Source organism: Pseudomonas putida (assembly GCF_050990305.1).
GTDB classification, from domain to species: Bacteria; Pseudomonadota; Gammaproteobacteria; order Pseudomonadales; family Pseudomonadaceae; genus Aquipseudomonas; species Aquipseudomonas putida_AH.
This window is the reverse complement of sequence record NZ_CP158817.1, coordinates 5715811-5829445: the sequence shown is the minus strand read 5'-3', so window position 1 is coordinate 5829445 and position 113635 is coordinate 5715811. Positions and strand designations below refer to the sequence as shown.

Here is a 113635-nt window from a genome sequence, read left to right as displayed (position 1 = left end):
GGGGTCAGGCCGGGCGCGAGGGCGCGCAGAACCTGCTCGTCGGCGGCATCGCTGAGCAGCCAGTCGCGAAACCCTCCGACGGTGAGGTGGCTGACCACCGCGAAAGCCTGTTTGTCGTGTGTGTCGATGATCAGGCGGGTGACTTCGTCGGCTTCGTAGGGGATCAGTGCTTCCTCCAGGAAGTAGCTCAACGGAATGTCAGCCAGCGCCATCTGTGCGGCCACCCGCTCGCCATCGTTGAGGGCGGCGACACCGGCCAGAAAGTCCCCGGAACGCGCCGGGCTGGCCTTGGCCATCACATCCTTGAGGCTGTCGAAGCGGTAGGTCTGGGCGCCGATGGAATGGGCAAATGAGGCCATGGGGCGGTGTCCTTCTATTCTTTAAATGACTCAAATTCACCGTAGATCCATGTGGGAGCGGGCTTGCTCGCGAAAGCGGTCGATCAGGCGACCTTGTTCTGAATGACAAATCGCCTTCGCGAGCAAGCCCGCTCCCACAGGGGGCACTTCAATAGGACAGGCGCCGGGTTTTCCGCCCGGCGCCGGTGCATTTATATACCTTCGAGCATAGCGTCCACGGGTGCCTCGGAGCGTTGCCGGGCGGTCAATTGGAAATACAGATAACCGGCGACCATGAAGCCGAGGAAGATCACACCGATCAAGGTGTTGAACCAGGCCATTGCCACCAGGCACACCACCGCGAGGAACAGCGCGATCCCCGGCACGATCGGGTAGCCCGGGGCACGGAAGGTGCGTTCCAGGTTCGGCTCGGTTTTGCGCAGCTTGAACAGGCTCAACATGCTGATGATGTACATCACGATGGCGCCAAACACCGACATGGTGATCATCGCGGCGGTCAGGCTCATGCCTTGCAAGTTGACCAGCCCGTCGCTGTAGATGGCCGCGATGCCGATTACTCCGCCAGCCAGAATGGCACGGTGGGGTGTCTGGAAGCGCGAGAGTTTCGCCAGGCCGCGAGGCAGGTAGCCGGCGCGAGCCAAGGCGAAGAACTGCCGCGAATAACCAAGAATGATCCCGTGGAAACTGGCCACCAGGCCGAACAGGCCGATCCACACCAGCATGTGCATCCAGGTCGAATTGTTGCCCACCACCGCCTTCATCGCTTGCGGTAGCGGATCGTTGATGTTGGAGAGCTGACGCCAGTCGCCGACACCGCCGGCCATCACCATCACGCCGATGGCCAGGAATACCAGGGTCAGAATGCCGCTGACATAGGCCTTGGGAATCGTGCGTTTCGGGTCTTTGGCCTCTTCTGCTGCCATGGCCGCGCCTTCGATGGCGAGAAAGAACCAGATCGCGAAGGGAATGGCTGCGAAAATGCCGGGAATCGAGCTAATCGTGAACTCGTTGGCACCTGACCAGCCATTGAGCACGAAATTACTGAAACTGAAGCCCGGCGCCACCACGCCCATGAACACCAACAGTTCGGCGACCGCCAACACGGTGACCACCAGTTCAAAGGTGGCGGCGATGCTGACACCGAGAATGTTGAGGGTCATGAACACGAAATAGGCGCCCACTGCGGCGATTTTCGGGTCAAGTTCCGGGTATTGCACGTTGAGATAAGCGCCGATGGCCATGGCAATCGCCGGAGGCGCAAAGACGAATTCGATCAGGGTGGCGATGCCGGCGATCAATCCGCCTCTCTCACCAAAGGCCCGCCGACTGTAGGCAAACGGCCCGCCCGCGTGGGGGATCGCGGTGGTTAACTCGGTAAAACTGAAGATGAAGCAGGTGTACATGGTCGCGACCATCAACGCCGTGACCAGAAAACCTAGCGTCCCTGCAGTACCCCAGCCGTAACTCCAGCCGAAGTATTCGCCGGAAATCACCAGGCCGACGGCAATGCCCCATAAATGCAGGGTGCCGAGTGTGGGTTTGAGCTGTGTGGAAGAAGTCGTCATAAGTCCTCTCTATTTTTTTTTATTCGATCATTTGGACTTTCGGGTACGGCATTTGTGTTTGGAGCAGGCATGCGAAGCCCGTGCCAGAGCGGCAGGGCGGTGTTTTGATGTTGTCGTTAAGGACGCCATCGCTGGCAAGCCATGCTCCTACAGGTACGTATGGTCCGTAGGAGCGAGGCTTGCCCGCGAAGGTCGCAATGCGGCTTTACGCCAAGTTAGAAGAAGCCCAGCGGATTGATGTCGTAGCTCACCAGCAGGTTTTTGGTCTGCTGATAGTGGTCGAGCATCATTTTGTGGGTTTCACGGCCGACGCCGGACTTTTTGTATCCGCCGAACGCGGCGTGCGCCGGGTACAGGTGGTAGCAGTTGGTCCACACACGACCGGCCTTGATGGCACGGCCCATGCGATAGGCGCGATTGATGTCGCGGGTCCAGAGGCCGGCGCCCAGGCCGAACTCGGTGTCGTTGGCGATGGCCAGCGCTTCGGCTTCGTCCTTGAAGGTGGTGATGCTGACCACAGGGCCGAAGATTTCTTCCTGGAACACCCGCATCTTGTTGGTGCCCTTGAGCAGGGTCGGCTGGATGTAATACCCGCTTGCCAGGTTGCCCTCGAGTTTTTCCACCTTGCCGCCGGTCAGCAGCTCGGCGCCTTCGCCCTTGGCGATTTCCAGGTACGAAAGGATTTTGTCGAATTGTTGTTCGGACGCCTGGGCGCCGACCATGGTGTCGGTGTCCAGCGGGTCGCCACGTTTGATTTGCAGAACCTTCTTCATCACCACTTGCATGAATTCGTCGTAGATCGACTCTTGAACCAATGCACGGGAAGGGCAGGTGCAGACTTCGCCCTGGTTGAAGAACGCCAACACCAGGCCTTCTGCGGCTTTTTCGATGAAGGACGGTTCGGCCTTCATGATGTCTTCGAAGAAGATGTTCGGCGATTTGCCACCCAGCTCCACGGTGGACGGAATGATGTTTTCGGCGGCGCATTTCATAATGTGCGAGCCGACCGGGGTCGAGCCGGTGAAGGCAATCTTGGCGATGCGTTTGCTGGTGGCCAGGGCTTCGCCGGCTTCTTTACCGAAGCCTTGCACGATGTTCAGTACGCCAGGTGGCAGCAGGTCGCCAATCAGTTCGACCAGCACGGTAATGCCCAGCGGGGTTTGCTCGGCGGGTTTGAGCACCACGCAGTTACCGGCAGCCAGCGCCGGCGCGAGTTTCCAGGCGGCCATCAGGATCGGGAAGTTCCACGGAATGATCTGCCCGACCACGCCCAGGGGTTCATGGATGTGATAGGCCACGGTGTTGCCGTCGATTTCGGCGGCGCTACCTTCCTGGGCGCGCAGGCAACCGGCGAAGTAGCGGAAGTGGTCAGCCGCCAGTGGGATGTCGGCGTTGAGGGTTTCACGCACGGCTTTACCGTTGTCCCAGGATTCGGTGATTGCCAGGGTTTCCAGGTTCTGTTCGATGCGGTCGGCGATTTTCAGCAGGATCAGTGAGCGTGCCTGGGCGGATGTGGCGCCCCAGGCATCGGCTGCCGCGTGGGCAGCGTCCAGGGCCTTGTCGATGTCTTCGGCCGTGGAGCGGGGGAATTCGGCAATCGGTTGGCCATTCACTGGCGAGGTATTGGTGAAGTACTGACCTTTGACAGGCGCGACGAACTCGCCGCCGATGTAGTTACCGTATTTGGCTTTGAACGAAACGATAGCGCCTTCAGTACCGGGGTGAGCGTAACGCATGATGGTTCTCTCCTTGCTTTTGTGCTTATAGGGAGTCGCGCATGTGCGCTTGCAATAAGCGTAGAGCAAAGGCCGGGCCATCGCCCTGCAGCTCAGGAAAATCAAGGTCTTGCGCGATTGTTGTCGGACAGGCGGGCGGCGGATGTGACGCTTTCGGTACAGGCCGGATGACACTTTGTACCGTTTATGGCACAGGCTGTGACTGCCCGGTCTTGCCAGCATTGCAATGCGGACTAGGCTGGAGGATGCTCGGCATGACCTGTAGGAGCTGCCGCAGGCTGCGATCTTTTGATTTTGCTTTTTCACGATCAAAGGATCGCAGCCTGCGGCAGCTCCTACAGGGGTGCAAACCGCTCGGGGAGAACAATAAGAAATGCACGACAGCCATTTGAGTCGCCATGCCCAGCAAGTGCTGACCGTCACCCAGGGCAAAACCCATCTGCACGGCCCTGGCAGCGATCCTTCCATCGCCCGTTCCTGGCTGCGGTGTCTTGAGGACTACCATCTCGATCCCGCCCTGACCATGGCTCCGACGGTGCTGGAGCATGGCCGCTTGCTCGAAAGCCGCGAACGCCTGCAGCAAGTGCTGCACATTGCCGGCAACGAAATGACCAGCCTGCATCAACAGCTCTCCGGTGCCGGGCATGCGGTGCTGTTGACCGATGCCCGGGGCGTTATCCTCAACTGCGTCACCGCCCCCGCCGAGCGGAAGATTTTCGAACGCGCCGGGCTTTGGCTCGGTGCCGACTGGAGCGAGGCCTGCGAAGGCACCAATGGCATCGGCACTTGCTTGGTGGAGCGCCAGTCGCTGACGATCCACCAGGACGAACATTTTCGCGGTCGCCATACCGGCCTGACGTGCTCGGCCAGCCCAGTGTTCGACCCGCATGGCGAGCTGCTGGCGGTGCTTGATGTGTCCTCGGCGCGTCACGATGTTTCGCGCCAGAGTCAGTTCCACACCATGGCCCTGGTCAATCTGTCGGCGAAGATGATCGAGAGCTGCTATTTCCTGCGCTATTTCGACAATCAATGGTTGCTGCGCTTTCATTTGCAGGCCGAATCCGTCGGGCTGTTCAGCGAAGGGCTGCTGGCGTTCGATGGGGAAGGGCGCATTTGCGCGGTCAATCAGAGCGCACTGAATCTGCTGGGACATGTGCGTGGCGGTTTGCTGGGCAAACCAGTGGAGGCGTTTTTCGACTGCTCCCTGGATGATTTGCTCGGCCGCGCAAGCGTCAACGCTGCTGCGAGTTGGCCGCTACGCACCCGTGACGGGCGCAGCCTCTTTGCCGTGTTACGCGGCCAGCCAAAGCGCATGCCGATACCTTTGGTGCCCGGTCCGATCATTGAGAAGCCGGCGCCATTGCCCGGCATTTGCTTGGGTGATGCCGCGTTACAGGGCGATTTTCGCAAGGCCTTGCGGGTTTATGAGCGGGATGTGCCGTTGCTGATCAACGGTGAAACCGGGTCCGGTAAAGAGGCCTTTGCCAAGGCCGTCCATCAGGCCAGTCAACGGGCCGATAAAGCGTTCGTCGCCCTTAACTGCGCGGCTATCCCGGAAAGCCTGATCGAGAGCGAACTGTTCGGTTATCGCGGCGGCAGTTTCACCGGGGCACGCAAGGAAGGCATGCGCGGCAAGCTGCAGCAGGCTGATGGAGGAACCTTGTTCCTCGACGAAATCGGTGACATGCCTCTGGCCTTGCAGACACGCCTGTTGAGGGTACTGGAAGATCGTCAGGTGGTGCCGATCGGTGGCGAACCGCAGGCGATCAACGTGCGGATCATCAGCGCCACGCACCGCAATCTGTTGGAGCGGGTGCAGGACGGCAGCTTCCGCGAAGACCTGTATTACCGGCTCAATGGCTTGGAAGTCGCTTTGCCGGCGTTACGTGATCGAACTGACAAGTCGCAGCTGCTCGACTTTTTATTGGCCGAGGAGGCGGGCGAGGACACGGTGTTGGTAGAGGGACCGGCCCGGGAGGCACTGTTGGCATTTGCCTGGCCGGGGAACGTCCGGCAGTTGCGCAATGTGCTGCGCACGTTGACGGCGTTGTGCGACGGCGGGCGTATCGGGCTGGAGGATTTGCCGGCAATGATTCGTCAGGCGCGGCCGGTGATCACTCAGTGGGTTGAAGAACCCTCGGAGCATCCGCTGGAAGACGCCGAGCGGCTGGCGTTGTTGAATGCGCTGGAGCATACGCGGTGGCATATGACGCATACCGCCGAACAGCTTGGAGTCAGCCGCAATACCCTTTATCGCAAGCTTCGTAAACACGGGATAGCCCGCTAGAGTCGCGCGGACCTGTGGGAGCAAGGCTTGCCCGCGATGGCGTCAACAAAATCGCCATCGCGGGCAAGCCTTGCTCCTACAGGTCCGGTAGTGATCTTGAAACACTGAGTGCGATTTTCCCCTCCCTAAGCTAACCTGCGGCCATGTTTTACGAGGTCGACTATGCACATTCATATTCTTGGTATCTGCGGCACTTTCATGGGTTCGATGGCGGTTCTGGCCAAAGAGCTGGGCCATCACGTAACAGGCTCCGATGCCAACGTCTATCCGCCGATGAGCACTCAACTCGAGGCCCAAGGGATCGAGTTGACGCAGGGCTATGACCCGGCACAGCTCGACCCGGCGCCTGACCTGGTAGTGATCGGCAACGCCATGTCGCGCGGTAACCCGGCGGTGGAATATGTGCTGAACAAAGGCCTGCCTTACGTCTCTGGCCCGCAATGGCTGGCCGATCACGTGCTGCAAGGTCGCTGGGTGTTGGCGGTTGCCGGCACTCACGGCAAAACCACCACCAGCAGCATGCTGGCCTGGGTACTGGAGCACGCCGGCATTAGCCCGGGTTTCCTGATTGGTGGCGTGCCGCAGAATTTCTCGGTATCGGCGCGTCTGGGTGGTACACCGTTTTTCGTGATCGAAGCCGATGAATACGACAGTGCCTTCTTCGACAAGCGCTCCAAGTTTGTTCACTACCGCCCGCGCACGGCGATCCTGAACAACCTCGAATTCGACCATGCCGATATCTTTCCGGATCTGCCCGCCATCGAGCGGCAGTTCCACCACTTGGTGCGGACCATCCCGAGCGAAGGCCTGGTGATTCATCCAACCACGGAACCCGCGTTGCAACGTGTCATCGAAATGGGCTGCTGGACCCCGGTGCAAACCACCGGCGCCGGCGGTCAATGGCAGGTCAAGTTGCTCAGTGAAGACGGCTCGGCCTTCGAAGTGATGTTCGAAGGTGTTTCCCAAGGCGTGGTCGAGTGGGACATGACCGGCCAGCACAACGTCGCCAATGCCTTGGCCACCCTGGCGGCTGCCCGCCACGTCGGCGTGGTGCCCTCGATGGGTATCGCGGCATTGAGTGCTTTCAAAAGCGTGAAGCGGCGCATGGAGAAAGTCGCGGACGTGCGTGGCATCACTATCTATGACGACTTCGCTCACCACCCGACCGCCATCGCCACCACGCTCGACGGCCTGCGCAAACGCATTGGCGATGCCCCGTTGATCGCGATCATTGAACCGCGCTCCAACTCCATGAAGCTGGGCGCGCACCGTGACGGTTTACCGGAAAGCGTGGTCGATGCCGATCAGGTGATCTGGTACGCGCCTGCCAACCTTGGCTGGGACCTGGCCGCCACTGCGGCGCTGTGCACGGTACCGTCGATTGTCAGCGACTCGCTGGAAGGCATCATCGATCGGGTGAAAAGCCAAGCGCAGCCGGGCACCCACGTGGTAATCATGAGCAACGGCGGCTTCGGCGGCCTGCACGGTAAGCTTGCCGAGGCACTCAAATGAACAACGGTCCAGACCGCATCACGCTGGCGATGACCGGCGCGTCCGGCGCTCAGTACGGCTTGCGCCTGCTCGACTGCCTGGTGCGCGAAGACCGCGAAGTGCACTTCCTGATTTCCAAGGCGGCGCAACTGGTGATGGCCACCGAGACCGATGTCACGTTGCCGGCCAAGCCGCAATCGATGCAGGCCTTCCTCACCGAGTACACCGGCGCTGCCGCTGGGCAGATTCGCGTGTATGGCAAGGAAGACTGGATGTCGCCAGTGGCTTCGGGCTCCGGTTCGCCGGCGGCCATGGTGGTGGTGCCGTGTTCCACCGGTACTTTGTCAGCCATCGCCACCGGTGCCTGCAACAACCTGATCGAACGTGCCGCCGACGTGACCTTGAAGGAGCGCCGCCAACTGATTCTGGTGCCGCGCGAGGCGCCGTATTCGAGCATTCACCTGGAGCACATGCTCAAGCTGTCGAACATGGGTGTCACGATCCTGCCGGCCTCGCCGGGGTTCTATCACCAGCCGCAAACCATCGATGACCTGATCGATTTCGTGGTGGCGCGGATTCTCAACCTGCTGAACATTCCCCAGGACATGCTGCCGCGTTGGGGCGAACACCATTTGTCCAGTGATGAATAAGCTGCTGGTGGTTGTGCTGGCGTTGCAGCTGGCAGGGTGCGCCACGGCGCGTACGCTGGATGCGGCCAAGCCGGGTGCGCCGGTGGTGTATGCCGGGACGCGGCTGGATTTGTATGCCATGAACGGGGGGTGTTGCGCGAAGGACCGTTTCGGTGCCGAGGCGCCGAGCTACCCGGGAGTTGATCTGCCGGGCAGTGCGTTGCTCGACACACTGCTGCTGCCGTTGTCGTTACTGACGGTGTTGGGCGTGAGTTTTCAGGCGACGGGTGGGTTGTAAAGCAAAAGATCGCAGCCTTCGGCAGCTCCTACATGGGATTGATGTTCGCCCTGTAGGAGCTGCCGAAGGCTGCGATCTTTTAATCCTATTTACCTAGCTTGCGCAGCTCATCCGACTCGACAATCCGCACCCCTTCCTGCTCTTCCAGCGCCAGGCGCCACATGGCGCGGGCCAACTGGCAGGCCTCGATGCCGTGGTACTTGCCGGGGATCAATCGTGACAATGGGCCGGCGACTTTCTCCCCCAGCCGAGGTTCGAGGCGGTCGCCCAGCAGCAGCGAGGGCCGGCAAATGGTCAGCTGTGGCCAGTCCTGCGCCCGCAGCGCATATTCCATCTCACCTTTGACTCTGTTGTAGAAGTTCGAAGATCGGCGATCGGCCCCCAATGCGCTGATCACGATCAGGTGCCGTGCGCCCATCTCCCGGGCGCGTTTGGCGAATGCCACCACCATGTCCAAATCCACTGCGCGAAACGCCTGCTCCGAACCAGCCTGCTTGATGGTAGTGCCCAGGCAGCAATAGGCAATATCGACACGACCGCTCAGCTGCGGCAGGAACATCGCAGGATCGCCGACCGGGTTCTCAAGGTGAGGATGCCTGGCCAATGGCCGGCGTGAGGGCGCCAATACCCGCGTAATCGTCGGCTCGTTGAGCAAGCGATCGAGCAAATGTTCGCCGGTCAAACCAGTGGCTCCGGCAAGCAATACGTGCTGAGGCGTCAAGTACATAGTGTTTCCCCCTTGATACTGTCAGCTTAGTTGGTCTTTGCATCCTTGCTGTCAATGGAACTGCTTTGCAGTGCTTTTCGTGCTTGTTGTTTGCGCAGCAGCTGCCAGTGTGACAGCACGGTTTTCGGTGCCCAGATCTGCGGCTCGGAGGCTTCGAAACCGTCGGCCAGTTCGCGCTCGGCAACGGTGGCCTTGGCCAGCTTGAAGGCTTGCTCCAGGTCATCGGTCTGGTTCAAGGCCCGGGCGAACAGGGCATCGCCGAAGTAAGTGAAGTTGGCTTCTTCCGAACAGCCGAAAGACACGCGGTCGGCCCGTGAGGCAGTCATGATCAGGGTGCGTTCGTCCTTGAGGGCGGGAATGAAGCCTCCGGAATAGCAGGATGAAATCACGATGATCTTGTCGCGATTTTTCAGCGGGGCGAGCACCGCGGCTAGCTCATCGGCTGGCAGGTCGGCCAGCTCCATGCGTGGCTGGTCGAGTACCAGTTCGTGTTCGCTGGTGCCGTGGCTGGTCAGGTAGATGAAAATCAGGTCTTCCGGCCCGCTGCGGTCGGCCAGGGCCACGGCTGCGCGACGCAGGTTTTCCCGGGTCGCCATCGGCCGATCGCCGAGGTGATCGCGATGGTTTACCAGGCGGATCTGGCCAAAGGCACCGAAGCGGCTAGTGAGCATGTTGGCGACGTAGTCCGACTCGCGCAGGAACACACTCTGTTTGCCGTCGCCGCCCAGGGTCAGGGTGTACAGCTCCACTGACGGGGTCGAGGCCGGCAGGTTGCTCAATGCCTCTTCGAGCAGGCGACCTTGCGCCAGCAGGCCGAGCTCGAGGGTGTCGGGCAGCAACTTGCCATCGGCGTCACGCACGCGTTGACCGTTGATCCAGGTGCCGCTGAGCACCGTGCCATCGGTCAGCACCAGCGTGCCGCGACCGGAATAGGCGTCGTTATCGAACAGGCCGATGTAGAAACTGCCGTCGGCGAGATTCAAGCGCCCTTGACCGCTGAAGCGCCAGTCGTTGAAGTGGCCGATGTAATGACTGCCATCGGCACCGATCAACTCGCCCTTGCCATTGAGTGAGCCTTCCTTGAATTGCCCCAGCCAGACATCGCCGTCAGCGTTTTCGTAGCGACCCTTGCCGTGTAATTGACTGTTCTTGAAACCACCGACATAGATGTCGCCGTCGGCGCTGTTGAAAGTCCCGTTGCCTTCCAGCTGACCGTCGACGAAACGCCCAGTGTACTGATTACCGTTGCCGTCGCCGCGCTGGCCTTCGCCGTTGGGTTTGCCGCGGGCGAATTGCCCCTGGTAGGCGCTGCCGTCTTCGAGCTCCAGGCGGCCGAGGCCTGAATACTGATCGGCCTTGAACTCGCCTCGGTAGGTCATGCCGTCTTCTTTGAGGGTGCCTTCGCCTTCGCGCCGGCCAAGCTTGAAGCCGCCGTTGTAGCTGCCGCCGTGGGTGGTCAGGCTGCCCTGGCCGTCGAACAGGCCTTGATTGAACTGTCCGCGATAAACCTCGCCGTTGCTGCCATGCCATTCGCCCTGGCCATGCCATTGGCCCTTGTTGAACTCGCCGGCATACCAGCTGCCGTTCGGATAATCGATGCGGCCCTGGCCTTGCAGCAATCCATCGACCAAATCACCCCGATAGCGTCCACCGTCCGGCAGGCGGGCGTCGGGCGGCAATGGCGATTCGCCGTCGCCGCAAGCGGTGAGCGTCAGGGTCAAGGCGAGGAGTGCAAGTGAGCGCATAGCGGGTTCCGGGCAATTAGGCGAGCGAGTATGCCGTAGCTAAGTGCCCTTATACAGCCAGGCGAAAAACAGGGATGCGAAACAGCATCAGCCGTTTCGCATCCAGCAAGTCTTACACGAAGCAGAGTGACAGGGGTTCGGCGATATAAGCCGGTTTGTCCGAACCTTCGATTTCCAGGGTGGTAGTGGCCTTGAGCAGCCATTGACCGGGTTTTTTCTCGGTGACTTCCGTGAGGTCGACCTTGAGGCGGACCCTCGAATTGACCTTGACCGGTTGAATGAAGCGCACGCTGTCCAGGCCGTAATTGACCACCATCTTCAGTCCCTGAGGGACGACGAGGATGTCTTCCATCAGTTTCGGGATCAGCGACAACGACAGGAATCCGTGGGCAATGGTGCAGCCAAAGGGCGTTTGCGCGGCCTTTACCGGGTCGACGTGGATGAACTGATAGTCCCCTGTGGCTTCGGCGAACAGGTTGATGCGTTCCTGATCGATCGTGAGCCATTCGGAACGTCCAAGTTCCTTGCCGACATAATCATTGAGCTCTGCAACTGGAATGAAGGGCATTGAGACTCTCCTTGGGTTCATCGGTTTTATAGTTTTTGAGGTGGGGGGTGTGACCTCCCGGATTACCACTTTAGATCACCATGGCAAATTGCTCCGGTCAACCGACCATGCTTTTGGCGAATGCCGATCTATAGGGCAGGCGTGCTTATAATGCTCGACGCGTCACTGCGGGTGACGGGGACTGCGGGAGATGAGGGATGTTGCTGAGAGGTTTGACCTGGCTGGTGCTGTTTCAATTGCTCGGCACGGCCATCAACCATTTGTTTTTACCGGTGCTGCCGGGGCCGATTGTCGGCTTGCTGCTGTTGCTGGCTTTTTTGATCGCCCGTGGCCAGGTCGGCGAACCGCTGAACCAGGCGGCCAGCAGTTTGCTGCGCTACTTGCCTTTGTTGCTGGTACCGCCGGCCGTGGGTGTCATGGTTTATGCCAAAGACATCGCGGCGGATTTCTGGGCCATTGTGGGGGCATTGGTGCTGTCACTGGTGCTGTCCATGGCCTTCGCTGGCGTGCTGATGCAGCGTCTGATCAAGCGGCACGCCCACTCGCCTGAGGACAGCCAATGACCCTTGACTGGCAAGGTGCCTGGGTATCGGTGATCCATCATCCGTTGTTCGGTATCGGCATCACGTTAGGTGCCTATCAGCTGGTACTGGCGGCCTTCGAGAAAACCCGCTGGATCTTTTTGCAGCCGGTGCTGGTCTCCATGTTGCTGGTAATCGGTGTGCTGGTGGGCTGCGGGCTGACGTATACCGAGTACCGCAAAAGCACCGAGATTCTCAGCATCCTGCTCGGCCCGGCCACGGTTGCGCTGGCGGTGCCGCTCTACCTCAATCTGCGGCGGATTCGGCAGTTGTTCTGGCCGATATTTACTACGCTGGTGATAGGTGGAGTGGTTGCCACAGGCATGGGCGTGTTGCTGGGCTGGTGGTTCGGGGCCGAGCACATGATCCTGATGACGATGGCGCCCAAGTCGGTGACGTCACCGATTGCCATGTTGGTGGCAGAGCAGATCGGCGGTGTCGCGGCGTTGGCGGCTGTGTTCGTGTTGATCACGGGCGTGATCGGCGCGATCTTCGGCCCGAGCCTGTTAAACCGGCTCGGTGTCCACAGCCCTGAGGCCCGCGGCATGGCACTGGGGATGACAGCCCATGCGGTCGGTACGGCGGTGGCGATGCAGGAAAATGAAGAGTGCGGCGCTTTCGCTGCGTTGGCGATGAGTTTGATGGGCGTGGCCACGGCAGTGTTGTTGCCGCTGGCGGTGTCGATGGTGGTGTGAAGGAAATGTCTATGAGTCTGCCGCTTTTTCCGCTGAACACGGTGCTGTTTCCGGGTTGTATCCTCGACCTGCAGATTTTCGAGGCGCGGTACCTGGACATGATCGGGCGCTGCATGAAACAGGGCGGCGGCTTCGGCGTGGTGTGCATCCTGGATGGCAAGGAGGTCGGGATCGCTCCGTCTGGCTACGCATTGGTCGGGTGCGAGGCGTTGATCACCGATTTCAATCAACAGGACAACGGCCTGCTGGGGATTCGCGTGCAGGGTGGCAGACGCTTTCATGTGTTGAAGGCAGACGTCCAGCCAGACCAGTTGATCGTCGCGGATGTCGAGTGGCTGGAAGATGAGCCGGAGCAACCGCTACAGGATGAGGACGCCGATCTGGTGGCCTTGCTCAAGGCCTTGGCCGAGCATCCCATGGTCGAAGCGCTGAACATGGGCACCGAAGCGACCGGGCAACAGTCGCTGGCCAATCAGTTGGCGTACCTGTTGCCGTTCGCTGAAGAAGACAAGATCGACCTGCTGCAACTCGATGATCCGCAGCAGCGGCTGGATGCCATTCAGGCGTTGCTGGATGAGTTGCAGGGTGAGTTGTTTGCCTGAAAGATCGCAGCCTGCGGCAGCTCCTACATGGGGAAGTCGTACATCCCACAGGCTGCGATCTTTTGATCTTCAATAGGCATACCGCAACATCGTATCCGGCAAATGCCGCAACACGAAAAACCCAAACAGCGCCACCAACGATGGCAGCACCAGCCACCAGACCTTGGGTGGCATCGCGTTGAGCGAAGTCTGGCGCTGACTCAGCCACAGGCTCGCGGCACAGATACAGGCCGCCAGCATGGCGCCTGCCAACACATCCGTCGGCCAATGCGCACCCAGATACACCCGTGACAGTGCAATTGCCATTGCTGGCAGACAGCCTACCAGCACCCAGGTCAGACGCATGCGCGGCGGTTGTCCGCGGCCGGCAAGGACGGCCAGGGTCAGGAACAGCGCGAAAGCGCCGGAGGCATGGCCACTGGGCATGCTGTAGCTGGTCAGCGGCTCGCTCAGAACTTCCGGGCGCAGGCGGGCGAAAAAGTGTTTGGTCGCGGTGTTCCCCAGCGCAGTGAACAGCAGCGTGCTGCACGCGAAGATTGCCTGGCGCCATTGCCAGGTGACCAGCAGCAATACGACCAGCAAGGCGCTGAACACCAGCATGTTGTGGAATTCGCCGATCAGCGTGAAGACCACGGCCACTTCATCGAGCATTGGGCTGCGATGTTCTTGCACCAGGGTCATTACGCCTTGATCCAGGGCGGTCAGGTGCGAATAACCGATAAACAGCGCTGCCAGAGTCAGCAAGCTCATGCCGGTAATGAACATCGTGGCCTTGCGATGTTTGCGCAGGCTGCTGGTAGCGCTCAGCGCCACCATCAGCGCAATGCTGCCGGCAACGACCCCGGCTTGCGGCCAGAATCCCTCGGGTAATGGCAGTCGAATAGCCGCACCAGTAGCCCAGCCCGGCAACAGGTAGGCGATCGACCATCCGGCACCGGCCAACAGGCTGACGGCGAAGAATCGCGGGAACGGCATGTCGAACATCCCGGCCACCATCGGCAGCATCGGGCGCAACGGGCCGATGAAGCGCCCAACCAACAGGCTGGCGATGCCGTAGCGCTGGAAGTACGCCTCGGCCCCGGCGATCCATTCGGGGTGATGGCGCAACCCTGGCAGGCGCCGAATGTTCTGATGGAAGTGGCGCCCCAGGAAGTACGAAACCACATCGCCCAGCACGCCGGCGAGGAATCCCAGCAATAAGGTTTCGCTTAATGACAGGGCTCCGCTGCCGGCCAGGACCGCCACGGCGAACAACAAGACCGTGCCGGGTACGATCAACCCGGCAATGGCCAGGCATTCAACGAAGGCGACGATGAATACTGCTGCCGCCAGCCATTGCGGGTTGACCGTCAACCAACCGGTCACGCTATCGAGCCATGGGCCCATAAATACAACTCCATCTGTTTCACTTGACTGTAGGAGCTGCCGTAGGCTGCGATCTTTTGCTTTTGAGTTTTCAAAATCAAAAGATCGCAGCCTACGGCAGCTCCTACAGGGGACTTTATTCAGAGCACAAAATAATCGCGACCTTCGACCTGACCCCGTCGCAGTGGGTTCCTCGTGCACCAGGCAGCGTAGGACGCATCGACGAAGCGGTACATCAGGTGTTCGTCGCGCCCATGGGGAATGCCCAAGCGCGTCGTCTGGATGACATGGCTGGGGCGCGGGCCGGCGTCTTCGACCAGTAATACTTCATGATCGAAGCGTTTGGCGTCCCAGACCGGCACTTTCAAGCCCAGAGACTTGCACAGCAAGGTCTGCCCCGCGCAGAGCTTTTGTGAGGGGCGAGGGCGGCCCTGGGCATCGGGATTGTTCAGCAGCATTTGCGCAAGGCTCGCCGATCCGCTCAGTTCGTCGACCCATGGGTAAGCGGATTTGATCAACACCGCATTGCCCGGGCCTTGAGCACTGAAATTCAGGGAGTCACCGCCCCGGGCGTAATACATATAGATGTGGCCGCCATCCAGAAACAAAGCCTTACGCTTTTCCGTATAGCCAAGGGAGGCGTGACTGCCTTTTTCGGCGCAGTAATAGGCTTCGGTCTCGATGATTCGAGCGCTGAGCCACAGGTCGTCGACCCGATGACGGATGACTTTTCCCAGTAAATCCCGGGCCAGAATTTGCGCATCGCGGTCGAAAAACGCGTCCGGGAGGCCCTTGGGCAGGCTCGCGGCGGACGCTCGAACAGTCAGGTTGGACATGATGAACGGCGTTTATCAGGGCTGATGGAGTCGTGATGATAACAATTTGCGGCTTAATCCCGGCTGAACGTCGGCAAATGGCCCTTCATTTTGACCATCCGCCCGTCACTGCTGTTAGTCGGGAGGCACGACAGCTATAATCTGCCGCTTTACTCTTTACCAAGACCTAATCAAAGACCACGCCAGACCATGACTGAGTCCGTTCTTGACTACATGACCCGCTTGGGTCGCGCTGCCCGCGAGGCTTCCCGCGTCATCGGCCGTGCCAGCACTGCGCAGAAGAACCGCGCATTGCAAGCCGCCGCCAACGCCCTGGATGCAGCCCGCGCCGAGCTGACCGCCGCCAACGAGCGGGATCTGGCAGCTGGCCGTGCCAACGGTCTGGAGCCGGCGCTGCTTGAGCGTCTGGCGCTGACCCCTGCCCGAATCGACGGCATGATCGTCGGGTTACGCCAGGTGGCTGCACTGCCGGACCCGGTCGGCGCGATCCGTGACATGAGCTATCGGCCGTCCGGGATTCAGGTCGGCAAGATGCGCGTGCCGCTGGGCGTGATCGGGATCATTTACGAGTCGCGGCCCAATGTGACCATCGATGCCGCCAGCCTGTGCTTGAAATCCGGCAACGCGACCATCCTGCGCGGCGGTTCCGAAGCCATTCACTCCAATCGTGCCATCGCCGCCTGCATTCAGCGTGGTCTGGCCGAAGCCGGTTTGCCGGCCGCCGTGGTGCAAGTGGTCGAAACCACTGACCGTGCTGCCGTTGGCGCACTGATCACGATGCCTGAATACGTCGATGTCATCGTGCCCCGTGGCGGTCGCGGCTTGATCGAGCGGGTCAGTCGCGATGCTCGCGTGCCAGTGATCAAGCACCTGGATGGCATCTGCCACGTTTATGTCAGTGCTCACGCCGACCTGCCGAAAGCCCAGCGCATCGCTTTCAACGCCAAAACGTATCGCTATGGCATTTGCGGCGCGATGGAAACGCTGCTGGTCGACCAAATCGTTGCCAAAGATTTCCTCCCGGCCATGGCCGCCCAGTTCCGCGAAAAAGGCGTCGAGCTGCGGGGCTGCGAGCGCACGCGGGCGATCATCGAGGCGCTGCCGGCCACCGAGGAAGACTGGAGCACCGAGTATCTGGCACCGATTCTGTCGATCCGTGTTGTCGACGGGCTGGAGCAAGCCATCGAGCACATCAACCATTACGGCTCTCACCACACCGATTCGATCGTCAGCGAACACCAGGGCGACACCCGGCGTTTCGTGGCTGAGGTCGACTCGTCGTCGGTGATGATCAACACGCCAACCTGCTTTGCCGATGGCTTTGAATACGGATTGGGTGCCGAGATCGGCATTTCTACTGATAAGCTGCACGCCCGCGGACCGGTCGGTCTCGAAGGCCTGACCTGCGAGAAGTACGTTGTGGTCGGTGATGGCCAGTTGCGCGGACAGGAGTCGGTCTGACTTGGGCGATCTCGACCCGTCAGTCCCGGTAACTGCCCACGCGCCTCGACCCAGGCGCATCGGCGTACTGGGCGGGACCTTCGATCCGGTGCACGTCGGCCATCTGCGAGGTGCGCTGGAAGTCGCCGAATCGCTGGCGCTCGATGAGCTGCGCTTGGTGCCGAGTGCCAGGCCACCCCATCGGGACATGCCGCAAGTGTCGGCGAAGGACCGTCTGGCGATGGTCCAGTGCGCGGTGGCCGGAGTGGCCCCGTTGGTGGTGGACGCCCGCGAGCTACAGCGGGACAAACCGTCCTACACCATAGATACCCTGGAACTGATGCGCGCCGAACTGGCCGCGCAGGACCAGGTTTTTCTGCTTTTGGGCTGGGACGCATTTTGCGGCCTGCCCACTTGGCACCGCTGGGAAGAGTTGCTCCAGCATTGCCACATCCTGGTGTTGCAACGCCCGGATGCCGACAGCGAACCGCCGGATGCCTTGCGCAACCTGCTGGCAGCGCGCTCGGTAAGCGACCCGCTGGCCCTCAAGGGGCCGAGCGGACAGATTGCATTCGTCTGGCAGACGCCGCTCGCGGTATCCGCCACCCAGATCCGTCAACTGCTGGCCAGCGGTAAGTCGGTACGTTTCCTGGTGCCCGACGCGGTCCTGGCCTACATCGATGCGCACGGACTTTACCGTGCGTCGAACTGAATAGGAGTGCTCAAGGCACGTGGCAACATCGTGTATTGAAGCGCCCGAACATACGAGCAAAACGAGTTTTATATGACGAACAACGACGTAAACAAAGTGAAGCGCAAAGGCACGTTCAAGAGTGCTCCGCTGCCGGAAAAAGTCCTCGCCGTCGAGCCGCCTAAAGGCGAAGACCTGGTCAAGATCGCCGTCGCCGCCCTGGAAGACGTCAAGGCCCAGGACGTGCTGGTCATCGACGTTCGTGACAAGCAGAGCATCACCGACTACATGATCATCGCCACCGGTACCTCCAACCGTCAGATCGGCGCCATGCTCGACAAGGTTCGCGAGGCTGTGAAGGCCCTGGGCATCAAGCCGCTGGGTGAAGAAGGCAAGGGCGACAGCGACTGGGTGTTGCTGGACATGGATGACGTGATCGTTCACATGATGACGTCCAATGCCCGTCAGTTCTACGACCTGGAGCGCCTGTGGAAAGGTGCCGAGCAGAGCCGTGCCGCCGATGGCAAGCACCACAGTCCTGAAGTTGGTCACGAGCATTTCAACAAGCTCAACAAAGACCAGGAATAAGGAACGGCTGTGCGACTGCGACTGATCGCCGTCGGTTCACGCATGCCCAAGTGGGTGGAAGAAGGCTGGCATGAATATGCCAAGCGTCTTCCGTCCGAGCTGGCGCTGGAACTGGTGGAAATACCGCTCAATACCCGTGGCAAGAACGCCGACGTGGCGCGTTTCATCCGTCAGGAAGGCGAAGCCATGCTGGCCAAGGTCGGGCCGAATGAGCGCGTTGTCACCCTCGAAGTCCACGGCAAGCCCTGGAGTACCGAGCAACTGGCGGTCGAACTCGATCGCTGGCGGCTGGACTCGCGCACGGTGAATTTCATGGTCGGCGGCCCCGAAGGGCTGGCGCCGGAAGTCTGTGCCCGTGCCGACCAGCGCTGGTCGCTCTCGCCCTTGACGTTGCCGCACCCATTGGTGCGCATTCTCATCGGCGAACAGCTGTATCGTGCCTGGACTGTGCTGTCCGGCCACCCCTATCACAAGTAGTTCTACCCCTCATGACCCAACCGATCCGCATCAAGGACCACGAGAAAGACGCCCGTCTGGTGCGTGGCCGCGTCGTGTTCGGGGCAATTGCAGTGGTGACACTGATCGGTGTGCTGATTGCGCGCCTGTATTTCCTGCAGGTGATCCAGTACGAGTATCACTCGACCCTGTCCGAAAACAACCGCGTCCATGTGCAGCCGATTCCGCCGACGCGCGGGTTGATTTACGACCGCAACGGCGTGGTAATTGCCGACAACCGGCCGAGCTTCAGCCTGAGCATGACCCGCGAACGCTCCGGCGATTGGCAGCAGGTGCTCGACGTGATCGTCGAGGTGCTTGAACTGACGCCCGAGGACCGGGTGATCTTCGAGAAACGCATGCGACAGGGACGCCGGCCGTTCGAGCCGGTGCCGATCCTGTTCGAGCTGACCGAAGAGCAGATCGCCCGGATCGCCGTGAACCAGTTCCGGCTGCCGGGGGTGGAAGTGGTTGCGCAGTTGGTTCGGCATTACCCGCAGGGCGCGCACTTTGCGCACTCGGTGGGTTACATGGGCCGGATCAACGAGAAAGAGCTGAAGACACTCGATCCGGTCAACTACAGCGGCACCCACCACATCGGTAAAACCGGCATCGAGCGCTTCTACGAGCCGGAGTTGCACGGTCAGGTGGGTTACGAGGAAGTCGAGACCAACGCCCGAGGCCGCGTTCTGCGGGTGCTCAAGCGTACTGAACCGGTTTCCGGCAAGGACATCGTCCTGAGCCTGGACATCAAACTGCAGGAAGCCGCCGAAGCCGCGCTTGGTGGCCGCCGTGGCGCGGTGGTGGCACTGGATCCGAAAACCGGCGAAGTGCTGGCGATGGTCAGCCAGCCGAGTTTCGATCCGAACCTGTTCGTGACCGGCATCAGCTTCAAGGCTTACTCCGAGCTGCGCGACTCTATCGACCGGCCGCTGTTCAACCGCGTGCTGCGCGGTTTGTACCCGCCAGGCTCGACAATCAAGCCTGCGGTGGCGATTGCCGGTCTGGATGCGGGCGTGGTGACGGCTTCGTCCCGGGTGTTCGACCCTGGCTACTACATGCTGCCCAACTACGATCACAAATATCGCAACTGGAACCGAACCGGTGATGGTTTTGTCGACCTCGACACCGCGATCATGCGGTCCAACGACACCTATTTCTACGATCTGGCGCACAAACTGGGCATCGATCGGCTGTCGGCGTACCTGAGTAAGTTCGGTATCGGCCAGAAAGTCTCCCTGGACATGTTCGAAGAATCGCCGGGGTTGATGCCGACCCGGGAGTGGAAGCGTGCGACTCGTCGTCAGGCGTGGTTCCCGGGGGAGACGCTGATTCTCGGTATCGGTCAGGGCTACATGCAGTCGACGCCGTTGCAACTGGCCCAGGCGACTGCATTGGTGGCCAACAAGGGGGTCTGGAACCGTCCACACCTGGCCAAGACCATCGAAGGCGAGAAGCCGGTGGATCAGAACCCTATGCCCGACATCATCCTGCGCGATCCGGCGGACTGGACCCGGGTGAACCACGGTATGCAACAGGTGATGCACGGCGCCCGGGGTACGGCGCGCAAGGCCTCGATCGGCGCGCAATACCGGATCGCCGGCAAGAGTGGTACGGCCCAGGTGGTCGCGATCAAACAGGGCGAGAAGTACGACCGCTCCAAGGTGCAGGAACGCCATCGCGACCACGCCTTGTTTGTGGGCTTCGCACCGGCCGACGACCCGAAAATCGTGGTCTCGGTGATGGTCGAGAACGGTGAGTCCGGCTCCGGTGTGGCCGCGCCGGTGGTGCGCCAGGTCATGGACGCCTGGCTGCTGGATCAGAACGGTCACCTCAAGCCTGAATACGCCAACCCTATCAGCGCGGAGGCTACGGCCCGTGAAGAGTAATTTCGATCGCATGCTCTCCAGCGAGGATGTGATGCGTCGCCGTGCCACGCTGCTGCAGCGGATGCACATCGACGGTGTGTTGCTGGTGTTGTTGCTGACCCTCGCCGCCGGCAGTCTGTTCGTGCTGTATTCGGCCAGTGGCAAGAGCTGGGACCTGCTGGCCAAACAGGCGACTTCGTTCGGCATCGGCCTGGTGTCGATGATCGTCATTGCTCAGTTCGAGCCGCGTTTCATGGCCCGTTGGGTGCCGGTCGGTTATGTGATCGGCGTGCTGTTGCTGGTGGTGGTGGACGTCATGGGCCATAACGCCATGGGCGCCACGCGCTGGATCAACATCCCCGGGGTTGTTCGCTTCCAGCCATCGGAGTTCATGAAGATCCTGATGCCGGCAACGATTGCCTGGTACCTGTCCAAGCGCACCTTGCCGCCGCAGCTCAAGCATGTGGGTATCAGTCTGATGCTGATCGGTGTGCCTTTCATTCTGATCGTGCGCCAACCGGACCTCGGTACTTCGCTGCTGATTCTGGCTGGCGGCGCGTTCGTGCTGTTCATGGGAGGCCTGCGCTGGCGCTGGATCCTCAGTGTGCTCGCCGCTGCCATACCCGTGGCGATTGCCATGTGGTTCTTCATCATGCACGACTACCAGAAGCAGCGGATTCTGACGTTCCTCGACCCGGAAAGCGATCCGTTGGGCACGGGCTGGAACATCATCCAGTCCAAGGCGGCCATCGGTTCCGGCGGTGTATTCGGCAAGGGGTGGCTGCTGGGCACCCAGTCGCACCTGGATTTCCTTCCGGAAAGCCATACCGACTTCATTATTGCGGTCTTGGGTGAAGAATTCGGCCTGGTCGGTATCTGCGCCCTGTTGCTGATCTACCTGTTGTTGATCGGTCGTGGGCTGGTGATCACCGCCCAGGCCCAGACCTTGTTCGGCAAGCTGCTGGCGGGGGCTCTGACCATGACGTTTTTTGTTTATGTTTTCGTCAACATCGGTATGGTCAGTGGCCTGTTGCCGGTGGTGGGGGTGCCGTTGCCGTTCATTAGCTACGGAGGAACTTCGCTGGTGACGCTGCTGTCAGCGTTTGGGGTTTTGATGTCGATCCATACCCATCGCAAGTGGATCGCGCAGGTTTGAATAAGGTGAAGAGTTCAATGCAAGTAATGCGTGGCTGGGCGACTCGATACGCGCCATGGGTCGGCCTGGTAAGCATCCTTGGCACCGCGCAGGAAGCGTTGGCCGGCGATTACGAGGGTTCACCCCAGGTGGCCGAGTTCGTCGGTGAAATGACCCGCGACTACGGGTTCGCTGGCGAACAACTGATGGGTGTGTTCCGTGAGGCCGAGCGCAAGCAATCGATCCTGGACGCGATTTCCAAGCCTGCCGAACGGGTCAAGCCATGGAGTGAATACCGTCCGATGTTCCTCACCGATGCGCGTATCGCCCGTGGTGTGGACTTCTGGCGCCAGCATGAAGCGGTACTGGCCCGCGCCGAGCAAGAATACGGTGTGCCGGCGCAGGTCATTGTTTCAATCATAGGCGTGGAGACCTTTTTCGGTCGCAATACCGGAAACTTCCGTGTCATCGATGCCTTATCGACCCTGGGGTTCGACTATCCTCCCCGTGCCGAATTTTTCCGCAAGGAGTTGCGCGAGTTCCTGCTGCTGGCCCGGGAAGAGCAGGTTGACCCGCTGACCCTCAAAGGCTCCTACGCCGGTGCCATGGGCCTGCCGCAGTTCATGCCAAGCAGCTTTCGCGCGTATGCAGTGGATTTCGACGGTGACGGCCACATCAATATCTGGAACAACCCGGACGATGCCATCGGTAGCGTCGCCAGCTACTTCAAGCGCCACGGCTGGGTTGCCGGCGAACCGGTGGTCAGTCGCGCCGATGTGCGGGGCGATCAGGTGGACGAAGGTTTAACCACCGGTATCGAGCCGGTTAAAACCGTCGGAGAGTTGCGGGCCCTGGGCTGGTCAAGTCATGATGCGCTGCGCGATGATATGCCGGTTACCGCTTTTCGCCTGGATGGCGAGAATGGCCCCGAGTACTGGATGGGCCTGAAGAATTTTTACGCGATCACGCGATATAACCGCAGCGTGATGTACGCCATGGCCGTACATCAACTGTCAGAACAGCTGGTTCAAGCACGGGGCGTCAAGTAATGCGGGCATTGCCTATGAATAAACCCCTGAAGCTGATGGCATTTGCCGCGTTGGCAGTGCTGGTCGCCAGTTGCTCGACCAGCCGCTCGCCGACGCAGAAGTCCTCCACTGCCGTGCGCTCGGCGCCGGGTCTGGACATCAACCGCGCCCACAAGGATGGCGCGCCTTGGTGGGACGTCGACGTTTCACGCATCCCGGACGCCACGCCAACCTTGCACACCGGCCCGTACAAGGCCAACCCGTATACCGTGTTGGGTAAAACCTATTTCCCGTTGCAGGAATCCAAGACCTACGTGGCGTCGGGCACGGCGTCTTGGTACGGCACCAAATTCCATGGCCAGAACACTGCCAATGGTGAGGTCTATGACTTGTATGGCATGAGTGCCGCGCACAAGACCTTGCCGTTGCCGAGTTACGTCCGGGTGACCAACCTGGATAACAACCGGAGCGTGATCCTACGGGTCAACGACCGCGGACCGTTCTACTCCGACCGGATCATCGACCTGTCCTATGCGGCAGCCAAGAAACTCGGATACGCCGAAATAGGCACTGCCAGGGTCAAGGTCGAAGGCATCGACCCGCAGGCCTATTGGGCGGCGAAAGGCCGTCCGGCGCCTTTAATGCTCAATGAGCCGCAAGTCGCGCAGAATAGCGCCCCGGTGATCACGGCTTCGGCCGGCACCGTCGAGCAATGGACGCCGCCGCCGCAGCAACATGCCGCCGCCGTTGCGCCAGTACAGATTGCGGATGCAAAAAAAAACGCTTCTGCACCAGCCTCTGGCCAGTATCTGCAGGTGGGCGCGTTCGCCAACCCGGACGCTGCAGAGCTGCTGAGGTCCAAGCTCAGCGGGATGGTGAGCGCTCCGGTGTTCATCAGCTCGATCGTGCGCAACCAGCAGACGCTGCATCGGGTTCGCCTGGGGCCGATCGGTTCGCCGGGTGAAATCCAGCAAGTGCAGAACAGCGTGCGCCTGGCCAACCTTGGTTCGCCGAGCGTAGTGACTGAGTAAGTCACAGAGTAAAACGTAAGACTTGATTGACGGTTCATCTGCGGTTTTGGGGGGTGAACCAGGTTGTTGGCTCGTCGAAGAACAAAAGCCCGGCAAGGGTGACTGGAGTGAGCAACTGAACACGCGATGGCCCGTTAGAAGGCCATTTGAATAGTTTTGCCTTCGGGCAAGTTTCCATTAGCGATTTCGAGAGACGGATGAACATCACCACCTTTGCCAAACGCCTGTGCCTTCTAGTCCCGCTGCTCCTCTCACCTGCCGCATTCGCGGTCGAGATGATGCCGTCGCCACCGCAACTGGCCGCCAAGGCCTATGTGCTCATGGACGCCAGCAGCGGCAACGTGCTGGTCGAAAACAATGGTGACCAGCGTCTGCCGCCAGCCAGCCTGACCAAGCTGATGACTGCATACATCGCGACCCTGGAAATCCGTCGTGGTCAGATCGGTGAAAACGATCCGGTGACCGTCAGTGAAAACGCCTGGCGCACCGGCGGTTCGCGGATGTTCATCAAGGTCGGCTCGCAAGTGACGGTCAGCGACTTGCTGCACGGCATCATCATTCAATCGGGTAACGACGCCAGTGTGGCCGTGGCCGAGCACATCGCCGGCAGCGAAGACGCCTTCGCCGACCTGATGAACAAAACCGTTGCCGACCTAGGCATGACCAACACCCACTTCATGAACCCGACAGGCCTGCCGAACCCTGAGCACTACTCGTCGGCTCACGACATGGCTGTGCTGGCTCGCGCGATCATCCACGAAGACCCAGCTCACTACGCGATTTACTCGCAGAAAGAGTTCTTCTGGAACGGTATCAAGCAGCCGAACCGCAACCTGCTGCTGTGGCGCGACAAGACCGTCGATGGTCTGAAAACCGGCCACACCGACGAAGCTGGTTACTGCATGGTGTCGTCGGCCGTACGTGACGGCATGCGCCTGATTGCCGTGGTATTCGGCACCAGCAGCGAAGTGGCTCGCGCCGCCGAGACCCAGAAACTGCTGACTTACGGTTTCCGCTTCTTCGAAACCCAGACCTTCTATCAGAAGGGCACCGAGTTGGCTCAGGCGCCTGTCTGGAAAGGTTCCACCAACCAGGTCAAGGCCGGCCTGGCTGAAGACCTGACCATGACCTTGCCGAAAGGCCAGCTGAAAAAGCTGGCGGCCAGCATGACCATGAACCCGCAACTGGTTGCACCTATCGCCAAGGGCGACGTGATCGGTAAAGTCGAAGTCAAGCTGGAAGACAAGGTGGTGCACAGCGCCGACCTGATTGCTCTGGACGCTGTCGAGGAAGGTGGTATCTTCCGCCGCATGTGGGATAGCATCCGTCTATTCTTCTACGGTTTGTTCAACTGAATTTAGTGTGCACCTGCATGGCTCCGCGCTGATCTGGCGCGCAGCCATGCCCGTCGCCAAGGCTTACGCTTACGAGGCCGTTACGCCATGACCGATACCGAAGTAAAGGCGCCAAAGATCGAATTTCCCCAGACTGATTATCCAGTTAAGGTGATCTGCGATACGGGCGTCGGCAACAAAGACAAAATCATCGAAATCGTCAAGAAGTACGCGACGATCAACGATGAACGTGTCGATGAGCGTCAAAGCAGCAACGGCAAATACACCACCATTCAGTTGCACATCGTCGCGACCGACCAGGACCAGCTGTACAACATCAACAGCTATCTGCGGGCTACCGGTTTCGTGCACATGGTGTTGTGATGTCCGGCACGCTGGGCTTTCGCGAGCTTGGCCAGATGGCTTACGAGCCGGTCTGGCATGCGATGCAACGCTTCACCAACGAACGCGGCAGCGATGCCGCCGACGAGATTTGGCTGGTCGAGCACCCACCGGTTTTCACCCAAGGCCAGGCTGGCAAGGCCGAACATTTGCTACTGCCGGGCGATATCCCGGTGGTGCAGGTCGATCGCGGTGGTCAGGTGACGTATCACGGCCCCGGGCAATTGGTGGCTTATCTGTTGCTGGACGTGCGAAAACTGGGTTTCGGCGTGCGTGACCTGGTGACCCGCATGGAGTCGTGCCTGATCGAGCTGCTCGCCAGCTACGGCGTGACGGCGGCCGCCAAGCCGGACGCACCGGGTGTTTATGTCAACGGCGCGAAAATCGCGTCCCTGGGTCTGCGGATCCGCCACGGTTGTTCCTTTCATGGCCTGGCCTTGAATGTGGACATGAACCTGGAACCGTTTCGACGGATTAATCCCTGCGGCTACGCCGGGCTGGCGATGACCCAGCTGAGCGATCATGCAGGATCGATTGAATTTGCCGAGGTAAGTGCCCGGCTGCGTGCGCAGCTCGTCAAACACCTCGACTACGCTGAGCAGACGACCCTAACGGGCGGAATCGACTGATATGACTACTGATGCAGTGCAAACCATGATCCCGACGCAGGATGTCACCGAGCGTCCGGCCCCGCGTGCGAAGGTTGAAACCGGCGTAAAGCTGCGTGGCGCCGAAAAGGTTGCACGCATCCCGGTAAAGATCATTCCGACCACTGAGCTGCCGAAGAAGCCTGACTGGATTCGTGTACGCATCCCGGTGTCTCCGGAAGTCGACCGCATCAAGGCCCTGCTGCGCAAACACAAGCTGCACAGCGTATGTGAAGAGGCATCCTGCCCGAATCTGGGAGAGTGCTTCTCCGGCGGCACCGCCACCTTCATGATCATGGGTGACATCTGCACCCGTCGCTGCCCGTTCTGCGACGTTGGTCATGGCCGTCCAAAGCCACTGGACGTCAATGAGCCGGAAAGCCTGGCCATCGCCATCGCTGACTTGCGCTTGAAGTACGTGGTCATCACCTCGGTGGACCGCGACGACCTGCGCGACGGCGGTGCCCAACACTTTGCTGACTGCATCCGTGAAATTCGCAAGTTGTCGCCGAACGTGCAGCTCGAAACCCTAGTGCCGGACTACCGTGGTCGCATGGACATCGCGCTGGAAATCACCGCTGCCGAGCCGCCAGATGTGTTCAACCACAACTTGGAAACCGTGCCTCGCCTGTACAAGGCCGCGCGCCCAGGTTCGGACTACCAGTGGTCGCTGACCCTGCTGCAACGCTTCAAGCAGATGATGCCGCATATCCCTACCAAGTCTGGCTTGATGCTGGGCCTTGGCGAGACCGACGACGAAGTCATCGAAGTCATGAAGCGCATGCGCGAACACGACATCGACATGCTGACCCTGGGCCAGTATCTGCAGCCGTCCCGCAGCCACTTGCCAGTACAGCGCTTCGTACACCCGGACACCTTCGCCTGGTTCGCCGAAGAAGGTTACAAAATGGGCTTCAAGAACGTCGCCTCCGGTCCGTTGGTCCGTTCTTCGTACCATGCCGACGAACAGGCGAAGCTGGTCAAGGCCGAGCTGATGTCGTCCTGATCGATAGCCAGTGATGAAAAGGCCCGCAAGGCATACAGCCTTGCGGGCGTTTTTTTGCCTTGTCGACAGCAAAGACCGACTTTTCCTGCGACCAATACAGTGAGCAATCCTCTTCTGTTTATCCCCGTTCCTGACTACTGTGTGCTTAAGCTTTCACCCTGGGAGATTCATGGATGACCGTTCGACCAACCCATACCCTTTGTCCTCACGCCCCGGTTCCGGCCTTGCCGTCGCAAGGGCTGATCGGCGTCATTGCGCCGGCCGGTCCCGCCCCGATTGACACCGATAAGGCCGTGCAATGGATGCGCGCCCGCGGTTACTCGCTGAAGATTTTCCCCGGTGTTTACGAGAAAGATGGTTACTTGGCCGGCAGCGACGAGGTGCGGCTTAATGACCTGCACGCGGCGTTCGCCGATACCGAGGTCGATGCCATCATTTGTCTGCGCGGTGGTTACGGCACGCCGAGGTTGCTTGATCGCATTGATTTCGAACTGTTGCGCAACAACGCCAAGCCCTTTATCGGTTACAGCGACATCACCGCGCTGCACTTGGCGATCAGCCGTTACGCTGGCTTCGTCACCTTCCATGGCCCGCTGCTCAATGCTGATCTGCTGGGGGATAAGCGAAAGCCCACCGAGTCCTCGTTTTTCAACATGCTGCGTGGGCAGGTGGGGGCGGGCAGCGAGCTGACGCATCCCGTGGCTTATCCGTTGACGACGATAGAACCAGGCGTTGCCCACGGGCGTTTGCTGGGGGGCAATCTGTCGATGATCGCCGCCACTATGGGCACGCCTTTTGAGATCGATGCCGAGGGTGTCATCCTGTTCATCGAGGACATCAACGAGCCGTTGTATCGCATTGACCGGTTACTCACCCATTTGCGATTGGCCGGCACGCTAGGCAAGTTGCGCGGTGTGTTGGTGGGGGATGTGGCGGGCGTCGAAGTGCCTGCGCTGGAGCGGTTGCTCAAGCAGACATTCGAGCCGCTGCGGATCCCGGTGCTGTCCGGGTGGCGAAGCGGTCACTGTGATCCGAACCTGACGTTGCCCATGGGCGCACTGGTCCGGTTGGATGCGGGGAACAAGGTGTTGGTGTTGGAGCAGGATGTAGTCGTCAGGTAATAAAAAGATCGCAGCCTGCGGCAGCTCCTACAGGGGAATGCATACACCTGTAGGAGCTGCCGTAGGCTGCGATCTTTTGCTTTTAACGGTTACGCAGGCCTTCAAGCAATTTGTGCGTCGGATACCCATCCGCCGGCCAGCCGAACGACTGTTGCGCGTTGCGGATCGCCTTGCGCGTATTGGCGCCGATGATGCCGTCCGCGGTGCCCGCGTCGTAATTCTGCGCGCTCAAAAGATTTTGCAGTTCGATCCGCTCGGTGCGGCTCAGTGGCAAATCATCCTTGGGCCACGTGCCGCTGATCAGGCCCGCGCCATTGAAACGCTGAGACAACAGGCCGACCGCCAGTGCGTAGGATGACGAGTTATTGTATTTGAGGATCGCACGGAAGTTATCGAGCACCAGGAATGCCGGGCCACGATAACCAGCGGGTAGCAGCAAGGCTGCCGATAGCTGCTCGGAACCTGGTGGGACCTGACCGCCATTGGGCAGGCTAATGCCCAGTTGCCGCCACTCTGCGACGCTCTTGCGAATCGTGCCGTCGGCCAGCATGTAGTTGAAGCCGCCGGGCAGTTGCACTTCGAAGCCCCACGGTTGGCCTTTTTGCCAGCCGGAGCTTTGCAGGTAGTGCGCGGTCGAGGCCAGGGCGTCGGCGGAACTGCCCCAAATGTCTCGGCGACCGTCACCATCGAAGTCCACGGCATGGGTGTTGTAGGTGGTCGGGATGAATTGGGTCTGGCCCATGGCGCCGGCCCAGGAGCCAAGCATTTTTTCGGGCGTGATATCGCCCTGTTGCAAGATTTGCAGGGCCGCAATCAGTTGCGCGTGGGCGAATGCCGGGCGCCGGCCTTCGTAGGCCAGGGTCGCCAGGGAGTTGATCACCGACTTGCTGCCCTGGAACTGGCCGAAGTTACTCTCCATGCCCCATACCGCGACCAGTGCCTCGCGATCGACGCCATAGCGCTGTTCGATGCTTTGCAGGATACCGGCGTATTCGCTGACCAGTCCCTGACCTTTGCGTACCCGCAGAGGCGACAGGGCGCCGTCAAGGTACTCCCACACCGGTCGGGAGAACTCCGGTTGGCTACGATCGGCACTAATCACGCTGGGGTCGAAGCTGACGTTAGCGAAGGCGCGGTCGAACAGGTCAGCACGGATACCGGCGGCCAAGGCATCCTTGCGGAAGCCCGCCTGCCATTCGGCGAACGTCTGGGTTGGCTGGATATCGAGGTTTTCGCCACTAGGCACCACAGGTGCGACGACCGCCGGAGCGGTGGTGACGGGGAGGGTTTGAAGCGGCTGTGCGTCGGCAGCGGTAGGTTTTTCCGCGCAGGCGACGAGCAAAACAAGGCTGGAGGCAGCGATCAATTGGCGCAGGTGCCAACGACGGGAAATACAAAAGGGCATGCACGGGTCCAGGAAATACGGATCAGTTGCAGACCTTAACATGTTGAGCGGATGCATGCCTTTCAGGCTGCCAGAAAGTAAGAAGCCTCCCAGCTATTAGACTGGAAGGCTTCGCGGCGGTAGCTGCCTTTACCCTTGCCTGGGCGTTCCTGACGGCTGCGGAACAGTGGCTGGGCGATGATGGATTTGGCCTTGTTGGGGCCATGCTTGGATGGCTTTTTGCTCATGATCGGCTCTCGCGTTTGAGTGGTTTTTGCGGGGCAAATCATCGGCTCAAGTGAGGGATCTGTCTATAGCGCAAATGTATGTATGTTTTGTAGGAAAGAAGATCAAGAGATCGCAGCCTTCGGCAGCTCCTACATTGCATCGCGCTTTACCTGTAGGAGCTGCCGAAGGCTGCGATCTTTTGATCTTATTCGGCAGGTAACGACAATCGCTGGCCGGCCATCAACAACGTCAAACGACTCAAGCTCATCCACGGCGAACCGGCCGCCTGGCCTTTGATCTGTGCGTCAATGCGCTGTGCTTCGAGCAGCAACTGGGCCCAGCGTGGCGCTGAATAGCGTTGCAGGGCTTTGCTCATCAGCGGCTTGCGCTTGTCCCAGACCGGTGGTTTGGCTTGGCTGAAGGCTTTGTCCAACGGCGTACCTTGGCTGTACTGCAGGGAAATGTTGGCCAGCAAGCGCAGCTCTCGGGACAGGGCCCAGAGAATCACCGGTGGTTCGACACCTTCACCGCGAAGGCCTTCCAGCATGCGCAGGGCATGGGCAGCTTCACCGTTGAGAATGGCATCGGTCAGCCCGAAAACGTCGAAACGCGCACTGTCGGCGACCGCAGCCTGCACGGTTTCGACGGTGATCTGGCCACCTTCGGCCATCAGTTTGAGCTTTTCGATTTCCTGGGCGGCGGCCAGCAGGTTGCCCTCGACCCGTGCGGCAATCAACTCGACGGCGTCCTGACTGGCGGAAAGACCTGCCTGGGAAAGGCGCTGACGAATCCAGGCCGGCAATTGGCTGACATCCACCGGCCAGATCTGCACGAACTGAGTCTGCGGGCCTTCGACCAGTGCCTTGCCCCACTTGGTTTTCTGCGCACTGCCATCGAGTTTCGGCAGGCTGATCAACAGGACTGTGTCTTCGGCCGGTCGGGAGCAGTACTCAATGAGCGCGGCAGCGCCTTTATCACCGGGTTTTCCGGAGGGCAGGCGTAGTTCCAGCAGGCGTTTTTGCGCGAACAACGACATGCTGGCACCGGCCTGGAGCAACGTACCCCAATCGAAATTGGCGTCGGCGGCAAAGACCTGGCGTTCATCGAAACCCTGCTGGCGAGCGGCAGTGCGGATGGCGTCGGCAGCTTCCTGGCACAACAAGGGATCATCACCGCTAATGACGTAGACCGGCGCGAGTGCACCTTGCAGGTGTTTGGCGAGTTGGGCGGGAGCGAGCTTCATAAGAGGGGGCAAACGGGGCGCCTGAGCGCCCCGTAAGACTTACTGCTGCGGAGTTTCGACAGGCGACTGACGCGGGGTTTCCGCTTCAGCTTTCTGCGCCGCTTCCAGTGCCGCGGCTTCTGCCTTGGCGCGGGCTTCGGCGGTCTGCCGCATCTGCTCAAGCTGAGTCGGCGTGATTTGCTGCAGGCGCACCACCATGCGTTGCACCAGTTCGCGACGCATCTCCTTGCGGGCATCGTTGGCTTCCTGGTCGGAGCCCACCAGGTTGTTGCCGTCGTGGATGAAGACTTTTTCCACTTCGAGCTTGTCACTGATCAACGAGAGATTGCCCTGGCTGAGAATGCTGTAGTTGAGCGTGGTGTTCAGTTGATATTCGCCAGTACGACCAGCGCCTGCGTAGCTGAGGATGCGCTGGGTTTCCTGCTCATTGGTCAGTACAAGCTTATAGGGGGCGCCGGTATAGACTTTGACGCCGCTACGATCGAGCACCTGACGCAGCTGGGTCACGGTTTCGCCATAGGAGTTGCGTGCGCTGACATCAAGTTCCTTGATCGCCAGTTCGGTGGTGCCGGTGCCGCGCAGCTGGAAACCGCAGGCGCTCAACAGGACCGCCAGGCCCATCACCAGCAAATTGCGTTTGATCATTGTGTTGCTCCCCTTGAAACCATGTGGGCCGGTCAACCGGCCCGAAAGGTTTTATTCGGCGCCAGGCTTGGCCTGGCGCCTGATCCAATTAGCTGGCGACGATGTTGACCAGTTTCCCGGGCACCACGATCACTTTACGAATGGTCAGGCCGTCGACAAAACGCAGCACGTTTTCGTTGGCGCGTGCGGCAGCTTCGACTTCTTCGCGGCTGGCGCTGGCCGGCATTTCGATCTGGCCGCGCAGCTTGCCGTTGACCTGGATGACCAGGGTCAGGCTGTCCTGCACCAGCGCGCTGTCGTCCTGCACCGGCCAGCCGGCGTCGATCACCGGCTCGGCGTGGCCCAGTTGTTTCCACAGCTCGTGGCTGATGTGCGGGGTGATCGGCGCCAGCAACAGAGTTACGGTTTCCAGGCCTTCATGAACCAGTGCGCGATCCTGTTCGGTGCCTTGCGCGGCTTTCTCCAGCACGTTCATCAAGGTCATCACCTGGGCGATGGCCGTGTTGAATTTGTGGTTCTGGCCGACGTCGTGGCTGGCCTGTTTGATGGCCAGGTGGATCGAACGGCGAATGGCTTTCTGTTCGTCGTTCAGGCTGGCGACGTCCAGTTTGCCCGGCAGGCCCTGAGCGACGTGTGCCTGAGCCAGGCGCCAGACGCGCTTGAGGAAGCGGTGCGAGCCTTCGACGCCGGAGTCGGACCATTCGGCGCTCATGTCCGGTGGCGAGGCGAACATCATGAACAGGCGGCAGGTGTCTGCGCCGAACTGATCGATCATCGACTGTGGGTCGACGCCATTGTTCTTCGACTTGGCCATCTTCTCGGTGCCACCGATTTCCACCGGCAGGCCATCCGCGATCAGCTTGGCGCTAATGACCTTGGCCTTGCTGTCACGCTCCAGCTCCACGTCCGCCGGGTTGAACCAGGTATAAGCACCGTTGGCTTCGCGACGGTAGTAAGTCTCGGCGACCACCATGCCCTGGGTCAGCAGGTTCTTGAATGGTTCGTTGGAGCTCACCAAGCCCTCGTCACGCATCAGCTTGTGGAAGAAGCGCGCGTAGAGCAGGTGAAGAATGGCGTGTTCGATACCGCCGATGTACTGATCCACCGGCAACCAGTGGTCAGCTGCGGATTTTTCCACCAGGCCGCCTTCAAAGTGCGGAGAAGCATAGCGGGCGTAGTACCAGGACGACTCGACGAAGGTGTCCATGGTGTCGGTTTCACGCTTGGCAGGCTGGCCACATTTCGGGCAGCTGCATTCGTAGAACTCGGGCATGCGCGCCAGCGGCGAGCCGGCGCCGTCAGGTACAACGTCTTCCGGCAGTACGACGGGCAGTTGGTCTTCCGGCACCGGTACGTCGCCACAGCTGTCGCAATGGATGATCGGGATCGGGCAGCCCCAGTAGCGCTGACGGCTGATACCCCAGTCGCGCAGGCGGAACTGGGTGCGCGAAGCGCCGAGGTTTTTCTTGATCAGTGCCACTTCGATGGCGTCGAAGGCGCCAGTGAAGTCCAGGCCGTCGAACTCGCCGGAATTGATCAGCGTGCCGTATTCGCCGTAAGCCTCTTGCCACGGTTCCGGGTTGGTTTCACCGGAGCTGGTGCGCACTACGGATTTGACCGGCAGGTTGTACTTGTGGGCGAACTCGAAATCGCGCTCATCGTGAGCTGGCACAGCCATTACCGCGCCATCGCCGTAGTGCATCAGCACGTAGTTGGCGACCCACACTGGCAATTTTTCGCCCGTCAGTGGGTGCTCGACGAACAGGCCGGTCGGCAGGCCTTTCTTTTCCTGGGTGGCGACATCGGCTTCGGCGACGCTACCGCTCTTGCATTCGGCGATGAACGCTTGCAGCTCAGGATTGTTTTGCGCGGCTAGGGTGGCCAGGTGGTGCTCGGCGGCCACGGCGACGTAAGTCGCGCCCATCAGGGTGTCCGGACGGGTGGTGAAGACTTTCAGGGTGCCGCTCTCGCCGATGGAATCGACGCTGTACGGGAACTGCACTTCCATGCCGCGGGATTTGCCGATCCAGTTGCGCTGCATGGTCTTGACCTGTTCAGGCCAGCCCGGCAGTTCATCGAGGCTTTCCAGCAGCTCATCCGCGTAGGCGGTGATCTTGAAGTAGTACATCGGGATTTCGCGCTTTTCGATCAGCGCGCCGGAACGCCAGCCGCGACCGTCGATCACCTGTTCATTGGCCAGAACGGTCTGGTCGATCGGGTCCCAGTTCACGGTGCCGTTTTTACGGTAGATCACGCCTTTTTCGAACAGGCGGGTGAACAGCCATTGTTCCCAGCGGTAGTAGTCCGGCTTGCAGGTCGTCACTTCGCGCGACCAGTCCACCGCCAGGCCCAGGCTGCGCAGCTGGGATTTCATGTAGGCGATGTTTTCGTAAGTCCACTTGGCCGGGGCTACGTTGTTCTTCATCGCGGCGTTTTCCGCCGGCATGCCGAAGGCGTCCCAACCCATGGGTTGCAGGACGTTCTTGCCTTGCATGCGCTGATAGCGGGAGATCACGTCGCCGATGGTGTAGTTGCGCACGTGCCCCATGTGTAGCTTGCCGCTGGGGTAAGGGAACATAGACAGGCAGTAGTAGGTCTCCTTGCCTGGCTGTTCACTGACTTCAAAGGACTTTTGCTCGTCCCAGAACGACTGGGCGGCGGCTTCGATTTCACGGGGCTGATATTGTTCGTGCATGGCTACTTTTGAACTGAATAGGGGTGGCCTAATCCTCTTCAATGCAACGCTGGACGATGAATGCGCCAATTCGGCGTTTTCGCTGCCCAGTCGAGCTGGAAGTGGAGTTACAGGAAGCGCCGTAGCATACATGACCGCACTCTACCGAGGGAAACCCTGATTGCTGCCGCGCGTCACGCCAAATCCTCTGCGAGGGCCGTTGGTCGCGGCGTTCAGCCGGTTTGTTCATGGAGGCTAAGCTCTAACTGGGGAGTAGGTCTTATCTTCCAATGAGGTGAGGGATGGTTGATTCACAGCACAAAGCTACAAAACCGGAGCTGTACGAAAGACTGATCGATCGTCTGGGCATGGCGCTGGAAGCGGCAAGAACCGCTGGCCGGCTACGTGATGAACGTCCACTGGAGCTGGAGTTGCGCGGCTTGAGCCCTGCAGAGTTTGCCCTGGTCAAGGCGTACCTGGATCGCAGTGAACGTGAGACACATGGATGCTTGTCCGAAGCAGTGAAGCAACTCGATGCACCACGTTCTGCCAAGATTATCTGGCTCAAGGACAAAGTCCCCGGTAGAGACGCGGTAAAGGTCCGGTCTCTGCAGTTCAAATAAGGGCATAGAGCCATGCTCCATGACTTTTTGAAGCATAGTCCTTCCGTATTGATTGTCGCATCGCATCAACCCACTTAGGCTTCGGGCATCTTCATGGAGATGCTCGATGCCTTTTCGCTATTTCGTGAAACAAATTTTTTTGCCGCCAGGCCTTTTGTTGCTGTTGCTGGTGCTTGCCTGGTGGTTGCGCCGCTCTAGACCAAGGCTCGCCGGTGTGTGTTTTGCCCTTGGGTTCGGTGGCTTCTGGCTGATGAGCCTGCCCATCGTTGTGCAATGGGGGGCGGAGCTATTGGAAAGTGAGCCGCCGCTGGCCCGCGAGGAATGGGCGACGCTGGGTCAGCACGCCGATGCGATCGTGGTGCTGGGGTCGGGGCGGGAGCGAGGTGATTCGGCTTGGGGGACTGATCAGCCAACCGGTGTTGGCCTGGAGCGCCAGCGCTACGCTGCACGCTTGGCCAAGGCCTCCGGGTTGCCGATTCTGACCAGCGGCGGGCTGCATTACGGCACACCCCCCACTGAAGCCAAGTTGATGGCTGACTCATTGCGCGATGACTTCGGCGTCACCGTGCGCTGGCAGGAGGGGCGCAGTCGCACGACCTGGGAAAACGCGCAATTGAGTGCCGAGGTGCTGTTACCCGAAGGTATCAAGCGCGTGGTATTGGTCACGCAAGCCTGGCACATGCCTCGCGCGGTCTGGAGTTTCCGCAAGGCTGGATTCGAGGTGGTGCCGGCACCGGTTGGGTTTCTAGGCGGTGATAACGGCGAACCGCTGGGTGGTTGGATGCCGGAGTTCAAGGCGATCTGGCGAAGTGGGCAGTTGATGAACGAGGCGGTGGGGCAGGTTGGGTATTCGCTTTTTTATCGCTGAAAAGCAAAAGATCGCAGCCTGCGGCAGCTCCTACAGAGGAATGCGTCTATCCCGTAGGAGCTGCCGAAGGCTGCGATCTTTTCCAGACGCTGCGGTTAAACGGTCTTGGCCATCCGGCTCGCCACCAGCGCCCAGCCAAACAGCAGTACGCAAACAATGACCAACGGCCACGAACGCCATTGCAGGTACGGCGTCAGGTTGTGCATTGGCACCACATCGCCGTACAGGATGCCGCGTTCGAATTGCGGGATCTGTGCGGTGATCTGGCCGAACGGGTTGATCAGGCCGGTCACGCCGTTGTTGGTGGCGCGGATCATCCAGCGACCGGCTTCCAGTGCGCGCATCTGGGCCATTTGCAGATGCTGCAGCGGACCAATGGACGTGCCGAACCAGGTGTCGTTACTGATGGTCAGCAACAGATCGCTTTGGGCCGCGAGGCCAGCGGCGAATTCCGGATAAACCACTTCGTAGCAGATGTACGGCGCGATCTGGTAGCCCTTGGCCTGCAACATGGGCTGATCGGCCGGGCCTCGGGCGAAGTCTGACATCGGCAGGTCGAAAAACGCGATCAGCCCGCGCAGCACATCCTGCAAGGGCACGTACTCGCCGAATGGCACCAACTTCTGCTTGAGGTAAGTGCCATCGCCTTCACCCACCACGGTGATGCCGTTGAAGAAGCGCTTCTCATGGCGAACGACTTCCCTGATCGGTACGCCGGTAATCAGCGCCGAGTCCCGTTCAGCAGCGAATTTCCCCATCATGCCCAGGTAGCCTTCGGCGGACTCCTTGAGCACCGGGATGGCGGTTTCAGGCCAGATCAGCAGATCGACACGTTTGGAGGTAAAACTCATGTCGCGGTACAGCGCCAGTTGCTCATTGAGCTGCGCCGGATCCCACTTCATGCTCTGTTCGACGTTCCCCTGAATTGCAGCGACGCTCAGCGGCGCCCCCGCCGGGCTGGTCCAGGCATGATGCTTGAGAGCGATGCCGACCAGCCATGGACCGATCAACAGCACGACACCCATCGCGATAAAGCCTTTGCGGCCCCCCCGAATCAAGCGCAAACCGTTGTAGATCAGCGCAGCGGTCAAAGCCAGCGTGAAGGAAATCAGCCACATGCCGCCGACGGGGGCGAGCCCGGACAGCGGGCCATCAAGTTGGCTGTAACCGGAATAAAGCCACGGGAAGCCGGTGAGGAACCAGCCGCGAAACGCTTCCTGGCCAACCCACAGCGCCGCGAACGCCAGCGCATCGGCCAGTGGCGCTTCATTGCGTCGCAGCCAGCGTGCCCAGACCCAGGCGGGCAGGGCAAAGAACCAGGCAATTGCCGCGGTGAAGATCAGCATCAGGAACCCGGCCAGCAGGACCGAGGCGCCACCGAAGTGGTGAATGCTGTAGTAGATCCAACTGGTACCGGCGCCGAACAGGCCGAAGCCAAAGCACCAGCCGCGCCCCAGGGCCTGGCGGGGGCTCAGCTCACGCAGGCCGGCATAGAAAAGCCCGACCGCCAGTAACGCCAGCGGCCAGATATCGAATGGCGCCAAGGCCAGAGTGGTGATTGCACCGGCCGCCACGGCCAGCAGGTTACCGGGCCAGCCGGGGCGGGTTATCCAGCGCATTACAGTCCTTAGTATTACCGGGCGATAGGGGTCAGTCGCAGTAGATGAATCCGACGGCTATCGGCATTGAGGATGCGGAAGCGATAGGTGCCGATTTCAGTGACTTCGTTGCGTTTTGGCAAGTGCCCGAATGCGCTCATCACCAGGCCGCCCACGGTGTCGAATTCGTCGTCGGAGAATTCGCTATCGAAGAACTCGTTGAAGTTCTCGATCGGCGTCAGTGCCTTGATCAGGAAGTCGCCGCTGGGCAGTGGCTTGATGTAGCTGTCTTCTTCGACATCGTGCTCGTCCTCGATGTCACCGACGATCTGCTCCAGCACATCTTCAATGGTCACCAGGCCCGCCACGCCGCCGTATTCGTCGATGACGATGGCCATGTGGTTGTGGTTGGCGCGGAACTCGCGCAGCAGCACATTCAGGCGCTTGGATTCCGGCACGAAGGTGGCCGGGCGCAGTAGATCCTTGATGTTGAAGCTGTCACCGTTCTCCTTGAGGATCAACGGCAGCAAATCCTTGGCCAGCAACACGCCCATCACGTCGTCGTGGCTTTCGCCGATCACCGGATAGCGGGAGTGGGCCGAGTCGAGCACGGCCGGCAGGAATTCGCGGGGTGTCTGGGTCGCCTTGATGCTGATCATCTGCGAGCGCGGGACCATGATGTCGCGTACTTGCAGGTCAGCCACCTGGATGGCGCCTTCGACGATGGCCAGCGCTTCGCTGTCCAACAGTTTGTTCTGGTGTGCGTCGCGCAGCAGCTCCAGCAGCTCCTGGCGGTTCTTCGGCTCGTGGGCAAAAGCCTGGGTGAGCTTACCCAGCCAGGACTTTTGCCCGTTGCTCGATCGATCTTCGCTCATAGCGATTACTCTGAATCCTTTGTTGTCATGATGGGGATGTTTCGGTTTCGTCATCCGCGTACGGATCGCGATAGCCCAGTTCTGCAAGCAACTCTCGTTCCAGTGCTTCCATTTCTTCGGCTTCCTCGTCCTCTATATGGTCGTAACCAAGCAGATGCAAGCAGCCGTGGATCACCAGGTGCGCCCAATGGGCCTTGAGTTCCTTGCCTTGTTCGGCGGCCTCTCGCTCCACCACGGCAACACAGATCACCAGGTCGCCGAGCAGCGGAATGTCGAGAAACTCGTCTGGAACATCCGCCGGGAATGACAAGACGTTAGTGGCGTAATCCTTTTGCCGCCAGGTGTGATTCAGCTCGCGGCCTTCGGCTTCGTCGACCAGGCGAATGGTCATCTCGGAGTCGGCGGTGCGCTGGCGCAGGGCCAGTTCGCACCACTGGCGGAATTCGGCTTCGCTGGGGGCGGGGCTTTGGGTCGCGATTTGCAGGTCGAGCTCAAGCATCGCGGCGGCTTTCCCTGGCGGCTGCATCGTCGGCTGCACGGGTTTCGAAGCGCTCATAGGCCTCGACAATGCGCTGTACCAACGGGTGGCGCACGACATCCTTGGGCTGGAAGTGCGTGAAGCTGATGCCTGGCACGTCTTTCAACACTTCAATGACGTGGTGCAACCCGGATTTGGTGCCGCGTGGCAAGTCAACCTGGGTGATGTCACCGGTGATGACGGCTGTTGAGCCAAAGCCAATCCGGGTCAGGAACATCTTCATTTGCTCGACGGTGGTGTTCTGGCTTTCGTCGAGGATGATGAAGCTGTTGTTCAACGTCCGGCCGCGCATGTAGGCCAATGGCGCGACTTCGATGATCTGGCGTTCGATCAGCTTGGCGACATACTCGAAACCGAGCATTTCGTAGAGTGCGTCATAGAGCGGACGCAGGTACGGGTCGATTTTCTGGCTGAGGTCGCCTGGCAGGAAACCGAGTTTTTCCCCAGCCTCTACCGCCGGACGTACCAGCAGGATGCGACGGATCTGCTCGCGTTCCAGTGCATCCACCGCGCAGGCGACGGCCAGGTAGGTCTTGCCGGTACCGGCCGGACCAATGCCGAAGTTGATGTCGTTGCCGAGGATTTCCTTCACGTAGCGCTGCTGATTCAAGCCGCGTGGGCGAATCATGCCTTTTTTGGTGCGCAGGGCGACGGCAGCGTCGGCGGGGGAGTGGTTGTCCAGCTCTTCGACGGCAGATTCCTGCAGGAACAGGTGAACCATGTCCGGCGACAGCTCGGTCCCCTTGGTTTCCCGGTACAGGCGGCGCAGGAGGTTTTCCGCGGAAGTGGTGTGTTTGCGCTCGCCGATCAGTTCGAACTGGTTCCCGCGGTTGCGGATCTCGATGGTCAGGCGCTGTTCGATCAAGCGCAGATGCTCGTCGAATTGCCCGCACAGATTGGCGAAACGGCGAGCCTCAAAAGGCTCGAGGATGAAACGATGGGGTTCTATGGGTGCGTTCAAGGTCGTATTTAGCCGCCCTGGGGCAATAGTGATGAAATCAAGGATAACGCCAGTGGCGTGGGTGCGAAAGCTCTTAAATATCGCAAGGTCAAACACCGTCCCCTGTAGGAGCCGAGCTTGCTCGCGATGTCGGTCTGGCATTCAACATTTGAGTCGTCTGACCTGGCCTCATCGCGAGCAAGCTCGGCTCCTACAGTGATGTGCGGTGTTATTGGATCAGCGAACCCCGCAGCGAATGCGGTTGGGCTGCGTCGATGCGCACATCGGCGAACTGGCCGATCAAGGTTGGATTGTCGCAGCGGAAGTTGACGATACGGTTATTTTCGGTGCGACCTTGCAGCTCGCCAGGGTCTTTTTTCGAATAATCGGTGACCAGAATGCGCTGGATCGAACCGACCATTTGTCGGCTGATTTCGAAACCTTGCTGATTCAAGCGATGTTGCAGGGCGTTGAGGCGCTCTTTTTTCAACTCTTCGGGCGTGTCATCGGCCAGATCGGCGGCCGGGGTGCCGGGACGCTGGCTGTAGACGAACGAGTAGGAGAAGTCGAAACCGACGTCCTGAATGAGCTTCATGGTCTGTTCGAAGTCTTTTTCGGTCTCGCCAGGGAAGCCGACGATAAAGTCCGAGCTGATGCAAATGCCCGGTACGGCGGCCCGCAGCTTGCGCAGTTTGGATTTGTATTCCAGCGCGGTGTGGTTGCGCTTCATCGCCGCGAGGATGCGATCCGAACCCGATTGCACCGGCAGGTGCAGGTGTTTCACCAGTTCAGGTACGTCGGCATGGGCCTGGATCAGGCTGTCGGAGAATTCCAGCGGATGCGAAGTGGTGTAGCGGATGCGGTCGATGCCATCGACGGCGGCGACGACGCGGATCAGCTCGGCCAAGTCGGCCAGGCGTCCGTCATGGGTGGCGCCACGATAACCGTTGACGTTCTGCCCCAGCAGCGTCACCTCGCGCACGCCGTTTTCGGCCAGGTGAATGATCTCGGCAATCACGTCGTCGAACGGGCGGCTGACTTCTTCGCCCCGGGTATAGGGCACCACGCAGAAGGTGCAGTATTTGCTGCAACCTTCCATCACCGAGACATAAGCGCTCGGGCCGTCGATGCGGGGCTCGGGCAGGTGGTCGAATTTTTCGATTTCCGGGAAGGACACATCGACTTGCGGCAGCTTGCTGATGCGTGCAGCGTCGATCATTTCTGGCAGGCGGTGCAGGGTCTGCGGGCCGAATACCACGTCGACATAGGGCGCGCGATCACGAATCGCGGCGCCTTCCTGACTGGCTACGCACCCGCCGACGGCAATCACCATGTCCGGGTTGGCCAGTTTCAGCTCGCGCCAGCGGCCCAGTTGCGAGTAGACGCGATCCTGGGCGCGTTCGCGGATCGAGCAGGTGTTGAGCAGGATCACGTCGGCGTCTTCAGCGCGAGCGGTGACTTCCAGGGCCTGGTGTTCGCCCAGCAGATCGACCATGCGCGAGCTGTCGTACTCGTTCATCTGGCAACCGTGGGTTTCGATATAAAGCTTCTTGGCCATGGAAAAGGGTCATCACGTGATTCGAAGAACCGCGCATTATAGGGAACATGCTCCCAGGTTCCTACCGCTGTGCGTCCGGTGGTTATGCTATAGTTCGCGCCCTCTTTTTTTCCCCCGATGTGTTGCTCGCCCACCATGACCAAACGTGAAGCTCCAATCTACAAGGTGATTTTCCTCAACCAGGGCCAGGTGTTCGAAATGTACGCCAAGCAGATCTACCAGAGCGATCTGTGGGGCTTTCTGGAAGTGGAAGAGTTCGTCTTTGGCGAGCGCACGCAAGTGGTCGTCGACCCGAGCGAAGAGAAGCTCAAGGCACAGTTCGAAGGTGTGGTGCGCAGTTTTGTGCCTATGCACTCGATCGTGCGTATCGATGAAGTCGAGCGTCTGGGCACTCCGAAAATCAGCGAAGCCCGTGGTGCGGTCGGTAATGTGATGCCGTTTCCGATGCCGATGCCAGAGAAGTAAGCCTCAAGACCGAGTTGCTACCAATCGCGAGCAAGCTTTGCTCCTACAGAACTGTGTCAGAACCCTGTAGGAGCAAAGCTTGCTCGCGATGGCGTCAGAAAGGCGGGTAAAAATCAGGGAAGGGGCGAAAAGGGCGTACGCCCATCGGCGCTCTGCAGTTCCATCAGGTATTTGCGGAAAATCTGCCCGAGTACCTGGGTGGCGACTTCCAGCTCTTCGCGGGGCATTTTCTCGGTGACTTCGTCAGCCGTGTCCAGCGCGTCTTCCGCGCCATTGACCGCCGCCATTTTCAGCAGAATGTATGCCTGAATGTTATTGGCCGGAACACCTTCGCCATGGAAGAACATGGTGCCGAGCTTGAATTGCGCCTGGGCGTGGCCTTGCAAGGAGGCCTTTTCGAAATAACTCAGGGCTTTATTGAGGTCGCGCGGCGCGTTTTTGCCTTCGTAGTAGAACTCACCCAACTCGTATTGCGCTTGCGCATCCCCTTCATCCGACGCTTTCTGGCAGGCGGCGAGTGCCTGTGCCAGGTCTTGCGGCTGAGTATTGAGGGTGCAGCGACCCATCGCTGGGATTAACAACGAGTTACCGCCTGCTTGTGCGAGCGCGAGCAGGGGCTGAAGGAGCAACAGGCAGCCCAGTGAAAGGGCGCGGCCGGTGCGGTTCATGGGAATCGACTTACCTCTGAAGGGCGCGCGGACCCATCGAGGGGATCCAATAAGCGCGCATTATGAAATAAGCAGGGCCAACCTTACAAAGTCTTTACTCGTTTTTCTGCTGCGTGGGAACTATATCGCCCACTTTGCGGGGGGAATATTGGCAGATGAGTAGGAAAAAGCGCAGGCGTGTAGGTGAAAGCTGACGTTGGCGATGGCCAACGTCAGCGCTACTGCGTTACTTCAATGCAGCGAATGCGCGTTCGGCGGCATCCAGCGTCAGTTTCAGCTCGGCTTCGCCGTGGGCGATCGAGGTGAAGCCGGCTTCGAAAGCACTCGGTGCCAGGTACACGCCGCCTTCCAGCATCAGGTGGAAGAAGCGGCCGAACAAGGCCGCGTCGCTGGCCATGACGTCTTCGAAGGTCACGATGTCATCGGCACCGCTGAAGTACAGGCCGAACATGCCGCCGGCCTGGGTGGTCACGAACGGAATACCCGCCGCGTCGGCGCGCTCTTGCAGGCCATCGAGCAGGCGTGTGGTGTAGTCGGTCAGTTCGGCGTGGAAGCCAGGGCGGCTTATCAGGCGCAGGGTGGTCAGGCCGGCCGCCATTGCCAGCGGGTTACCCGACAAGGTGCCTGCCTGGTAAACCGGGCCGAGCGGGGCGATGCGCGACATGATTTCGCGTTTGCCACCGAAGCAACCCACCGGCATGCCGCCGCCGATGATCTTGCCGAACGTGGTCAGGTCCGGCGTTACGCCGTAGTAAGCCTGGGCGCCACCGAGGGCGACACGGAAACCGGTCATCACTTCGTCGAAGATCAATACCACGCCGTGCTTGTCGCAAAGAGTGCGCAGGCCTTCGAGGAAACCTGGGGCTGGCGGCACGCAGTTCATGTTGCCGGCCACGGGCTCGACGATGATGCACGCCACGTCCTGGCCGACTTCGGCGAGCATGCTTTCAACCGCGTCGATGTCGTTGAACGGCAGGGTCAGGGTATGTTTGGCGAAGGCTGCCGGTACGCCGGCCGAGCTTGGTACGCCTTGGGTCAGGGCACCGGAGCCGGCCTTGACCAGCAGGCTGTCGGAGTGGCCGTGGTAGCAGCCCTCAAATTTGATGATGCTGTCGCGGCCGGTGAAACCACGGGCCAGACGGATTGCACTCATGGTCGCTTCGGTACCAGAGCTGACCATGCGCACCATTTCCATCGACGGCACCAGCGAGCAGACCAGGTCGGCCATCTGGGTTTCCATCTCGGTCGGCGCACCGTAGGACAGGCCGTGTTCCAATTGTTTGCGCACCGCGTCCAGTACGTCCGGGTGGCTATGACCGAGAATCATCGGCCCCCAGGAGCCGACGTAATCCACATAACGCTTGTTGTCTTCGTCGGTAACGTAGGCGCCTTCGGCGTGCTTAAAGAACAATGGCGTGCCGCCAACGCTTTTGAACGCGCGTACCGGCGAGTTCACGCCACCGGGAATGTGTTTCTGGGCGTTGGCAAACAGGGTTTCGGAACGAGACATGATCGGGCTCTCAGATATTTAGTAATTCGTTGAATGCGCGGGCGCGGCGGGTGACTTCAGCCGTGGTCTCGGCGCCAAACAGGCCATGCACCACGGCCAGCAGGTCGACCCCATGGGCCACCAAAGGGGCGGCGTTGTCGAGGGTGATGCCACCAATCGCGCAGATCGGCAGGTGCAGTTGCTGGCGGGCCTTGTCGAGCAGGTCGAGGCTGCAGGTCGGGGCACCCGGCTTGGTGTTGGAGTTGAAGAAGCGACCGAAGGCGACATAGCTGGCGCCTTCTTTGGCGGCTTGCTCGGCGAGTTCAAGTTGCGCATGGCAAGTCGAACCGATGATGGCCTTGGGGCCGAGCAAGGCGCGGGCCGGCGTGAGCGGACCGTCGGTCTGCCCCAGGTGCACGCCGACATTCAGGCGGGCGGCCAGTTCGGCGTCGTCATTGATGATCAACCGGGTCTTGTAGCGTTCGCACAAGTCGCGCAAAGCCTCGGCCTCACGCAGGCGGCGGGCCTCATCGCTGCTCTTGTCGCGGTATTGCAACAGGGCGACGCCGCCTTCCAGCGCGGCCTCGACATACGACAGGAATTTGCCGGCCAGCAACTGGCTGTCGGTAATGGCGTACAGGCCACGTAGTTTCATCGGGCAGGCCTCTTGGCGTTACGAACAGAAATCCAGTGGCAGGCGGCGCGGCACGAACTGGCCTTTGCCCAGCTGTTCGGCATCGCGCAGGGTGCGCCACGTGTAGTCAAGCGCAGTCTTTACGGCACTGGCGAGGTTTTCACCCTGGGCCAGACGACCGGCAAGGGCGCTCGCCAGGGTGCAACCGGAACCGTGGTAACTGCCGGGCAGGCGTTGGCAGGTGTAGGTCTCACGCAAGCCATCGCGGCTGTAGAGGCGGTTATGGATTTCGGTCTCGTCGCCATGGCCGCCGGTGATCAGCAGGTGCTTAACGAAGGGCAGTAGTTTTTCGGCGCACTCGTCCGCGGTGCCTTCGGGCAGTTCGGCGAGGATTCGGGCTTCGGGAAGGTTGGGGGTGGCAATGATCGACAGGGGCAGCAGGCGTTCGCGCATGGCGTAGCCGACTTCATCCTTGCCCAGTCGCCCGCCGCCACCGGCGCGCAGCACCGGGTCGCAGACCACTGGCAAATGCGGGTGCGCCGAAAGCAGTTCGACGACGGTGTCGACCATTTCCAGAGAACCAAGCATGCCCAGTTTGACCGCTGCGACTTCGGAATCGTTGAGCACGGCATTGGCCTGGGCCAACACCCACTCACGGTCGAGGACGCGGAAGTCAGTGACATTGACGGTGTCTTGCACGGTCAGGGCGGTGACGGCCGGAGCCGCATGGCAACCCTGAGCGAGCAGGGCTTCGATATCTGCCTGCAAGCCGGCGCCACCACTTGGGTCGTGGCCGGAGAGACAGAGGACAACGGGGCGAGAGCTGTAGATATTCATGGTGCGCGAGCTTACCACCAAACATCTTTTTTCGGGGCGTATGCACATCGGCATGAGACGTAGAAAAATCAAAAGATCGCAGGCTTCGCCAGCTCCTACACGGGGATCGGATCGACGCAAATATGTAGGAGCTGCCGAAGGCTGCGATCTTTTCTATGGCCGCGAAAAAGGCAGGCATTGTCACAATCCGTCAAGCGAACAGCTCTATCTCAATAATCGCCGCTAAAACGCCCGTGCTAGAGCCTTTGTAGGAAAAATTTCTGTAGTGCTCAATGGCCATCAACGGCTATGCTAGAGTGGATCCAAACTAATAACAGGTATCACCGGTTTTACGTCTACTCAAAGGGAATGGGGGCTTCCTGACAGGACCGGACAGGCCACGCTGGGGCATAAATGCGCTATTTGTTGATGTTGCTGCTGTGTTTGCCCCTCTTGGCGAGCGCCGTCGAATTCGATGAGTTCACTCAGAGCCTCCCCCTGGGCCGAACCCTGCAAGTGTTTGAAGACGTCGCGGGTCAGGCGACGATTGCGGATGTGCGGGCGCAAGCCGCGTCCGGTAACTTCAAATCCCATGATAAAGACACCCTCAACGCCGGCTATTCGCGCTCGGTGTTCTGGCTGAAGATCGACCTGGACTATCGCCCGACCAACCCTGCCGCGCAGCGTACGTGGCTGCTGGAACTGGCTTATCCGCCCCTCGATCACCTTGACCTGTACGCCCCCGATGCCTCCGGGAACTATCAATTGGTGCGCCAGACCGGCGATGCCTTGCCGTTCGCCAGCCGTGAGATCCGCCAGAACAATTATCTGTTCAATGTGAGCTTCGCCCCGGACCAATCGCAAACCCTGTATCTGCGCCTGCAAAGCCAGGGCTCGATCCAGGCGCCGGTCACGCTCTGGTCGAGCACGGCGTACCTCGAAGCGCAGCCAGTCAGGCTTTACGTGCTGGGGCTGATCTATGGCGTGTTATTGGGGATGCTGGTTTACAACCTGTTCATCTACCTCAGTGTGCGTGATACCAGTTACCTGTATTACATCTTCTACATCGCCTCGTTCGGCTTGTATCAGCTGTCGGTGAACGGCGCGGCCGTGCAGTACTTCTGGCCGGACAATCCCTGGTGGGCCAATGCGGCGACACCGTTTTTCATTGGCAGTGCCGGGCTGTTCGGCAGCCAGTTCGCCCGCAGTTTCCTGCAGACGGCCTCCTACAGTCGCTGGCTGGATCGCCTGCTGCTGGCGCTGGTGGTGTTCAGTGCATTGGTGGTGGGGTTGTCGTTGATGACCAGCTATGCCCTGGCCTTGCGCCTGGCGACGGCGCTGGCGCTGATCTTCACCGTGGTGATTTTTGCCGCGGGGATTTTCGCCTGGCTGCGCGGGCTGCGGGTTGCGCGCTATTTCATCATTGCCTGGTCGGCGTTTTTGCTGGGCGGGATCGTCAACACCCTGATGGTGCTCGGTTATCTGCCGAACGTATTCCTGACCATGTATTCGAGCCAGATCGGCTCGGCCATCGAAGTGGCTCTGCTGTCCCTGGCCCTGGCCGATCGGATCAATGCCATGCGTGAACAGCAGGCACAAACCCTGCTCGACGCCGGGCAGAAGCTGGAAGTCCTCAACCAGCAACTGGCGCGCAGTAACCAGCTCAAGGACGAATTCCTCGCGACCCTGACCCATGAGTTGCGCACGCCGATGAACGGCGTGATCGGTTCGCTGGAACTGATGCAAACCGTCGATATGGACCCGGAGCTGGAGCAGTATCAGCAAACGGCCGCAGGATCGGCACGGGACATGATGCGCATGGTCAACGGCATCCTCACATTGACCGAGCTGCAGGCCGGCAAGCTCAAGGCGTCCCCGTCGACCTTCAGTCTGCGTGGCGTGGTCGAAGCATTGCGAGCACAGTTCGACGGCAACGCCTTGAGCAAGTCGCTTGATTTCAAGGTCGACGTGGCGCCCAACGTGCCGGATCGCTTGCACGGTGACAGCGCCAAGCTGGCGCAATGTCTGGAATGTTTGCTGGACAACGCCATCAAGTTCACCAAAGTAGGTGGCCTGGCGCTGCGGGTGAGCGGGAAAACGGTCACGCCGGATCGAATGGCGCTGTCCTTCGCGGTGATCGACACGGGTATTGGCTTCACCGATCTGGGTGAGGCAACAATGTATCAGCGATTTTTCCAGCTCGATGGCTCCATGACTCGCGAGCACGGCGGTCTCGGGGTCGGGCTGGCGATCTGCCGGCAACTGGTGGAATTGCTCGGTGGTTGTCTGACCCATCGTTCCGAACCCGGGCGTGGTAGTCGTTTCCAGCTCGATGTCGAATTTGAAGTCCCGGCGGTCGAGTCTGCGTCGATGCCCTTCATGAGCCGGGATTTCCCGCGTCTGCGACTGCCGCAGGACTGCACCGTATTGCTGGCGGATGACAACGGCATCAATCAATTGGTGATGCGTGGCATGTTGCTCAAGCTCGGGTTCCGGGTGCGAACCGCTGACAGCGGTAGCGCCGCGCTCGATGTCCTGCAGCGTGAAACCTTCGATGCCGTGCTGCTCGATTGTCAGTTGCCAGCGATGGATGGCGTGTCGGTCTGCTGCCAGATTCGTGCCTTGCCGGGCTGCGCAGACCTGCCGCTGTTCATGATTGCCCAAGGGGCCGATCGAGAGCGCTGCCCGACCGGCGCGCTGATCGATCACCTGAGTAAACCGGTGAAATTCGAAGACTTGCAGGCAGCGCTCTATCGTCGAGTGCTCTGCCCGAAACAGGGCGAAAGCGCCGGCAGTTAGGCGGATATGACACTTTGTTTCGGCCGGGGGGCAGTGCTTAACTGAAACCCCTTGGCTGACCAAAGGAGCCCCGTCATGAACCTGCATCAGTTCGCCGAAACCCACGAAGTCACCAACCAGCCGCCGTCACTGGACGGTGCCAACCTGTATCGCATCGATCTGCCTTTGCAGGAATGGTCGCGGCGTTTCGGGGCCGGTTGGGCAGCCTCGCGAATCGAGGCTTATGGCGCGTTGGCTGGCGGGCCGCTGATGGAAGCGGGCTTCCTCGCCAATCAGAACAAACCGGTGTTCAACAGTCACGACCGCTATGGTCATCGCATTGATCTGGTGGAGTTTCATCCGGCCTATCACGAGCTGATGCGCACAGCGATAGAGCATGGTTTGACCTCGCTGCCCTGGGCGCATCCACAAGAGGGTGCCCACGTCGCCCGGGCCTCCATGACCTATCTGCACAGTCAGGCCGAGGCGGGCAGCGGCTGTCCCCTGACCATGACCTTCGCCAGTGTCCCGGCGCTGCGGCTGCAATCGAATCTGGCGGACAAATGGCTGCCGAAGATCCTCGCCACCGAATACGACCCGCGCAATGTCGGCATGGCCCACAAGGCCGGTGTCACCATTGGCATGGCGATGACCGAAAAACAGGGCGGTACCGATGTGCGGGCGAACACCACCAAGGCTTATCCAGTGGGCGCCAGTGGCCCAGGTCAACCCTACGAACTGGTGGGCCACAAGTGGTTCTGTTCGGCGCCGATGTGCGATGCCTTTCTGACGCTGGCGCAGACGGATAAAGGCCTGACCTGCTTCCTGCTGCCGCGCCATCGCCCGGACGACACGCGCAACCAGTTCTATATCCAGCGCCTGAAGAACAAACTGGGCAACTGCTCCAATGCTTCCAGCGAAGTGGAATTCCGCGGTGCCCTGGCCTGGATGGTCGGCGAGGAGGGGCGAGGCGTTCCGACCATCATTGAAATGGTGGCCATGACCCGTTTCGATTGCATGGTCGGCTCCAGCGCCTTGATGCGCCAGGCATTGACCCAGGCCAGCCATCACTGCGCACACCGTTCGGTCGGCGGCAAACTGCTCAGCGAGCAGCCATTGATGCAGAACGTATTGGCCGACCTGGCATTGGAAAGCGAAGCGGCACTGGCCTTGAGCCTGCGCATGGGCCGGGCGCTGGACCATCTGGATGATTCGCAGGAGGCGAAATTTGCCCGGCTGGTGACGGCGGTGGGCAAGTACTGGATCTGCAAACGGGCGCCAGCGATGATCAACGAGGCCGCCGAGTGCATGGGCGGTGCGGGATATGTCGAAGACAGCATCCTGCCGAGGCTGTACCGCGAGGCACCGGTGAACTCGACATGGGAAGGTTCCGGCAACGTGCAATGCCTGGATGTGCTGCGGGCCCTGTCGAAAGAACCGGGTGTGCTGGACGCCTTGTTCAACGAAATGGGCGACGGTCATGGTGACAAGCGACTGGCCGCGCATATCAGCCAATTGCAGGCGGCGTTCAAGGACACCAGCGACATTCAGTACCGCGCGCGGCAATTGACCGAAGACATTGCCCTGGGGCTTCAGGCCAAGTTGTTGTTGGAGGCGGGGAATGCGGCGGTGAGTGATGCATTTATTGCCAGTCGTCTGGATGGAGGCGGTCGGGTTTATGGAGCGCTGCCCCGTGGGCTGGATGTGGAAGCGATCGTCGCCCGGTCGACCCCGCAAGGCTTCTGATCGACCCCTTTCCCTGTAGGAGCGAGCCTGCTCGCGAAAGCGGTCTGTCAGCCACATCGATATTGGATGTGCGATCGCATTCGCGAGCAGGCTCGCTCCCACAGTTGATCGGTGGTGAGCACGGTATTTGTATAGTGGCCACTGTTCCCGTGAAGCGACGATGCAGGCAAGATGAAGCTCTGCAAGTCAGAACACAGGATGCTGATCGTGACCGAAGCTTTTATTGTCGTTCAAACCGCCGAGCAAGCCGTGGATCAGCTTGCGTATTTGCACCATCGTGCAACCGATGCGCTGAGCCAGGCGCTCAAGCGTTACCTCAAGGATCGTATTGAGCCGGACGCTGAGCAGCGGGCGATGTTTCGCTACCCCGAGCTGCGCCTGACCTACCACTGCCAGGGCGAAGTCCCGCAAACCACCCGCGCTTACGCCAAGGTCCAGTTGCCGGGCACCTACCGGGTCACCGTCACTCATCCCACCGCTTTCCGTAAGTACCTGCTGGAACAACTCGTCCCGCTGATGCACGACTTCACCGTGACCGTGGAAGTCGGTATCAGCGAGCAGAATATCCCGTATCCGTACGTGGTCGAGCAGGGCGATGAACTGGCCGGTTCCGGCGTCACCGCTGCTGTGCTGGCGCGGGTGTTCCCGAGTACCGACCTGTCGGCGGCGTCTGATGGCATTGCCGATGGCCTGTACGATTGGGAAAACACCGATCCGCTGCCCCTGGCCTTGTTCGATGCGGCGCGGGTGGATTTCTCCCTGCGCCGGTTGGTGCATTACACCGGCAGCGACTGGCGCCATGTGCAGCCGTGGATCCTGCTGACCAACTATCACCGCTATGTCGACCAGTTCATCGTCCATGGCCTGGAACGGCTGCGTAGCGATCCACGTTTTGTGCGCATGGTGTTGCCGGGCAATGTGATCATTGAAAAGAGCATGGACCACGGCGAAGCCTCGGCGATTGCCGCCGGTGTGGTCTGGCACCGTTACCAGATGCCGGCCTATCACCTGATCGCCAGCGATGGCCACGGCGTGACCTTGGTGAACATTGGTGTCGGTCCGTCCAACGCCAAGAACATCACCGATCACCTGGCGGTGCTGCGTCCGCATTGCTGGCTGATGATCGGTCACTGTGGCGGCTTGCGTCAGTCGCAGACCATCGGCGACTACGTGCTGGCGCACGCTTACATGCGCCGCGACGGGATTCTCGACCGTGTGGTGCCGCCGAATATTCCGATTCCGGCCTTGGCCGAGGTGCAGTTGGCCTTGCAGCAAGCGGCGGCGAACATCACCGGCGAGAAGGGCGACGAGCTGAAGAAGCGCCTGCGCACCGGCACCGTGTTGACCTACGACGACCGCAACTGGGAATTGCGCTGGGCTCAGGAGCGTCCGCTGATCAACCTGTCCCGCGCCGTGGCGGTGGACATGGAAAGCGGCACCATCGCGGCCCAGGGGTATCGCTTGCGGGTGCCTTACGGCACGTTGCTCTGTGTTTCGGACAAACCGCTGCACAGCGAAATCAAGCTGCCGGGTTCGGCCAACGCCTTCTATGAACGCGCGGTCAGCCAGCATTTGAAAATCGGCCTTGAAGCGGTGGATCTGCTGCGAACCGAGCTCAACTCGCTGCATTCGCGCAAACTGCGCAGCTTCGACGAGCCGCCGTTCCGCTGATTTGCCAATGGTCATTTATCGGTCGGGCTACTAGCATTAGCAGCCCTGACCGTTAGATGCCCCTTTCCCATGTCCCGTCCCCAACGTCCCGTTTCCCGTCGTCCTGGCGTGAAACCCTCTCCTTCCGCATCGCGCCGTGTTGCCAAAACGCCGCCAGCCGAGCCGAAGCTGATCCTGTTCAACAAACCGTTCGATGTGCTGACGCAATTCAGCGATGGCGAAGGGCGGGCGACGCTCAAAGACTTTATCGATGTTCCCGGGATTTACCCGGCAGGGCGACTGGACCGTGACAGCGAAGGCTTGCTGCTGTTGACCAACGACGGCCAGCTTCAAGCGCGCATTGCCGACCCCAAGCACAAGTTGGCAAAGACCTATTGGGTGCAGGTCGAGGGCGAACCGAACGCCGAGCAGTTGCAGCGCTTGCGTGATGGCGTGGAGTTGAATGACGGCATGACCTTGCCCGCCGAGGCGCGGCAGCTGGATGAGCCCGAGCTATGGCCGCGCAATCCGCCGGTACGGTTTCGCAAAAGTGTGCCAACGAGCTGGCTGGAGCTGGTGATTCGCGAAGGGCGCAACCGGCAGGTACGGCGCATGACAGCGGCAGTCGGCTTGCCGACGTTACGGCTGGTGCGGGTCAGGATCGGCGACTGGACGATCGAAGGGCTCGATCAGGGCCAGTGGAAGGAAGTGCCGGCGCGTTTATAGCGTGCCGGTCTCGATCAGGCCGATCACCACGCTTTTGATCACGAATGCCGCGACACCCAGGCCGAGCACGAAGAACAGAATGAAGGAACCAAAGCGGCCAGCCTTGGACTTCTTCGCCAGATCCCAGACGATGAAACCCATGAAAATGATCAGGATGCTGACAAGGCCAGTCATCATCCACTCTTCGAATACTGCAGGATCCATTGGACATCTCCAGCGCGGGCGGGGCTAAAAAGGCGCTGGAGTATAAGGCATTGAGGCGGCGTGCAGTGCGAGCCTGCGGCGGTGTGTCGCAGCTATTCGTCGCTTGTACCGGACTCTTCGCGGGCAAGCCTCGCTCCTACAGGTTCCGCGTCGAGGCCAAATCCTGCGAACGACGCTGAACCCGTAGGAGCGAGGCTTGCCCGCGAAGGCGTCCTCAACTACGCAGATGAGTCAGAGGCAGTTCGGTACTGTTCAACACCTGGTTCAACACAAAACTCGACCGCACACTGGTCACCCCTTCAATCCGCGTCAGGTGACCGAGCAGCAGTTTCTGGTAATGGTCCATGTCCGGCACCACCACCTTGAGTTGATAGTCGGCATCCATCCCGGTCACCAGGCTGCATTCCAGCACCTGCGGCAAGGTGCGAATGGCGGCTTCGAAGTTCTCGAAGCGCTCCGGGGTATGCCGATCCATGCCGATCAGTACATAGGCCGTCAGGCTCAGGCCGAGCATCTTGCGGTCGAGCAGGGCGACCTGGCGGGAGATGTAGCCGTCGTCTTCCAGCTGCTTGACCCGACGTGAGCAGGGGGAGGGCGACAGGCCGATGCGTTCGGCCAGCTCCTGATTGGAGATGCGGGCGTCGCGCTGCAATTCAGCCAAAATGCTCAGGTCGTATCGGTCGAGTTTGCTCATCAAACGGCTCCTTGTTGTAACTATTGCGACAGATTATCTATCCAGGGTTAAAAATTGCGCAAGTAATGTTTATTTGAGCAATCTTCGCAATCCTCTGCCGGCACTCCAGGCCTATTCTTATCACCAGAATCACTGCTCGGACAAACAGTCCAGTGCGGCTCGCCCAATCAGGCCAGCTGCGGTCGCCACCCCCACAGGGGATGTGCCGGCCCCCGAGCTACACACTGTCCAGAAGACGGCGTGAGGTGAGCCGACGTCAAAAGCGTCGAGCACGGACGAAGTTCTCTAAGGGGAGGCCGACGGGTCTCCCCTTTTTCTTGCGCGCGATTTGGCGCCTGCCCTCAATAAATAAGTTGCGCGACTGATAACCTGTTGCAGAACCGGCCCGAGCATTTCCAGTCTTAAATACAAACGCGGTTCGCTTCATTGTAGGAGCGAGCCCGCTCGCGATGGTCGTAAACGATAACGCGTGGTTCCTGAATAAACGCGTCGCGCTTCAGTCCATCGCGAGCAGGCTCGCACCTACAGAATCCATACCCTCAGCGAGGAACAGCATGAAGTCGCGCATCTGGCGTTTGGCCGGTGTTGGTTTGTTATGTATCAGTGTCACTGCACCAACGCTTGCAGATGAGCCGCAGAACCGTGGCCCCGATGGCGGACAGCACGGCGACGGTGGTCATCAGGGCAACAATCAAGGCCGTGGCGACAACAACCAGCCGCGCCAGCCGAACAACGACATCATTCGCGGGGACAACAGCCGACAGTTCGAGCGCGACGGTCATCAAAACAACGGTCAGAATCAAAACAACGGCCAATGGCAGAACAACGGCCAATGGCAGAACCGTCAGCAACCCAACTTCAACAACCCGATTCGCTCACCACCGCCTCCACCGCAATTGCCGGCCAATGACCTGCCGATCCAGCCGCGCCCCGACACTGTGCGCCAGACCCAGCAGCCGAGGCCCGGTTACTATCGGGACGAGCAGCCGCAGCGCAATTACCCCAACCAGCAGTGGGGTGGCTATATCGGCGCGCCGTCCAATGACAACCATTGGCAAGGTCGCCCTAATGGGCATGGCAATGGCTGGGGCTCCGGTCCGCGGTATCAGCCGGGGTATGTGATCGATCGTTTCCCGGATCGCGACTATCGCGTGCCCTATGGCGGTCGTGATTATTTCTACTCCGGTGGCTACTGGTATCGTCCGCAGGGCCAGCGTTATGTGGTGGTGCAGCCGCCACGCGGGATCCGCATCCAGTACTTGCCCGATTACGCCCGTGAAGTCGTGATCGGCGGTTCGGTGTTGTTCCTGGCGGCGGGCTCGTATTACGCCTATCAAGAAAATACTCAGGACTACATGGTGGTCGAACCGCCCGGTCAGCCGCTGACGAGCGCCAATGGTATCGACGTGGAGGCTTATCCCGCCAACGGCCAGACACCGGAACAGGTCAATCAGGACGGTTATGACTGCTATCGCTATGCGGTCGAGCAGAGTGGTTTCGACCCGCGAGTGGACACCTATCAACCGGACCCACAGGTCGTGCAAACCTACCGTCAGGCTCAGGGCAACTGTCTGAGCTCTCGCGGCTATCGCGTAACGTTCTGAGCCCTGGCGGCGTTCACCACTTCCTGCGGGTCGGCGTGCACCAGTACCTCGGCCCGCGGGTAGACGGCGTGAATCGCATCGGCGGCTTGATCGCTGATGCCATGGGCGACTGACAAGGTCAGCTCGCCGGGCAGTTCCAGGTGCAGTTGCACGAACCACTGGTTGCCGGAAATCCGCGTGCGCAGATCATGCGCGCCTAAAACACCCGGCACGCTGCAAGCGAGTTCGAGCATGTGCTGGCTGACATCCGGTGGCAATTCTTCATCCATCAACACCGCAAAACTTTCCCGGGCGATGGTGATTGCACTCCAGAGAATGTACGCAGCAATCCCCAGGCCGAACCACGCATCCACCTGATGCCAGCCAAACCCGGCCAGCACCAGCGCCACCAGAATGCTGCCGTTGAGCAGCATGTCCGAACGGTAATGCAGGGAGTCGGCGCGCACCGCGTTGGAACCGGTGGCCTTGACCACGCGATGTTGAATCATCAGCAGCGCCAGGGTCAGCCCCAGCGAGAACACAATCACCGCAATGCTGATCCATGGCGCGCCCACCGGTTCCGGGTGCTTGATCCGCTCGAACGCCTGCAACGCAATCAGCACCGCACTGCCGCCAATGAACAGCGCCTGGGCCATCCCGGCCAGCGACTCGGCCTTGCCATGCCCGTAACGGTGGTCGTCATCGGCCGGACGCAAGGCGTAATGCACTGCCAGCAGGTTGAGCAGTGACGTCACGCCGTCAAGGGCCGAGTCGGTGAGCCCGGCGAGCATGCTCACCGATCCGCTCAGCCACCAGGCGATGGCCTTGGCGATGACCAGTGTGCACGCCACCGCCACCGAGGCACGGGTCGCCAGCCGCAGCAGGCGGGCGTGTTCGGAGCTGGAGATCATGAGTGCGATTATTCCTTCAGGTGCACCGATTACGCGGCAGGTTGCAGGCCGAGCATGGCCAATTGCTGGGTGCTGCCCTTGTGCTGGATCAGGCGTGGATCGTCCAGCGGAAAGTGGCGACCCGTTTCGCGCTCCAGAATAGTCTGCAACTTGAGGTTATCGACCTTGCCGTCGGCACCGATGGCTTCCTTGAGTTTTTCCGGGGCCACCTGTGCGGTCTCGCCGGGTGCGAAGTAAATCGCGCCGGTGGCGAAATCCACGGCAAACGCGATCAGGCCCGGAATGATGTAGAACAGCAGGCCCACGGCATCGAGCACGGCGATGGCCGGGTCGATCTTGCCGTCGATCTGGCCACGGCGATCCGGGTAGAAGATCGAACCGCATGCGGTGATCTGGGTTAGCAGGGTCGCGATCAATACACCGCCGATCAGGCGAAAGGGAGCACGCATATGAAATCTCCTTGGGTCATCTCAAAACGAAGCGTCGTCGATACGAATTAAGACCGCAACGAACACCACGCAGTTCGCCGTTATACTCGGCCCTCTGTTTTGGAGCCAGCATGATTTCTCTGCCGATTGATGAAGTTTTACCCGCCCTGCGTGAAGCCCTCGCGACACGCCACGAAGCCGTGCTCGAAGCGCCGCCCGGCGCCGGTAAAACCACCCGCGTGCCCCTGGCTTTGCTCAATGAACCATGGCTGGCGGGGCAGACCATCCTCATGCTCGAACCGCGCCGCCTGGCAGCGCGGGCGGCGGCGGAGCGTCTGGCCAGCGAGTTGGGCGAGAAGGTCGGCGAAACCGTAGGCTATCGCATTCGCCTGGACAGCAAGGTCGGTCCCAACACCCGTATTGAAGTGGTCACTGAGGGCATTCTCACCCGGCGTTTGCAGGATGACCCGGCGCTGGAAGGCGTGGGCCTGCTGATCTTCGATGAATTCCATGAGCGCAGTCTAGACGCTGACCTGGCATTGGCCTTGAGCCTCAATGGCCGGGAACTGTTCCGTGACGATCAACCGCTGAAAATTCTGCTGATGTCGGCCACCCTGGAAGGCGAACGCCTGGCCGGCTTGCTCGATGATGCGCCGATCCTGCGCAGCGAAGGCCGCATGTACCCGGTGGCGATGCGCTGGGGAAGGCCGTTCCAGGCCGGTGAATTCATCGAGCCGCGATTGGTGCAGACGATTCTTGATGCCTTGAATGACGAATCCGGCAGCGTGCTGGTATTCCTGCCGGGACAGGCGGAAATCCGTCGTGTCCATCAACAGCTGGCCGATGCGTTGGGCGATAACCCGCAGGTTTTGCTCTGCCCGCTGCACGGTGAACTGGACCTGGCCGCGCAACGGGCGGCGATCGATCCGGCGCCAGAGGGCAAGCGCAAAGTGGTGCTGGCCACCAACATCGCCGAGACCAGCCTGACTATCAATGGCGTGCGAGTGGTGGTCGATGCCGGACTGGCGCGGGTGCCGCGCTTCGATCCCGGCAGCGGTATGACCCGTCTCGATACACAGCGGATTTCCAAGGCCAGCGCCACCCAGCGCGCCGGCCGGGCTGGGCGTCTGGAGCCGGGCGTGTGTTATCGCTTGTGGTCGCAGGATCAGCACGAGCAATTGGCGGCTTATGGCAGTGCGGAAATTCTGTCTGCGGATCTCGCCGGGTTGGCCTTGCAACTCGGCCGTTGGGGCGTGTCGCCGGGGCAACTGGTCTGGCTCGATGTGCCACCAACCGCTGCTTATGCACAGGCGCAGGATTTGCTTGAGCGTTTGGGCGCATTAGAGGGCGAGACACTGACCCGCCACGGTCAGGCCATGGCCGAACTGCCGGCGCATCCGCGTATCGCCCATTTGCTGTTGCGTGGCCAAGCGCTGGGGCTGGCGGACATGGCGTGCGATGTCGCGGCGCTGCTCGGCGAGCGCGATATTTTGCGCGGTGCCGGCGCTGACCTGCACAGTCGACTGGTGCTGTTGTCCGGCGAAGTGCGGGCCGCTCGCGGTGCCCTGGGCGGGGTGCAACGGGCTCGGCAACTGGCACGACAGTATCGTGGTTATCTGCGCGGCAAGGCGTCAGAGCCGGTCAGCGATCCCGATCATCCGCGCTGGCTCGGCGCGCTGCTGGCACTGGCCTATCCGGATCGTGTCGCCCAACAGCGCCGCGCCGGTGGTGCCGAGTATCGCCTGGCCAATGGCCGTGCGGCGTTGTTCGCCGAGGCCGACAGCCTGATGAAACAACCGTGGCTGGTGATTGCTGATCTGGGCAGTCGTCAGGGCCAACGTGAAGAGCGGATTTACCTGGCGGCGGATTTCGATCCGGCACTGTTCGACTCGGTACTGGCCGAACAGGTGCGCTGCGTCGATCAACTGGACTGGGACGAACGCGAAGGCGTGTTGCGTGCCGAACGCCAACGCAAGGTCGGCGAGCTGATCCTCAGCCGCGAACCGCTGACCGGTCTCGACGAAGCCGCCCGCAGTCAGGCGCTGGTCAATCTGGTGCGACGCAAAGGGCTGGAGTTGCTGCCATGGACCCCGGAGCTACGTCAGTGGCAGGCGCGAGTCGCGCTTTTGCGCCAACTGGACCTGGCCGGCAAAAACGAAAGCGAATGGCCGGATGTCAGCGACGCCGCGCTGCTCAAAAGCCTCGAACACTGGCTGATGCCGTACCTGGGCAAAGTCTCGCGGCTCAGTCATTTCGCCAACCTCGACCTGTCGAACATCGTTCACAACCTGCTGCCATGGCCGCTGCCGCAACGGCTCGACGAGCAGGCTCCCCACCATCTGAGCGTGCCCTCGGGCTCATCGATTCGCTTGGATTACAGCGAGCAACCACCGATTCTGGCGGTGCGTTTGCAAGAGCTGTTTGGCCTGTCCGACACCCCACGCATCGCCGGCGGTCGACAAGTGGTCAAACTGCACCTGCTGTCTCCGGCACGGCGGCCGGTGCAGGTGACCCAGGACCTGGCGAACTTCTGGCGCAGTACCTATGCCGAAGTGAAAAAAGACCTGAAGGGCCGCTATCCGAAACACTATTGGCCGGATGACCCACTGATCGCCGAGGCCACTGCCCGCATCAAACCACGCAAATAACCCCAGCCACTGTAGGAGCGAGCACGCTCGCGAAAAACCCAAGGACGCCGCTGGGCACCTGGTTTTACGCGTCATCGTTCACGACCATCGCGAGCGAGCTCGCTCCTACAGACGTCTTTGCAGTGCGTGTTTAAACGTCCACAGAATTACTTCCTGAAAGCCACAAATTCTTGCGCCGTTGCCTACCGCTACGCCAGAATCCGCCGGCTTGTACGCCCTGGGGTCGCTCGGTAATTTAATTCGCGTCACTGCTCATCAGTGATCGGGTTTAGTAGCTCGGTGGTTTTAATCCAAGACGTACAACGCTTCTGTCAGTCAGGCTTCGCGCCTGCATTCTGATGGTAGCTGTGCGTAGGGCGCCCTCGGGCGCGCCGGTTTCTTGGATTCCCCGGTCTACTAACCTGCGTACAGCTGCCACCCATTCTTTAGTAGGGATGGGTGATAGCCTCATTCAGGAATCCAAAACATGTTCAAAGTCACACCCAATCCGCCGGATACCGATCCCAGCTCCGCATTCGAATCCCCTTCAACCGCCGACATCAAAGCCACTCTGCGCGCACCCAGCACGCTGTTCTCCGTTAACCCCGAAACCAGAACTGAAGACCTGATGGTGTACCTGGTCGAAACCCTGGCCTCGGTCGACGTGATGGTGCATCAGTTGGTGGATCATCTGGACGGTGGCGATCGCCATGCGCTGCTGGGGATTTCCAACAGCGTGATGCTGGCGGAGATCACGGCCAACCGGGTGCTGGATCAGATTGATCCGCCGGAATAGGAGAATGGGGGCATCCACTGGCCGTGACATGAAGTTGGCTAGGGAATGTCCCCTTTGCATCCTTGAGTTCCGCAGGAAAGGATGCGCGTTTTCGAAGGGGTCGACCGCTCTATCGGATTGTTGTGTAGGAATAGGTTTCGTTCTTTTGCGGAAATTTCCTAATCGCTCCTGATGGCCCGGCCAGTGGGATTGTTAGAGGTCAGCGTTCCGCCGTCTTATTTGTCGTCGCCTAACGTTCGCTCCGCTCAGTTCAGTCGCAGAGGGAGGGAAGGCACTCCAATCGATGACAATAAGGACGTTGCAAATGAATGCACCTGTGCACCCCACCTATACCAACGAAATAACCCCGCAGGCTCTGAGCCGTCTGGATGTTTCGCCCTTCACCGAGGCGCAACTTGCAGAGTTTGGCGAGCAGGCGCGGGCGGTCATCCAGCAGCAGCGTGAGTACGTGCAAGCGCATCCACCTCTCGCCATCTATCGATTTGCCACCGAAGGGAGCCAGACCCGCGACGGCGGGGTGATCCAGCAGGCGACCTCGCTGCTGGCGTTCACATTGGATTGTGGCCGGAAAGTGCGTGCGGCACAGAAAGGCGATGCCGTTTTGTATGCCGACGGCAGTACCGCACGGATCGTAACCACTGCCGGACAAGCTAACAGTCATCTGGCACTGGTGGGCAGCCGCCTCAGTAATGGCGACGAAATCATCAATACGTTGCAAGGCATCGGCCTGTTTGTGGCGCGTCAAGGCGTGCCGATGGCAGAGGATTTTCTGCCCCGTATCAAGGGAGTGGAGATCAATGAGTAAGGGATACTTCATTGGCCTGTATGACAAGAACACCTGTGGCGGCAAAGTCCTCGATGGCGATACCCGCCTCATCATGCATGGCCTCGCCCATGCTTACGAGGGGGATCGGGTCACCTGTGGCAAGGACGGCAAGACCTAAAGTTTCGTCGGCGGTATTCCAAACATGACCACTAATGGCAAAGCCAGGGCTGGCACGCTGGATAGCCGTAGCGGTTGTCCCTGCAAAGCCCAACTGATTCCGTCGGTGTTTTCGGCCGGCTATCGCAAAGTAAGCTCCGAGCCTCCAGTGGTCCGACAAGCCGCAGCACCGGTGGAGCCTGTGGTAAGTCGCCACTCGGCGAGGACCGGTCAATCTGGTTTTGCACCTTCGAGCCATTCATCTTCAGCGCCATTTTCCAGCGTTGAACCTCAGGAACCGGGCTTCTTTGTCGCGCCCAAAAGCATGACCCGCGAAGCGCTGGAGGCGACGCTGTTCGCCACGCCCGATGCCGCCGTGATGCGCAAGTTTCGAGCGCTCAATCCTGAGCAAGGCGATATCAAGGCAGGTTCGCTGATCGTCCTGAGCGATCCGAACAACACTTCCTGCACTTATCAGGAAGCTCAATTGATGCAGGCGGCGCAGCAGGTCAAGACAGCCCTTGATCCGTTGACGCCGGACGAGGCTGAGTTCATGCACCGTCACGCGGCTGAAATCGCCAGCTTTACCGGGCAGACCTCGACGTGGCTGGGCGTCAGCGCGACGGTGATGGAAAAGCACCTGGCTAGCCTGCGGGACACCCTGCAAGCGATGGAGCGTTTGCATCAAGACAGCTACCGTCAACACGGCCATTTCAGATCACCGCAGTTCTTCGCCGACCGCCAACGCCTGCTCACGCAACTCGATGCCCACTTACTGAACTCCACCCGCCTGCGCAGCCACACGACCCTGGGCGATCACCCCAAGCTTAAAACCGCCCTGGGCATTTCCAGTCGCAGCCTGGTGCATCGCTGGGACAAGGCCGGTGGGCCGGGGCAGATACCGGGGTATGCGACGCATGTGGATGCCACCAGTCGAGCGGCCAAATACATGAAGTCCGGTGGTTACATTGGGATCGGGCTGGGTGCGGTGTCTTCGTTGCTGGCTATTCAGGAGGTTTGTAATGGTGGATCGCAAGAGGCTTGCGAGAAGATCTGGTTTACCGAGGGTGGGAAGTTTACCGGGGCTACCGTGGGTGGCTCCGGTGGTGCATGGTTCGGCCACCGTATCAGTAAAACAGCCTGCATGGCACTTAAGCGTACGCCCGTTGGCGGGGTTATCTGTGTTCTGATCGCGACAGGGGGTGGTGCATGGACAGGTGCGACTGTCGGGGAGGGCGGTGGTGAGCAAATTGGTGAACTGTTGTACGAAACGACACGGCAATGATGGTTGAGTACTTTGGTTCTCACTGGCTTGCTATTTTGTTCCTGAGCAGCCCATTCGTGTTGATTTGCCTGAGTCTCGGATTCACCTTTTATCTGAGCCGCCGTTATTTAAGGGCGATGATAGAGGCCTTGCCTAACAGTCGATACCTCTACCTCTGGGGGGCGGGTTTGTGGAAATCGGGATGGTTTGGTCGAATCTGGCTAATGAATAGCATCGCAGCGATGGTGGTATGGGCTCCGATACATATTCGTGGCGGTGATATCGACCCTGTCGATATCCAGAACTTTCCTGCGCATCTCAAGCGATTGGTGCTTATCGATACAGCGCTCCTGTATAGCGCGGTGATCTGGATGCTGGTTGTCTACGTACTAAGGAAATATGCGTGATCATTTGAGCAATGTAGTTGAGCACTACAAAACGGGCGCCATCAAGGCGCCCGTTTTGATTTACCCATCCGCCGTACCCAGTTTTTTCCTACCCCAAAACCACAAAAAACCTGCTTTCTCCCTTCCCTGTGCATGAACAGAATGCAATCACGCATGCACAGCCAACCTAAGGAGTGAGCCATGACGTTCTCAATTATCGGGCGCTGCCCTGAAACCGGGCAGCTCGGTATTGCCATCAGTTCTTCAAGCATTGCGGTGGGCGCGCGTTGCCCTTGGGCGCGGGCCGGGGTTGGTGCGGTTTCCACGCAGAACATCACGCTGCCGGCGTTGGGGGCGGAGATTCTGGATTTGCTGGAACATCAGCATCTGGATGCTGATGCGGCGCTGGACAAGGCGCTGACGTCCAATGGCTGGAGCCAGTACCGGCAGGTCACGGTGATTGATGCGTCGGGTCGGATCGCTTGTTTCAGCGGCAAGGAATCGCTGGGCGTGCACAACGCGGTCAAGGGCGATCAGTGTATGGCGGCGGGTAATTTACTCAGCGATGTGCGGGTGATCGAGGCCATGGTCGCGGCGTTCGAGGCCGAGCCGGGGCAGTTGGCGGATCGGTTGTTGGCGGCCATGCACGCGGCCATGGCGGCCGGCGGTGAGGCGGGGCCTGTTCACTCTGCAGCGCTGAAAGTGGTGGGTGATTACACCTGGCCGATCATCGACTTGCGGGTCGATTGGGCTGAGGAAGACCCCATTGGTCAGCTTGACGGGCTTTGGCAGGCGTATCGACCGCAGATGCAGGACTATCTAACCCGTGCACTCAATCCGACGGCGGCCCCGAGTTACGGAGTGCCTGGGGATGAGTGAGGTCTGCAGCCGCGACCTGCTGGAGCGCCTGGTTGGCTTCGCCACCGTCAGTCGCGACTCCAACCTGGAACTGATTCGCTTCATCGAGGCGTATTTGGCCGAGCATGGCGTGCAGAGCGAACTCATCTACAACGATGAAGGCACCAAGGCCAATCTGTTCGCCACCATCGGCCCGCTCACGTCAGGCGGGGTGGTGCTTTCCGGTCACACCGATGTGGTGCCGGTTGACGGGCAGGCCTGGACGGTTGACCCGTTCCGCCTGACGGAAAAGGACGGGCGTCTCTACGGTCGTGGCACGGCGGACATGAAAGGTTTCATCGCTTCGGTGCTGGCGGCGGTCCCGCTCTTTGTACGGCGCCCCCTCAATGCACCGGTGCACCTGGCGTTTTCCTACGATGAAGAAGTGGGGTGCCTGGGTGTCAGGCCGATGCTCGCCGAGCTGGAGCGACGGCCGCACAAACCCAAACTCTGTTTGATCGGTGAGCCGACCGAGCTCAAGCCTGTGCTGGGTCACAAGGGCAAACTGGCAATGCGCTGCGAAGTGCGCGGCGCGGCGTGTCATTCGGCCTATGCGCCCTATGGGGTGAACGCCATCGAATATGCTGCGCAGTTAATCGGTCAGTTGGGCGTCATCGGTGCCGGGCTCGCGCACCCAGATCGGCATGACGAGCGATTTGATCCGCCGTATTCAACGGTGCAAACGGGTGTGATCAAAGGTGGCCGGGCGCTGAACATCGTGCCCGCCGAATGTGAGTTCGATTTTGAAGTCAGGGCGCTGCCGAGCCTCGATGCCCAGGACGTGGCCAACCAGTTGCAGGCCTACGCCGAGGAACAGCTGTTGCCCAAGATGCGCGCGGTGCAGGCAGACACGGACATCAAACTGCGCCCGCTGAGTGCCTATCCCGGTTTGGCGACATCGCCGCAGAGTGAGGCGGCGCAGCTGCTGGCGCACTTGAGCAACTCTTCGGCGTTTGGAACGGTGGCCTTTGGCACCGAAGGCGGATTGTTCGACCAGGCGGGCATTCCCACGGTGGTCTGCGGCCCTGGGAGCATGGATCAAGGGCACAAACCTGACGAGTACATTGCGCTTGCGCAGTTGCAGGGCTGCGATGCCATGCTGGCTCGATTGGCCGACTACCTGTGTGTGCAAGCCATGACTCTGTAGGAGCCGGCTTGCTGGCGATGACGCCAGATCAATCAAAAATACAGTGCCTGACCCATCGCCATCGCCAGCAAGCCGGCTCCTACAGGTCAGTGTGTGAAACCTTCTGGCTCAGTTGTTCGCGGCAAAAGTCCACGAACAATTGTGCGGGTTTGGTCAGTTGATTGCGTTTGAGGCGGGCGCTTGCCAGGCCGGAGGTTGAGACCGGCTCCTTGATGTCGACCGTGACCACCTTTTTCCCATCGTACGTGCATTCCGAATGCGGGCGGGTCACCAGGATCGAGAAGCCGAACCCCTGGCCGACCATGCCGCGCACCATCTCGATCGACGGCGAGCTGAACACGATGTTCGGCGTCAGTGCCAATTCATGGAACAGGCTGACGAAGTAGGTCCGGCTCGGTTGCACATCGAGCAGAATCATCGGCTCCATGCACAAGTCCCTGAGCGATACCTCTTTCTGGTCAGCAAAACGGTGACCTTCGGGCAGCAGCACGTAAGGCTTTTGCGGCGGCATCAGTGGTGTGGTTTCGATGGTGCTGTCCAGCCCGTGGTCGTAGAGGAAGGCCACGTCGAAGGTGCCGGCGGTCAAGCCCTGGACCAGGTCCTGCTGCTCACCGTCACGAATGCGGATGTCGACGCCCGGATACAGCTTGCGAAAATCGGCGATCAGTCGTGGCAGGTACAGCGGCGCGACCGTCTCGAAACAGCCGATGTCGATTTGCCCGGACACCGTGTCGTTATCCGCCAGCGCGTTCTGCTCGAATTCCCTGGCCATGCGCAGCAGCTCTTGCGCCTTGTGGTAGAAGCGCGTGCCGGTGGGCGTCAGGGATACGCCCTGGGCATGGTGACGGATGAACAGCTGGACGTTGAACGACTCTTCCAGGCTTTTGATCGCCGTGGAAACCGAAGGTTGAGCGATGTAGAGCTGCCTCGACGCCTCCGCCACGCTACCGGCTTCCACCGTGGTGACGAAGTACTTGAGTTGCCGCAAGGTATAGGAAGCCACACGCACCTCTATTTGTTCTTGTTCGCGATGAAAGCCAGGATGGCCCCTGTCGCACGAAGGCTTGAATGAACCTTACCTTATGACGGTTGCGGACTGGTCAGGCGCTTGCCCAGTTTTTTCTTATACCCGGAGCATATTTTTAATAATTTTCCTCTGCGTACGGTTGACGCACTATCGCTACCACTTCAGATAACAACCCCGACCAACTACCCCGACCACCCAGGCGGTCGCAAAGGGAGCGTAGCGTGTTCGACCTCGACTATTGGCAGCAACAAGCTGCCCGGCAAACCTTCCCGGACAAAGCCTTGATCGATGGCCGGCAGGTCTCTGCGTCTGGCGGTGCAACATTCGACTCGATCAACCCCGCCACCCACAAGCTGCTGGCCCGTGTTGCCGCCTGTGGCGAGCAGGAAGTGGATCTGGCCGTGCGCAGTGCCCGCCGGGCGTTCAACGAAGGCCCTTGGGCACGCATGGCGCCAGTGGAGCGCAAGCGGGTGATGCTGCGTCTCTCTGAACTGATGCTTGCCCATCGCGAAGAACTGGCATTGCTGGATTCGCTCAACATGGGCAAACCGGTGATGGATGCCTACAACATCGACGTTCCCGGTGCGGCCCATGTGTTCGCCTGGTATGGCGAGGCGTTGGACAAGCTGTATGACCAGGTCGCGCCCACCGCGTCCTCGGCGCTGGCGACCATCACCCGCGAAGCGCTGGGGGTCGTCGCTGCGGTCGTGCCGTGGAACTTCCCGCTCGACATGGCCGCCTGGAAGCTCGCACCAGCCCTGGCCGCCGGTAACAGCGTGGTCCTCAAGCCGGCCGAACAATCACCGTTCTCGGCCTTGCGTCTAGCAGAGTTGGCGCTGGAAGCCGGGTTGCCGCCAGGCGTATTGAACGTCGTACCCGGCCTGGGTGAAACCGCTGGCAAGGCGCTTGGCCTGCACCTCGATGTCGATTGCCTGGTGTTCACCGGCTCGACCCAGGTGGGCAAGTACTTCATGCAGTACTCGGCGCAATCGAACCTCAAGCAGGTGTGGCTGGAGTGTGGCGGCAAGAGCCCGAGCCTGGTGTTCGACGACTGCAAGGACCTTGATCTGGCCGCGGAGAAAGCCGCCTTCGGCATCTTCTTCAACCAGGGCGAGGTGTGCTCGGCCAATTCTCGACTCTATGTGCAGCGTTCGATCAAGGACGCGTTCATTGAGCGGCTTCTGGAAAAGGCCAAGGCGTGGATGCCTGGGGATCCGCTGGACCCTGCAAGCCGCGCCGGTGCCATCGTTGATTCAGGGCAGGCTGCCCGCGTGATGAGCTCTATCGAGCGCGCCCGGGAAGACGGGGCGACACTGCTCACCGGTGGTCGGCGCTTGAGCTTCAACGGTTCGGACAATTTCATCGAACCGACGATTTTTGCCGACGTCGCCCAAGACTCGCACCTGTCTCGCGAAGAAGTGTTCGGGCCCGTGCTGGCGATCTCCACCTTCGACACCGAAGAGCAAGCCGTGCAATTGGCCAATGACAGTATCTATGGCCTAGCCGCCTCGGTATGGAGCGATGATCTGAATCGTGCGCACCGCGTTGCACGAGCGCTGAAGGCGGGCACTGTTTCAGTGAACACCGTGGATGCCCTGGACGTCACCGTACCGTTCGGTGGCGGCAAACAATCGGGCTTTGGGCGGGATCTTTCTTTGCATTCGTTCGATAAATACACCCAGTTGAAAACCACCTGGTTTCAATTGCGCTGAGTTTCTATCAAGTAACTTTCAAGTAACTTTCTGCGCACTTTTAAATGTGCGTGGATGGGAAACGGAGAATAACAATGACAACAGACTACAAACCCCAGCGCGATACCCGCGACTATCAAGCCAGCGATGCGGCCCACCACATCCATGCCTTTCTTGATCAAAAGGCGTTGAACGAAGAAGGCCCTCGCGTCATCGTCGGTGGTGAGCGCCTGCACCTGTGGGACAACGATGGCAATCGCTACCTCGATGGCATGTCGGGCCTGTGGTGCACCAACCTGGGGTATGGGCGCAAAGACCTGGCCGCCGCGGCGACTCGCCAACTGGAGCAGTTGCCGTACTACAACATGTTCTTCCACACCACCCACCCGGCGGTGGTCGAGTTGTCCGAGTTGCTGTTCAGTTTGTTGCCCAAGCACTACAGCCACGCGATCTACACCAACTCCGGCTCCGAAGCCAACGAGGTGTTGATTCGTACTGTGCGCCGCTACTGGCAGATTCTCGGCAAGCCGCAGAAGAAGATCATGATCGGTCGCTGGAACGGTTATCACGGCTCGACCCTGGGCGCCACGGCGTTGGGCGGCATGAAGTTCATGCACGACATGGGCGGTGTGATTCCTGACGTCGCGCACATCGATGAGCCTTACTGGTTCGCTCACGAAGGTGATCTGACCCCGGCCGAATTCGGCCTGCGCGCTGCCCGGCAGCTGGAAGAAAAGATACTCGAACTGGGTGCCGAGAACGTCGCCGCCTTCATCGCCGAGCCTTTCCAGGGTGCCGGCGGCATGATTTTCCCACCGGAAAGCTACTGGCCGGAAATCCAGCGGATCTGCCGCCAATACGACGTGCTGCTGTGTGCGGACGAGGTGATCGGTGGTTTCGGGCGCACCGGTGAATGGTTTGCTCACCAGCACTTCGATTTCCAGCCGGACACCCTGTCGATCGCCAAGGGCCTGACCTCGGGCTACATCCCGATGGGCGGGCTGGTCCTGAGCCGGCGCATGGCCGAGGTGCTGGTGGAGCAGGGCGGTGTCTTTGCCCACGGCCTGACCTATTCCGGCCACCCGGTGGCCGCTGCCGTCGCCATTGCCAACCTTACGGCGCTGCGTGATGAAGGTGTCGTCACCGAAGTGAAAAATGACACCGGCCCTTATCTGCAAAATTGTCTGCGCGAGGTGTTCGGTAATCATCCGCTGGTGGGGGAGATCCAGGGCACGGGGCTTGTGGCGGCGTTGCAGTTCGCCCAAGACAAGGCCACTCGCAAGCGCTTTGCCAACGAAGGCGACATCGCCTGGCGCTGCCGCACGATTGGTTTCGAGGAAGGCGTGATCATCCGTTCGACCCTGGGCCGCATGATCATGGCCCCGGCATTGATCGCGACACGCGGTGAACTCGACGAACTTGTCGCCAAGACCAAGATTGCGGTGGATAGAACGGCTCAGGAAATCGGCGTGCTTTAAACAATAACTGTAGGAGCGAGCATGCTCGCGATGGTCCTTAACGATAACGCGTACTTGCAGGTTTAACGCTGCGTTCTTGAGAACATCGCGAGCATGCTCGCTCCTACAGGTTGTTAAGTAGTTTTTTCATAAGTAACAACTACAAAAAACATAATTTCGCTATTTGCAGTTACCGCGCAAAATAAAAAAACACCCCGCAAGCAAAGTTAAGACTTCTGAACTTGTTTATTTAAACGGCTGATCCGTCGCGACTCGGCGCGCCATAGTCGTCTCTCTTAAGGGCACAAGCATGACAACTAATAAGATCGAAATAGATACGCTTGTTGTCGGGGCCGGCCAGGCTGGCGTCGCCATGAGTGAACATTTGAGCAAGCTCGGCGTTCCGCACCTTGTTCTGGAGCGCAACCGTATTGCAGAAGCGTGGCGCACGGGTCGCTGGGATTCGCTGGTGGCCAATGGTCCGGTCTGGCATGACCGTTTCCCCGGCTTGGCGTTTGAAGACTTGGCGCCAGATGCCTTCGCCTCGAAAGATCGCGTCGCGGCTTACTTCGAAGCCTATGCCGAGAAGTTCGAAGCGCCGATCCGTACCGGTGTCGAAGTTAAAAAAGTGGTGCGCAACGCCGACCGTCCGGGTTTCACCATCGAAACTTCCGAAGGGGTGATCGAAGCCAATCGTGTGGTGGCGGCAACCGGTCCTTTCCAGCGTCCGGTCATTCCACCGATTGCTCCGAAAGACGAGCGGATCACGCAAATTCATTCGGCCCAATACTTCAACCCGCAGCAACTGCCCGAGGGCGGCGTGCTGGTGGTGGGCGCGGGCTCGTCCGGTGTCCAGATCGCTGATGAACTGCAGCGCGCGGGCAAGCAAGTCTATCTGTCGGTCGGTCAGCATGATCGTCCGCCTCGCGCCTATCGCAATCGTGACTTTTGCTGGTGGCTGGGGGTTCTGGGGCTGTGGGATGCCGAGGTCATGCAGCCGGGGCGCGAGCACGTGACCATCGCGGTCAGCGGCGCCCGTGGCGGCCAGACCGTCGATTTCCGTGGGCTCGCCAGGCAGGGCGTCACGCTGGTGGGGCTGACGCAGTCCTTCAACGACGGTGTGGTGACGTTCCAGCAGGATCTGGTGCGAAACATCGCGGCTGGCGACGAGAACTACTTGTCATTGCTGGATGCGGCGGATGCCTACATCGCGCGCAATGGCCTTGACCTGCCGGAAGAGCCCGAAGCCCGGTTCATGCTGCCCGACCCGGATTGCATGGCCCATCCGATCCTGGAGCTGGATCTGGCCGAGGCGGGTATCACTTCGATCATCTGGGCGACCGGTTACGCCGTTGATTACAACTGGCTGCAGGTCGATGCGTTCGACGACAAGGGCAAGCCTCGTCACCAGCGCGGTGTGTCGAGCGAGCCAGGTGTTTATTTCGTGGGGCTGCCGTGGCTGTCGCGTCGTGGATCGAGCTTTATCTGGGGCGTCTGGCACGACGCCAAGCATGTCGCTGGTCACATTGCCACCCAGCGCCAGTACCTCGAATACCGAGATCCATCGCAGCGTTAAGAATCGATCATCAATCAAGTTTCAGGGGAGTCAGTCAGTGCCTACTCATACTCGAATTCGCATGTTCAATACCAAGGATACCTATCCCAATCAGTCGCTGGACAATGACCTTTGCCAAGCCGTGAGGGCGGGCAACACGGTGTATGTCCGAGGCCAGATCGGCACCGATTTCGAGGGCAACCTCGTGGGGCTTGGCGACCCCGCCGCACAAGCCGAACAGGCGATGAAAAACGTCAAGCAGCTGTTGGAAGAGGCGGGCAGCGATCTTTCTCACATCGTCAAAACCACCACCTACATCATCGACCCGCGTTACCGCGAGCCGGTTTACCAAGTGATCGGCAAGTGGTTGAAGGGCGTGTTCCCGATCTCCACGGGGCTGGTGATTTCCGGGCTTGGCCAGCCTCAGTGGCTGATGGAGATCGACGTGATTGCGGTTATCCCGGATGACTGGAACCCGGCGTGATCGCACTGGATATCGACGCAAATCCTGTAGGAGCAAAGCTTGCTCGCGATTACGTCGGCACATCCAACATCAACACAGGGTGACACACTGCTATCGCGAGCAAGCTTTGCTCCTACAGGGCAGAGTCGGTACATCCAAGATCAATGTCGACTCGCGAGCAAGCCTCGCTCCTACAAGTCAAGGTGAAGCTGGGAGCAGGAATCGGGCGATCACCGGCAAATGGTCGGAAATACGCAAGGTATCGTCCTGCCTGACCATTGCCTCCACTCGCTTGATCCGCGGACTGTAAAACAGGTAGTCGACGGTACGGTCCGGCCCGTTGAGGCCCGGATCGTTCGGGTAGTGAGTCAGCCAGCGCGCACGGTCGATGCCGCTGGCTTCGTTGTTGGTGGGGATCATCGGGTATTTGTCCCACAGCACATGCAGTGCGCTGTCGGCGGAATAGGGCGTGCGTTGCTCGCTGGGCAGGCGTTGGTATTGACCCAGCGGCAACAGATTGAAATCACCGCCGATCAACCACGGCGTACCGCGGCCTTCGAGCTTGTCCAGGGTCTTGGCCACGGCCGCCACCTGGGCTTGCAGCGTTTCGTCGGGTTGCGTTGCGCGGTCCAGGTGCGTATTGAGCACCGCGATCTGAGCACCGTCGTTGAGCGGCAGGTAGGCAATCAGTAAAGCGTTTTTCGGCTGGAACTGGCGGCTGATCAGGTTGGCCTGCGCCACCGGTAATTGCAGGCGCTGGGCATGTGCGATCTGGTAGCGGCTCAGGGTTGCCAGTTGTCGGCCGACGCTGCCAAAGATATGCGGATCAGGGACGAAGTCAGCCTTCCAGTCGAACGCATGGGCACTGCACGGATACAGGTCGGCGACCCGTTCCTGCAACAGCTTGAGTTGGTTCTGGTAATCGCTGGCCTTGGCGCCGTCATCGAGCTCCTGCAGCAGCACAACGTCCGGTTGTTCGTCACGAATCACCCGCGCCACTTCATCGAGGCTGAAGGCCATGTCTTCAGGGGTAGGTGAGTCGTCGGGGCCGGCCGCCAGGTCATTCCAGAACACGTAGCGCTTGCCCGCCAGGTACTGGACGTTCCAGGTCATGACTTTCAAGGCCTGGCCGGGAGCCAGGGTCGGCGCCTTGCTGCTGCAACTGATGGGGAGTACTTCACGGGCGGCGGGGCGCCAGGTCAGGCTGTGGATCATTGCGCCTGCCAGGCCGAGCAGGATTAATACCGGCAGGGTGTAGCGCAGCAGTCGGGTCATGGCTCGGCTTATCGCGTTACGGAAATTGCCGCCGAGCATACCCGACTGACGGTCGGTCACCCAAGGTCAGCGTGGCCCGTCGATTTTTTCCGGTACATCCGTGATCAGCATGAACAGGCGGAACAGCACCACGCTGGTGAACAGTTGCAGGAAGCTGTGGGCACTGTCGATCAGCAGCGAAATCACCGGGTTCTGCGGTTCGGGATAGGCCGCCATGGTCGCGCCCTTGAGCAGCCACAATGGCCCCATCACACACAGAATGCACACCAGGATGCGGATGAAGTGTCCGCGGCTCAGGCGCAGGCTTTCCTTCATGGCCGCCAGCGGCGCCATGCCACGCAGTACCAGCAAGTACTCGCCGAACGCCAGGGTCACCATCAGATAGATACCTGGCAGGAAGTACAGCGACAGGCCGAGCAGAATCAGCAGGGTATTGAGGGCGGTCAGCAAGGCGAAGCGCGGCCAAAGGTAGGCGGACCGGGACAGCAGCTCGCGATTGCTGGGCGATTCGCCACGACTACGGGCATCGAGGAACAGGATCAGGGCGGCGGTGTACAGCGGATACACCAGCAGGCCGACGATCACGCTGATGCCGGGGAAGCTGTCCGGCTCGGTGGAGTGATCGACCACTTGTTGCAGCAAAGCCTCGACAATCACCAGCGGCAGGCACAGCTGCACGATCTGGCTCAGATTGCGCTTGAAGAAATACAGAGAGTCACGCAGTACATCGAACGGATTCATCAGTCGGGATCGCAGGTGGGAACAGTGGCTCACTTTAACCGATGACAAGGAGGAGGGCGCAAACGTAAACGTTCGGTAAAGGTCATTGAAACAACTTGTTTCAGCCTCCATTAAGGTCGGGCACCTTATCCTCAAGGGGACAAGGGCAACGATTTCCCCCGGCAATCTACGAGGTCGCCATGAACAGCGAAGAGCAAACCCTGATCGATGGACTGTTTTCCCGGCTGCAACAGGCCGAAACGGAGGCAGCCCCGCGCGACGCCCAGGCCGAGGCGCGGATCAAGGAACACCTGAACCGCCAACCGGCGGCAGGTTATTTCATGACCCAGGCCATTCTGGTGCAAGAGGCGGCGATCAAGCGCCTCGATGAACAGAACCAACAACTCAACGCGCAAATTCAGCAATTGCAGGCCGATCTGCAACAAGCCAGGGCGCAGACCGCGGCTCCGGCGCCGAGCAGTGGTGGTTTCCTGTCGAGTATTTTTGGTGGCAGTTCCCGTGATCCGCAGCCTGCGCCGATCCCGAGCCTGAGCGCGCCCGTGTCGAACGGTGGCGGATGGCGCGAACCGGGACGGTCCTCGTTCAATTCGCAGCCACCGCAGCAGAACTTCGGTGCGCCACCGCAACAGAACTATGCCCCACAGCAAGCGGCGCCGATGGCCGGCAGCAGCTTCCTCGGCGGTGCGCTGAAAACCGCCGCTGGCGTCGCGGGTGGCGTAATGCTGGCGCAAGGTATCAGCAGCCTGTTTCATCACAATCAGCAACCGCAGGAAATCGTCGAAGTCATTAAGGAAGAACCGGCCCAGGTCAACGATCAGGGCAACAATGGCTGGGGCAATGACCAGCGCATGGCCGGTAATGACTCCTGGGGCAATGACCAGGGCGGCTTTGCCGATGCTGACTACAGCGATGACAACTCATCGTTCTTTGGTGGCGACGACGATTCCTTCGTCTGATTGATTTTGATCCACCTGTGGCGAGGGGATTCATCCCCGTTGGGCTGCGAAGCAGCCCCCCCCGCGTCTGCCTAGATAGACCGAGTTGGTCGTATTTACGACCGCTGCGCAGCCGAACGGGGATGAATCCCCTCGCCACAATCCTCCTTCAGGCTGGCATACTGGACGACTTTTCGGGCCGGTTGCCTGATCTTGCCTGCGCGCCAAGGGGATGTTGCGGTGAAGAAAATCGCTGTGTTCGCCGATGTCCAGAACCTCTATTACACCGTGCGTCAGGCCTACGGTTGCCACTTCAACTATGCCGCGCTGTGGGCTGAAATCAGCAAGCAGGGGCAGATTGTCGAGGCCTACGCTTACGCCATCGACCGTGGCGACAGCAAACAGCAGCAGTTCCAGCAGATCCTGCGCAACCTCGGTTTCACCGTGAAGCTCAAACCCTATATCCAGCGCAGCGACGGCTCGGCCAAGGGCGACTGGGACGTGGGCATTACCCTCGATGTGATGGACGCCGCCGACCATGTCGACGAAGTGGTGTTGGCGTCCGGCGACGGTGATTTCGACATGCTGCTCGAACGCATCATCAGCAAGCATGGCGTGCAAGCGGTGGCCTACGGCGTACCGGGCCTGACCGCCAACTCGCTGATCCGCGCCGCCAGTCGCTACGTGCCGATCGAAGGCGCGTTGCTGCTCAAAAATTGATTTTTACGGAGTTCAAACAGGTTTGGAACGCATCGCAGTCATCGACTTTGAAACCACCGGGATCTCCCCGAGCAGCAGCTGCCGGGCCACGGAAATTGCCGTAGTGATCCTTGAGCAGGGACGCATCGTCGAGCGTTACCAGAGCCTGATGAATGCCGGCGTGCGTATCCCCGCCTTCATCGAACAACTCACCGGCATCAGCAACGCCATGCTGCGTAGCGCACCCTCGGCCGAACAGGTGATGAACGAAGTCAACGAGTTCGTCGGCACCACGCCACTGCTGGCGCACAACGCGGCATTCGACCAGAAGTTCTGGGACTTCGAGCTGGGGCGCATCAAGCGTACCCGCCTGCAGAACTTTGCCTGCTCGTTGTTGCTGGCACGGCGCCTGATGCCCGCGGCACCGAACCACAAACTCGGCACCCTCACCACCTTCGCCAACCTACCCCACACCGGCAAGGCTCACCGAGCCATGGCCGATGCCGAGATGGCGGCTAACTTGACCGCGCATCTGGCTGAAGAGCTGCGCCAAAAACACGGAGTTCAGGAGTTATCCCATGATCTGCTGTGCAAATTGCAGAAAGTGCCGGCGGCGAAGGTGGGCGAACATCTCAAGCGTTATCGCTGAATCACCTCAACCCTGTAGGAGCCGGCTTGCTGGCGATTGCGGTGTATCGGCCTCAATCAATGTTGAATGCTAAACCGCTATCGCCAGCAAGCCGGCTCCTACGCAAATGCTATTTGCCATTGCCTTCCAACTGCCTCAATGGCACGCGCTTTTCGATGGCGCTGGACAGCACGATCGATGTCTTGCTGAACCCGAACTGCGCCACCCGGTTGATCAACTCTTCCAGTTCCGGCATCGAGCCCACCGCCGCCTGCATGATCACGCACGGATCGCCTGTCACTCGGTGGCATTCGGTCAATTGCGGGATCTGAATCAGCTCGTCGTAGGCTTTCTGATTGCCGTGCTGGTTCAGGCGCAGTTCGATCACGCACTGGATCGGCAGGCCGACCTTGGACATGTCGACTTTGGCCTGGTAACCGGTAATCACGCCGCTGGCTTCGAGCTTGGCCACGCGTTCGGCCACGGCCGGGGCGGACAGATTGACCTTGCGCGCGAGGTCCGCGTAGGACGCGCGACCGTTTTCCAGCAGGGCGCTGAGCAGCATGCGGTCGTACTTATCCATCGGGGTGGCTCCTGAAAAATGGCCGACTTTCGAAAACACGGTTTATTGCCACGAACTCCGTGATTTGAAAAGTGTACTGGCGCTTTAAACAGGTTTTGTAACTTATTTTCCCGCGCCAGCCTTTCTAGAATAGCCGTTCATCTGTTCTGCCTGCGAGCTGCCCATCATGTCCGGCCTACGTCGCTTTCCGTTACCGTTGATCGCTGCCTTTTTCGCCTTGTACGTGATTTGGGGCTCGACTTATCTGGTGATTCGCATCGGCGTGGAGTACTGGCCGCCCTTGCTGCTCGCAGGCGTGCGCTTCGTGATCGCCGGCACTTTGATGTACGCCTACCTGCGCTGGCGCGGGGCGCCGGCACCGACCTGGGCGCAATGGAAAGCTGCCGGGATCATTGGCGTATTGCTGCTGGCGTGCGGCAACGGTGCGGTCAGCGTGGCCGAACACACGGGCGTGGCTTCCGGTGTGGCGGCGTTGGCGGTGGCGACGGTGCCGCTGTTTACCTTGCTCTGTGGCTATTTCTGGGGCGCGCGCAACACCCGTCTGGAATGGGCGGGCGTCGTGCTCGGCATGATCGGCATCGTCATGCTCAACTTGGGCTCCAACCTGCAATCGAGCCCGTTGGGGGCTGCCCTGCTGATTTTTGCGGCGGCCACCTGGGCCTTCGGCTCGGTGTGGAGCAAACACTTGCCGCTACCCCAGGGCGCCATGGCCAGTGCCGTGGAAATGCTGGTGGGCGGGGTGGTGTTGCTGATCGGCAGCGTGATCAGCGGCGAGCACCTGGAAAAGATGCCACCGATCGAAGGCTGGGCTGCGCTGGCGTACCTGACCGTGTTCGGTTCGATCATCGCCTTCAACGCCTACATGTACCTGCTGAAACACGTGCGGCCGGCGGCGGCCACCAGTTATGCCTACGTCAACCCGGCAGTGGCGGTGTTGTTGGGGATCGTGTTTGTCGGCGAGACCATTGGTATCGAAGAAGCGTTGGCCATGCTGGTGATCATCAGCGCCGTGGTGCTGATTGGTCTGCCGCAGTGGCGTCGCACACCGAAACAACCAGTGGCGCAGGTCGTGCCACCGGTGGTGTCGGCGGAATCCCGTGTGAATTAGGGTAAACTGCGCGCCATTGCACTCTTGTTTTGCACACTTGTTTTGCACAACCCGCGCTCAATTTTCCTACGGTACTTCCATGACTTTCGCCACCCTTGGCCTGATCGATCCCTTGCTGCGCTCCCTCGAGAAGCTCGGCTACCAGACGCCGACGCCGGTGCAGGCACAAGCCATTCCGGCGGTGCTGGCCGGCCGCGACCTGATGGCCGCCGCCCAAACCGGCACCGGCAAGACCGCCGGCTTCGCTTTGCCGCTCCTGCAATTGCTGGCCATGGAAGGGCCGAAAGTCGCCGCCAATTCGGTGCGTGCGCTGATCCTGGTGCCGACCCGCGAACTGGCCGAGCAGGTCCACGAAGCCGTGCGCCAGTACGCCGAGAACCTGCCGTTGCGCACCTATGCGGTGTACGGCGGCGTCAGCATCAATCCGCAAATGATGAAGCTGCGTGGCGGCGTGGACCTGCTGGTCGCGACCCCGGGCCGCTTGCTCGACCTGTTCCGCCAGAACGCGCTGAAGTTCAATCAGTTGCAAACCCTGGTGCTGGACGAAGCCGATCGCATGCTCGACCTGGGGTTTTCTGAGGAATTGGCGAACATTTACCGTGCGCTGCCGAAGAAGCGTCAGACGCTGCTGTTCTCCGCCACCTTTTCCGATGACATCCGCCTGCTGGCCGGGCAGATGCTCAACGATCCGCTGAGCATCGAAGTCAGCCCGCGCAACGTGGCAGCCAATACCGTCAAGCAATGGATCGTGACGGTCGACAAGAAGCGCAAACCGGAACTGTTCGTGCACTTGATGCGCAAGGGCAAGTGGAAGCAGGTATTGGTGTTCGCCAAGACCCGTAACGGCGTGGATGCGTTGGTGGAGAAACTCCAGGGCCTGGGCGTCAATGCTGATGGCATCCACGGCGACAAGCCCCAGGCGACGCGCCAACGCGCACTGGACCGCTTCAAGGCCAGCGACATACAGATCCTGGTGGCCACCGATGTCGCCGCCCGTGGCCTGGACATCGAAGACTTGCCGCTGGTGGTCAATTTCGACTTGCCGATCGTGGCCGAGGATTACATCCACCGGATCGGTCGTACCGGACGTGCGGGTTCGACCGGTGAGGCCATTTCGCTGGTGTGCGCCGATGAAGTGAATCTTCTGTCAGCCATCGAGATGTTGACCCGTCAGACGTTGAAGCGTCAGAACGAGCCGGACTTCGAGCCCGAGCACCGTGTGCCGGAGACCGATGCCAGCGGCCAGGTGATCAAGAAACCGAAAAAGCCGAAGAAACCGAAGACGTCCGGTGGTGGCGGCAAGCGCAACCTCGGGAAGTGGGTGGACAGCGGGGAGGTTTCTGCGCCGGAGCCTTCGGTCAAGCCTGTGCGAAAAGTGCCGGTGTTCAATACCGGGCCGCGCAAGCGTAAGCCTTGATTTGCTTTAGCGTCTGTTAAGCCGCCTTCGCGGGCAAGCCTCGCTCCTACAAGGGCACCATCTATCCGTAGGAGCGAGGCTTGCCCGCGATGGGCTCGCCACGGTCTTCAGTCCTGGCGCCGCAACCACTCCACCATCCCCAACCCCGCCGCACGCCCACTGGCGAAACACGCGGTCAGTAAATAGCCCCCCGTCGGCGCTTCCCAATCGAGCATTTCCCCCGCGCAGAACACGCCCGGCACCTGCTTGAGCATCAATCGCTCATCCATCGACTCGAACAACACACCCCCAGCGCTGCTGATGGCTTCATCCAACGGCCGGGTTTTGACCAGCGTCATAGGCAAGGCCTTGATCGCCTGGGCCAGCAATGCCATGTCGGCGAAGGTTTCGGCAGAGGTTAGCTCGCGCAACAGCGCGGCCTTCACGCCGTCGATGCCGAGTTGGCTGTGTAGATGCTTGCTCATCGAACGCGAACCACGGGGCTTGTTCAGCGCAGCCAGGACTTTATCCACAGGCCGGCCCGGCAACAGGTCGAGATGAATCGTTGCCGAACCGTGCCGATTGATGGCCTCGCGGATCGGTGCCGACAAGGCGTAAATCAAACTCCCTTCGATGCCAGTCGCGGTGATCACGCATTCGCCCAATCGTGGAATATCGTCGTTCAAACCGATGGCGATGTTTTTCAGCGGGGCGCCGGCGAATTTACTGATCATCAATTCGCTCCAGGCCTGCACCTCGAAGCCGCAATTGCTCGGTTGCAGCGGCGCCAGTCCTACGCCGCGTTGCTCCAGAGGCAACATCCAGGCGCCGTCTGAGCCCAGGCGCGCCCAACTGCCGCCGCCGAGGGCGAGCAGGGTGGCGTCTGCCTGGACGGTTTTTTCGCCGTCGGGGCTGTGGATAAGCAAGTGGCCGTGCTCATCCCAACCGAGCCAGCGATGCCGGGTGTGGATAACAACGCCGGCGTCGCGCAGACGCTTGAGCCAGGCCCGCAGCAAGGGCGCGGCTTTCATGTCGGCCGGGAAGACCCGGCCGGAGCTGCCGACAAAGGTTTCGATACCCAGGCCGTGAATCCATTGGCACAACGCATCGGCGCCGAAGCTGCGCAGCAGCGGCGCAATCTGCGGGGCCCGCTCGGCGTAGCGCGAGAGGAAGGCCGGGTAGGCTTCGGAATGGGTGATGTTCATGCCACCGACGCCGGCCAGGAGGAATTTTCGTCCCACCGAAGGCATGGCGTCGTACAGGTCGACCTTGATCCCGGCCTGGCTCAGCACTTCAGCCGCCATCAATCCGGCGGGACCGCCGCCGATGATGGCGACGTGGGAAGGGGAGATAGTGGAGTGCTGGGTCATGGGTGCGCTGCGGTTTGGCGGAATGAAGCCGGGCATTCTACCAGCCCTGCCCTCTGTAGGAGCGAGCCTGCTCGCGATGGTCGTCAACGATAACTCGGGAAGCCTGACACCCCGCGTTGTTCTCGAGTCCATCGCGAGCAGGCTCGCTCCTACAGTGATCGGTGGTGTGTTTGAAAAAAATAGCGATCAAAAAATGATCAGTGCTCTGTAGCCCAAGGTCAGTAAGGCCTGTAGTCCCTTTCGCTCAGGTTATCCACAGGCGGTTCCACAGGCATTGTGGGTAAAGCATCCACAACTCAGTGACAACCTGATGACTGCCACACCCGCTGCGCGCTGTGATGGAGAATGCCATGGCGGCGGGCCAAGGCCTTGCGGTCCTTGCTGTAACCGCCGCCGATCACCCCGACCACCGGAATGTCGCGGCCCAGGCAATGGCGCATCACGCTTTCATCGCGGGCAGCCACACCTTGGTCCGTCAGTTTCAGGTAACCCAGTGCGTCATCTTTATGCACATCGACACCGGCGTCATACAGCACCAGATCCGGTTGATACAGCGGCAGCAAGTAGTTGAGCGCGTCGTCCACTACTTTGAGGTAATCGGCATCGCCCATGCCGTTGGGCAGCGGAATGTCCCAGTCACTTTCGGCTTTGCGAGCGGGAAAATTCTTCTCGCAATGCAGGGAAACGGTAATCGCCTCCGGGGTGTTGTGCAGGATGCGTGCAGTGCCATCGCCCTGGTGCACATCGCAATCGAAGATCAACACCCGGTTGACCCGGCCACTTTCCAGCAGGAAATGGCTGATCACTGCCAGGTCATTGAAGATGCAGAAGCCAGCGGGGTAATCGTAGTGAGCATGGTGGGTGCCGCCAGCCAGGTGACAGGCCAGGCCATGCTCCAGTGCCTGCTCGGCCGCCAGCAGGGAGCCGCCGACCGCCCGCACCGTGCGCCGGGCCAGGGCTTCGCTCCAGGGCAGGCCCAGGCGTCGTTGATCTTCGCGGGACAGTTCGCCACCCATGTAGCGCTCGATATACGAAGGGTCATGGGCGAGGGCGAGAATGTCCGGCGGGCAAAGCTCCGGGCGTAACAGATCGGCGTCGCAGACTAGGCCGCTGTCCACCAGGTGATCGCGCAGCAGGCGAAATTTGTCCATGGGGAAGCGGTGATCCGCCGGAAACTCGGGACTGTAGTCTTCGTGATAAATCAGCGGCAGGGGCATGACTACTTTGTCTATAAAAGGCGTACAGGAGTGAGAGACGAATCCTACCAGCGTTGTAGACTTGCGACATCCTGACTGAGGGGGCGGGGGACGATGGAACCGATATTGGAACTCGAAAGTGCACGGTTGTTGTTGCGCCAGTGGCGTGACGAGGATTTGCCGGACTTTGCGGCGATGTGTGCCGACCCGCAGGTCATGCGTTATTTTCCCGCGCCGCTGAGCCGGCTGGAAAGCGCTTCATTGATCGGGCGAATCAGGGGGCATTTTGCTGAGCACGGGTTTGGCCTGTGGGCACTGGAGCGCAAGGACACCGGGCAGTTCATTGGTTTTACCGGGCTTGGCGTGGTCGGATTCGATGCGCCGTTCACGCCGGCCACTGAAATCGGTTGGCGCCTGGCTCGGGAGCACTGGGGCCTGGGGTACGCCAGTGAAGCGGCGTGGACCGCTCTGCGCTGCGGGTTTGACCGGTTGCCGCTGAACGAGATCGTCTCGTTTACCGCCGATAACAACTTGCCTTCGCAGAAAGTCATGCAGGCGATCGGCATGCACCATGACCCCGCCGATGACTTCGATCATCCGAAGCTCGTCGTCGATCACCCCCTGCGTCATCACGTGCTTTATCGCATCAGTCGTGAACAATGGCTGCAAACCTTGCATGGATAACCCGACACGGTTGTTTACAATGACCCTCAAGTTGGCACAGGCCAGAAACTGAATCGACCGACGCAGCCAGGACTGCGCGGCATTGCGTTGTGTGAGGAGAGTCTGAATGAGCCAAGTGTTGGAAGATCTGGTGGACTTGTTGACCCTGGAGCCCATTGAAGAAAACCTGTTCCGTGGTCGCAGCCAGGACTTGGGTTTTCGTCAGTTGTTCGGCGGTCAGGTGCTCGGCCAGTCGCTGTCGGCGGCCAGTCAGACCGTAGAGGAAACACGTCACGTACATTCGATGCACGGTTACTTCCTGCGTCCGGGCGATGCCGGCTTGCCGGTGGTCTATCAGGTTGATCGCGTCCGCGATGGCGGCAGTTTCAGCACGCGCCGGGTGACGGCGATCCAGAAGGGGCAGCCGATTTTCACCGGCAGCGCTTCATTCCAGTACGACGAAGCGGGTTTCGAGCATCAGTCCGAGATGCCGCAAGTGGTCGGCCCGGAAAACCTGCCCTCGGAACTGGAGATCACCCAGCAGAGAGCGCACCTGATTCCGGAAAAAATGCGTGAAAAACTGCTGTGCCCGAAGCCGATCGAGTTTCGCCCCATTACCGAGAAAGACCCTTACAACCCGAAACCCTCCGATCCGATCAAGTACGCCTGGTTTCGCGCCGACGGTGCTCTGGCTGACACCCCGGCGTTGCACAAATACCTGCTGGCCTACGCCTCGGACTTCGGCTTGCTGACCACCTCGATGCAGCCCCACGGCAAATCGGTCTGGCACAAGGACATGCAGGTCGCCAGCCTCGACCACGCGCTGTGGTTCCACCAGGATCTGCGCGCCGATGACTGGTTGCTCTACGCGATGGACAGCCCATGGGCCGGCAACTCCCGGGGGTTCTCCCGTGGCAGTGTGTTCAACCGTGCCGGGCAACTGGTGGCCTCGGTCACTCAGGAAGGCCTGATTCGCCATCGCAAGGATTGGGCATGAGCCTGGCCGATGTGCGTCATTGGGTGTTCGACATGGACGGCACCTTGACGGTGGCCGTGCATGACTTCGCGGCGATTCGCGTGGCGCTGGCGATCCCGCCTGAACACGACATTCTGACTCACCTCGCCGCGCTGCCCGCCGATGAAGCGGCGGCCAAACATGCGTGGCTGCTGGAGCACGAGCGGGATCTGGCGTTGGGTTCGAAGCCGGCACCGGGTGCTGTGGAACTGGTGCGCGAGCTGGCTGGACGTGGGTACCGACTGGGCATTCTCACGCGCAATGCCCGTGAGCTGGCCCATGTCACTCTGGAGGCCATCGGCCTGGCTGACTGTTTCGCCGTGGAGGACGTGTTGGGCCGCGATGAAGCGCCGCCAAAACCGCATCCCGGTGGTTTGTTGAAACTGGCCGAGGCGTGGAAGGTGCCGGCCAGTGAGATGGTCATGGTCGGTGATTACCGCTTCGATCTCGACTGCGGGCGCGCGGCAGGGGCGCGGACGGTGTTGGTGAATTTGCCGGATAATCCGTGGCCGGAATTGACGGATTGGCATGCGGCCGATTGTGTGGCATTGCTGGAAATGCTTTCGGCTTGAAATTGAAGATCAAGAGATCGCAGCCTTCGGCAGCTCCTACATGGGAATCGAGTACACCCTGTAGGAGCTGCCGAAGGCTGCGATCTTTTGGCGACTATTGAAACAACGCCTTCTGCCCTTCAGGCGAGGTAAACATCCCATCCCCGTCATGCCCGACCCCGGGCACCTCGACCAGTTGCTGATTCAACCCTTGCGGTTGCAGCCGCTTCAGATAGTCAAAGTAAAAACGCCCACGGGCCAATCGATACGGTCCCTGAGCCTTCGCTTCGCAGCTTTTATCCAGTGCCCGTTGGTTCGGGTCGGTGTCCTGCTGTCCCAGCAGATAAACGATGTCGCGCTGGAGGTATTTTTCCTGCAATTGCGCGGCGGTTTGTCCTTCGGCGTAGGCGGGCAGATTCGCCAGCCCGTACTTCCAGCGATTGAAGTCCGGGCAGCCGGCGTGGCTGAAGGCCACTGGTCGCCGCTCATCGAAGTACGCATAGGTTGATGGGTTGGCAATCACGTAACGCACCTTGACGCCCGCCGCTTGCAGCGCAGGTTGATCGTGCCCAAGCAGGGCGTAGCGCTGAACGACCTGAGCGCCACCGGAGTGTCCGGCGATGACGATTTGCTTCACGTCCGGAAACTGTTGGCGATCACCCAGTCGGGCGACGATTTCGTCCAGGGCTTGGTAGGAACTCAGGCGAAACGGTGCGGTGGATTCGCCAGCGGCCATCCATTCATTGCCTTGCCAGCGCAATACGGTGTCGGCCACCGGGTGTAGCGCAATGTCGGTCTCATTGAGAAATTGCGGGGCGATCACCAGGGTCGTCGCACTCTGCCCGGCCAGTTCGGCCGCGTGTTCGCCGCTCTGCAGATAGGTTTGCGCGTTGCGCAAGCGACCGTGGACGATGATCAATACGCGTTCGATTTTTGACGGGGCGGGGCTGATACCCACTGCCATCTCACCTGATTTCAACAACAGACGCCCCGGACTGATCTCCTTGACCCCATGCTCGTCAGCCCAAGTGCTTGTGAAAGGGCCCGCGCAAGTGAACAGCAACATCAACAACCATTTTTTCATTTACAGATTTTTCGCCGAGAAGGTATCGCATTGGCCGACCTGGCCTTGTGCGAATCCGGTTTTGAACCAGCGCACCCGTTGCGCTGACGTACCATGGGTAAACGAGTCCGGTACCACACGGCCCTGACCCTGTTGTTGCAAGCGATCGTCGCCGATGGCATTGGCGGCGTTCAGTGCTTCTTCGATGTCGCCCGGTTCCAACCAGTTCAGGCGCTGCTGCGCATTGTTGGCCCAGACCCCGGCCAGGCAATCGGCTTGCAGTTCCTGACGGACCAGCAAGCCGCCGTCGCCTTCCATTTGCCGGCCCTGTTGGCGAGCGGCCTGAATCTTCGCCGACACCCCGAGCAAGGTTTGCACGTGGTGTCCGACTTCATGGGCGATCACGTAGGCCTGGGCGAAGTCACCCGCGGCCCGAAAACGTTGTGACATCTCCTGGAAAAACGACATGTCCAGATAGACCTTCTGGTCCGCCGGGCAATAGAACGGACCGGTCGCCGAGGTGGCCAGGCCACAGGCCGAGTTGACGCGATTGCTGAACAGCACCAGGGTCGGGTCCTTGTATTGCCGGCCTGCCTGCTGGAACACCTGGCGCCAGGTGTCTTCGGTGTCGCCGAGGATCGAGCGCACGAATTCGGCCCCTTCATCATTGGCCGGTGGTGCCTGGCGGGTCTGGTTGGTGGCTGGTGCCGACTGTTGGCCCATCTGGCCCGTCAGTTGGCCGAGGATCTGCATCGGGTCCTGGCCGGTGATCCAGCCGATGCCGACAATCAGCAGGATCGCTGTCAGGCTCAGGCCCTTGCCGCCACCGAAACGCATGCCTCCACCGCCACCGCCGACATCATCGCCACGGGCATCGACCACGTTGTCGCTGCGCCGGCCTTTTTTCCATAGCATGTGGGAGTCCTCTGATTGTTCGTGCGATGAGTGTTGCTGCTGAGTAGGACCGGCGCCAGTCCGGTCGTCAGACAGTCCTGGGCGCTGCAGGTTCGGTAGAGAGGGGGATATGAGACAGGCGGATACTTTCCTACTGTAGGAGCTGACGAGTGAAACGAGGCTGCGATCTTTTAAAGGCAAGTTCAAAAGATCGCAGCCTGCGGCAGCTCCTACAGTTCGGTCGCGGTGAAGGTGTCGCAGGCGTCTGTGCGACCTGTGTCAAAACCGGTCTTGAACCAGCTCACGCGCTGCTCGGAGGTGCCGTGGCTGAATGTGTCCGGCCTGATGACAGCATTTTGGGAGCGCTGCAAGTTGTCGTCACCAAATGCGGCGGCGGCATGCAATGCGGCTGCAATATCGCCAGACTCCAACCAGCCCAGACGCTGTTGCGCATGGTGGGCCCAGACGCCGGCCAGGCAATCGGCCTGCAACTCCCCTCGCACCTCCAGGCCGCCATCGCCCGTGACGGGTTTGTGCTCCAGTAAGGCTTGTTCGAGCGGTTCGGACATTCCCAGTGCCAGTTGCACGTGATGGCCGATTTCGTGGGCGATGATGTAGGCACGGGCGAAGTCGCCGACCACTGAAAATTGCTGCTCCAGTTTCGCGAAGAAGGCCAGGTCGAGATACACATGTTGGTTGCCCGGACAATAGAAAGGCCCGATTGCAGAACTGGCAAATCCACAGGCCGAGGTCACGCCATCGTCGAACAGTGTCAGCGAGGGCGGTGCGTAGTGCCGCCCTGTTTGTGCAAAAAGCTGCGTCCAGGTGTCTTCTGTCTCGCCCAGCACTGACTGGACAAACATCAGTTGCAGATCCGGTTCGGGTTGGGTGTCGATGGCGGCAGCGAGTGGCGCCGGTATGTCTGAAAGCGCCGACGGCACATCACTCTGCATCGAATAAAGTCCCGCACTGGCCAGTGCCACGGCGACCAGTCCGGCGCCCAGGATTGTCCCTGTGTGTGTACGGGCATCCTTGCCCTTGCGTGTGTCATTCACGTTGTCGCTGCGTCTTGCCTTGTTCCATATCATGTTGGCGGTCTCTCATGGGTTGATGGGGCGGGTATCGCCGGGTCCATGAATAACCGCACTGGCTGAACGATATCGGAGAAATCTGTAAGGATTGGTAAGACGATGGTTATTGGTCGATGTTCTGTTCGTAAGCGGTGATTCCTGCAATGTGGCGTGCGGCGATGTAACCGAAGGTCAGCGCCGGGCCGATGTTGATGCCGCCAGCGGGGTAGTGGCCACCCATGATGCTGGCCATGTCGCCGCCTGCCGCGTATAGCCCGGCGATAGGCTGTCCCGCATTGTCGAGGACCTGGGCGTGTTCATTGACCTGGAGTCCGGCGAAGGTGCCGAAACAGCCGGGTTGGACCTTCACGGCGTAGAACGGACCCTGTTCGATCGGCGCGACGCAGGGGTTGGGCCGTTGTAAGGCATCACCCTGTTTGCGGTTATAGGGCGTCGAGCCACGGCCGAATTGTGGGTCTTCACCAGCGTGTGCATGGCGGTTGTATTCCGACACGGTGTTGCGCAAGCCGACAGGGTCGATGTCGCAAGCTGACGCCAATTCCTCAAGGGTATTACCGGTTTTCAGATAGCCACTGCGAACGAAAGGCGACAGCGGTACGGGAAATGGCCGAGAGATGCCCAGGCCATAACGTCGCTGAAAGCTGTGGCTGCAAATCAGCCAGGACGCGACTTCTTCCCCCGCTGGTGCGGCGGCAACCATGGCCGTGACGTAGTCGTAATAGCCGTTGGCTTCGTTGACGAAGCGCTGGCCGTTGCTCAGTACGCCAATCACACCCGGTTTGCCTCGTTCGATGATGTGCGGGAAGTGACCCGTGCTGCCGTCGCCGTGTGGCACCCGAGAAACCGGTGCCCAGGCGACCGGGGACTGCATATCGGTGTCCACCTTCGCGCCGACGCTTTCCCCCAATCGCAAGCCGTCGCCGGAGACGCCCAGTGGCGGCAGGGCCAGGTGTTCATGGCCCGTGGGGGTGCGCGGGAACAGCGCCTTGCGACGCTCGATGTCGTTAGCGAAACCACCGGCGGCGAGTACCACGGCTTTGCGCGCGGTGATGCGCACCGAACCTTTGGCGGTCCGGACCACGGCACCGCGTACTTGCTGGTGTTCGTGGAGCAATTGGGTGACCGGCGCCGACTGCCAAAGCAGCACGCCGAGGTCTTCGGCGGACTTTGCCAGGCGCGCCACCAGTGCCACGCCGTTGACCAGTTGCATCGCCCGGCCATGGATCGCGAGATCGAACAGGTGGCGGGTAAATCGCCGGGTGACATGCCAGGCCGCTGACAGTGAACGGGTCAGGTTCAGAAATGCGGTGAGGTCCGTGCCGGCCATGATCGGCATGCCCATGAAGGACGTTTCGCGCATGGTTTTACGCAAACGCTTTAGCAGCTTGCCGACTTTTCGGGCGTCGTACGGCGCCGCGATCACCGAGCGTCCACCCGTGCCGGCGCCTGGCGTATCGCCATGAATATCGGCAATCGCGTTGCCGTCGGCGAATTGCAGCGAGGTGTGATTTTCAAAGAAGGCGACCATGTGCGGGCCGGCCTCAAGGAATGCATCGATCATCGATGGTTGGTAATGCTCGCCCAACTCGTGCTTGAGGTAGGTGCGCGGCTGCTCCACGTCCTCGATGATGCCGCCGCGCCGGGCCAGCGGGTTGCAAGGTACCCAAGCCCAGCCACCTGACCAGGCCGTGGCGCCGCCGAACACCGGGTCTTTTTCGACCACGATGACTTTCAGGCCATGCCAGGCGGCTGTCACCGCCGCTGACAACCCGGCCGCGCCGGAGCCGACAACCAGCACATCGCAGTCGACGTCGGGAAGAAAGTGCGGTTCGGCAGGCATTGTTGGGGCTCCGATTTTTGATATTTTGGAATTGGATTCCAGAAAATATAAGAATCAGATGAGAGCAAGGCAAGAAGGTGGTGCGTAAAACGGGCGGTTATCGGACAGTCAGTTCCAGATTTCGGATTCCGACCGTTGTCTTCTAGAATCGAGCAAATTTTGCGTGGAAACCCCTATGGCCGGCAGTCAGATCGAACGTGTTTTCAGTGTGCTTGAGAGTCTCACCAGCGACCCGCGTGGGCTGCCGATGCAGACCCTGGCGGAGCAGCTGGACATCCCCAAAAGCGCCACTCACCGCCTGCTCGCCGAGCTGATCCGCCTGGGTTATGTGCGACAGAATCCGGAGAACCTGCGCTACCACTTGTCCACCAAACTGGTGGCGATGGGGTTTCGTTATCTGTCGAGCAGTGGCGCCGATATCGTGCAGCCGGTGCTCGACCGGTTGGCGCAGGAAACCGGCGAACTGGTGCGTCTGGGCGTGATCGAAGGCGATCGGCAGACCTGGATCGCCAAGTCCCAGGGTGCTCGATCCGGGCTGCGTTACGACCCGGACATGGGCCGTGATGCGCCGCTGTTCTATACCGCGTCGGGCCATGCCTGGCTGGCGACCATGAGCGATGCCGAAGCCCTGTCGCTGGTGGAGCGCCAGGCGGCGGACCGACCAGTGGAATTGGGGCCGAATGCGCCGCGTTCCAATATCGAACTGCTGGAGCGCCTGCGGCTGGCGCGGGAGCAGGGCTATGCCTGTGTCGAGGAAAGCTCGGCCGTGGGCACCTCGGCGATTGCCGCGGTGGTGCGTCATCCGGGGGATGGGCGGGTGATTGGCGTGCTGAGCATCGCCGGGCCGAGTGCGCGGATGCCGGGGGCACGGCTGCATGAGTTGGCGCCGTTGTTATTGGCGTTCACCGAGGAATTGTCGGCGGCGAGTGTGGCGTCGGAGTTGTTCTGCTAGCCGCATTCCTTGTAGGAGCAGAGCTTGCTCGCGATGAACGATACCGCGGTCTTACATGAAACACCGCGGCGTCTGCATCGCGAGCAAGCATTGCTCCTACAGATGGTGTGCGCTGTTCGCACACTTTTGCAGTTGGTTGGTGTAAGAATCTGGAACTCGGTTCTAAATTGTTGAGCTTCATCCCTCCGACAATAACCACAAGAGGACCGCTCCATGAATTCGCCCCTTCGCATCGCCCTGATCGGTGCTGGCAACATGGGTCAGCAGCATTACCGGCATTTGAAATCCCTGACAGAAGCCACCTTGTGCGCGGTGTCCGATCCCGGGCTGCAGGCGGCAAGTCTCGCGGCTAAATGGGGTGTGGCGTATTTCGCTGACCACTGTCAGATGCTGGAGCAGGCGAAGCCGGATGCCGTCATCGTCTCCAATCCGAATAATCTGCACGTCAGTACCGCGCTCGATTGCCTGGCCGCCGGCGTTCCGGTGCTGTTGGAGAAGCCGGTGGGTGTGTGCATGGATGAAGTCCGCACACTGGTAACCGCTACGAAGACCACGGGTGTTCCGGTGCTGGTCGGCCATCATCGCCGCCACAATCCGCTGATCGTCCGTGCCCATGAACTTGTCCACAGCGGCGCCCTGGGGCGTTTGACCACGGTCACGGCGCTCTGGCAGTTGCGCAAGCCCGACACTTACTTTGAAACGGCATGGCGCCGTGAGGCGGGGGCGGGGATGTTATTGACCAACCTGATCCATGACCTCGATCTGCTGCGGCATCTGTGCGGTGAAGTGCGTCAAGTGCAGGCCATCACCAGCAACGCGATTCGTGGGTTTGCCAATGAGGATTGCGCGGCGGTGCTGCTGCAGTTCGACAATGGAGCGCTCGGCAGCCTGACTGGTTCCGATGCGGTGGCGGCGCCCTGGAGTTGGGAGCTGGATGCGGGGGAGAACCCGGTGTATCCGCGTCAGGCCGACCAACCGTGCTATTTGCTGGCCGGGACCGGTGGGGCACTGAGCATCCCGCAACTCAAACGCTGGCACTACGCCGAGGTCGATGGCGGTTGGCACGAGCCCTTGCTGGCGACTCAGGAACACTTCAGTGCCGATGAAGCCTTGCGCTTGCAATTGCAGCACTTCGTGCGGGTTGCGCGCCGGGATGTCGAGCCGCTGGTGAGTGCGGCCGATGCCGCGCGCACACTGGCGCTTATCGAAGCCATTCGCGAAGCCGCCGAAACCGGCCGCGCTTGTGCGCCATCGTTGATCGAGGGTTGAGCATGAGCGAACGTATTTTTTCCCTGGCCAGCCTGACGGTGCTGGAGCTGTCGCCACCGGACATGGTCGAAGTGGCAGCGCGCGCAGGTTACAGCCATGTCGGTTTGCGTCTGGTGCCGGCCACGCCAGAGGAACATCACTTCGCGCTGGTGGCCGATGCTGACTTACGGCGCCAGACCCTGGCGCGTCTGCGCGATACCGGCATTCGTGTACTGGATGTGGAAATCCTTCGGCTGAAACCGGACACCGTCGTCGCCGATTTCGAGAAAATTCTGGCGGTGGGTGCCGAATTCGGTGCCAGTGAATTGCTGGTGGCCGGTAACGATTCTGACGAACAGCGCATGACGCAAAACTTTGCCGAACTTTGCGATCTGGCGGCGTCTTATGGGCTGCATCCGCATTTGGAGTTCATGCCCTGGACCGACGCGCGCGATCTTGAACAAGCGGTGCGCATTGTCGAGGGGGCCGGGCGCGAAAACGGTGCAGTGTTGGTGGACGCATTTCACTTTGATCGTTCGGGGTCGCGGCTGGAAGCACTGGCCAGGGTCGCGCCTTCACGGTTACGGTATGCGCAGTTGTGTGATGTGGCGGGGCCAAGGCCTGCGGACATGGCCGAGATCTTGCGTCAGGCGCGCAACGAGCGACGTTTTCCAGGCGACGGTGATTGCGATTTGCCGGGGTTGTTGAGCTGTTTGCCGGCTAACATTCCCTTGAGCCTGGAGATTCCCACGGTGCAATTGCTGGAGCAGGGTGTGAGCGGCTTGGCGCGGGCGCAGATGGCTTTGGATAAGACCCGGGATTTGTTGGCGCAGCTGTAAGCGGTGCTGCGCACCTATCGCGGGCAAGCCTCGCTCCTACGGGTATTACGTCAGTCGCGAATTTTTGGCTCGACACAAAACCTGTAGGAGCGAGGCTTGCCCGCGAAGGTTTTGATTTTTTTGATGTAAAAAAGGACCCCCAATGACCGTCAGCACCCCGCTTTCCGGCGTCAATCAGCCCTTCAAAGGGATCTTGCTGATCGTTGTCGCTACCTTCCTGTTTTCCAGTCATGACGCCATATCGAAATACCTCTCCGGGTTCTATCCGATCGTCATGGTGGTGTGGGCCCGTTACGTGGTTCATACCCTGTTGATGGCCGGGATTTTCCTGCCGCAATCCGGGCTGCGAGTACTGCGTACGAAGCGGCCGCTGCTGCAGGTGATCCGGGCGCTGTGCTTGCTGGGCACCAGCCTGTTTTTCACCACCGGGTTGATGTACATCCCGTTGGCCGAAGCCACGTCGGTCAACTTCCTGGCTCCGGTGCTGGTCACCGCGTTGTCAGTGCCGCTGCTGAAGGAGCGGGTGACGCGCGGACAGTGGTTGGCGGTGATTTTCGGCTTTGTGGGGGTGCTGATCGTCGTCCATCCGGGCGGTGACTTGTTCACCCCGGCGGTGCTGCTGCCGTTCTGCTCGGCGCTGTTTTTCTGCTTCTATCAATTGTTGACGCGCAAGCTCAGCGAGATCGACAGCCCGACCACCAGTAACTTTTTCGCCGGACTGTGCAACACCCTGGTGATGAGCGCGCTGGTGCCGTTCTTCTGGCAAATGCCCAACCTGATCCATGGCGCGATGATGTTGGCGCTAGGGGCCTGTGGGATGACGGCGCATTTGTTCTTGACCCAGGCTTTCCGTCATGCGGCACCGGCGTTGCTGGCGCCGTTCAGTTACTGCCAGATCGTGTTTGCCGGCCTGCTGGGTTGGCTGGTGTTCTCCCACACACCGAGCCTGACCACCATCATCGGCATTGCCGTGATTTGCTGCAGCGGGTTGGCAGCGGCGTGGCAGCAAAGCCGTCGCTAATTTATGGGCAGGACCGCGCAGCCTCTGTAGGAGCTGCCGCAGGCTGCGATCTTTTGATCTTGCCTTTAAAGAACAAAGTCAAAAGATCGCAGCCTCGTTTCACTCGTCAGTTCCTACAGGGGGAGTGCGTATGCATTGAGAGCTGCGCCGGGGAACATCACTCTTCTACGGTAGGGATCTTGCGCGGTGCCATGAAGTACATCCAGGTCAGTGCGATGAAGTACATCGCCGGGATCAGGGTGAACAGTACGGTGTAGTTGTTGTTGGTGACGGTCAGGATGTGGCCGACCAATTGGGTCATGAACATCCCGCCAATCGCGGCACACATGCCGCCGAATCCGAACACCGTACTCATCATGTGCTTGGGCGTGTAATCCATCACCAGGCTCCAGATGTTCGCGGTCCAGGCCTGGTGCGCGCCGATGGCCAGGGAAATGGCGGCGACCGCGACCCACAGGTTGCTGGAACCGGCCGCCACGATCACGCCGATGATGCAGCAGGCGAACAGGAACATGGACATCAGCCGCGCCTTGATCGGGTTCACTCCACGTCCGATCAGGAACGAGGACAGAATCCCGCCGCCGACACTGCCGAAGTCGGCGGTGAGGTAAATGATGATCAGCGGGATACCCATCTGGGTCACGTTGATACCCAGGTTGTATTGCTGGTTGAGGAACGGCGGCAGCCAGTACAGGTAGAACCAGAACACCGGTGCCGTCATCGAGTAAGCCAGGGCGAAGGCCCAGGTGCCGCGCATACGCAGGATTTTCGAGAAGGGGACGCGGGCCTGTTCCGGCTCGACTTCGTTCTGGATGTAGTCCAGTTCCGACTGTTTAACGCGTGGGTGATCTTCCGGGTTGAAGTACTTCAGGCCCCAGCACACCAGCCAGATGCCGCCCAGTGCCGACATGCAGAGGAACGCGGCCTGCCAGCCCCAGGCATGCAGGATCAGCGGCAGCAGCATCGGGGTGAACATTGCACCGACGTTGGTCCCGGCGTTGAAGATGCCGGTGGCCACGGCTCGCTCGCCGGCCGGAAACCACAGGCGCGTGGTTTTCACGCACGCCGGGTAGTTGGCGGCTTCGGTCAGGCCGAGGATAAAGCGGCAGACCATGAAACCCGCCGCCGACGTGGCCAGGCCGTGGGCGCCCGTCGCCAGGCTCCAGAGCAGCACGGCGCAGAAGAACACGCGTTTGACACCGACCCGGTCGATCAAACGGCCTTGCAGTACGAAGCCGATGGCATAACCGACCTGGAACCAGAAATTGATGTTGGCGTAGTCCATCGCCGTCCAGCTCATTTCCTTGGCAAGGATCGGCTGCATGACGCCCAGGGCGGCGCGGTCGATGTAGTTCAGGGTGGTGGCGAAGAACACCAGCGCCAGCATGCCCCAACGGGTTTTGCCGACGGCCATGGCGCCGCGGATTTTGTCGCCGATGCCACCAGTGGCGACACTCATGGCCGCAGCCATGGGAGAGCTTTGAGTAGGATTCATCTGTGCCATCCGTTCAATGACTGACAAGCGAGGCTCGTCGGGACTTCAAGGGCGCGTGATCAATCGAGGGCGGCGGGCGCGAGAGGACTGATCGGCTGTTTTCGTCGGCTGACGGGTTATTCAGCGAGCGGCACGGTGATGCCGGCGGTGCGCAAGGTTCGGATGGACGCCAGGCAAGGCGTAATGACGGTGGTTGGAGCGAGCAGGGCGTTGAATAAGCACATGAGCGTATACCCGTTTTTTTGAAATTTTTATGTGATGTTCTGGGTCTGGTTACCTGAGGCCGGCGGTTTGAAACCGGCCTCAATGTGGTGTTGATGTTGCGCAGTGAACAAAAAATCGTCAATTCACCAAAGCCCATTGTGTTCGATAATCGAACACAAAACTAACCGGGTAGTACACTTTAAATTGCTGTGTTGGATCGCGCAGCCAATAATTCACCTCAAGACAAACGCGATCCCTGTAGGAGCCGGCTGGCTGGCGATGGCGATCTCACGGACGCCATCGCCAGCAAGCCGGCTCCTACGAAGAAACGTGCAATGCCCCTAACAAGATTGCCTCCACCACCGGGAGCCGAACCATGCAGCGTTCCATTGCCACCGTATCCCTGAGCGGTACCCTGCCGGAAAAACTCGAAGCCATCGCCGCCGCCGGTTTTGACGGTGTCGAGATTTTCGAGAACGACCTTCTCTACTACGACGGCAGCCCGCGTGAAATTAAACAGATGTGCGCCGATCTCGGGATCGCGATCACCCTGTTTCAACCGTTCCGGGATTTCGAAGGCTGCCGTCGTGACCGCCTGTCGCGCAACCTGGAGCGGGCCGAGCGCAAGTTCGACCTGATGCAGGAGCTGGGCACCGACCTGGTGCTGGTGTGCAGCAACGCCTCGGCCGACTCCATCGGTGACGAACAGATTCTGGTCGATGACTTGCGCCTGCTCGCCGAACGCGCCGGTGCACGTGGCCTGCGCATTGGTTACGAAGCATTGGCCTGGGGCCGGCACGTGAACACCTGGCAACAGGTATGGAGCATCGTGCGGCAGGCCGATCATCCGAACCTCGGTGTGTTGCTCGACAGCTTCCATACGTTGTCGCTCAAGGGCGATCCGAGCGCCATCGCCGAGATCCCTGGCGACAAGATCTTCTTCGTGCAAATGGCCGACGCCCCGATCCTGGCCATGGACGTGCTGGAGTGGAGTCGGCATTTCCGTTGCTTCCCCGGCCAGGGCGAATTCGATTTGCCGGGCTTCCTCGCGCCGATAATCAAGAGTGGCTACACCGGGCCGCTGTCGCTGGAAATCTTCAACGACGGTTTTCGCGCCGCACCGCCACGGGCCAACGCCGCCGACGGTTTGCGGTCGTTGTTGTATCTGGAAGAGAAAACCCGCCAGCGTCTGGCACAAGAAGCCAAGCCATCGGCCAGCGTCGACATATTGTTCGAGACGCCCAAGGCCAGCGAGTACAACGGCATCGAGTTTCTCGAGTTCGCCGTGGACGAAAGCCTCGGCGCCAAACTTGCCCATTGGCTTGAACGCCTGGGCTTCGTCAAGGCCGGCCAGCATCGCTCCAAGAGCGTCAGCCTGTTGCGCCAGGGCGATATCAACCTGATCCTCAACTCCGAGCCTTACTCCTTTGGCCACAGTTTCTTCGAGGCTCACGGCCCATCGCTGTGCGCCACCGCTGTGCGGGTCAATGACAGTGCCAGCGCGTTGGCCCGGGCCGTGGCTTACAAAGGTCAGCCTTATCGTGGGTTGGTCGGTCCCAATGAGCTGGAACTCGCCGCCGTGCGCGCACCGGACGGCAGCCTGATTTACCTGGTGGATCAGCACGCCGATGTCTACGGCACCGACTTCAATCTGTTGCCCAATGCAGTGGTCAGTGGCGGACTCAAGCGCATCGACCACATGGCCATGGCGCTGCCGGCCGACAGCCTCGACAGTTGGGTGCTGTTCTACAAGAGCCTGCTGGATTTCGAGGCCGATGATGAAGTGGTGCTGCCTGATCCGTATGGTCTAGTGAAGAGCCGCGCGTTGCGCAGTCGCGACAGTTCGATTCGTCTGCCGCTGAACATTTCCGAGAATCGCAACACCGCCATCTCACACGCCTTGTCGAGTTATCGCGGTTCCGGTGTGCATCACATCGCCTTTGATTGCGACGACATCTTTGCCCAGGTCAGCCGGGCGAAAGAGGCGGGCGTGCCACTGTTGGATATTCCGCTCAACTACTACGATGACTTGGCGGCGCGCTTCGATTTCGATGACGAGCTCCTGAGTGAATTGGCCTACTACAACGTGCTTTACGACCGCGATGCCCAGGGCGGCGAGTTGTTCCACGTGTACACCGAGCCGTTCGAAGGGCGGTTTTTCTTCGAGATCATCCAGCGCAAGAACGGCTATGCCGGTTACGGCGCCGCTAACGTGGCGGTGCGTCTGGCGGCCATGGCCAAATCACGAAGTGGGGCCGTACGTCAGACAAAGTTGTAGGAAAATAGTAATCGCGTCGACAAACCGCAGCCGCACGGCTTCCTTCAGTGTGCGGCGCGGCTCATAATCGCCAGCCTGTGCAGTGATGGCCGTGAGCCCGCAATGACAATGACTTCAGAACTCCAAGCCGCATCAGACCAACCTGTCGAGCCGCGCAAGAGTCGCAAGAACAACCCGGAAAAAACCCGCGAGAACATCCTGCAAGAAGCGATCGTCGAGTTCGTTCAGCAGGGACTGTCCGGTGCTCGCGTCGATGCCATCGCCGAGCGCATCCATACTTCCAAGCGCATGATCTATTACTACTTCGGCAGTAAGGAACAGCTCTACGTCGAAGTGCTGGAAAAGCTCTACGGCGATATCCGCAGCACTGAAAACCGCTTGCACCTGGCCGAACTGGCCCCGGTGGAGGCGATTCGGCGGCTGGTGGAATTCACCTTCGATCACCATGACCGCAATGTCGATTTCGTGCGCATCGTCAGCATCGAGAACATTCACAATGCCGAATATGTGAAGCAGTCCGATGCCATCAAGGCGATGAACAACACCATCCTCGATTCATTGGGCGAGATCCTGCGTCGCGGTGCCGAGTTGGGCGTGTTCCGCGGCGGTCTTGATCCGTTGGATGTGCACTTGCTGATCAGTTCGTTCTGCTTCTATCGCGTGTCGAACCGTCATACCTTCGGTGAGATTTTTCAGATTGACCTGCCGGACGAAACCATCAAGCAGCGTCATCGCGAGATGATTTGCGAGTCTGTTCTGCGATATCTGCAGGCCTGAGTTCTGTAGGAGCCGGCTTGCTGGCGATGGCTTATTCAAGGGTGCCATCGCCAGCAAGCCGGCTCCTACGGTTCAGATATTCATGCTCTGAAAATGCGCCAGCATCCGCTGGGCATCCGGCACCCTGCCGCTGAACAATTCAAACGCCTTCACCGCCTGGAACACCGCCATGTTGCCGCCATCGAGCGTGCGGCAACCCAGGGCGCGAGCATTACGCAGCAGCTCGGTTTCCAGTGGGAAGTAAACGATCTCTGCCACCCACAACTCGGCGCGCAGCAACTCGACCGGTACCGGCATGCCCGGTAGTTTTTTCATGCCCATCGGTGTGGTGTTCACCAGGCCATCGGCCTCGGCCAGGGTCAGCGCCAAATCATGACCGGCCACTGCGCGACCGCTGCCGAAATGCTGGTTGAGGTTGTCGGCCAGGCTCTGGGCGCGGCAGATGTCTACGTCGAAAATGCTCAACTGCCGTACGCCTTCGCTCAGTAACGCGTGGGCTACCGCAGCACCGGCGCCACCGGCGCCCATTTGGACGACACGTTCCACGGCGACCCCCTGCAAGCCCCGGCGAAAACCCTCGGCAAAGCCCAGGCAATCGGTGTTGTGGCCGATGCGTTTGCCGTCCTTGAGCACCACGGTGTTCACCGCGCCGATGCCGCGAGCTTCCGGCGACAATTCGTCGAGCAGCGGGATGATCGCCTGCTTGCACGGGAAGGTGATGTTCAGGCCGGTGAAGTTCATGCGTTCGGCGGCGGCCAGCAGTTCGGGCAGAGCGTTACTGTCCAGTTGCAACTGATCCAGGTCGATCAGGCGATAGAGGTAGCGCAAACCCTGGGCATCGCCTTCATGTTCGTGCAGTGCCGGGGTGCGTGAAGCCTGGATGCCGGCGCCGATCAGGCCGGCCAATACCGTTTGATTCTGGTTCACGATGTTCACCCTTTCAAACGTTGGCTGAAATGCTCCAGCGCCAGGCGATACCCGTGGCTGCCGAACCCGGCCATCACCGCAGTGGCGATGGCGGATACGAAGGAGTGATGGCGGAAGGGCTCGCGGGCGTGGACGTTGGACAGGTGGACTTCGATCACAGGCAATTCGCTGGCGACCAGGGCATCTCGGATGGCCACCGAGGTGTGGGTCCAGGCGGCGGGGTTGATCACGATCCCGGCACAACGGCCGCGTGCGCCGTGAATCCAGTCGAGCAACTCGCCTTCATGGTTGGTCTGGCGAAACTCCACCGCCAGGCCGAACTCTTCGGCGGCCCGGCCGCACAGGGCGGAAATGTCTGCCAGGGTTTCATGGCCGTAAGTCGCCGGTTCACGGGTGCCGAGCAGGTTCAGGTTCGGGCCGTTGAGCACCAGAATGATGGGGGGCATCAAGGTTTCTCCACTTATTGTTTTTGGCATTGGCCGAGGTTTTCGGCCTGTGGAGATAAATTGTACTAACTAGTTAATGCGGTCAATTGAAGAGCGGGTCCGTCGACTATTTGTGTGCGGTGATCGAACACTTGAAAAGATCGCAGCCTGCGGCAGCTCCTGCAGGGCGTACGCGATTCTCATGTAGGAGCTGCCGCAGGCTGCGATCTTTCAACGGGGCAAATGTTCTACGAGAAAATCAATGAATGCCCGTAACCTCAACGGCACATGACGACTTTGCGGATAGAGCAAGGTAAACGGCCGCGAACGTCCGCCGTAAGGTTTGAGCACTTCCACCAATGAGCCGTCGGCCAGTTCCTTTTCGACAATGAAACGATAGGTCTGGAACAGGCCTGCGCCGTTCTTCGCCAAGGTCACGCCTCCCAGCACATCGTCGGAGCAGCAGAAATTGCCCTCAGCCAGAATCTCGCGTTGCACGCCGTTGTCATTGAACAGCCAGGCGATGCGCCGACCGCTGCTGGGCAGCTCGTATTGAATGCATTCGTGCAGTTGCAGGTCGTCCAGGGTTTGCGGCGTGCCGGCACGCTCGAGGTAGTCGGGGCTGGCAATCATCACCAACGCGGCGTCTTCCAGCGGTCGGGCAATCAGGCCCGAATCAGGAATCGCCCGCACGCGAATCGCCATGTCATAGCCTTCACCGACGAAATCGATGTTGCGATTGCTGATGTGCGATTCGACCTTTACTGCGGGAAAGCGTGCACGAAACTCAGGGAGCAGCGGCAGGATTCGGTGATGGGCATAGGTGGTCGGAATACTGATTCGCAGCGTTCCGGAAGGTACTTGCTGCTGACCCATGACCTCACGCTGGGCTTCCACCAGTTGCGCCAATGCCTGACGGCATTCTTCGTAATAACGGCGACCACTGTCGGTCAGATTGACGCTGCGGGTGGTGCGTGCAAACAGCCGCACGCCCAGGCGTTCTTCCATACGCGACACCGAACGACTCACCGCCGCGGGCGTCACACCCGCCACCAGCGCGGCCGCCGTGAAGCTGCCAGCCTCGGCGGCCAGGCAGAACAACTCGATGCTGCCCAACTGAAGATCGTCGAATAGTCTCTGCATGATTGATTACACCGGGGATCAAATGACGTGTGTGGACCAGTATTTATCAGATGCCAGCACACCGATACAGTGAGCCTCAGTGGGTCAGCCCTTCTTAATCAGCCGAGCAGGAGAAGCAACATGCCATTCGTCAACGTACGCATTACCCGTGACGGCGTTACCCGTGAGCAGAAAGCCCAGGTCATCGCCGAAATCACCGAGACCCTGCAACGCGTGCTCGGCAAGCCGCCGGAGCTGACCCACATCGTGATCGAGGAAATCGACACGGATAATTGGGGGCATGGGGGGATTACCACGACTGACATTCTAAAAAAACAGCCGGGGTGATTTCGAAGAAAGGCAAGACAGCCGTCCTTGTGACGGCTTTTTTGTGGGCGTTGGGAAAGGATTGCTAACGATTTTTCCAGGTTGCCTCGTGAGCGCTTAACAGCTTGAGCGCTAGGCTCAAATGCGTATTTGCAGTCCGATACTCAGCGCCGGTGATCGGATTTCTCCAAGGAATGTCGAGTCTTCGGATTCATTAACCTAACGGATGGGTTAGCATGAAAGTATGCAGCTACAAAGGGCTTTGGGTGGTAATCCTGTTGCGTGATGAGCATTGTCCGCCTCACGTACATGTGGATGCCGGTACGTGGAGTGCGAGATTCAGATTCAGCTTCTGGCACAACGGTGTCGAGCTCTGGGATGTGGTCCCGCTCTCGCGACGCCCGCCCTTGGCGGTGCTTGAAGGTTTGCGTCAGTCGCTCAAGCAGCCGGTCCATTTGCTGCGTGCTCGTGGCATCTGGTGGCGAAAATTGCAGACAGTTTGTCTTGAAAATCAATTGTGGGACTGGCACAGCAACGAAGTCGTCGCAGTGAAAAGAGTTGTCAGTACGACCAATATGATTGGATCGGCTCGTTACGAACCTGGAACGAACACAACGCGGCTGTTTCTGATAGGTGCACAGAAATATGTGGAGATCGAGTTATGAAAACGGTGAAGGTCAAGGTTCAGTCTGATAGACCCGTGACGGAAAGTCGTCTGGACGAAGCCATCAGACGTGGGCAATTGCGCAGAAACAGTAGCCTGCAAGCGACGGCAGTCAATTTTATTGATCCATGCCTGGCCATAAGCTTCGAGGATGGCAGCGGCATTTTGTTGCCTGTTGCGAATTATCCTGAATTCGACGATTTCGAGGCAGAGGATTTTGCCGGGCTGACCGTCGGTTTCGCCGGTACCGCACTTTGCCATGAAGGCAAGGACCTGGATGTATCTCTCGCAGGCATGATTTCGGCGAGCCAGTCATTGATGTCCATGGCTGCCTCGGTGATTGCCTCGCGCAATGGTCGTCAGAGCAGCGCTGCCAAAGCTGAAGCTGCTCGGGCCAATGGCAAGAAAGGAGGTCGGCCACGCAAGGTCGACGTGGTGCCTTGAGCGCCCACAAAAAAGCCGTCATCACGACGGCTTTTTTGTATCCGAAAACAAGTATTACCGCCGGGTCAACAACACCCCGGATTCCATGTGATGCGTCCACGGAAACTGGTCAAACATCGCGCATTGGGTGATGCGGTGGGTGTCGTGCAGTTGGGCGATGTTGGCCGCCAGGGTTTCCGGGTTGCAGGAGATGTAGAGGATGTTGTCGAAACGCCGGGTCAGTTCGCAGGTGTCCGGGTCCATGCCGGCGCGGGGCGGGTCGACGAAAACACTACCGAACTCGTAGCTTTTCAGGTCGATGCCGTGCAGGCGACGAAACGGCCGTACTTCGTTCAGCGCTTCGGTCAGTTCCTCGGCGGACAGGCGAACCAGCGTGACGTTATCCACAGCGTTTTCGCTGAGGTTGCTCAAGGCTGCGTTGACCGAGGTCTTGCTGATTTCGGTGGCCAGCACCTTGCGCACGCGGGTGGCCAGCGGCAGGGTGAAGTTGCCATTGCCGCAATACAGTTCCAGCAAGTCGTCGGTGCGATCGCCCAGTGCGTCGTACGCCCAGTTGAGCATCTTCTGGTTCACCGTGCCGTTGGGCTGGGTGAACGCGCCTTCGGGTTGGCGATAGCTGAAGGTACGACCGCCCACGTCCAATTTCTCGACCACATAATCGTGACCGATAACTTCGCGTTTGCCCTTGGAGCGGCCGATGACACTGACGTTCAAATCGGCTGCCAGCTTCGAGGCCGCCACGTGCCAGTGCTCGTCCAGCGGGCGGTGATAACACAAGGTGATCATCGCATCGCCGGCCAGGGTAGTCAGAAACTCCACCTGGAACAGCTTGTGGCTCAGCGCTGAACTGGCCTGCCACGCCGCTTTGAGCTGGGGCATCAATTCATTGATGCGCAGGCTGGCGATCGGGAATTGTTCGATCAGGATCGGCGTGCGCTTGTCTTCTTGGGAAAACATCGCGTAATGCCGCTCACCGGCTTCACGCCACAGGCGGAATTCGGCGCGCAGACGGAAATTCTGCAGCGGCGAGTCGAAGACCACGGGTTCCGGCGCATCGAAGGGCGCCAGCAGGTCACGCAGGCGCGTGACCTTGTCTTCGAGCTGAACGGCATAGGCCTGGGAATCAAAAGTCATGCGTTGAACCAACCCAGCTTGATCACAAACAGAATCGACAGAATCACCAGCGCCGGATTCAGTTCACGGCCGCGACCGGACATCAATTTGATCGCGGTCCAGGAGATGAAACCGAAGGCGATGCCGTTGGCGATGGAGTAAGTGAATGGCATGGCCAAGGCCGTGATCACGACCGGTGCGGCCACTGTAATGTCGTCCCAGTCTATTTCGGCCAGGCCGGAAGTCATCAGCACGGCGACGAACAGCAATGCCGGTGCAGTGGCGAAGGCTGGAACGCTGGCAGCCAGTGGCGAAAAGAACAGTGCCAGCAGGAACAGGATCGCCACGACGATGGCGGTCAGGCCGGTACGGCCACCGGCACTCACACCTGCGGCAGATTCGATGTAGCTGGTGGTGGTCGAGGTGCCCAGCAGGGAACCGGCCATCGCCGCCGTACTGTCGGCGATCAGGGCGCGGCCCATTTTTGGCATGTGGCCGTCTTTGCCCATCAGACCGGCGCGCTTGGCGACGCCGATCAGGGTGCCGGAGTTGTCGAACAGGTCGACGAACAGGAAAGCGAAAATCACGCTGACAAGGCCGATGTCCAGCGCGCCCTTGATGTCCAGTTGCAGGAAGGTCGGCGCCAGCGAAGGTGGCATCGACATCACGCCGCCGAACGGGGTGAAGCCCATCAGGATCGAGACAATGGTCACCACCAGAATGCCGATCAGCACCGCGCCGCGCACAGCAAGGGCTTCGAGGGCAACGATCAGGGCGAAGCCAAGGGTGGCGAGGATCGGAGCCGGTTGTTTCAGGTCACCGAGGCCAACCATGGTTGCCGGGTTGCTGACCACGATGCCTGCGTTGTGCAGGGCAATCAGCGCCAGGAACAAGCCGATGCCGGCGGCAATCGCCGAGCGCAGCGGTAGCGGGATGCTGTTGATGATCCACTCACGGATGCGGAAGATCGACAGCAGGAAGAAGCACACAGCCGAGATGAACACCGCACCCAGCGCGACTTGCCAGGTGTGCCCCATGTGCAGGACCACGGTGTAGGTAAAGAAGGCGTTCAGGCCCATACCCGGTGCGAGGGCGATCGGGTAGTTGGCGATCAAGCCCATGACAGTGGAGCCGATGGCGGCTGCCAGACAGGTGGCGACAAACACCGCGCCCTTGTCCATGCCGGTCTCGCCGAGGATGCTCGGGTTGACGAATAGAATGTAGGCCATGGCCAAAAAGGTCGTAACGCCCGCGAGAATCTCGGTGCGTACGTTCGTGTTGTGTGCCTTGAGTTGAAACAGCCTTTCCAGCATGTCTGCTCCCCGTGGCGCGCCCGGCGCCGTGAATGTATCGACCTCAAACAGCAAAGCACAGGCCACTGCAGGCGCCCGGGAATTTTCTGTGGGTCGGAAAAAGCCGCGCATCATACCAGCAGCGCAGGGTTATGGCTGCTTATGGCGGTGATCGTCGTCGATGTTTTGCGTTTTGCCTGACTCAGCCATACTGCGCACCTGATTTCGGGGTGTGTATTTCATGAAAATGCGTCTGTTGATCCTGCTGGCCATGTTACTGGGCGCACAAACCGCCCTGGCGGCGTCCGCGCCGCCGTTGACCCAGGTGAAGGTGCTCAAGGTCGAATCGCCGGGTTGTGGCTTTGAAACCATTGACGAAGGGCAAACGCAGACGCGCTGCAATCACAGTGGCCCGAACATCAGGATCTATGTGCTTGAAGTGGGTTACGGTCGCAGCCAGCCTCAAGTCGCGCTCGATGGCTTCGACGTGAACGGAACCCGCACGCCGGTGTGCGCTTATGACAACGGCAACCTGACCGATTGCGTCGCCGGTCGAAAAACCGTCGGCAATTTGTACATTTTTGATATGGCCGGCAAACAGGAAGGCACGTTCACCTTCAGCAATACCTCGATCAATTCACCGGGCAACACGATGTCGACCCAGCTTTACATCAAGTAACGTCACATCAGGAAACGGCTGGCCACGAACAAGGGCAACGAAAGCTGACTACGCTTTAAGGATCATTCTGTGGATTGCACCCATGACCTTTAGAGCTTTGATTACCCTCGCCGAGGGCATTGATGACCTGCAAGCCGTCACCCTGATCGATGTGCTGCGCCGCGCCAAGGTGGAAGTGGTGGTGGCCAGCATCGAAGGGCGGCGCATGCTCACTTGTGCCCGCGGGACTCGCTTGACCTGCGATGCGATGCTGGTGGACTTGCTGGCCCAGCCTTTTGATCTGATCGCCTTGCCGGGTGGTGCCGTGGGGGCACAGCATTTGGCGACCCATCAACCCTTGCAACAACTGATCAAGGACCAAGCCGCCGCCGGTCGCCTGTTCGCCGGCATCGCCGAAGCCCCGGCGCTGGCGTTGCATACCTTCGGCGTACTGCGTCAGCGGCGCATGACCTGCCTGCCCTCGGCCAGCCATCAACTCTCAGGCTGCAACTTCGTCGATCAACCGGTCGTGGTCGATGGCAACTGCATCACCGCTCAGGGGTCAGGTGCCGCGCTGGTATTTGCCCTGACCCTGGTGGAACAGCTGTGTGGCAAAGCCACAAGGGCGGCGGTGGCGGGGGCGTTGCTGGTTTAGCCCGGTCAAGCCTTCGCTTTCTCTTCCACCGGCACATGCATTCGATCGCGCTGAGCCAGCGTCGGGAACAGTTTGATCCAGGTCCCGGTGACCACCAGCGTGCCGATACCGCCCATGACCACAGCGGGAACAGTGCCGAACCAGTGGGCGGTCAGGCCGGATTCGAATTCGCCCAGCTGATTCGAAGCACCGATGAACAGGCCGTTAACCGCGCTGACCCGGCCCCGCATTTCGTCAGGGGTTTCCAGTTGCACGAAGGACGCGCGGATCACCATGCTGATCATGTCGGCGGCGCCCAATACCACCAGCACCGCCAACGAGAACCAGAACGAGGTCGACAGGCCGAAGGCGATGGTTGCCACACCGAACACACCAACGGCGGTGAACATCACCCTCCCAACATTGCGTTCCACGGCAAACCTCGCCAGCAACAGCGACATCAGCAGCGCACCTACCGCCGGTGCGGAGCGTAGCAAGCCCAGGCCCCACGGGCCGGTGAGCAGAATGTCTTTGGCAAACACAGGTAGCAGCGCCGTCGCACCACCGAGCAAAACGGCAAACAGGTCCAGGGAAATCGCCCCGAGAATGTCCGGGCGGCTGCGAATGAAGCGGATGCCCGCCAACAGCGAATCCAGGGTAGCCTTGCCCTTGTTCAACGGCGTTTGCCGGGCAGGCAGGTTGAGCATCAGCGTGCAGGCGATGATGTAGAGAATCACCGTCGGGCCATAAACCCAGACACTGCCGAAGGCATAGAGCAACCCGCCGAGTGCCGGAGCGACGATGGTCGCCGATTGCTGGGCCGATTGCGCGGCGGCCACCGCCCTTGGGAACAGGCCGCTTGGCACGATGCTCGGCAGCAAGGCCTGGGTGGTCGGCATTTCGAAGGAGCGGGCGGCGCCGAGCAGGAAGGCGAGGATGAAGATCATCTCCCGGGTCACATGGTCGGTCGCGCTGCCGATGGCCAACGATAAGGCGATCAGCGCCTGCAAGGACTGACAGATGGCCGCGACCTTACGCCGGTCGTAGCGGTCCGCCACATGCCCGGTGTGCAGCATGAACAGCACGCGCGGGGCGAACTCCACCAAACCGACCAGGCCCAAGTCGAGCACATTGCCGGTCAGCTGGTAGAGGTTCCAGCCAATGGCCACGGTGAGCATCTGAAAGCCACTGGCGGTAAAAATCCGGGCGAGCCAGAACGCGAGGAAAGGACGGTGGTGACGTAGCAGCAAAGGCTCTTGGCTGGGCATTTGGAGGCATATCGACGGGAAGGGAAGGGCGAGATTATCACCAAGCTGTAACAGGAAGTTGCAGGTAGAAAAAATTAATTAGCAAGACACCTATCTTGGAAAGCAAAGAAATCCCTTGTGGGAGCGGGCTTGCTCGCGAAGACGGTGGCACATCCAAAATAGATGTGACTCATATACCGCCTTCGCGAGCAAGCCCGCTCCCACAGGGGGATGTGTTTCTGCCTATTACTGCGGCCATGAGGCAACTTGTCACGCGGCAAAAGACCACGCAGTTCGACCTCGTAAATGGGACTACTCTTTCAACGTTGCTTGATCCAGATCAAGACTCTCAAGGGAATTGATCAGGCGGCCGTATGGCCAGACTCCCTGCGTAGCGATGCGTGTAAAAAAGAACAAATAGAGATTCGCCACACTCCATATCCGTGGGGGCCGTGGGTGCAGGCTTTCAGCCCGCAGCCGTATTACCTGACAGAGGAAGACTTATGTTCGGTTTAGAGGCACTTGATCTCGCCCGAATTCAGTTCGCGTTCACCATCTCGTTTCACATCCTGTTCCCTGCCATCACCATTGGCCTGGCGAGTTACCTGGCGGTACTCGAAGGCTTGTGGCTGAAAACCCATAACGACACCTACCGTGACCTCTACCACTTCTGGTCGAAGATCTTTGCCGTCAACTTCGGCATGGGCGTGGTGTCGGGGCTGGTCATGGCCTATCAATTCGGTACCAACTGGAGTCGTTTCTCGGACTTCGCCGGTTCCGTGACCGGGCCATTGCTGACGTACGAAGTACTGACGGCATTCTTCCTTGAGGCCGGGTTCCTCGGCGTGATGCTTTTCGGCTGGAACAAGGTCGGGCGCGGCTTGCACTTCTTCGCCACGGTCATGGTGGCCATCGGCACGCTGATCTCGACGTTCTGGATTCTCGCCTCCAATAGCTGGATGCAGACGCCGCAGGGCTTTGAAATCGTCAACGGCCAGGTCATTCCGACCGACTGGATCGCCGTGATCTTCAACCCGTCGTTCCCCTATCGCCTGATGCACATGGCCACGGCGGCGTTCGTTGCGACTGCGTTCTTCGTCGGTGCCTCGGCGGCCTGGCACTTGCTGCGCGGCAAGGACAACCCAGCGATCCGCAAGATGCTCTCGATGGCAATGTGGATGGCGCTGATCGTGGCGCCGATCCAAGCCGTCATCGGTGACTTCCACGGCCTCAACACGCTTGAACATCAGCCCGCCAAAATCGCTGCCATCGAAGGGCATTGGGAAAACAAAGGCAACGAGGCGACCCCGCTGATCCTGTTCGGCTGGCCGGACATGAAAGAGGAGCGAACCAAGTTCGCCCTCGAGATTCCCTACCTGGGCAGCCTGATCCTGACCCACTCTCTGGACAAACAGGTGCCGGCGCTCAAGGAGTTCCCGCCTGAAGACCGGCCGAATTCGACCATCGTGTTCTGGTCATTCCGGATCATGGTCGGCCTTGGCTTGCTGATGATCTTCACCGGTCTGTGGAGCCTGTGGCTGCGCAAGCGCGACACGCTCTATACCTCACGGCCGTTCCTGTACCTGGCGCTGTGGATGGGGCCATCCGGGCTGATCGCGATCCTCGCGGGTTGGTTCACCACTGAAATCGGTCGTCAGCCGTGGGTCGTCTACGGTCTGATGCGCACGGCGGACGCGTCTTCCCACCATAGCGTCATGCAGATGAGCATCACCCTGATCCTGTTTGTCGTGGTGTATTTCGCACTGTTCGGTGCCGGTCTTGGCTACATGATGCGCCTGGTGCGCAAAGGACCGAAGATCGATGAGGGCAAGGAAACCAACGATGGAGGCCCCGGCCAGAAACGCACACCGGCGCGTCCGCTGTCCGCAGCCGATGACGAACACACCGATGCTGGCGCCAGCCTGACCAAGGAGATTTGAATCATGGGTATTGATCTTCCACTGATCTGGGCCGTGATCATCATCTTCGGCATCATGATGTACGTGGTCATGGACGGCTTTGACCTGGGTATCGGTATTCTCTTCCCGTTCATTCCCGGTAAGAGCGACCGCGATGTGATGATGAACACCGTCGCCCCGGTCTGGGACGGCAACGAAACCTGGCTGGTCCTGGGCGGCGCGGCGTTGTTCGGCGCCTTCCCGCTGGCCTATTCAGTCGTGCTGTCAGCGTTGTACTTGCCGTTGATCCTGATGCTGATCGGATTGATTTTCCGCGGCGTGGCGTTCGAGTTTCGTTTCAAGGCTCGGGACAACAAACGTCACCTGTGGGACAAGGCATTCATTGGCGGTTCTGTCACTGCAACGTTTTTCCAGGGCGTGGCGCTGGGGGCTTTCATCGACGGCCTGCCGGTAGTTAACCGTCAGTTCGCGGGCGGTTCCCTGGATTGGCTGACACCCTTCACGATGTTCTGCGGTGCCGCGTTGGTGGTGGCCTATGCGCTGCTGGGTTGCACCTGGCTGATCATGAAGACTGAAGGCAAGTTGCAGGAGCAAATGCACGATCTGGCGCGGCCATTGGCATTCGTGCTGTTGGCGGTGATCGGCATCGTCAGCATCTGGACGCCGCTGGCCCACGCCGAGATTGCCGCTCGCTGGTTCACCCTGCCGAACCTGTTCTGGTTCTTGCCGGTGCCGATTCTGGTGATGGTGACCTTGTACGGTCTGATCCGCGCGGTGGCACGTAATGCGCACTACACGCCATTCCTGTTGACGCTGGTGCTGATTTTCCTCGGCTACAGCGGCCTGGGGATCAGCCTGTGGCCGAACATCGTGCCCCCGTCGATCTCGATCTGGGATGCCGCCGCGCCACCGCAGAGCCAGGGCTTCATGCTGGTGGGCACGCTGTTCATCATCCCGTTCATCCTGGGTTACACCTTCTGGAGCTACTACGTGTTCCGCGGCAAGGTGACCCACGAAGACGGATACCACTAGTCTCCTAGGCCCAGAACCCGTAGGAGCCGAGCTTGCTCGTGATGGCGTCGGCAGCGACGCCATCAATCTCAAAGAGGTTTAAAGCAATTGACCAACAAGCACTCCCTGCACGACATCGAACAAGCCGAAAGAAAGCCGCTGTGGCAGCGACTTGGCTGGTTGGCCCTGATCTGGATGGGCAGCGTCGGTGCGCTGTTCGTCGTGGCCAGCCTGATGCGTATGTTCATGAACGCTGCGGGCTTGAGTACACATTGATCTGCGTCTTGTCCTTGTAGGAGCTGCCGCAGGCTGCGATCTTTTGATCTTAAAAAGATCGCAGCCTCGTTGCACTCGACAGCTCCTACACAGCTCCTACACAGCTCCTACGCAGCTCGTACAGAGGAGTTGAATTTACTTGCGGGCCTTGAGAATCACGAATTTTGGCGTGGCGGCCACTTGCTCGACGCCACGGAACAAGCGCGCCAATTTGCTGTGGTAACCCAGGTGACGGTTGCCGACGATATACAGTGCACCGCCCACCACCAGCGCTTCCCGAGCTTGCTGGAACATCCGCCAGGCGAGGAAATCGCCGACAACCTGTTGCTGGTGGAACGGTGGATTGCACAACACCACGTCCAGCGACTGTGGTTCCTGGCCAGCCAGGCCATCTCCGGCACGCACAACGACATCTCGCTCGCCCAGCGCTGCACGCCAGTTTTCGGCGGCCGATTGCACCGCCATGAATGATTCGTCCACTAACGTGTAATGGGCGTTCGGGTTTTGCAGGGCGCTGGCAATGGCCAGCACTCCGTTGCCGCATCCAAGGTCGGCAACCCGTGCCGCGCCCAAACTCTTTGGCAAGTGCGGCAAAAAAGCGCGCGTGCCGATGTCCAGGCCTTCGCGGCAGAAGACGTTGGCATGGTTGAGCAATTCGATGGCCGGTGTTTCGAGGCGATAGCGGGTCGGGTAGGGCGACGTGAAGGGAGCCTTGGCGTCTACCGTAGCCATCAACAAACGGGCTTTCTTCACCGCCAGCGATGCCTGCACCGGGCCGATGTAGCGCTCCAGCAGTTCACCCGCCGCGCGTGGCAAATGTTTGATCATCGCTCCCGCGATCACTTGGGCGCCAGGTGCCAGTTGGCCTTGCAAGCGAATAAGTTGTTCTTCCAGCAGCGCCAGTGTCTTGGGCACACGTATCAGGATTCGGTCAAACGGGCCGGCCACGGTTTCGCTGGCGGGAACGGCCGGCACGGCATCAAACGCTTGACCATTACGTGCCAGGTTCTTTTCCAACCCCTGAAAAGCCAGGAACGAATCGCCAGAACTGGTCACCTTGACCTTGCCGGTCAGGCTGGCGGCCAGTGCGCCGAAACTGTCGTTGAGCACCAATACCCGCGTATCAGCCGTTGGATGTTGCTCGGCCAGATGGTTGAGCAGGTATTCGTCTGCCGCATCGAAGGCTTGCAGCGGTTCATTCTGCTGTTCGGGTTGGCGGATCAAATCGAGGCTGGCGAAAGGTGTTTCGAGCAAAGGCATGGGGCGGGGCTCTGGGTTATCAACGGGTAACCCGCGCCCAGGGACGTCTTGGAGGCGGGGCCGTCCGAGTGGACTGCGTCGTGGAAAAGTCACACGTCATCACTCAGGATGGGACCGCAAATGGTACTTTTTTTTACAACGGATTACTCGCAGGTTTTTTGGATCAGCGCACTGTGTTGCTATCCAGATAGCCAGCCTTCACGGCAGCAATGACGGCCGAAACTTTATTATTGACTCCAAATTTGTGGATGATCGACTGAATATGAAAATGAACCGTGCGGGCGCTGAGATTGAGAATCCGGGCACTCTCGTCCGCGGTCTTGCCAATGGCGGCGAGTTTCAACACATCGACTTCTCGTGGCGATAATTTCGGCGTGGGCGAATTGGCTGGCCCCTTGGGCTGTGTCTGTGTGACCAGGCTATGCAAGTGATGCCCGATGAACTGGGCGAAGCCGAAATATTCATACAGTTCCCATGCGCTGACCGGGCCATGGCTTCGAGCAAGGCTCAGGATGCTGCACAACCCGCTTTGCTCATCATGAACGGCTTGCGACCAGCCATGTTGAATTCCCTGCTGTTCAAGTGCTTCCCATATCCCTGGGACGTTGCGGAAAAGTTCTTCGCTCCAAAGAATGGGTAATCTGGATTGATTGCAATGTGCCACTACTGGGTCAATGGAGGAAAGCTTGTTTTTTTCATATTCAGTGTTCCAGTCCCTCGGATAATTGTTGAACTGAACAGTGTGAAAATTTTCTGTTTTTGTTGGGCAAGTCGTTGAAAAAGAAATAAATTTAAAACCGATATTTTTCACGAAATTCAGGGATGCCTGGTAAGCGGTCTCCAGTTCAGTAGTCGATGATAGTTGTTGAAGTTGGAACTCCTTCCACCTTTCCATTATGAGGCTCCACGGTCCTGATAGCTTGAGGTCGCATCTTGGATCCAGAGGACCAATGCGATGTGGATTGTAGGATGTTTCTTATGTATGTGTTGAGATTTTTTGGGTTTAGTGAAAGCGCTCATGAAAGTTTATGGTTCTAACAGTCGTGCATAACGAGATGGTTTAAATTAAATGTCACGTTTAATTCAATAAGTATGTATTTTTAACTGGGTGGTTAAAGGCATTTAAAGTCAATGAGAATTAGAAAGTTTGCCAAAGACACTACAAAGCATCAGTGTTTATGGTGACCGCTTTGCGCGACACTGCGGTTATCTGCAAATGGAGCCCGCCATGACTGCCAGTGAAGAGAAATTTACTCGCCAGACTTTGCTCGATGTCCAGCCGTTGACCCCAAGCCTGTTCACCTTGCGCGCGACCAGGGACCCGGGCTTTCGATTTCGTGGCGGTCAATTTGCCCGGTTGGGTGTGACCAAGGCGGATGGCAGCACAGTCTGGCGCGCCTATTCCATGGTTTCGTCACCCTTTGACGAGTTTCTCGAGTTTTTTTCCATTGTGGTGCCGGGAGGCGAGTTCACCAGCGAACTGAGTCAGCTGGGTGTAGGCGACACGTTGCTGGTCGACCGCCAGGCCTTCGGTTATCTGACGCTTGATCGTTTCGTGGACGGGCGTGATCTATGGTTGTTGTCCACTGGCACTGGCCTGGCGCCGTTTTTGTCGATTCTTCAGGACTTCGAGGTCTGGGAGAAATTCGAGCGAATCATCCTGGTCTACAGCGTGCGCGAATCCCGGGAACTGGCCTATCAGACGCTGATTGCAGGGCTGGCTAAGCGCGATTACCTGGCCGAATACGCGCATAAGTTGCAGTTGATCAACACGGTGACGCGCGAACAGTATCCCGGCGCCCTTAATGGAAGGATTACTACGCTGATCGAAAATGGCGAGCTGGAGCGGATGGCCGGTGTGGCGCTGACACCCGAGCATTCGCGGGTAATGTTGTGTGGCAACCCGCAGATGATTGATGACACACGAAAATTGCTCAAACAACGTGACATGCACTTGAGCCTCAGTCGTCGGCCCGGTCAGGTGGCGGTAGAGAATTTCTGGTAAAAAAAACGGCGCTCAATGCGCCGTTTCCTTTGTCGTTGAAGTATTCAGGGCCGATTGTTCTGGGCCTTGAGCAGATCGCGGATCTCACCCAGCAATTCTTCCTCCTTGGTTGGAGCCGGCGGCAGGGTAGGGGCGACGGCCTCTTCGCGCTTCAGTTGATTGATCGCCTTGACGCCCATGAAGATAGCGAAGGCAACGATCACGAAGTCGATAAGGCTCTGAATGAATTTACCGTACGCCAGCACTACCGCCGGGGCCTCGCCCTGTGCGGCTTTCAGCGTAATGGCCAGGTCACTGAAGTCCACCCCACCGATCAGCAACCCGATAGGAGGCATCACAACATCGCCTACGAACGAAGTAACAATCTTGCCGAAAGCCGCGCCGATGATGATACCGACGGCCATGTCGACCACATTGCCTTTGACCGCGAAGGCCTTGAACTCGTTAAGCACGCCCATAGGTTATTTCCTTGTTACAGATGAGGTTGGTGAAGGCAGTGTAAATCAGCTAGATGCATCGTGCCCGAAACGTCAGCTGACAGCCTGAATGGTATCGACCGGCTGGTCAGTGAAAAGTTTGCAAAATGCCACCATTTCTTCGGTGCTGCTGGCTTTATCCGGCATCCTTTTGGGTGTTTTTCATCACGGCGCAAGAAGTTGTAGCTCATTCCTTACGACGGGTAGATGCACGGTGTATTGAGACTAAGGAGTACTGAGTCAATCTCCTCTGGTTTAAATTAAACGTTGCGTGTATTTGTTATGGTCTGATTTTAAAGTTGGTGGTATATGCTCTTTCATTAAAATGGTTCTCTTGGCGAAAGTTGCTGGGCTGTTCGTATAGGCGATGTTTAATGAGTGCTGGAAGTTGTACGTGTGAAGTTGCGCGTGTGAAGGCGTGTACAGGTTTTGCTCCTGATTTGTTGGGCGAAACTAATTTGCAGGGAGGATCGTTTAAAAAAATGTATAGGTTCTGACGCGCCTCGACGAGGAAGAAGTACTCCAGGATCAATCAAGTTTCGGTGGATACGCCTTTGGTCAAACTGCACCGCACTGATCCACTCCGGCTGAGCTATCATCGCGGTTTTTGCCGGGGGTTCAGATGGCCAAGGCCAAGCGCATGTACGGCTGCACCGAGTGCGGCTCAACCTTCCCGAAGTGGGCCGGCCAGTGCGGCGAATGCGGTGCCTGGAACACGCTGACCGAGACCATGGTGGAAAGCGGCGGGGCGGCGGCACCGACCGGACGCACCGGTTGGGCTGGTCAGCAGGCACAGATCAAGACCCTGGCAGAAGTCAGTATCGAAGAGATCCCGCGCTTTTCCACCGCCTCCGGCGAGCTGGATCGTGTGCTGGGTGGCGGTCTTGTCGACGGCTCGGTGGTGCTGATTGGCGGTGATCCGGGCATCGGCAAGTCGACCATTTTATTGCAAACCTTGTGCAACCTCGCCAAGGTCATGCCAGCGCTCTACGTCACCGGCGAAGAATCCCAGCAACAAGTGGCCATGCGCGCCCGACGCCTGGGTTTGCCTCAGGATCAACTGCGGGTCATGACCGAAACCTGCATCGAAACGATCATCGCCACGGCTCGCCAGGAAAAGCCCAAGGTGATGGTCATTGACTCGATCCAGACGATTTTCACCGAGCAGCTGCAATCGGCGCCGGGTGGCGTATCCCAGGTGCGCGAAAGCGCGGCGTTGCTGGTGCGATATGCCAAGCAGAGCGGCACGGCGATTTTCCTGGTCGGTCACGTGACCAAGGAAGGCGCGCTTGCTGGTCCTCGCGTGCTGGAGCACATGGTCGATACGGTGCTGTATTTCGAAGGCGAGTCCGATGGGCGCTTGCGCTTGCTGCGAGCGGTAAAAAACCGTTTTGGCGCGGTCAACGAACTGGGCGTGTTCGGCATGACTGACAAGGGTCTGAAGGAAGTTTCCAATCCGTCAGCGATTTTTCTGACACGTGCCCTGGAAGAAGTCCCGGGAAGTG

111 protein-coding genes (2 of these 111 running past the window's edge) are annotated in these 113635 nt (G+C 59.9%); 65 read left to right on the top strand and 46 right to left on the bottom strand.

Annotated features, from left to right (window positions below):
- The 3 genes from ABTV22_RS26515 to exaC all read right to left on the bottom strand — a co-directional run.
- Positions 1-359, bottom strand: the beginning of a protein-coding gene (locus tag ABTV22_RS26515; protein WP_433737322.1) for an ethanolamine ammonia-lyase subunit EutB. Its footprint begins 1036 nt before the window's first position; the window shows 359 of its 1395 coding nt (coding positions 1-359); its start codon is at positions 357-359; its stop codon lies off the left edge, out of view.
- Between the two features lie 191 nt (positions 360-550).
- The gene (gene eat / locus ABTV22_RS26510; RefSeq protein ID WP_433737321.1) at positions 551-1924 is read right to left on the bottom strand and encodes an ethanolamine permease; all 1374 of its coding nucleotides are present in this window, start codon (positions 1922-1924) and stop codon (positions 551-553) included.
- 215 nt (positions 1925-2139) lie between these two features.
- Entirely contained in the window at positions 2140-3660 is a 1521-nt protein-coding gene (gene exaC, locus ABTV22_RS26505) for an acetaldehyde dehydrogenase ExaC (protein WP_433737320.1), read from the bottom strand.
- A gap of 373 nt (positions 3661-4033) precedes the next feature.
- On the opposite strand from exaC, the gene ABTV22_RS26500 reads away from it, so the two are divergent.
- From ABTV22_RS26500 to ABTV22_RS26485, 4 genes are all read left to right on the top strand, one after another.
- A complete protein-coding gene (locus ABTV22_RS26500; RefSeq protein WP_433737319.1) occupies positions 4034-5947 on the top strand; it encodes a sigma-54-dependent Fis family transcriptional regulator in 1914 nt (637 codons plus the stop codon).
- A gap of 162 nt (positions 5948-6109) precedes the next feature.
- Complete coding sequence (gene mpl, locus ABTV22_RS26495; protein ID WP_433737318.1) at positions 6110-7459, top strand: UDP-N-acetylmuramate:L-alanyl-gamma-D-glutamyl-meso-diaminopimelate ligase; 1350 nt, start codon at positions 6110-6112, stop codon at positions 7457-7459.
- A complete protein-coding gene (gene ubiX / locus ABTV22_RS26490) occupies positions 7456-8088 on the top strand; it encodes a flavin prenyltransferase UbiX (protein ID WP_433737317.1) in 633 nt (210 codons plus the stop codon). The genes mpl and ubiX overlap by 4 nt, the downstream gene beginning before the upstream one ends.
- The gene (locus tag ABTV22_RS26485) at positions 8081-8365 is read left to right on the top strand and encodes a YceK/YidQ family lipoprotein (protein ID WP_433737316.1); all 285 of its coding nucleotides are present in this window, start codon (positions 8081-8083) and stop codon (positions 8363-8365) included. Before ubiX ends, ABTV22_RS26485 begins: the two co-directional genes overlap by 8 nt.
- Positions 8366-8450: 85 nt before the next feature.
- On the opposite strand, the gene ABTV22_RS26480 is transcribed toward ABTV22_RS26485, so the two are convergent.
- The 3 genes from ABTV22_RS26480 to ABTV22_RS26470 all read right to left on the bottom strand — a co-directional run bounded on the left by ABTV22_RS26480 (position 8451) and on the right by ABTV22_RS26470 (position 11405).
- Complete coding sequence (locus ABTV22_RS26480) at positions 8451-9092, bottom strand: oxidoreductase (protein WP_433737315.1); 642 nt, start codon at positions 9090-9092, stop codon at positions 8451-8453.
- A gap of 26 nt (positions 9093-9118) precedes the next feature.
- Complete coding sequence (locus tag ABTV22_RS26475; protein ID WP_433737314.1) at positions 9119-10837, bottom strand: C13 family peptidase; 1719 nt, start codon at positions 10835-10837, stop codon at positions 9119-9121.
- A 112-nt stretch (positions 10838-10949) separates the two neighbouring features.
- Positions 10950-11405, bottom strand: coding sequence for a MaoC family dehydratase (locus ABTV22_RS26470; protein ID WP_433737313.1), 456 nt, complete (start codon positions 11403-11405; stop codon positions 10950-10952).
- 197 nt (positions 11406-11602) lie between these two features.
- Between ABTV22_RS26470 and ABTV22_RS26465 the strand changes: the two genes are divergently transcribed.
- The 3 genes from ABTV22_RS26465 to ABTV22_RS26455 are packed head-to-tail and all read left to right on the top strand — an operon-like array spanning position 11603 to position 13283.
- Complete coding sequence (locus ABTV22_RS26465; RefSeq protein WP_433737312.1) at positions 11603-11968, top strand: CidA/LrgA family protein; 366 nt, start codon at positions 11603-11605, stop codon at positions 11966-11968.
- On the top strand, positions 11965-12681 hold the full coding sequence (locus ABTV22_RS26460) for an LrgB family protein (RefSeq protein ID WP_433737311.1): 717 nt from the start codon (positions 11965-11967) through the stop codon (positions 12679-12681). The genes ABTV22_RS26465 and ABTV22_RS26460 overlap by 4 nt, the downstream gene beginning before the upstream one ends.
- An 11-nt stretch (positions 12682-12692) precedes the next feature.
- On the top strand, positions 12693-13283 hold the full coding sequence (locus ABTV22_RS26455) for an LON peptidase substrate-binding domain-containing protein (RefSeq protein ID WP_433737310.1): 591 nt from the start codon (positions 12693-12695) through the stop codon (positions 13281-13283).
- A gap of 69 nt (positions 13284-13352) precedes the next feature.
- On the opposite strand, the gene ABTV22_RS26450 is transcribed toward ABTV22_RS26455, so the two are convergent.
- Positions 13353-14669 (bottom strand): bifunctional DedA family/phosphatase PAP2 family protein, encoded by a 1317-nt coding sequence (locus ABTV22_RS26450; protein ID WP_433737309.1) that lies wholly within the window; start codon positions 14667-14669, stop codon positions 13353-13355.
- A gap of 119 nt (positions 14670-14788) precedes the next feature.
- Positions 14789-15484, bottom strand: a complete 696-nt coding sequence (locus tag ABTV22_RS26445) for a DNA-3-methyladenine glycosylase (protein WP_433737308.1) — start codon at positions 15482-15484, stop codon at positions 14789-14791.
- Positions 15485-15673: 189 nt separating this feature from the next.
- Here ABTV22_RS26445 and ABTV22_RS26440 point away from each other — a divergent pair, with 189 nt between their 5' ends.
- The 13 genes from ABTV22_RS26440 (at position 15674) to ABTV22_RS26380 (ending at position 28270) form a co-directional block, all read left to right on the top strand.
- Positions 15674-16945, top strand: a complete 1272-nt coding sequence (locus tag ABTV22_RS26440; RefSeq protein WP_433737307.1) for a glutamate-5-semialdehyde dehydrogenase — start codon at positions 15674-15676, stop codon at positions 16943-16945.
- Position 16946: 1 nt separating this feature from the next.
- Positions 16947-17636, top strand: coding sequence for a nicotinate-nucleotide adenylyltransferase (gene nadD / locus ABTV22_RS26435; RefSeq protein ID WP_433737306.1), 690 nt, complete (start codon positions 16947-16949; stop codon positions 17634-17636).
- Positions 17637-17708: 72 nt separating this feature from the next.
- Positions 17709-18203 (top strand): ribosome silencing factor, encoded by a 495-nt coding sequence (gene rsfS, locus ABTV22_RS26430; RefSeq protein ID WP_433737305.1) that lies wholly within the window; start codon positions 17709-17711, stop codon positions 18201-18203.
- A gap of 9 nt (positions 18204-18212) precedes the next feature.
- On the top strand, positions 18213-18680 hold the full coding sequence (gene rlmH, locus ABTV22_RS26425) for a 23S rRNA (pseudouridine(1915)-N(3))-methyltransferase RlmH (protein ID WP_007937439.1): 468 nt from the start codon (positions 18213-18215) through the stop codon (positions 18678-18680).
- An 11-nt stretch (positions 18681-18691) separates the two neighbouring features.
- Entirely contained in the window at positions 18692-20587 is a 1896-nt protein-coding gene (gene mrdA / locus ABTV22_RS26420; protein ID WP_433737304.1) for a penicillin-binding protein 2, read from the top strand.
- A gap of 31 nt (positions 20588-20618) precedes the next feature.
- Positions 20619-21722, top strand: coding sequence for a rod shape-determining protein RodA (gene rodA, locus ABTV22_RS26415; RefSeq protein ID WP_433741520.1), 1104 nt, complete (start codon positions 20619-20621; stop codon positions 21720-21722).
- A gap of 17 nt (positions 21723-21739) precedes the next feature.
- Positions 21740-22750 carry a lytic murein transglycosylase B gene (gene mltB, locus ABTV22_RS26410; protein ID WP_433737303.1) on the top strand — a complete coding sequence of 337 codons (1011 nt, stop codon included), beginning with the start codon at positions 21740-21742 and terminating at the stop codon, positions 22748-22750.
- The gene (locus ABTV22_RS26405) at positions 22750-23760 is read left to right on the top strand and encodes a septal ring lytic transglycosylase RlpA family protein (protein ID WP_433737302.1); all 1011 of its coding nucleotides are present in this window, start codon (positions 22750-22752) and stop codon (positions 23758-23760) included. The genes mltB and ABTV22_RS26405 overlap by 1 nt, the downstream gene beginning before the upstream one ends.
- Before the next feature lie 197 nt (positions 23761-23957).
- Positions 23958-25115, top strand: coding sequence for a D-alanyl-D-alanine carboxypeptidase family protein (locus ABTV22_RS26400; protein ID WP_433737301.1), 1158 nt, complete (start codon positions 23958-23960; stop codon positions 25113-25115).
- An 87-nt stretch (positions 25116-25202) separates the two neighbouring features.
- On the top strand, positions 25203-25478 hold the full coding sequence (locus tag ABTV22_RS26395; RefSeq protein ID WP_111288100.1) for a DUF493 domain-containing protein: 276 nt from the start codon (positions 25203-25205) through the stop codon (positions 25476-25478).
- On the top strand, positions 25478-26125 hold the full coding sequence (lipB, locus tag ABTV22_RS26390; protein WP_121105787.1) for a lipoyl(octanoyl) transferase LipB: 648 nt from the start codon (positions 25478-25480) through the stop codon (positions 26123-26125). Before ABTV22_RS26395 ends, lipB begins: the two co-directional genes overlap by 1 nt.
- A gap of 1 nt (position 26126) precedes the next feature.
- Positions 26127-27149: a lipoyl synthase gene (lipA, locus tag ABTV22_RS26385; protein WP_433737300.1), complete on the top strand. Its 1023-nt coding sequence runs from the start codon at positions 26127-26129 to the stop codon at positions 27147-27149.
- Positions 27150-27322: 173 nt separating this feature from the next.
- Complete coding sequence (locus tag ABTV22_RS26380; RefSeq protein WP_433737299.1) at positions 27323-28270, top strand: S66 peptidase family protein; 948 nt, start codon at positions 27323-27325, stop codon at positions 28268-28270.
- Between the two features lie 82 nt (positions 28271-28352).
- On the opposite strand, the gene ABTV22_RS26375 is transcribed toward ABTV22_RS26380, so the two are convergent.
- The 5 genes from ABTV22_RS26375 to leuS all read right to left on the bottom strand — a co-directional run bounded on the left by ABTV22_RS26375 (position 28353) and on the right by leuS (position 34465).
- Entirely contained in the window at positions 28353-29675 is a 1323-nt protein-coding gene (locus ABTV22_RS26375; protein WP_433737298.1) for a lytic murein transglycosylase, read from the bottom strand.
- Positions 29676-29737: 62 nt separating this feature from the next.
- Positions 29738-29902: an alternative ribosome rescue factor ArfA gene (gene arfA / locus ABTV22_RS26370; protein WP_433737297.1), complete on the bottom strand. Its 165-nt coding sequence runs from the start codon at positions 29900-29902 to the stop codon at positions 29738-29740.
- Positions 29903-30087: 185 nt separating this feature from the next.
- On the bottom strand, positions 30088-31125 hold the full coding sequence (gene holA / locus ABTV22_RS26365; RefSeq protein WP_433741518.1) for a DNA polymerase III subunit delta: 1038 nt from the start codon (positions 31123-31125) through the stop codon (positions 30088-30090).
- Between the two features lie 39 nt (positions 31126-31164).
- Entirely contained in the window at positions 31165-31770 is a 606-nt protein-coding gene (gene lptE, locus ABTV22_RS26360; RefSeq protein ID WP_433737296.1) for an LPS assembly lipoprotein LptE, read from the bottom strand.
- An 88-nt stretch (positions 31771-31858) separates the two neighbouring features.
- Complete coding sequence (gene leuS, locus ABTV22_RS26355) at positions 31859-34465, bottom strand: leucine--tRNA ligase (protein WP_433737295.1); 2607 nt, start codon at positions 34463-34465, stop codon at positions 31859-31861.
- Positions 34466-34746: 281 nt separating this feature from the next.
- Between leuS and ABTV22_RS26350 the strand changes: the two genes are divergently transcribed.
- Positions 34747-35067: a hypothetical protein gene (locus tag ABTV22_RS26350; protein WP_433737294.1), complete on the top strand. Its 321-nt coding sequence runs from the start codon at positions 34747-34749 to the stop codon at positions 35065-35067.
- Between the two features lie 106 nt (positions 35068-35173).
- Positions 35174-35935: a YdcF family protein gene (locus ABTV22_RS26345; RefSeq protein ID WP_433737293.1), complete on the top strand. Its 762-nt coding sequence runs from the start codon at positions 35174-35176 to the stop codon at positions 35933-35935.
- A gap of 95 nt (positions 35936-36030) precedes the next feature.
- Here the strand turns inward: ABTV22_RS26345 and lnt are convergent, their stop codons facing one another.
- The 5 genes from lnt to miaB all read right to left on the bottom strand — a co-directional run bounded on the left by lnt (position 36031) and on the right by miaB (position 41444).
- Positions 36031-37554 (bottom strand): apolipoprotein N-acyltransferase, encoded by a 1524-nt coding sequence (lnt, locus tag ABTV22_RS26340; RefSeq protein ID WP_433737292.1) that lies wholly within the window; start codon positions 37552-37554, stop codon positions 36031-36033.
- 14 nt (positions 37555-37568) lie between these two features.
- Positions 37569-38408 carry an HlyC/CorC family transporter gene (locus ABTV22_RS26335; RefSeq protein WP_433737291.1) on the bottom strand — a complete coding sequence of 280 codons (840 nt, stop codon included), beginning with the start codon at positions 38406-38408 and terminating at the stop codon, positions 37569-37571.
- A gap of 25 nt (positions 38409-38433) precedes the next feature.
- Complete coding sequence (gene ybeY, locus ABTV22_RS26330) at positions 38434-38907, bottom strand: rRNA maturation RNase YbeY (protein WP_433737290.1); 474 nt, start codon at positions 38905-38907, stop codon at positions 38434-38436.
- Positions 38900-39907: a PhoH family protein gene (locus ABTV22_RS26325; protein ID WP_433737289.1), complete on the bottom strand. Its 1008-nt coding sequence runs from the start codon at positions 39905-39907 to the stop codon at positions 38900-38902. The genes ybeY and ABTV22_RS26325 overlap by 8 nt, the downstream gene beginning before the upstream one ends.
- A 208-nt stretch (positions 39908-40115) precedes the next feature.
- Positions 40116-41444 (bottom strand): tRNA (N6-isopentenyl adenosine(37)-C2)-methylthiotransferase MiaB, encoded by a 1329-nt coding sequence (miaB, locus tag ABTV22_RS26320; RefSeq protein WP_433737288.1) that lies wholly within the window; start codon positions 41442-41444, stop codon positions 40116-40118.
- A gap of 135 nt (positions 41445-41579) precedes the next feature.
- On the opposite strand from miaB, the gene ABTV22_RS26315 reads away from it, so the two are divergent.
- Entirely contained in the window at positions 41580-41909 is a 330-nt protein-coding gene (locus tag ABTV22_RS26315) for a DUF1820 family protein (protein ID WP_003185742.1), read from the top strand.
- Between the two features lie 113 nt (positions 41910-42022).
- Here ABTV22_RS26315 and ABTV22_RS26310 read toward each other — a convergent pair whose 3' ends face one another.
- The 4 genes from ABTV22_RS26310 to ABTV22_RS26295 all read right to left on the bottom strand — a co-directional run bounded on the left by ABTV22_RS26310 (position 42023) and on the right by ABTV22_RS26295 (position 45537).
- A complete protein-coding gene (locus ABTV22_RS26310) occupies positions 42023-42577 on the bottom strand; it encodes a tetratricopeptide repeat protein (protein WP_433737287.1) in 555 nt (184 codons plus the stop codon).
- A gap of 226 nt (positions 42578-42803) precedes the next feature.
- A complete protein-coding gene (gene hemL, locus ABTV22_RS26305; RefSeq protein WP_433737286.1) occupies positions 42804-44087 on the bottom strand; it encodes a glutamate-1-semialdehyde 2,1-aminomutase in 1284 nt (427 codons plus the stop codon).
- A 10-nt stretch (positions 44088-44097) separates the two neighbouring features.
- Positions 44098-44721, bottom strand: coding sequence for a thiamine phosphate synthase (gene thiE, locus ABTV22_RS26300; RefSeq protein WP_433737285.1), 624 nt, complete (start codon positions 44719-44721; stop codon positions 44098-44100).
- 18 nt (positions 44722-44739) lie between these two features.
- A complete protein-coding gene (locus ABTV22_RS26295; RefSeq protein ID WP_433737284.1) occupies positions 44740-45537 on the bottom strand; it encodes a hydroxymethylpyrimidine/phosphomethylpyrimidine kinase in 798 nt (265 codons plus the stop codon).
- Positions 45538-45930: 393 nt separating this feature from the next.
- Between ABTV22_RS26295 and ABTV22_RS26290 the strand changes: the two genes are divergently transcribed.
- From ABTV22_RS26290 to ABTV22_RS26275, 4 genes are all read left to right on the top strand, one after another.
- Entirely contained in the window at positions 45931-48315 is a 2385-nt protein-coding gene (locus ABTV22_RS26290) for a 7TM diverse intracellular signaling domain-containing protein (protein ID WP_433737283.1), read from the top strand.
- A 75-nt stretch (positions 48316-48390) separates the two neighbouring features.
- The gene (locus ABTV22_RS26285; RefSeq protein WP_433737282.1) at positions 48391-50040 is read left to right on the top strand and encodes an acyl-CoA dehydrogenase family protein; all 1650 of its coding nucleotides are present in this window, start codon (positions 48391-48393) and stop codon (positions 50038-50040) included.
- A 171-nt stretch (positions 50041-50211) separates the two neighbouring features.
- Positions 50212-51711, top strand: coding sequence for an AMP nucleosidase (gene amn / locus ABTV22_RS26280; RefSeq protein WP_433737281.1), 1500 nt, complete (start codon positions 50212-50214; stop codon positions 51709-51711).
- Between the two features lie 69 nt (positions 51712-51780).
- Positions 51781-52416: a pseudouridine synthase gene (locus tag ABTV22_RS26275; RefSeq protein WP_433737280.1), complete on the top strand. Its 636-nt coding sequence runs from the start codon at positions 51781-51783 to the stop codon at positions 52414-52416.
- Here ABTV22_RS26275 and ABTV22_RS26270 read toward each other — a convergent pair.
- Both ABTV22_RS26270 and ABTV22_RS26265 read right to left on the bottom strand, forming a co-directional pair.
- Positions 52411-52620 (bottom strand): DUF2788 domain-containing protein, encoded by a 210-nt coding sequence (locus ABTV22_RS26270; protein ID WP_046815823.1) that lies wholly within the window; start codon positions 52618-52620, stop codon positions 52411-52413. The genes ABTV22_RS26275 and ABTV22_RS26270 overlap by 6 nt on opposite strands.
- A 214-nt stretch (positions 52621-52834) precedes the next feature.
- Positions 52835-53314: an Lrp/AsnC family transcriptional regulator gene (locus ABTV22_RS26265; RefSeq protein ID WP_007937367.1), complete on the bottom strand. Its 480-nt coding sequence runs from the start codon at positions 53312-53314 to the stop codon at positions 52835-52837.
- 554 nt (positions 53315-53868) lie between these two features.
- Here ABTV22_RS26265 and ABTV22_RS26260 point away from each other — a divergent pair.
- A complete protein-coding gene (locus tag ABTV22_RS26260) occupies positions 53869-54918 on the top strand; it encodes a DUF6515 family protein (RefSeq protein WP_433737279.1) in 1050 nt (349 codons plus the stop codon).
- Here ABTV22_RS26260 and ABTV22_RS26255 read toward each other — a convergent pair.
- Both ABTV22_RS26255 and ABTV22_RS26250 read right to left on the bottom strand, forming a co-directional pair.
- Complete coding sequence (locus tag ABTV22_RS26255) at positions 54900-55808, bottom strand: cation diffusion facilitator family transporter (RefSeq protein ID WP_433737278.1); 909 nt, start codon at positions 55806-55808, stop codon at positions 54900-54902. The two genes, ABTV22_RS26260 and ABTV22_RS26255, sit on opposite strands and share 19 nt — an antisense overlap.
- A gap of 29 nt (positions 55809-55837) precedes the next feature.
- A complete protein-coding gene (locus tag ABTV22_RS26250) occupies positions 55838-56257 on the bottom strand; it encodes a polyribonucleotide nucleotidyltransferase (RefSeq protein ID WP_433737277.1) in 420 nt (139 codons plus the stop codon).
- A gap of 110 nt (positions 56258-56367) precedes the next feature.
- On the opposite strand from ABTV22_RS26250, the gene hrpB reads away from it, so the two are divergent.
- The 8 genes from hrpB to argE all read left to right on the top strand — a co-directional run bounded on the left by hrpB (position 56368) and on the right by argE (position 64275).
- Positions 56368-58884 (top strand): ATP-dependent helicase HrpB, encoded by a 2517-nt coding sequence (gene hrpB, locus ABTV22_RS26245; RefSeq protein ID WP_433737276.1) that lies wholly within the window; start codon positions 56368-56370, stop codon positions 58882-58884.
- A 466-nt stretch (positions 58885-59350) separates the two neighbouring features.
- Positions 59351-59659 (top strand): DUF6124 family protein, encoded by a 309-nt coding sequence (locus ABTV22_RS26240; RefSeq protein WP_433737275.1) that lies wholly within the window; start codon positions 59351-59353, stop codon positions 59657-59659.
- Positions 59660-59963: 304 nt separating this feature from the next.
- Positions 59964-60464, top strand: a complete 501-nt coding sequence (locus ABTV22_RS26235; RefSeq protein WP_433737274.1) for a hypothetical protein — start codon at positions 59964-59966, stop codon at positions 60462-60464.
- Positions 60457-60603, top strand: coding sequence for a hypothetical protein (locus ABTV22_RS26230; RefSeq protein WP_433737273.1), 147 nt, complete (start codon positions 60457-60459; stop codon positions 60601-60603). The genes ABTV22_RS26235 and ABTV22_RS26230 overlap by 8 nt, the downstream gene beginning before the upstream one ends.
- Positions 60604-60627: 24 nt before the next feature.
- Positions 60628-61866, top strand: coding sequence for a PAAR domain-containing protein (locus ABTV22_RS26225; RefSeq protein WP_433737272.1), 1239 nt, complete (start codon positions 60628-60630; stop codon positions 61864-61866).
- Positions 61863-62252 carry a hypothetical protein gene (locus ABTV22_RS26220; RefSeq protein ID WP_433737271.1) on the top strand — a complete coding sequence of 130 codons (390 nt, stop codon included), beginning with the start codon at positions 61863-61865 and terminating at the stop codon, positions 62250-62252. Before ABTV22_RS26225 ends, ABTV22_RS26220 begins: the two co-directional genes overlap by 4 nt.
- Positions 62253-62432: 180 nt before the next feature.
- Complete coding sequence (locus ABTV22_RS26215; protein ID WP_433737270.1) at positions 62433-63110, top strand: DUF1028 domain-containing protein; 678 nt, start codon at positions 62433-62435, stop codon at positions 63108-63110.
- Positions 63103-64275: an acetylornithine deacetylase gene (gene argE / locus ABTV22_RS26210; protein WP_433737269.1), complete on the top strand. Its 1173-nt coding sequence runs from the start codon at positions 63103-63105 to the stop codon at positions 64273-64275. Before ABTV22_RS26215 ends, argE begins: the two co-directional genes overlap by 8 nt.
- A gap of 79 nt (positions 64276-64354) precedes the next feature.
- On the opposite strand, the gene ABTV22_RS26205 is transcribed toward argE, so the two are convergent.
- A complete protein-coding gene (locus ABTV22_RS26205) occupies positions 64355-65278 on the bottom strand; it encodes a LysR family transcriptional regulator (protein ID WP_433737268.1) in 924 nt (307 codons plus the stop codon).
- Positions 65279-65523: 245 nt separating this feature from the next.
- On the opposite strand from ABTV22_RS26205, the gene ABTV22_RS26200 reads away from it, so the two are divergent.
- The 4 genes from ABTV22_RS26200 (at position 65524) to ABTV22_RS26185 (ending at position 70489) form a co-directional block, all read left to right on the top strand.
- Positions 65524-67014 (top strand): aldehyde dehydrogenase, encoded by a 1491-nt coding sequence (locus ABTV22_RS26200; protein WP_433737267.1) that lies wholly within the window; start codon positions 65524-65526, stop codon positions 67012-67014.
- 74 nt (positions 67015-67088) lie between these two features.
- A complete protein-coding gene (locus ABTV22_RS26195; RefSeq protein ID WP_433737266.1) occupies positions 67089-68471 on the top strand; it encodes an aspartate aminotransferase family protein in 1383 nt (460 codons plus the stop codon).
- 289 nt (positions 68472-68760) lie between these two features.
- Positions 68761-70026 (top strand): flavin-containing monooxygenase, encoded by a 1266-nt coding sequence (locus ABTV22_RS26190; RefSeq protein ID WP_433737265.1) that lies wholly within the window; start codon positions 68761-68763, stop codon positions 70024-70026.
- Positions 70027-70063: 37 nt separating this feature from the next.
- The gene (locus ABTV22_RS26185) at positions 70064-70489 is read left to right on the top strand and encodes a RidA family protein (RefSeq protein ID WP_433737264.1); all 426 of its coding nucleotides are present in this window, start codon (positions 70064-70066) and stop codon (positions 70487-70489) included.
- A gap of 177 nt (positions 70490-70666) precedes the next feature.
- Here ABTV22_RS26185 and ABTV22_RS26180 read toward each other — a convergent pair whose 3' ends face one another.
- Entirely contained in the window at positions 70667-71743 is a 1077-nt protein-coding gene (locus ABTV22_RS26180; RefSeq protein ID WP_433737263.1) for an endonuclease/exonuclease/phosphatase family protein, read from the bottom strand.
- A gap of 66 nt (positions 71744-71809) precedes the next feature.
- Positions 71810-72484 carry a YciC family protein gene (locus ABTV22_RS26175; protein WP_433737262.1) on the bottom strand — a complete coding sequence of 225 codons (675 nt, stop codon included), beginning with the start codon at positions 72482-72484 and terminating at the stop codon, positions 71810-71812.
- 179 nt (positions 72485-72663) lie between these two features.
- Between ABTV22_RS26175 and ABTV22_RS26170 the strand changes: the two genes are divergently transcribed.
- From ABTV22_RS26170 to ABTV22_RS26160, 3 genes are all read left to right on the top strand, one after another.
- Entirely contained in the window at positions 72664-73440 is a 777-nt protein-coding gene (locus tag ABTV22_RS26170; RefSeq protein WP_433737261.1) for a DUF2076 domain-containing protein, read from the top strand.
- A gap of 219 nt (positions 73441-73659) precedes the next feature.
- Positions 73660-74139 (top strand): NYN domain-containing protein, encoded by a 480-nt coding sequence (locus ABTV22_RS26165; protein ID WP_110965011.1) that lies wholly within the window; start codon positions 73660-73662, stop codon positions 74137-74139.
- Between the two features lie 22 nt (positions 74140-74161).
- Positions 74162-74767: a 3'-5' exonuclease gene (locus tag ABTV22_RS26160; RefSeq protein WP_433737260.1), complete on the top strand. Its 606-nt coding sequence runs from the start codon at positions 74162-74164 to the stop codon at positions 74765-74767.
- 109 nt (positions 74768-74876) lie between these two features.
- Here the strand turns inward: ABTV22_RS26160 and ABTV22_RS26155 are convergent, their stop codons facing one another.
- Complete coding sequence (locus ABTV22_RS26155) at positions 74877-75329, bottom strand: Lrp/AsnC family transcriptional regulator (protein WP_433737259.1); 453 nt, start codon at positions 75327-75329, stop codon at positions 74877-74879.
- A gap of 166 nt (positions 75330-75495) precedes the next feature.
- Between ABTV22_RS26155 and yedA the strand changes: the two genes are divergently transcribed.
- Both yedA and ABTV22_RS26145 read left to right on the top strand, forming a co-directional pair.
- Complete coding sequence (gene yedA / locus ABTV22_RS26150) at positions 75496-76437, top strand: drug/metabolite exporter YedA (protein WP_433737258.1); 942 nt, start codon at positions 75496-75498, stop codon at positions 76435-76437.
- Between the two features lie 79 nt (positions 76438-76516).
- Complete coding sequence (locus tag ABTV22_RS26145) at positions 76517-77854, top strand: DEAD/DEAH box helicase (RefSeq protein WP_433737257.1); 1338 nt, start codon at positions 76517-76519, stop codon at positions 77852-77854.
- A gap of 107 nt (positions 77855-77961) precedes the next feature.
- On the opposite strand, the gene ABTV22_RS26140 is transcribed toward ABTV22_RS26145, so the two are convergent.
- On the bottom strand, positions 77962-79203 hold the full coding sequence (locus tag ABTV22_RS26140) for a TIGR03862 family flavoprotein (RefSeq protein WP_433737256.1): 1242 nt from the start codon (positions 79201-79203) through the stop codon (positions 77962-77964).
- Between ABTV22_RS26140 and ABTV22_RS26135 the strand changes: the two genes are divergently transcribed.
- The gene (locus ABTV22_RS26135; protein ID WP_433737255.1) at positions 79202-79414 is read left to right on the top strand and encodes a hypothetical protein; all 213 of its coding nucleotides are present in this window, start codon (positions 79202-79204) and stop codon (positions 79412-79414) included. The genes ABTV22_RS26140 and ABTV22_RS26135 overlap by 2 nt on opposite strands.
- An 85-nt stretch (positions 79415-79499) precedes the next feature.
- Here ABTV22_RS26135 and ABTV22_RS26130 read toward each other — a convergent pair whose 3' ends face one another.
- Positions 79500-80420 (bottom strand): histone deacetylase family protein, encoded by a 921-nt coding sequence (locus ABTV22_RS26130; RefSeq protein ID WP_433737254.1) that lies wholly within the window; start codon positions 80418-80420, stop codon positions 79500-79502.
- Positions 80421-80513: 93 nt separating this feature from the next.
- On the opposite strand from ABTV22_RS26130, the gene ABTV22_RS26125 reads away from it, so the two are divergent.
- The 3 genes from ABTV22_RS26125 (at position 80514) to ABTV22_RS26115 (ending at position 82649) form a co-directional block, all read left to right on the top strand.
- Complete coding sequence (locus tag ABTV22_RS26125; RefSeq protein ID WP_433737253.1) at positions 80514-81083, top strand: GNAT family N-acetyltransferase; 570 nt, start codon at positions 80514-80516, stop codon at positions 81081-81083.
- 106 nt (positions 81084-81189) lie between these two features.
- On the top strand, positions 81190-82059 hold the full coding sequence (gene tesB / locus ABTV22_RS26120) for an acyl-CoA thioesterase II (protein ID WP_433737252.1): 870 nt from the start codon (positions 81190-81192) through the stop codon (positions 82057-82059).
- The gene (locus ABTV22_RS26115; protein ID WP_433737251.1) at positions 82056-82649 is read left to right on the top strand and encodes an HAD family hydrolase; all 594 of its coding nucleotides are present in this window, start codon (positions 82056-82058) and stop codon (positions 82647-82649) included. The genes tesB and ABTV22_RS26115 overlap by 4 nt, the downstream gene beginning before the upstream one ends.
- Positions 82650-82743: 94 nt before the next feature.
- On the opposite strand, the gene ABTV22_RS26110 is transcribed toward ABTV22_RS26115, so the two are convergent.
- From ABTV22_RS26110 to ABTV22_RS26095, 4 genes are all read right to left on the bottom strand, one after another.
- Positions 82744-83712 (bottom strand): alpha/beta fold hydrolase, encoded by a 969-nt coding sequence (locus tag ABTV22_RS26110; protein WP_433737250.1) that lies wholly within the window; start codon positions 83710-83712, stop codon positions 82744-82746.
- Positions 83713-84606, bottom strand: coding sequence for a KPN_02809 family neutral zinc metallopeptidase (gene ypfJ / locus ABTV22_RS26105; RefSeq protein ID WP_433737249.1), 894 nt, complete (start codon positions 84604-84606; stop codon positions 83713-83715).
- A gap of 209 nt (positions 84607-84815) precedes the next feature.
- The gene (gene ypfJ, locus ABTV22_RS26100) at positions 84816-85673 is read right to left on the bottom strand and encodes a KPN_02809 family neutral zinc metallopeptidase (protein ID WP_433737248.1); all 858 of its coding nucleotides are present in this window, start codon (positions 85671-85673) and stop codon (positions 84816-84818) included.
- Between the two features lie 106 nt (positions 85674-85779).
- Entirely contained in the window at positions 85780-87516 is a 1737-nt protein-coding gene (locus ABTV22_RS26095) for an FAD-dependent oxidoreductase (RefSeq protein WP_433737247.1), read from the bottom strand.
- A gap of 175 nt (positions 87517-87691) precedes the next feature.
- Between ABTV22_RS26095 and ABTV22_RS26090 the strand changes: the two genes are divergently transcribed.
- The 4 genes from ABTV22_RS26090 (at position 87692) to ABTV22_RS26075 (ending at position 91576) form a co-directional block, all read left to right on the top strand.
- The gene (locus tag ABTV22_RS26090; RefSeq protein WP_433737246.1) at positions 87692-88468 is read left to right on the top strand and encodes an IclR family transcriptional regulator; all 777 of its coding nucleotides are present in this window, start codon (positions 87692-87694) and stop codon (positions 88466-88468) included.
- A 213-nt stretch (positions 88469-88681) separates the two neighbouring features.
- Entirely contained in the window at positions 88682-89737 is a 1056-nt protein-coding gene (locus ABTV22_RS26085) for a Gfo/Idh/MocA family protein (RefSeq protein ID WP_433737245.1), read from the top strand.
- Between the two features lie 2 nt (positions 89738-89739).
- Positions 89740-90555: a sugar phosphate isomerase/epimerase family protein gene (locus ABTV22_RS26080; protein ID WP_433737243.1), complete on the top strand. Its 816-nt coding sequence runs from the start codon at positions 89740-89742 to the stop codon at positions 90553-90555.
- A gap of 142 nt (positions 90556-90697) precedes the next feature.
- On the top strand, positions 90698-91576 hold the full coding sequence (locus tag ABTV22_RS26075; protein WP_433737242.1) for a DMT family transporter: 879 nt from the start codon (positions 90698-90700) through the stop codon (positions 91574-91576).
- 157 nt (positions 91577-91733) lie between these two features.
- On the opposite strand, the gene ABTV22_RS26070 is transcribed toward ABTV22_RS26075, so the two are convergent.
- On the bottom strand, positions 91734-93071 hold the full coding sequence (locus ABTV22_RS26070) for an MFS transporter (protein WP_433737241.1): 1338 nt from the start codon (positions 93069-93071) through the stop codon (positions 91734-91736).
- A 580-nt stretch (positions 93072-93651) separates the two neighbouring features.
- On the opposite strand from ABTV22_RS26070, the gene quiC reads away from it, so the two are divergent.
- Entirely contained in the window at positions 93652-95553 is a 1902-nt protein-coding gene (gene quiC, locus ABTV22_RS26065) for a 3-dehydroshikimate dehydratase QuiC (protein WP_433737240.1), read from the top strand.
- Between the two features lie 102 nt (positions 95554-95655).
- The gene (locus ABTV22_RS26060) at positions 95656-96330 is read left to right on the top strand and encodes a TetR family transcriptional regulator (protein ID WP_433737239.1); all 675 of its coding nucleotides are present in this window, start codon (positions 95656-95658) and stop codon (positions 96328-96330) included.
- Between the two features lie 72 nt (positions 96331-96402).
- Here ABTV22_RS26060 and ABTV22_RS26055 read toward each other — a convergent pair whose 3' ends face one another.
- The 3 genes from ABTV22_RS26055 to ABTV22_RS26045 form a co-directional block, all read right to left on the bottom strand.
- Positions 96403-97257 (bottom strand): shikimate dehydrogenase, encoded by an 855-nt coding sequence (locus ABTV22_RS26055; RefSeq protein WP_433737238.1) that lies wholly within the window; start codon positions 97255-97257, stop codon positions 96403-96405.
- Positions 97258-97262: 5 nt separating this feature from the next.
- Positions 97263-97703: a type II 3-dehydroquinate dehydratase gene (gene aroQ / locus ABTV22_RS26050; RefSeq protein ID WP_433737237.1), complete on the bottom strand. Its 441-nt coding sequence runs from the start codon at positions 97701-97703 to the stop codon at positions 97263-97265.
- A 210-nt stretch (positions 97704-97913) separates the two neighbouring features.
- Positions 97914-98825 carry a LysR family transcriptional regulator gene (locus ABTV22_RS26045; RefSeq protein WP_433737236.1) on the bottom strand — a complete coding sequence of 304 codons (912 nt, stop codon included), beginning with the start codon at positions 98823-98825 and terminating at the stop codon, positions 97914-97916.
- Between the two features lie 120 nt (positions 98826-98945).
- Between ABTV22_RS26045 and ABTV22_RS26040 the strand changes: the two genes are divergently transcribed.
- The 3 genes from ABTV22_RS26040 (at position 98946) to ABTV22_RS26030 (ending at position 100239) form a co-directional block, all read left to right on the top strand.
- Positions 98946-99152, top strand: a complete 207-nt coding sequence (locus tag ABTV22_RS26040; RefSeq protein WP_433737235.1) for a tautomerase family protein — start codon at positions 98946-98948, stop codon at positions 99150-99152.
- 215 nt (positions 99153-99367) lie between these two features.
- Positions 99368-99796, top strand: coding sequence for a DUF4160 domain-containing protein (locus ABTV22_RS26035; protein ID WP_433737234.1), 429 nt, complete (start codon positions 99368-99370; stop codon positions 99794-99796).
- Positions 99793-100239, top strand: a complete 447-nt coding sequence (locus ABTV22_RS26030; RefSeq protein WP_433737233.1) for a DUF2442 domain-containing protein — start codon at positions 99793-99795, stop codon at positions 100237-100239. The genes ABTV22_RS26035 and ABTV22_RS26030 overlap by 4 nt, the downstream gene beginning before the upstream one ends.
- Before the next feature lie 54 nt (positions 100240-100293).
- On the opposite strand, the gene trmA is transcribed toward ABTV22_RS26030, so the two are convergent.
- Together trmA and ABTV22_RS26020 are read right to left on the bottom strand one after the other, a co-directional pair.
- Complete coding sequence (gene trmA / locus ABTV22_RS26025) at positions 100294-101373, bottom strand: tRNA (uridine(54)-C5)-methyltransferase TrmA (RefSeq protein WP_433737232.1); 1080 nt, start codon at positions 101371-101373, stop codon at positions 100294-100296.
- Positions 101370-102665, bottom strand: a complete 1296-nt coding sequence (locus ABTV22_RS26020; RefSeq protein WP_433737231.1) for an NCS2 family permease — start codon at positions 102663-102665, stop codon at positions 101370-101372. Before ABTV22_RS26020 ends, trmA begins: the two co-directional genes overlap by 4 nt.
- A 220-nt stretch (positions 102666-102885) precedes the next feature.
- Between ABTV22_RS26020 and ABTV22_RS26015 the strand changes: the two genes are divergently transcribed.
- Both ABTV22_RS26015 and ABTV22_RS26010 read left to right on the top strand, forming a co-directional pair.
- Complete coding sequence (locus ABTV22_RS26015) at positions 102886-103323, top strand: DUF4879 domain-containing protein (protein ID WP_433737230.1); 438 nt, start codon at positions 102886-102888, stop codon at positions 103321-103323.
- Positions 103324-103405: 82 nt separating this feature from the next.
- Positions 103406-103957, top strand: a complete 552-nt coding sequence (locus ABTV22_RS26010) for a DJ-1 family glyoxalase III (RefSeq protein WP_433737229.1) — start codon at positions 103406-103408, stop codon at positions 103955-103957.
- A gap of 5 nt (positions 103958-103962) precedes the next feature.
- On the opposite strand, the gene ABTV22_RS26005 is transcribed toward ABTV22_RS26010, so the two are convergent.
- Entirely contained in the window at positions 103963-105204 is a 1242-nt protein-coding gene (locus ABTV22_RS26005) for an MFS transporter (protein WP_433737228.1), read from the bottom strand.
- Between the two features lie 482 nt (positions 105205-105686).
- Between ABTV22_RS26005 and ABTV22_RS26000 the strand changes: the two genes are divergently transcribed.
- From ABTV22_RS26000 to ABTV22_RS25990, 3 genes are all read left to right on the top strand, one after another.
- Positions 105687-107123 (top strand): cytochrome ubiquinol oxidase subunit I, encoded by a 1437-nt coding sequence (locus ABTV22_RS26000; protein ID WP_433737227.1) that lies wholly within the window; start codon positions 105687-105689, stop codon positions 107121-107123.
- 3 nt (positions 107124-107126) lie between these two features.
- Complete coding sequence (gene cydB, locus ABTV22_RS25995; RefSeq protein WP_433737226.1) at positions 107127-108134, top strand: cytochrome d ubiquinol oxidase subunit II; 1008 nt, start codon at positions 107127-107129, stop codon at positions 108132-108134.
- Between the two features lie 87 nt (positions 108135-108221).
- Entirely contained in the window at positions 108222-108389 is a 168-nt protein-coding gene (locus ABTV22_RS25990; protein WP_433737225.1) for a DUF2474 domain-containing protein, read from the top strand.
- 135 nt (positions 108390-108524) lie between these two features.
- Here the strand turns inward: ABTV22_RS25990 and ABTV22_RS25985 are convergent, their stop codons facing one another.
- Positions 108525-109649: a methyltransferase gene (locus ABTV22_RS25985; RefSeq protein ID WP_433737224.1), complete on the bottom strand. Its 1125-nt coding sequence runs from the start codon at positions 109647-109649 to the stop codon at positions 108525-108527.
- A 163-nt stretch (positions 109650-109812) separates the two neighbouring features.
- Positions 109813-110544: a helix-turn-helix transcriptional regulator gene (locus tag ABTV22_RS25980; RefSeq protein ID WP_433737223.1), complete on the bottom strand. Its 732-nt coding sequence runs from the start codon at positions 110542-110544 to the stop codon at positions 109813-109815.
- 333 nt (positions 110545-110877) lie between these two features.
- Here ABTV22_RS25980 and ABTV22_RS25975 point away from each other — a divergent pair, with 333 nt between their 5' ends.
- Positions 110878-111654 carry a ferredoxin--NADP reductase gene (locus ABTV22_RS25975; RefSeq protein WP_433737222.1) on the top strand — a complete coding sequence of 259 codons (777 nt, stop codon included), beginning with the start codon at positions 110878-110880 and terminating at the stop codon, positions 111652-111654.
- A 44-nt stretch (positions 111655-111698) separates the two neighbouring features.
- On the opposite strand, the gene mscL is transcribed toward ABTV22_RS25975, so the two are convergent.
- The gene (gene mscL, locus ABTV22_RS25970; protein WP_433737221.1) at positions 111699-112112 is read right to left on the bottom strand and encodes a large-conductance mechanosensitive channel protein MscL; all 414 of its coding nucleotides are present in this window, start codon (positions 112110-112112) and stop codon (positions 111699-111701) included.
- Positions 112113-112752: 640 nt separating this feature from the next.
- Between mscL and radA the strand changes: the two genes are divergently transcribed.
- Positions 112753-113635: the 5' portion of a DNA repair protein RadA gene (gene radA, locus ABTV22_RS25965; RefSeq protein ID WP_433737220.1), read on the top strand. The gene runs 485 nt beyond the window's last position; only the first 883 of its 1368 coding nucleotides appear in the window; its start codon is at positions 112753-112755; its stop codon lies off the right edge, out of view.

Coding starts and splice junctions, on each gene's coding strand:
- ABTV22_RS26500 (WP_433737319.1), top strand. CDS start 4,034: ATGCACGACAGCCATTTGAGTCGCCATGCCCAGCAAGTGCTGACCGTC.
- exaC (WP_433737320.1), bottom strand. CDS start 3,660: ATGCGTTACGCTCACCCCGGTACTGAAGGCGCTATCGTTTCGTTCAAA.
- ABTV22_RS26015 (WP_433737230.1), top strand. CDS start 102,886: ATGAAAATGCGTCTGTTGATCCTGCTGGCCATGTTACTGGGCGCACAA.
- amn (WP_433737281.1), top strand. CDS start 50,212: ATGAAGCTCTGCAAGTCAGAACACAGGATGCTGATCGTGACCGAAGCT.
- rodA (WP_433741520.1), top strand. CDS start 20,619: ATGCGTCGCCGTGCCACGCTGCTGCAGCGGATGCACATCGACGGTGTG.
- ABTV22_RS26030 (WP_433737233.1), top strand. CDS start 99,793: ATGAAAACGGTGAAGGTCAAGGTTCAGTCTGATAGACCCGTGACGGAA.
- ABTV22_RS26290 (WP_433737283.1), top strand. CDS start 45,931: ATGCGCTATTTGTTGATGTTGCTGCTGTGTTTGCCCCTCTTGGCGAGC.
- ABTV22_RS26110 (WP_433737250.1), bottom strand. CDS start 83,712: ATGAAAAAATGGTTGTTGATGTTGCTGTTCACTTGCGCGGGCCCTTTC.
- ABTV22_RS26405 (WP_433737302.1), top strand. CDS start 22,750: ATGCGGGCATTGCCTATGAATAAACCCCTGAAGCTGATGGCATTTGCC.
- ABTV22_RS26350 (WP_433737294.1), top strand. CDS start 34,747: ATGGTTGATTCACAGCACAAAGCTACAAAACCGGAGCTGTACGAAAGA.
- ABTV22_RS26145 (WP_433737257.1), top strand. CDS start 76,517: ATGACTTTCGCCACCCTTGGCCTGATCGATCCCTTGCTGCGCTCCCTC.
- ABTV22_RS26020 (WP_433737231.1), bottom strand. CDS start 102,665: ATGCTGGAAAGGCTGTTTCAACTCAAGGCACACAACACGAACGTACGC.
- ABTV22_RS26155 (WP_433737259.1), bottom strand. CDS start 75,329: ATGGATAAGTACGACCGCATGCTGCTCAGCGCCCTGCTGGAAAACGGT.
- ABTV22_RS26485 (WP_433737316.1), top strand. CDS start 8,081: ATGAATAAGCTGCTGGTGGTTGTGCTGGCGTTGCAGCTGGCAGGGTGC.
- ABTV22_RS26230 (WP_433737273.1), top strand. CDS start 60,457: ATGAGTAAGGGATACTTCATTGGCCTGTATGACAAGAACACCTGTGGC.
- ABTV22_RS26460 (WP_433737311.1), top strand. CDS start 11,965: ATGACCCTTGACTGGCAAGGTGCCTGGGTATCGGTGATCCATCATCCG.
- lnt (WP_433737292.1), bottom strand. CDS start 37,554: ATGCGCTGGATAACCCGCCCCGGCTGGCCCGGTAACCTGCTGGCCGTG.
- mltB (WP_433737303.1), top strand. CDS start 21,740: ATGCAAGTAATGCGTGGCTGGGCGACTCGATACGCGCCATGGGTCGGC.
- ABTV22_RS26060 (WP_433737239.1), top strand. CDS start 95,656: ATGACAATGACTTCAGAACTCCAAGCCGCATCAGACCAACCTGTCGAG.
- holA (WP_433741518.1), bottom strand. CDS start 31,125: ATGAAGCTCGCTCCCGCCCAACTCGCCAAACACCTGCAAGGTGCACTC.
- mrdA (WP_433737304.1), top strand. CDS start 18,692: ATGACCCAACCGATCCGCATCAAGGACCACGAGAAAGACGCCCGTCTG.
- ABTV22_RS26095 (WP_433737247.1), bottom strand. CDS start 87,516: ATGCCTGCCGAACCGCACTTTCTTCCCGACGTCGACTGCGATGTGCTG.
- ABTV22_RS26045 (WP_433737236.1), bottom strand. CDS start 98,825: ATGCAGAGACTATTCGACGATCTTCAGTTGGGCAGCATCGAGTTGTTC.
- quiC (WP_433737240.1), top strand. CDS start 93,652: ATGCAGCGTTCCATTGCCACCGTATCCCTGAGCGGTACCCTGCCGGAA.
- rsfS (WP_433737305.1), top strand. CDS start 17,709: ATGACGAACAACGACGTAAACAAAGTGAAGCGCAAAGGCACGTTCAAG.
- ABTV22_RS26125 (WP_433737253.1), top strand. CDS start 80,514: ATGGAACCGATATTGGAACTCGAAAGTGCACGGTTGTTGTTGCGCCAG.
- ABTV22_RS26235 (WP_433737274.1), top strand. CDS start 59,964: ATGAATGCACCTGTGCACCCCACCTATACCAACGAAATAACCCCGCAG.
- lipA (WP_433737300.1), top strand. CDS start 26,127: ATGACTACTGATGCAGTGCAAACCATGATCCCGACGCAGGATGTCACC.
- thiE (WP_433737285.1), bottom strand. CDS start 44,721: ATGAAACTACGTGGCCTGTACGCCATTACCGACAGCCAGTTGCTGGCC.
- ABTV22_RS26250 (WP_433737277.1), bottom strand. CDS start 56,257: ATGCGTGCTCCCTTTCGCCTGATCGGCGGTGTATTGATCGCGACCCTG.
- yedA (WP_433737258.1), top strand. CDS start 75,496: ATGTCCGGCCTACGTCGCTTTCCGTTACCGTTGATCGCTGCCTTTTTC.
- argE (WP_433737269.1), top strand. CDS start 63,103: ATGAGTGAGGTCTGCAGCCGCGACCTGCTGGAGCGCCTGGTTGGCTTC.
- ABTV22_RS26175 (WP_433737262.1), bottom strand. CDS start 72,484: ATGAATCCGTTCGATGTACTGCGTGACTCTCTGTATTTCTTCAAGCGC.
- ABTV22_RS26080 (WP_433737243.1), top strand. CDS start 89,740: ATGAGCGAACGTATTTTTTCCCTGGCCAGCCTGACGGTGCTGGAGCTG.
- ABTV22_RS26480 (WP_433737315.1), bottom strand. CDS start 9,092: ATGTACTTGACGCCTCAGCACGTATTGCTTGCCGGAGCCACTGGTTTG.
- ABTV22_RS26375 (WP_433737298.1), bottom strand. CDS start 29,675: ATGCCCTTTTGTATTTCCCGTCGTTGGCACCTGCGCCAATTGATCGCT.
- ABTV22_RS26130 (WP_433737254.1), bottom strand. CDS start 80,420: ATGCCCCTGCCGCTGATTTATCACGAAGACTACAGTCCCGAGTTTCCG.
- ypfJ (WP_433737248.1), bottom strand. CDS start 85,673: ATGATATGGAACAAGGCAAGACGCAGCGACAACGTGAATGACACACGC.
- ABTV22_RS26115 (WP_433737251.1), top strand. CDS start 82,056: ATGAGCCTGGCCGATGTGCGTCATTGGGTGTTCGACATGGACGGCACC.
- ABTV22_RS26295 (WP_433737284.1), bottom strand. CDS start 45,537: ATGAATATCTACAGCTCTCGCCCCGTTGTCCTCTGTCTCTCCGGCCAC.
- ABTV22_RS26440 (WP_433737307.1), top strand. CDS start 15,674: ATGACTGAGTCCGTTCTTGACTACATGACCCGCTTGGGTCGCGCTGCC.
- ABTV22_RS26035 (WP_433737234.1), top strand. CDS start 99,368: ATGAAAGTATGCAGCTACAAAGGGCTTTGGGTGGTAATCCTGTTGCGT.
- leuS (WP_433737295.1), bottom strand. CDS start 34,465: ATGCACGAACAATATCAGCCCCGTGAAATCGAAGCCGCCGCCCAGTCG.
- ABTV22_RS26215 (WP_433737270.1), top strand. CDS start 62,433: ATGACGTTCTCAATTATCGGGCGCTGCCCTGAAACCGGGCAGCTCGGT.
- ABTV22_RS26310 (WP_433737287.1), bottom strand. CDS start 42,577: ATGAACCGCACCGGCCGCGCCCTTTCACTGGGCTGCCTGTTGCTCCTT.
- ABTV22_RS26475 (WP_433737314.1), bottom strand. CDS start 10,837: ATGCGCTCACTTGCACTCCTCGCCTTGACCCTGACGCTCACCGCTTGC.
- ABTV22_RS26220 (WP_433737271.1), top strand. CDS start 61,863: ATGATGGTTGAGTACTTTGGTTCTCACTGGCTTGCTATTTTGTTCCTG.
- aroQ (WP_433737237.1), bottom strand. CDS start 97,703: ATGCCCCCCATCATTCTGGTGCTCAACGGCCCGAACCTGAACCTGCTC.
- ABTV22_RS26345 (WP_433737293.1), top strand. CDS start 35,174: ATGCCTTTTCGCTATTTCGTGAAACAAATTTTTTTGCCGCCAGGCCTT.
- ABTV22_RS26225 (WP_433737272.1), top strand. CDS start 60,628: ATGACCACTAATGGCAAAGCCAGGGCTGGCACGCTGGATAGCCGTAGC.
- ABTV22_RS26450 (WP_433737309.1), bottom strand. CDS start 14,669: ATGGGCCCATGGCTCGATAGCGTGACCGGTTGGTTGACGGTCAACCCG.
- ABTV22_RS26285 (WP_433737282.1), top strand. CDS start 48,391: ATGAACCTGCATCAGTTCGCCGAAACCCACGAAGTCACCAACCAGCCG.
- ABTV22_RS26040 (WP_433737235.1), top strand. CDS start 98,946: ATGCCATTCGTCAACGTACGCATTACCCGTGACGGCGTTACCCGTGAG.
- ABTV22_RS25980 (WP_433737223.1), bottom strand. CDS start 110,544: ATGGAAAGGTGGAAGGAGTTCCAACTTCAACAACTATCATCGACTACT.
- ABTV22_RS26395 (WP_111288100.1), top strand. CDS start 25,203: ATGACCGATACCGAAGTAAAGGCGCCAAAGATCGAATTTCCCCAGACT.
- ABTV22_RS26190 (WP_433737265.1), top strand. CDS start 68,761: ATGACAACTAATAAGATCGAAATAGATACGCTTGTTGTCGGGGCCGGC.
- lptE (WP_433737296.1), bottom strand. CDS start 31,770: ATGATCAAACGCAATTTGCTGGTGATGGGCCTGGCGGTCCTGTTGAGC.
- miaB (WP_433737288.1), bottom strand. CDS start 41,444: ATGGCCAAGAAGCTTTATATCGAAACCCACGGTTGCCAGATGAACGAG.
- ABTV22_RS26270 (WP_046815823.1), bottom strand. CDS start 52,620: ATGGATCCTGCAGTATTCGAAGAGTGGATGATGACTGGCCTTGTCAGC.
- ABTV22_RS26400 (WP_433737301.1), top strand. CDS start 23,958: ATGAACATCACCACCTTTGCCAAACGCCTGTGCCTTCTAGTCCCGCTG.
- lipB (WP_121105787.1), top strand. CDS start 25,478: ATGTCCGGCACGCTGGGCTTTCGCGAGCTTGGCCAGATGGCTTACGAG.
- cydB (WP_433737226.1), top strand. CDS start 107,127: ATGGGTATTGATCTTCCACTGATCTGGGCCGTGATCATCATCTTCGGC.
- tesB (WP_433737252.1), top strand. CDS start 81,190: ATGAGCCAAGTGTTGGAAGATCTGGTGGACTTGTTGACCCTGGAGCCC.
- ABTV22_RS26180 (WP_433737263.1), bottom strand. CDS start 71,743: ATGACCCGACTGCTGCGCTACACCCTGCCGGTATTAATCCTGCTCGGC.
- eat (WP_433737321.1), bottom strand. CDS start 1,924: ATGACGACTTCTTCCACACAGCTCAAACCCACACTCGGCACCCTGCAT.
- ABTV22_RS26195 (WP_433737266.1), top strand. CDS start 67,089: ATGACAACAGACTACAAACCCCAGCGCGATACCCGCGACTATCAAGCC.
- ABTV22_RS26255 (WP_433737278.1), bottom strand. CDS start 55,808: ATGATCTCCAGCTCCGAACACGCCCGCCTGCTGCGGCTGGCGACCCGT.
- ABTV22_RS25985 (WP_433737224.1), bottom strand. CDS start 109,649: ATGCCTTTGCTCGAAACACCTTTCGCCAGCCTCGATTTGATCCGCCAA.
- ABTV22_RS26315 (WP_003185742.1), top strand. CDS start 41,580: ATGACCAAACGTGAAGCTCCAATCTACAAGGTGATTTTCCTCAACCAG.
- ypfJ (WP_433737249.1), bottom strand. CDS start 84,606: ATGCTATGGAAAAAAGGCCGGCGCAGCGACAACGTGGTCGATGCCCGT.
- ABTV22_RS26260 (WP_433737279.1), top strand. CDS start 53,869: ATGAAGTCGCGCATCTGGCGTTTGGCCGGTGTTGGTTTGTTATGTATC.
- ABTV22_RS26000 (WP_433737227.1), top strand. CDS start 105,687: ATGTTCGGTTTAGAGGCACTTGATCTCGCCCGAATTCAGTTCGCGTTC.
- ABTV22_RS26240 (WP_433737275.1), top strand. CDS start 59,351: ATGTTCAAAGTCACACCCAATCCGCCGGATACCGATCCCAGCTCCGCA.
- ABTV22_RS26445 (WP_433737308.1), bottom strand. CDS start 15,484: ATGTCCAACCTGACTGTTCGAGCGTCCGCCGCGAGCCTGCCCAAGGGC.
- ABTV22_RS26085 (WP_433737245.1), top strand. CDS start 88,682: ATGAATTCGCCCCTTCGCATCGCCCTGATCGGTGCTGGCAACATGGGT.
- ABTV22_RS26090 (WP_433737246.1), top strand. CDS start 87,692: ATGGCCGGCAGTCAGATCGAACGTGTTTTCAGTGTGCTTGAGAGTCTC.
- ubiX (WP_433737317.1), top strand. CDS start 7,456: ATGAACAACGGTCCAGACCGCATCACGCTGGCGATGACCGGCGCGTCC.
- arfA (WP_433737297.1), bottom strand. CDS start 29,902: ATGAGCAAAAAGCCATCCAAGCATGGCCCCAACAAGGCCAAATCCATC.
- ABTV22_RS26265 (WP_007937367.1), bottom strand. CDS start 53,314: ATGAGCAAACTCGACCGATACGACCTGAGCATTTTGGCTGAATTGCAG.
- ABTV22_RS26470 (WP_433737313.1), bottom strand. CDS start 11,405: ATGCCCTTCATTCCAGTTGCAGAGCTCAATGATTATGTCGGCAAGGAA.
- hemL (WP_433737286.1), bottom strand. CDS start 44,087: ATGTCTCGTTCCGAAACCCTGTTTGCCAACGCCCAGAAACACATTCCC.
- hrpB (WP_433737276.1), top strand. CDS start 56,368: ATGATTTCTCTGCCGATTGATGAAGTTTTACCCGCCCTGCGTGAAGCC.
- ABTV22_RS26075 (WP_433737242.1), top strand. CDS start 90,698: ATGACCGTCAGCACCCCGCTTTCCGGCGTCAATCAGCCCTTCAAAGGG.
- ABTV22_RS26170 (WP_433737261.1), top strand. CDS start 72,664: ATGAACAGCGAAGAGCAAACCCTGATCGATGGACTGTTTTCCCGGCTG.
- ABTV22_RS26010 (WP_433737229.1), top strand. CDS start 103,406: ATGACCTTTAGAGCTTTGATTACCCTCGCCGAGGGCATTGATGACCTG.
- ybeY (WP_433737290.1), bottom strand. CDS start 38,907: ATGCTTGAGCTCGACCTGCAAATCGCGACCCAAAGCCCCGCCCCCAGC.
- trmA (WP_433737232.1), bottom strand. CDS start 101,373: ATGACTTTTGATTCCCAGGCCTATGCCGTTCAGCTCGAAGACAAGGTC.
- ABTV22_RS26005 (WP_433737228.1), bottom strand. CDS start 105,204: ATGCCCAGCCAAGAGCCTTTGCTGCTACGTCACCACCGTCCTTTCCTC.
- ABTV22_RS26070 (WP_433737241.1), bottom strand. CDS start 93,071: ATGAATCCTACTCAAAGCTCTCCCATGGCTGCGGCCATGAGTGTCGCC.
- ABTV22_RS26380 (WP_433737299.1), top strand. CDS start 27,323: ATGACCGTTCGACCAACCCATACCCTTTGTCCTCACGCCCCGGTTCCG.
- ABTV22_RS26455 (WP_433737310.1), top strand. CDS start 12,693: ATGAGTCTGCCGCTTTTTCCGCTGAACACGGTGCTGTTTCCGGGTTGT.
- ABTV22_RS26335 (WP_433737291.1), bottom strand. CDS start 38,408: ATGAGCGAAGATCGATCGAGCAACGGGCAAAAGTCCTGGCTGGGTAAG.
- ABTV22_RS26140 (WP_433737256.1), bottom strand. CDS start 79,203: ATGACCCAGCACTCCACTATCTCCCCTTCCCACGTCGCCATCATCGGC.
- ABTV22_RS26275 (WP_433737280.1), top strand. CDS start 51,781: ATGTCCCGTCCCCAACGTCCCGTTTCCCGTCGTCCTGGCGTGAAACCC.
- mpl (WP_433737318.1), top strand. CDS start 6,110: ATGCACATTCATATTCTTGGTATCTGCGGCACTTTCATGGGTTCGATG.
- ABTV22_RS26135 (WP_433737255.1), top strand. CDS start 79,202: ATGGGTGCGCTGCGGTTTGGCGGAATGAAGCCGGGCATTCTACCAGCC.
- mscL (WP_433737221.1), bottom strand. CDS start 112,112: ATGGGCGTGCTTAACGAGTTCAAGGCCTTCGCGGTCAAAGGCAATGTG.
- ABTV22_RS25975 (WP_433737222.1), top strand. CDS start 110,878: ATGACTGCCAGTGAAGAGAAATTTACTCGCCAGACTTTGCTCGATGTC.
- ABTV22_RS26465 (WP_433737312.1), top strand. CDS start 11,603: ATGTTGCTGAGAGGTTTGACCTGGCTGGTGCTGTTTCAATTGCTCGGC.